Origin of the sequence: Bradyrhizobium australafricanum (genome assembly GCF_020329495.1) — a bacterium.
GTDB lineage: Bacteria > Pseudomonadota > Alphaproteobacteria > Rhizobiales > Xanthobacteraceae > Bradyrhizobium > Bradyrhizobium australafricanum.
The window spans coordinates 1-96,342 of sequence record NZ_JAGKJL010000036.1; the positions used below are offsets into that span (position 1 = coordinate 1).

The following is a 96,342-nucleotide window of genomic DNA, read 5'->3' on the forward strand; positions in this document are numbered from 1 at the left end:
GACCGGATCTACCGCGGAAATCAACTCCTCGACGCGCTCTCAGACTGCGGTCCATGGACTGTCGAGATCGTCGAGCGGCCTCAAGGCGTCAAAGGCTTCCAGCTTCTGCCGAGGCGGTGGGTGGTTGAACGCACATTCGCTTGGTTCGGCAGATGCCGCCGCCTCGCCAAGGACTTCGAGGCGACGGTGGCAACCGAAGCTGCCTGGCTGCTGATTGCACACATCAGGCTCCTGACCCGCAGACTCGCGGCTGCAGCTAAGGTTGGGTGATTTATGAGTCAGACTCTCAGGATGACGGGACAGGCGTGTACGCTTCTTACGATTCGATCTACGCCGCCGGCTTCGCCGCCTGGTCCTCGCTCGCCAGCAGATGCAGCAGCGCGCTCTTGATCGCGGCCTGCCGGGTCGGTGCCGTGATCTGGGCGCCGAGCAGGTCGGTGACATAGAACACGTCGCGGGCACGTTCGCCGAAGGTCGCGACATGGGCCGATGCGATGTTGAGGTTGAGCTTTGAGATCGCGGTGGTGAGCTGGTAGAGCAGGCCGGGCCGGTCGAGCCCGGAGACCTCGATCACGGTGTAGCGGTCGGACCACTGGTTGTTGATGGTCACCTCGGGTTCGACGATGAACGGCCGCGCCTTGCTGCGGACGGTGCGCTTGGCGACCGCCTCGGGCAGCCGCAGCTTGCCTTCCAGCACGTGCTCGATCATCTCGCCAATTCTGGTGGCGCGGCGGCCCTCGTCCTCGTCGCGGTCGTATTCGCGCGAGATCGAGATGGTGTCGAGCGCGCGGCCGTCGGTCGTGGTGTAGATCTGGGCGTCGACGATGTTGGCGCCGGCCGACGCGCAGGCACCCGCGATGATCGACAGCAGCCACGGATGGTCGGTCGCCAGGATCGTCAGCTCGGTGACGGCGCGGACCTCGTCGAAGCCGACATTGATCGCAAGCTTGTGGCCGGCCTGCTCGCTGGCGCGGATGAAGCGGGCCTGGCGGATCTTGCGCGCCAGCTCGACCTTGAGCCAGTAGGCCGGATAGTGCCGGCCGATATAGGCGTTGAGCTCCGCCTCCGGCCATTCGGTGAAGGCGCGGCGGAATTCGGCTTGCGCCACCGCGATGCGCTGGGCGCGGTTGACCTCGGAGAAGCCGCCGGTCAGCACCGGTTCGGTCTCGTAATACAGCGTGCGCAACAGCTGTGCCTTCCAGCCGTTCCACACGCCCGGGCCGACGCCGCGGATGTCGGCCGTGGTCAGGATCGTGAGCAGCTTCATCTGCTCGACCGACTGCACCACGGCGGCGAAATTCTCGATGGTCTTGCGGTCCGACAGGTCGCGCGATTGCGCCACCGTCGACATCGTCAAATGCTCCTCGATCAGCCACGCCACCAGCTCGGTGTCGGCCGCCGAGAAGCCGAGCCGCGGGCACAGCCGCCGCGCCACCTTGGCGCCGGCGATCGAATGATCCTCAGGTCGGCCCTTGGCGATGTCGTGCAGCAGCGTCGCGATATAGATCACCGGGCGGTGCTCGGGGCGGATCTTGCGAAACAGGTCGCTGGCGACCGTGAACTCCTCGTTGCCGCCGCGCTCGATGTCCTGCAGGAAGCCGATGCAGCGGAGCAGATGCTCGTCCACCGTGTAGTGGTGGTACATGTTGAACTGCATCATCGACACGATCTTGCCGAAGGCGCGGATGAAGTGGCCGAGCACGCCGGTCTCGTTCATCCGCCGCAGCACGATCTCCGCATTGTCGGAGGTCAGGATCTCCATGAACAAGCGGTTGGCTTCGTCGTTCTCGCGCAGCTGGGTGTTGATCAGCTTGAGCGAGCGCGTCACCGTGCGCATCGCATCGGGATGGAAGGCAAGGTTGTTCTGCTGCGCGAGGCGGAAGATCCGGATCAGATTGACCGGATCGTGCTTGAAGACGTCGGGCGCGGCGAGGTTGATGCGGTTGTTGTCGACGATGAAGTCGTCGCTGCCGTTAACCCGCCGCCGCTTGGTGCCGGGTCGCAGCCGCGCCACCATCCGGCTCAGCACCGGCGCCGGCTTGTTGTGCTCTTCCTCGAGCTTGGCGCACAGGATCGCGGTGAGGTCGCCGACGTCTTTCGCGATCAGGAAGTAGTGCTTCATGAAGCGCTCGACGTCCTGCATGCCGGGATGCGAGGTGTAGCCGAGGCGGACCGCGATCTCGCGCTGCATGTCGAACGACAGCCGCTCCTCGGCGCGTCCGGCGAAGAAGTGCAGATTGCAGCGCACCGACCACAGGAAGTCGGCGCAGCGGCGGAAGGTGCGGTATTCCTGCGCGTCGAACACGCCGCGTTCCAGCAGCTCGTCGGTCTCGCGCACGCGGTAGACGTATTTGGCGATCCAGAACAGCGTGTGCAGGTCGCGCAGCCCGCCCTTGCCGTCCTTGACGTTGGGCTCGACCAGATAGCGCGACTGGCCGGCGCGGCGATGCCGCTCCTCGCGCTCGGCAAGCTTGGCGGTGACGAATTCCGACGCGGTGCCCTGCACCACCTCCTTGTCGAAGCGCTCGACCAGCTCGTCATAAAGCGGTTGGTCGCCGGTCAGGAATCTGGTCTCCAGGATCGCGGTGCGGATCGTCATGTCGCCGCGCGCCTGACGGATCGATTCATCGACCGAGCGGGTGGCGTGGCCGACCTTCAGCCCCATGTCCCAGAGGCAATAGAGAATGGCTTCGGCGACCTGTTCGCCCCAGGCGGTCTGCTTGTAGGGCAGGATGAACAACAGATCGATGTCGGACTCCGGCGCCATCAGCCCGCGGCCATAGCCGCCGGTCGCCACCACGGCCATGCGCTCGGCGCCCGAGGGGATCGGCGAGTGATAGAGGTGGCGGGTCGCCGCCGCATAGAGGATGCGGATGATCTCGTCCTGCACGAAGCAGAGCCGTTCGGCGCAGCGCCGGCCGTGACGGTCCTTAAGCAGCAGCGCCTGCGCCGTGGCGCGCGCCGCGATCAGCTCGGCCTTGAGCAGCTGCGCCATCGCGGCACGGAACTGGTCCTCGCGGCCGGCATGCCGTTCGGCAAGCGCATTCACCGCCGCGGTGATCCGCTCGGTCTCGAAACGATCATCCGCTTCAGGGCGGGCCTCGGCTACGACGCTGTCCATAGGTTCATCCGATATCGGACGGAGCCGTTGCTGTCACTGACCAAAGTATAACGACAGCAGCTCCATGCTTTCATGGCGGCGCTTCGAGCAAGATCGTTCTCGCGCCATCCCGTAAAGGGTAGAGATTTTCTCGTTGACCGCAAGGCTAACTCATTGAAATAAAAGATTGTTTCTTAAAGCTGATCGAGGGGGTCGACGAATGCAAAAATTTTCCCGGCGCACGTTCGCTGCGCTGCTCGCGGTCTCGACCTTGCTGCCCGGCGCGGCGCGCGCCGCCGACGCGCTGAAGGAGATCCGGATCGACTGGGCGACCTACAATCCGGTGTCGATGGTCCTGAAGCAGAAGGGCCTGCTGGAGAAGGAGTTCGCCAAGGACGGCATCAACATAGTCTGGGTGCAGTCGGCCGGCTCCAACAAGGCGCTCGAATTCCTCAACGCCGGTTCGATCGATCTCGGCTCGACGGCGGGTTCAGCCGCGCTGGTTGCGAAGATCAACGGCAACCCGATCAAGTCGATCTATGTCTATTCGCGTCCCGAATGGACGGCCCTGGTCACGACCAAGGACTCCAGGATCGCGTCCGTCGCCGACCTCAAGGGCAAGCGCGTCGCGGTGACGCGTGGCACCGATCCGCACATCTTCCTGGTACGTGCGCTGCTCGGCGCCGGCCTCACCGAAAAGGACATCACGCCGGTGCTGTTGCAGCACGCCGACGGCAAGACCGCGCTGATCCGCGGCGATGTCGACGCCTGGGCCGGTCTCGATCCGATGATGGCGCAGGCGGAGGTCGAGGACGGCGCAAAGCTGTTCTACCGCAAGGCGGAAGCCAACACTTGGGGCATCCTCAATGTGCGCGAGGAGTTCCTGAAGGCGCATCCGGATATCGTCCGCCGCGTGCTCGCGACGTATGAGGAAGCGCGGAAATATTCGCTGGCCAACTATGACGAGCTGAAGAAGACCTTCATCGCCGTCACCAAGCTGCCGGACGCCGTGGTCGACAAGCAGCTCAAGGAGCGCACCGAGCTGACCCACAGCCGGATCGGCAGTGCCCAGCGCGAATCGATCCTCGCCGCCGGCCTCGCCTTGCAGCAGGCGGGCGTGATCGACGCCAAGACCGACGTCAAGGCCGCGCTGGATTCCTTGGTCGACGATCAGGTCCCGCTGCCCACCAACTAACCTTCGTCGTTAACCTAACCTTCGTTGTCCCGGGCAAGCGAAGCGCGACCCGGGACCCATCACCACAGGGCTTTATTGTTGAACAAGGCTGTGGCCCCAGCTCGCTTGATTACCACGCTCTGTGGTTATGGGTCCCGGCCTTCGCCGGGACGACGTGGGTGGAGTTGGACTGGCCCCACCTTGCAATCCCGCCGGAAGAATAGTTCTTGCTATGGCCATGACCGTTGACCTGCCTGCGCTGGAACAGACGGCCCCGCCCGGTGCACCTGCGCGACGGTCGCGTTATGCGCGTCCGGTGCTCGGGCTCGTGCTGCCGGTTGCGCTGGCGCTGGGCTGGGAACTCGTCGTCTCTCTCGGCTATTCCAACGGCCGCCTGGTGCCGCCGCCGTCAAAGGTGTTCGAGACCATCATTGAGCTTGCCAAGAGCGGCGAGCTGTCGCGCCATATCCTCGCGACGCTGTGGCGGGTCGGCGCAGGCTTTGCGCTTGGCGTCGTCGCCGGGACCATCATGGGCGCGATCTCCGGCTACTGGGATTTCGCCAAGCGGCTGCTTGATCCGACGGTTCAGGCGTTGCGCGCGATCCCCTCGCTCGCCTGGGTGCCGCTGTTCGTGCTCTGGCTCGGCATCTTCGAGACCTCGAAGGTCGCGCTGATCGCGGTCGGCGTGTTCTTTCCGATCTATCTCGGCGTGATGGGCGCAATTCTGTCGGTCGATCGCAAGGTCGTCGAGGTCGGGCGCGTATTCCGCCTGTCCGGACCCGCCATGATCCGTCGCATCCTGTTGCCCGCCGTGCTGCCGGCCTATGTGGTGGCGCTGCGGGTCGGGCTCGGTTTGGGGTGGATGTTCGTGGTCGCGGCCGAATTGATCGGCGCCTCCGAAGGCCTCGGCTACCTTCTGCTCGACGGCCAGCAACTCGGCAAGCCGGCGCAGATCCTCGCCGCGATCGTGATCTTCGCGATCCTCGGCAAGCTGACCGACTGGCTGATCGAGGTCGCGGCCGCGCCGCTGCTGCGCTGGCAGGATGCGTTCGGCGCGCGGGGAGGGCAGTAATGCTCGCGCTCAAAGCAGTCGGCAAGACCTATCCGAACGGCGTCCACGCGCTGGAGCGGTTCTCGGCCGAGATTGCACCCGGCGAGATCATCGCGATCATCGGCGGCTCCGGTTGCGGCAAGTCGACGCTGCTGCGCGCCATCGCCGGCCTCGACCGCGCCAGCACAGGCAGCGTGACGCTCGACAATGCGGTGATATCATCGCCGCACGCCAAGATCGGGATCATCTTCCAGGAGCCGCGGCTGCTGCCCTGGCTCAGCGTCGCCGACAATATCGGCTTCGGCCTCGCCGACCTTCCGGCCGAGGCGAGGCGCGCGCGCGTCGTGGCGGCGCTCGCCCGCGTCGGCCTTGCCGACAAGGCCGCGGCCTGGCCGCGCGAATTGTCCGGCGGCCAGGCGCAGCGGGTCGCGATCGCCCGCGCCTTGGTGCCGCAGCCCGAAGTGCTGCTGCTCGACGAGCCGTTCTCGGCGCTCGATGCCTTCACGCGGCGCGATCTGCAGGATCATCTGCTCGATCTGTGGGCCGACACGCGGCCGACCCTGATCCTGGTCACCCACGACGTGGACGAGGCCGTGGTGCTCGCCGACCGCGTGCTGGTGATGCGGCCGCGGCCGGGCCGGCTGTTCGAGGAGATTACCATCAACCTGGCGCGGCCGCGCGACCGCAAATCGGAGCTGTTCGACACTTTCAAGCGCCGCGTGCTGACCGCGCTCGACCGCTCGCTCGACCGTTCGGTGCGGGACGTCACGGACAAATCGAGCGCCGGCGAGGCGATGTGGTGGTGACATCCGCTCGTTAAGGCCTTACATCGGCTAGAGCATGATCCGGAAAAGTGTGAAGCGGTTTTCCGAAGAGATCATGCTAAAACAAGAATCTAAAGCGCGATGACGATTTCAGCCTGAGTCTCATCGCGCTTTAAGAAGAATAGCCGGGAGCAGACCCATGGACTCCGCCGAACTCCGCGCAATGCAGGCTCCGATCAAGGAGCGCTACAAGACCGATCCCCAGACCGCCGTGATCACGCTGAAGGCCAAGGGCTCGATCGACAATGAGAGCATCGCCTGCAAGGTCGAGACCGGCCGTGCGCTCGCGATCGCCGGCCTCCACCCCGCTACCGGCGGCTCCGGGCTCGAGCTTTGCTCCGGCGACATGCTGCTGGAAGCGCTGGTCGCCTGTGCCGGCGTCACGCTGAAATCGGTCGCCACCGCGATCGACGTGCCGCTGAAGCCCGGCAATGTCTTCGCCGAGGGCGATCTCGATTTCCGTGGCACGCTCGGCGTCGACAAGGAGACCCCGGTCGGCTTCCGCGAGATCCGCCTCCGCTTCGAGATCGGCACCGACGCGCCGCAGGACAAGCTCGATCTCTTGCTGAAACTCACCGAGCGCTATTGCGTGGTCTATCAGACCATCAAGAACGGCCCGAAGGTGTCGGTGACGATGCAGCGGGTTTAGCGCGTCGCCCCGGCCTAGTGCGCAATTGCGCACGGGAGCCGGGGCCCAGACGCCGTGTCTTCTCGATTCAAGCCCCGCTGCCCGACGGCTTTCGCTCCCCACGAACAGTCGTGGTTATGGATCCCGGCCTTCGCCGGGACGACGGAACAAATGTCCCCCGAACTCCACTTCGTCCTGATCCTCGTGCTGCGCATGGCGGTTGCGGCCGCATTCGTGGTCAGCGCGTCCATCATCACGGAGCGTTCGGGACCGGTGATCGGCGCGCTGATCGCAACCCTGCCGATCTCGGCCGGGCCGTCCTACACCTTCCTCGCGCTCGACCATGACGCCGCCTTCATCGCCGAGGGCGCGCTGGCGAGCCTGCCGGTCAACGCCGCCACGATCTATATGGGCCTGACCTACGCCGTGCTGGCGCAGCGCTTCAGCATGTGGATCAGCGCGGGCAGCGCGATCGCGGTGTGGCTGGTGCTCGCCACCATCATCCGCCAGTTCGAGTGGTCGCTCGCCGCCGGGCTGATCGTCAACGCCATCACCTTTGCGATCTGCATCCCGCTGCTGAGGCCCTATCGGCATGTCGCGAAAATGCCGCTGATCGCGCGGCGCTGGTACGACATTCCGCTGCGCGCCGCGCTGGTCGCAAGCCTGGTTGGCACCGTGGTTACAGCGTCAAGCTGGGTCGGCCCGCGCGTCACCGGCGTCATGGCGCTGTTTCCGATCGTGTTCTCCTCGATGATGCTGATCCTGCATCCGCGCATCGGCGGCCCCGCCACCGCCGCCGTGCTCGCCAACAGCGCCTGGGGCCTGATGGGCTTTGGCCTCGGGGTTGCGGTGCTGCACGTCGCGGTGCTGCAATTCGGCTCGCCGATCGGCCTCTGCTGCGCGCTCGCTACCTGCATCGTCTGGAATCTGGTGCTGTGGCAGCTCGGGCGGAGGAAAGTAAAACGTTGACGCCGTCATTCCGGGGCGATGCGAAGCATCGAACCCGGAATCTCGAGATTCCGGGTCTGGTCCTTCGGACCATCCCGGAATGACGACAGGAGCTACCCCTTCGGCAGCTTCGCCCTTAGCGCATACAGCGCATCCAGCGCCTCGCGCGGCGACATCTCGTCGGGGTGCAGCGCCTTCACCGCCTCGACCAGCAAATCCGCCTCGCTCGGCGGTTTGTCCTCACTGGCGGCGCGGGAGGGGACGGCGAACAGCGGCAGGTCGTCGACCAAAGCACGCGCGGTCTGGCCGCGGTCCTGGGCTTCGAGTTTTGCCAGCACCGATTTGGCGCGCGTGATCACGGCCGGCGGCAGGCCGGCGAGTTTTGCGACCTGGATGCCGTAGGAGCGGTCGGCGGAGCCGGGTAGCACCTCGTGCAGGAACACGACGTCGCCCTGCCACTCCTTGACCCGCACCGTGGCGTTGAACATCCGCGGCAGTTTCGCCGAGAGGGCGGTCAGTTCGTGGTAATGCGTCGCGAACAGCGTGCGGCAGCGGTTGCTCTCATGCAGATGCTCGATCGCGGCCCAGGCGATCGACAACCCGTCGAACGTCGCCGTGCCGCGGCCGATCTCGTCGAGGATCACCAGCGACCGCTCGCTCGCCTGGTTCAGGATCACCGCGGTCTCGACCATCTCGACCATGAAGGTCGAGCGTCCGCGCGCCAGGTCGTCGGCGGCGCCGACGCGCGAGAACAGCCGGTCAACGATGCCGAGCCGCGCTCGCGACGCCGGCACGTAAGAGCCGATCTGTGCCAAGAGCGCGATCAGCGCGTTCTGGCGCAGGAAGGTCGACTTACCGGCCATGTTCGGACCGGTGATCAGCCAGAGCTGGCCGGATTTCTGGCCCGGCGCCGGCGACAGGTCGCAGGCATTGGCGATGAACGGCTGGCCATCGCGTTTCAGCGCCTGCTCGACCACCGGATGCCGGCCGCCCTCGATCGCAAAACCGAGTGAGCCGTCGACATCAGGCCGCACGTAATTGTCGTCGATCGCAAGCTTGGCCAATGACGTCGCGACGTCGAGCATCGCAAAGGCATGCGCGGCATTGCGCAGATCATCGCTCGCCGCGAGCGCCATCGCGCTCAGGCGTTCAAAGATCTCGAGCTCGAGATTGAGCGCGCGCTCGCCGGCATTGGCGATCTTGGCCTCGGTCTCGCCGAGCTCTGCGGTGGTGAAGCGGACCTGCCCCGCCAGCGTCTGGCGATGGATGAAGGTTGCATTCAGTGGCGGCGCGAACAGCTTGTCGCCGTGCTGCGCGGTGACCTCGACGAAATAGCCGAGCACGTTGTTGTGCCGGATCTTCAGCGTCTTGATGCCGGTATCCTCGGCATAACGCGCCTGCATCGCGGCGACGACGAGGCGCGAGGCGTCGCGCAAATTGCGGCTTTCGTCGAGCGCGGCCTCATAACCCTCGCGGACGAAACCGCCATCGCGCTTGATCAGCGGAAGCTGCTCGGAGAGTGCGCGGGAGAATTCCTGCGCCAGATCGCGCGAGGGACGCTGTAGCGCCGCCATCACGGTCGAAACCTCGGCCGGCGGATTGGAAAGCTGCGCCAGCAGCTCCAGCGCCTGGTCGGCGGCGAGGATGCCGTCGCGCAGGCTCGCGAGATCGCGCGGGCCGCCGCGGCCGACCGAGAGCCGCGCCAGCGCGCGCGACATGTCAGGCGCCGCGCGCAGCACGGTCCTGACGTCCTCGCGCGCCGCGGAATCCGCGACGAAGGCCGAGACGGCATCGAGCCGCCGCGCGATCACGGCGACATCGGTGAGCGGCGCGGCAAGACGCTGCGCCAGAAGGCGCGAGCCGGCCGCGGTGACGGTGCAGTCGATCGCATCGAGCAGCGAGCCGCGGCGTTCGCCGGCCAGCGTGCGCGTCAGTTCGAGGTTGGCGCGGGTCGCCGGGTCGATCGCCATCGTGGTGCCGGCGGCCTCGCGCGCCGGCGGCGACAGCGGCGGGCGCTTGCCGACCTGCGTGCGGTCGATATAGGTGACGGCCGCGGCCGCGGCGGTCGCCTCCAGCCGCGACATCGCCGACAGGCCGTCCATGGTCGCGACCGCGAAATAGTCGCACAGCCGCCGCTCGGCGGTGGCGCTGTCGAACACGTCGCGGGTCAGCGGCGTCACCGACGGCAGTTCGCGCAGGGTCGAGGCCAGCTCGCTGTCGCTGTAGAGCGCATCGGTGACAATGGCCTCGTTCGGATTGATGCGCGCCAGCGTTGCCGCGAGCTCCGCGGTCGAACACTCCGTCACCATGAATTCGGAGGTCGAGATGTCGATCCAGGCAAGGCCAAGACGATCGGCGCCGGCCGAGCCGCGGGCGCGCGCGATCGCGATCAGGTAATTGTTGGTGCGGGCGTCGAGCAGCGTGTCTTCGGTCAGCGTGCCCGGCGTCACCAGCCGCACCACGCCGCGGCGGACCACGCTCTTGTTGCCTCGGGCTTTGGCCTCCGCGGGATTTTCCGTCTGCTCGCACACCGCGACGCGGTGGCCGGCGCCGATCAGGCGATGCAGGTAATCCTCGGAGCGTTCGACCGGAACGCCGCACATCGGGATGTCCATGCCCTGATGCTTGCTGCGCTTGGTCAGCACGATGCCGAGCGTCCTGGAGGCGATCTCGGCATCCTCGAAGAACAGCTCGTAGAAATCGCCCATCCGGTAGAACAGCAGCAGGCCGGGATGGGCGGCCTTGATCTCCAGATATTGTTCCATCATCGGCGTGACGCGCGACGGCGCCTCGGCGGCAGTGGCTTCGAGCGGAACGGGGATGGGCTGCTGGATGGTCATGAGAGCGTTTTCGAGAGAAGTGGGTACCGGTTCGCGTGAAGAAAACGCGTCCAATGAAGAATCTGGAGGCCGGTTCTGATCTCATCAGAACCGTCAGGCTCCAGACGGCGGAAACTACAGAATTTCGCCACGCGGTCCTATCCGCGAAGGCCGAGTTTTCCACCCTGTCCACGGTGTCGGTTTGTCAGCCCTCACGGTAATGCGCGGAGGGCGCGCGATGGCATCAATTGACCTGCCGCGGGCACGCTCCTAAAACCGACCTCAAGTTCCAGCCGATCCAGCGCCTAAGTCGCGGCATTCAGGGAGAGATTCAATGCGTGATGTGTTCATTTGCGATGCCGTCCGGACCCCAATCGGCCGTTTCAGCGGCTCGCTCGCCAAGGTGCGCGCCGACGATCTCGCGGCGGCCCCGATCAAGGCGCTGATGGCCAAGCACCCGACGCTCAATTGGAACGAGGTCGACGAGGTCTATTTCGGCTGCGCCAACCAGGCCGGCGAAGACAACCGCAACGTTGCGCGCATGGCGCTGCTGCTCGCAGGCATGCCGGAGTCGGTTCCCGGCCAGACCCTGAACCGGCTCTGCGCGTCCGGCCTCGATGCAGTCGGCGCTGCGGGCCGCGCCATCCGCGCCGGCGAGATCGATTTCGCGATCGCGGGCGGCGTCGAATCGATGACGCGCGCGCCGTTCGTGATGGGCAAGGCCGCGGAAGCCTTCTCGCGTTCGTCCGAGATCTACGACACCACGATCGGCTGGCGCTTCATCAATCCGCTGATGAAGGCGCAGTACGGCGTCGATGCGATGCCGGAGACCGGCGAGAACGTCGCTGAGGAATTCCAGGTGTCGCGCGCCGATCAGGATGCGATGGCGATCCGCTCGCAGCAGCGTGCGGGCGCGGCGATTGCGTCGGGCTATTTCGCCGAGGAGATCGTTCCGATCCAGGTGCCCGGCGGCAAGGCCGGCCCGATCACCGTCGACAAGGACGAGCATCCGCGTCCGGAGACCACGCTCGAAGGTCTCGCCAAGCTGAAGCCGATCGTGCGCAATCCGGGCACGGTGACCGCGGGCAACGCGTCCGGCGTCAATGACGGCGCCGCCGCGATGATCCTCGCTTCCGAAGCCGCGGTGAAGAAGCACGGCCTGACGCCGCGCGCAAAAATCCTCGGCCTTGCCTCGGCCGCGGTGCCGCCGCGCATCATGGGCATCGGTCCGGTGCCGGCAACGAAGAAGTTGGTCGAGCGTCTCGGCATCAAGGTGTCGGACTTCGACCTGATCGAGCTCAACGAGGCCTTCGCCTCGCAGGGCATCGCCTGCCTGCGCCAGCTCGGCGTCAAGGAAGACGCCGATTTCGTCAATCCGCATGGCGGCGCGATCGCGCTCGGCCACCCGCTCGGCATGAGCGGCGCGCGGCTGGTCTTGACCGCCGTGCACGGCATGGAGAAGCGGGGCGGGAAGCTTGCCTTGGCAACTATGTGCGTCGGGGTCGGCCAGGGCGTCGCGGTCGCGATTGAAAAGCTGAATTAAGCCAATGACTTGGAGGGGCTGAAAACAGCCCTTCCCCAATTTGGTTATGCATTATAATGATCTGACGTGAGCTCACCGGGCGCGTGGGCCGCGGAGGAATTCGCCATGACCTTGTTGTACCCGCTGCAATCGCTTGCGGCCCATCCGGCGCGGCTGTCGCCGGACTATCGCTCCACCGTGAAGCGTTCGCCGCAGAAGCCGCTGATCCCGATGCGGCATACGCTCTCGGAACTGACCGGGCCGGTCTATGGTCATGAGACCGTGCGCGCGCACGACAACGACCTCACCATCCAGGCCAAGGGCGAGCCGCTCGGCGAGCGCATCATCGTGCACGGCTATGTGCTCGACGAGGACGGCCGTGGCGTGCCCAACACGCTGGTCGAGCTGTGGCAGGCCAATGCCTGCGGCCGCTACATCCATGTCGTCGACCAGCACCCGGCGCCGCTCGATCCCAACTTCACCGGCGCCGGCCGCACGCAGTCCGATGCCAAGGGCTATTACAAGTTCATCACCATCAAGCCCGGCGCCTATCCGTGGGGCAATCACCACAATGCCTGGCGGCCCGCGCATATCCACTTCTCGGTGTTCGGCCACTCCTTCGTCTCGCGGCTTGTGACCCAGATGTATTTCCCCGGCGATCCGCTGTTTCCGTTCGATCCGATCTTCAACTCGGTGACCGACGAGAAGGCGCGGGCGCGGATGATCTCGTCGTTCGATCTCGACAACACCAAGCCGGAATGGGCGCTGTGCTACCGCTTCGATATCGTGCTGCGCGGGCAGAGTGCCACGCCGATGGAGACCAGGTAAGTGTCGAACCCGCGTCCTGATGGAATCACGCCTTCGCAGACCGTCGGCCCCTATTTCAAGTACGGCCTGACGCCGAATGGCGAATACGAATGGAACGACGCCTTCACCAGCAATCTGCTGACGCCCGATGTGTCCGGCGAGCGCATCCGCGTCGAGGGCAAGGTCTATGACGGCGACGGCGCCGTGATCCCGGATTGCATGCTGGAGATCTGGCAGGCCGACGCACAAGGGCGCTTCTCCGATCCGCAGGATGCGCGCGCGCTGCCCAATTCGAGCTTCAAGGGCTTTGGCCGCTGCGGCACCGACAAGAACGGCGGCTACGCCTTCGACACCATCAAGCCGGGCGTGGTGCCGGATGCCGACGGCAAGCCGCAGGCGCCGCACATCCTGCTCGCGGTGTTCGCGCGCGGCATGCTGCTGCACCTCTACACCCGGATCTATTTCGACGACGAGGCCGGCAACGCCGGCGACTCCACGTTGGCGCTGGTGCCGGCGGAGCGCCGCGCGACGCTGATCGCCAGGCGCAACGCCGGCGCGGGCAACGTCTACACCTTCGACGTCCATCTGCAGGGCGACAACGAGACGGTGTTCTTCGACGTCTAGCTGCGCACCGCGAGCGGCGCGCCAATCCAACATTGGGGGACGGCCGAAAAATCCGCTGCGCGCGTTCGCCGCAGTGGATTTGGCTTGACCATGCCGTATCGGTTATATAACAAGATTATTATATAACCGATACGAGATAAAGCATGGCCAACCTCGACGCCGCCTTTTCCGCGCTCGCCGACCCGACCCGCCGGGCGATCCTGGCGCGCCTCGCGCTGGGCGAGGCGACTGTCATGGAGCTGGTCGAGCCGTTCGACATGACCCAGCCCGCGATCTCCCGCCATCTCAAGGTGCTCGAGGGCGCCGGCCTGATCGTGCGGCGCATCGACGGCACCAAGCGGCCGTGCCGGCTGGCGCCGTCAGCGGTTGCCGAGATCGATCAATGGCTCGGCATGCTGCGCCGCGCGTTGGAAACCAACTACGACCGGCTGGACGGTGTGCTGGCCGCAATGAAGCCTGAGCAGTGAAGGGTATCCCCATGAGCAAGTTGACGCTGAAGACCGAAGGCGACCGCCATGTCGTCGTGACTAGGCGCTTCGTCGCGCCGCCGGAGGCGGTGTATCGCGCGCATACCGAGCCGGAGCTGTTGCAGAAATGGCTGCTCGGTCCCGACGGCTGGACCATGCCGGTCTGCATCAGCGAGGCGAAGCCCGGCGGCCGGATCCGCTACGAATGGACCGACGGCAAGGGCGGCGGCTTTCATCTGACCGGCGAATATCTCGCGCTCGAACCGTTCAGCCGCATCGTGCATGTCGAGCGCATGCATCTGCCGGATCCGACGCCGGACAATCAGGTCGAGACGCGCTTTGCGCCCGACGGCGACGGCACCTTGATGACGATGAGGATGACCTTGCCGGATGCCGAAACGCGCGCAGCGATGCTCGCGACCGGCATGGAGCACGGCATGGAAGACAGCTATGCTCGGCTCGACCGCATGAGCTGAACGCGACTGACGTGAGGGACAATGCGCGACCGTTTCCTGACGGGGCTAATTGGCTATCCGATCGCGCATTCGGCGGCGCCTGCGATGCACGAAGCGGCCGCAGCTGCGCTCGGCGTCCGCTGTCACTACCAGCTCATCGAGGTCAAAGGCGCCGGACGCGACGATCTGCGCGCGATGCTCGAGGGCATCCGGCGGCTCGGCTTTGCCGGCGTCAACGTCACCTTTCCCTACAAGGAGGCGGTCGTCGATCTGATCGATGACCTCGCACCCGATGCGCGCGCGATCGGCGCGGTGAACACCATCATCGCCGATCGCACGCGGCTGGTCGGGCACAACACCGACGCGTCAGGTTTTGTGCGTGCGATCACGCCGCTGCTTGCATCAGCGCCGCGCGGACCGATCGCGCTGATCGGTGCCGGCGGCGTCGGCAAGGCGATCGCCTACGCGCTCGCCATCCTCGGCGTCGGTGAGCTGCGCATCTTCGACTCCGATGCCGCGAAGGTCGCGCGGCTGGCCGGTCAGTTGGCCGGCCGTCATGCGGTTCGTGGTGTCGCCAGCATCGAGGCCGCGGTCGATGGCGCGACCGGCGTCGTCAACGCAACGCCGGTCGGCATGCTGCCGAGCCGCGACAGTCCCGTGCCGGACGGCTTGTTGCATCCGTCGATGTGGGTCGCCGACGCGGTCTACACGCCGCTCTGGACGCCGTTGCTGTTGGCGGCCAAGGCCAAGGGCGCCAAAGTCCTGACCGGGCGCGATCTTGCGATCCACGCAGCAGCGGACGCGTTCGAATTGTTCACGACGATGATGCCTTCGACTGATGTCATGGCAAATGCGTTCGACGCGGTGATGGCCGCACGCTACGCTGCGCCCGCCTGAAGGGCGGAGACACAAAATGACAAAAATCAGGATCGGGCTGGCCGGCTGCGGCTTCGTGTCGGAGCTGCATATGGTTGCCTATCGGCGCGTCTATGGCGTCGACGTCGAGGTGAGGGCAGTCGCGGCGCGCGGCGATCATGTCAATGCGTTCGCGCGCAAGCACGCAATCCCGAACGCCTATCGCAGCTTCGCCGAGCTGATCGCCGACCGCGAGCTTGACGTTATCGACATCTGCACCCCGCCGAACCTTCACGCCGCGATGATCGTCGAGGCGATGCAGGCGGGCAAGCACGTGATCTGCGAGAAGCCGTTCAGCGGTTATTTCGGCCGCGACGGTGACAAGGCGCCGATCGGCAGGCACGTGCCGAAAGCGCTGATGTACCAGCGGGTGATGGAGGAGATGGAGGTGACCCGCGCCGCGATCGAGCGAAGCGGAAAACTCTTCATGTATGCCGAGGACTGGATCTACGCGCCGGCGGTGACCAAGACCGCGGAGATCATCCGCGCGACAGGCGACAAAATCCTGTTCATGAAGGGCGAGGAGAGCCATTCCGGCTCGCATGCGGCGCATGCCGCCGAGTGGGCGATGACCGGCGGCGGCTCGCTGATCCGGATGGGCTGTCATCCCCTGTCGGCGGTGCTCTATCTCAAGCAGGTCGAGGCCAAAGCCCGCGGCGAGGCCATCACGGTCGCCAGCGTCACCTGCGACGTCGGCAATGTCACTGCCGGCCTTAAATCCGAGGAGCGCGCCTACATCAAGGCCAATCCGGTCGACGTCGAGGATTGGGGCACGCTAACCGCAACCTTCTCCGACGGAACCAAGGCGACGGTGTTTTCGGGCGACATGATCATGGGCGGCGTACGCAACCTGATCGAGACCTATACGAGCGGCGGCTCACTGTTTGCCAACATCACCCCGAACACGCATCTGACCAGCTACCAGACGAGCGAGGAGAAGCTCGCCTCGGTCTACATCACCGAAAAGGTCGATCGCAAAACCGGCTGGCAATATGTCTGTCTCGAGGAAGAATGGACCCGCGGCTACCTGCAGGAGATCCAGGATTTCATGGAGTGCATTGCGACTGGCCGGCAGCCCCTCGCGGACCTCGCGCTGGCGTATGAGACGACCAGGGTGAATTACGCCGGCTACTGGGCGGCGGATGAGGGCAGGCGGGTGGTGCTGTAGGGTGGCGGGAACGACGAGATTACGCGCGTATACTCACGCCAGACCCGTCATCCTGAGGAGCGCGTAGCGCGTCTCGAAGGATGCACGGCCCGGCCGGTGGCCGTCGATCCTTCGAGACGCACGCAAGTGCGGGCTCCTCCAGCGACAAAGGCGAAGCCTTTGCGCGGGGATGACGGGGATAATTCTCCGGCGAGCCGCACAGCAAACGATCGTCCCTACGCCGCGTACACCGATCCCTTCGGCAGCGGGAACACCGGATCCTGCGTCCGGATATTGGTCGGCCACACCACGGTGATACGCTCGCCGGCGTTCTGCATCACGACCGGCGTCGAGCGCTCGTTCTGGCCGGACAGCGGCGTGCCCGGCGGATAGAACTTCACGCCATAGCCCTGGATGGTGCCGCCTGCGGGGATGTCGACGTCGAGCGCCGCCTTGCGGATCGCCTCGGGATCGAAGCCGCCATATTTCTCCTTGGCGACCGGCAGCACATTGTTGAGCAGGATCCAGGTCTGGTTGAAGCCCATCGAGCAGTGCGGCGGCACTTCGGTCGCATTGGTCTTCTCGCGGTAGCGCGCGACCATGGTCTTGGTGAGATCGCCGATTCCCGGCGCGAGCTTGGCGGGATCGAGCAGCTGCGCCGGCACCGGATCGATGTTGCAGAAATTGTCGATGTCGGCGCCGAAGGTCGCGCGCAGCTTGTCGAGCTGGCTGTAGCCGGCGCCGGCGCCGAACAGCATCTTGAACTTCAGCCCGCTCTCGCGTGCCTGGCGCAGGAACAGCGTGATGTCGGGATTGTAGCCGGCATGCGAGATCACGTCGGCCTTGGCGCGCTTCAGCTTGGTGACCAGCACCGAGAGATCGGGCGCGGAGGCGGAATAGCCTTCCTTGAGCGCGACCTGCAGCCCGACCTCCTTGGCGAAGGCTTCGTCGGCGGCGGCGACGCCGACGCCATAGGGCCCGTCTTCATGGATCAGCGCCACCTTGACGTCCTTCGGCTCCATGCCGAGCTTGGCCTTGGCGTGCTCGTTGATGAAGCTCGCGAACGCCTGGCCGTACTGGTCGGAATGGATCTGCGCGCGGAACACGTATTGCAGGTTCTTGTCCTTGAACACGGCGGTCGAGACCGCGGTGGTGATCCACAGGATCCGCTTCTGCTGCTCGACCTTGGCGGCGAGCGGCACTGCGTGCGAGCTCGCGAACACGCCGTTGAGGATGTCGACCTTCTCCTGGTCGATCAGGCGATTGGCCTCGTTGATCGCGACATCAGGCTTGCTCTGGGAATCGACGTTGACCGGCGCGATCTTGTACTTGCCACCGATGCCGCCCTTCTCGTTGACGAGGTCGATCGCGATCTGGGTGCCGATCGAGGAGGCCACCGAGCCGCCGGCGGCGAACGGGCCGGTCAGGTCGTAGATCACGCCGATCCGGACCGTTTCGGCCTGCGCCTGCGCCCGTGTCCAATCCAAGCTGAAAGCAGCTGCGGCAGCCGCTGAAGTCTTCAGCAGCGTCCTGCGTGAAGTCGGCATCGCGTCCTCCCCTGAAACCGTCAGTTGTATGACGGGTCTGCTTGTTTTCGCGGAGTATTGGGAGGCGAGGTCGGAAAGTCAACGCGGCTTGCGGCTGCGGCGTCTTGCGCTTTAGGAGGGAGTGTCATCTCTATCACCGTCACCCTGAGGAGGCCGCTAAGCGGCCGTCTCGAAGGGCGACGGCCCAACTGGGGCCGTGCATCCTTCGAGGCTCGCCCAGCGGCGCAATGGCGCCGCAAGGCTCGCACCTCCAGCGACAGAGGCGAAGCCTTTGCGCGGGGATGACGGGTCGAAAAGTCCGGTACGAGCGCTGGAATGACGGAGGAGAATCTACTCCATCACCGCGGCATGATCAGACGACGCGGACTGCGCGCGCAGCGTGGCCTTGGTCGAGCCGATCATCAGCGTGAGCGGGATCGAGACCAGGATGAACAGCATCACCAGCTGGTAGTCGTGCGAGAACGCGATGATCTGCGACTGCGCCGCCACCATCTTGTCGGCCATCGCGCGGCCGGCATCGGTGTTGAGGTTGATCATGCCCGATACGTCGGGCATCTGCAGCGCGTGGTTGAACGGATTGATCTGCTCCGACAGCTTTGCGTAGATCCGCCGTCCGCCTTCCGTCAGCTGCGCGATCACGATCGAGATGCCGACCGAGCTTGCGACGTTGCGCAGCAGCGTCAGCATCGAGGTGCCGTCGGTGCGCAGATGGTTGGGCAGCGACATGAACGCCACCGTCGACAGCGGCACGAACACGAGGCCGAAGCCAAAGCCCTGGACCACGCTGACGACGATGATCTCGTTGGCCTGCGTCATGTCGGTCCAGCCGGTCATCTGGAACAGCGAGGCCGCGGTCAGCGCCAGGCCGGAGATGATCAGCGTGCGCGCCTCGATATAGCGCATCATGCGGCCGACCAGCATCATCGCGACGAAGGTGCCGGCGCCGCGGGTCGCCAACAACAGGCCCGCGGTGATGATCGGGTAGCCGACCACGTTCTGCAGATAGGGCGAGGACAGAGCCATGGTCGAATACAGCACGAGGCCCATGACAGTCATAAACACGCAGCCGCCGAGGAAGTTCTTGTCCTTGAACAGTGCGAACTGAATGAAGGGCCGGCTGGTCGTCAGCGAATGGGCGAAGAAATAGTAGAAGCCGACCGCGGAGACGATGAATTCGATCATGATTTCGTTGGATTCCAGCCAGCCGAGCTGCTCGCCGCGGTCGAGCGCGAGCTGCAGCGAACCGATCGCGACCGCGAGCGCGCCGAACCCGAACCAGTCGAAGCGCAGATTGAGGTCCTGCTTGGTCTCGTCCATGAAGACGGCAAGGCCGAGCACGGTGATGGCGCCGAACGGCAGGTTGACGAAGAACACCCAGTGCCAGGAATAGGTCTCGGTCAGCCAGGCGCCGAGGGAGGGCCCCATGATCGGGCCCATCATCACGCCCATGCCCCAGATCGACATCGCTTTCGCGCGCTCATGCAGCGCGTAAGAGTCGAGCATCACGGCCTGCGACAGCGGCACCAGCGCCGCGCCGAACACGCCCTGCAGCAGGCGGAACAGCACCATCTGGTTGATGTCCTGCGCCAGGCCGCAGAACACCGAGGCGACGGTGAAGCCGGCCGAGCAGATGATGAAGATGCGCTTGCGGCCATAGCGGTTGGCGATCCAGCCCACCGGCGCGGTCATGATCGCGGCCGCGACGATGTAGGAGGTCAGCACCCAGTTGATCTGGTCCTGCGAGGCCGACAGCGAGCCCTGCATATAGGGCAGCGCGACGTTGGCGATCGTGGTGTCGAGCGCCTGCATGATCGTCGCGGTCATCGCGCAGATCGTCACCATGTTCCGGCGCATGCCGGGCACGGCGGATGGTGACGGTGCATTCATTCAGGTCGGTCCTGTTCGCAAGCGGCGTAGACCACCTCTCCCCGATGGGGAGAGGTCGCGCTGAAGGCGCGGGTGAGGGGGATCTGGTCCCATGAGAGAGATGAACCCCTCACCCGGATTGCATCTTGCGATGCAATCCGACCTCTCCCACAAGGGGAGAGGTGAGCGAGCACGTGGGTTCGATCACTTCTCATTCATCCATTACTCTTGGTGGTCCGGGTGCGCCGAGGCCGGCGCCAGCCCGAGCAGGCCGGCCAGCGTACGGCGGTGGTTGGTGTCGATCGTCGCGTAGACGCTCATGCCAGCTTTCAGCTTCTTCACGAACGGATCGTTCTCGTCGAAATAGATCCGCACCGGCACGCGCTGCACCACCTTGACGAAATTGCCGGTCGCGTTCTGCGGCGGCAGGATCGCGAACTGCGCGCCGGTGCCGGGCGACAGCGAGCCGACCTTGCCCTTGAACCGATGGTTCGGGAACGCGTCGACGTCGAGCTCAACCGGCTGGCCGACCGCGACATAGGTGAAGTCGCTTTCCTTCGGATTGGCGTCGACCCAGGGATGGTCGACATCGATGATCGAGAACACCGGCGAGCCGGCGGCGACGAAGCGGCCGAGCTGGATCTGGTCGACCTGGGTCGCGACGCCATCCATCGGCGCGCGCAGCACGGTGTGGTCGAGATTGCGCTGGGCGTCGTCGAGCTTGGCCTTGGCCTGGGCGTAGGGCGGGAACTGCTCGATCGGCAGGTCGATATCGCCGAGCAGCTGCGTCTTGTCCTTGGAGATCTGCTGCCTGATGTATTGCGCGAGACTCTCGGCCGTCACTTGAGCATTCGCCGCGTTGTCGAGGTCGAGCTGCGAGCCGAAATTCTGCTTGGCCAGGGTCGACTTGCGATCGACGTCGCGCTTCTTCAATTCGATGCTCTGCTGGGCGAATTCCAGCATCCTGCCGTTGATCTTGATGTTGTCGACCAGGTTGTCATAGGTGGTCCTGGTCTGGTCTAGCGCGGCCTTGGCCTGCGCCACCGCGAGACGGAACGGCACCGGGTCGATCTCGAACAGCTCGTCGCCCTTCTTGACGTGCTGGCCTTCCTTCACGACGATCTTGTCGATCTTGCCGGAGATTTCCGGCGTGATCAGCACCTTCTGCGCCCCGACATAGGCGTCGTCGGTACCGACATAGCGGCCGCCATTGAGATAGAACACGATGCCGCCGATCGCGGCGACGGTCGGCAGCACGACCAGCAGCAGCGTGCGGCGATAGCGCCGCAGGCCCGCCATCAGGCGACGGCGCGGCGCGCGGCTGGCCTTGCCCAACGGCGCAGGCTCGCCCGGATTGCTCTTCTGCTCGGGGGCCAGTTTGAGGACGGGTTCAGCCATAGCGCTGTTCCTTTCGGGAGGGTTCGCCGGCTGGGGTCTGGACGGCATTGCGAACGTTTTCCTTGATCGATTCCAATTGGGTGAGCAGGCGATGCGCGTCAGTCGGGCTGATGCCCTCGAGCGCGGTCGCGGTGAGTTCGGAGCGGAGGCCGGCGAGCTTGCCGAGCAGCGGGCGGGCGGCCTTCTTCAGATAGAGGCGGTTCACGCGGCGATCGTTCTCGTCGCTGCGGCGTTCGATCCAGCCATTGTCGCAGAGCTTGTCGATCAGCCGCGTCAGCGTGATCGGCTGCACCTCGAGCAGCTCGGCGAGCTCGGTCTGTTTCAACCCTTCCTGGCGTTCCACCTTGGACAGCACGGCCCATTGCGCGCGGGTGATGCCGTAGCGTGCGGCCTCCTTGTCCGCATAGACGCGGATCAGCCGGAACACTTCGCCCAGCATAAACAAGAAATCGGTGTCCACGGAACCGCGCATCGATCCTGCCTCCATAAGCTTAGGATATAATAAGCTTGCTTATGATTTCTGCATGCCGGGTTAACGCGAGGCTGCCCCGCATTGCGGGCATGGCTGCAACGCGGCGGCGGACCGGGGTTTGGAGCCGGGCTTTGGGAACGGGCGCGCAAATGCTACATATCGAGGCAATGAGCCTGGCCAAGCCGACATTTCCTGCCCCCGACCACGATCACGGCCGCTGCGCCGCGGACGCGATGGCGCATGCCGAGCAGGTTTGTGCGCGCCGCGGCCAGAAATTCACCCCGATCCGCCGTCAGGTGCTGCAGGCGCTGCTGTCGAGCCATCGCCCGCTCGGCGCCTATGAGGTGATCGACGAGCTGGCCAAGACGATGCCGCGGCCGGCACCGATTACCGTCTACCGCGCGCTCGACTTCCTGATGGAGAACGGCCTCGTGCACCGCATCGAGAGCCGCAACGCCTTCCTCGCCTGCGCGCATGACCATGACGAGACCTCGATGGTGGCGTTCCTGATCTGCGACCATTGCGGCTCGGTCGGCGAGATCCCGGCCGCCCCGGTCGCGCAAAGCCTGACCGCGGCGGCGCGGGCCTCGGGGTTCATCCCGAAACTCTCCGTCGTCGAGATCGCCGGCACCTGCGCGCATTGCCAGAAGACGTGATGGCGCGATGGTTTCAGCTAACTCGCACTGCTTTCGAGCTACCTCGCCCCGCTTGCGGGGAGAGGTCGAAATTCGGGGTAGCGAATTTCGGGTGAGGGGGACTCTCCGCACGCTCGCCTCTATCGAATTTGCGGCGACGGCCCCTCACCCCAACCCTCTCCCCGCAAGAGCGGGGCGAGGGAGCCCAACCGGCAATTAACAACACGGCACCAAGCCGGCCCACGAGGAAACATGTCGACCCAAGCGATCTCCGCCAGCGTCACGAGGCCCGTCAGCGTCGGGCATGGGCTGCCGCCCGGCGCCATCGCCGTGATGCTGATGCTGTGCGTGAGCTGGGGCTTCAACCAGCTTGCGGTGAAACTCGCGCTGCCCGACGTGCCGCCGATGTTGCAGGCGATGATCCGCTCCGCCGGCGCGCTGCCGGTGATGCTGATCGTCGGCCACCTGCGCGGCGTCAAATTCTTCGAGCGCGACGGCACCCTCGTCCCCGGCATCATCGCCGGGCTGATGTTCGGCTGCGAGTTCGTGCTGATCTTCACTGGCCTCGTCTTCACCTCGGCCTCGCGCGCCTCGGTGTTCCTCTACACCGCGCCGTTCTTCGTTGCGCTCGGCTCGCACCAGTTCCTCGGCGAGCGTCTCTCGACCGTGCAGTGGAGCGGGCTTGCGCTGAGCTTTGCCGGCGTCGCGCTCGCGATCGGCGTGCCGCAGCCGAACGTCGACGCCAAGGTGCTGCTCGGCGACCTCATGGTGGTCGGCGGCGGCGCGCTGTGGGCGGCGACCACGCTGGTCGCCAAGGGCACACAGCTGCGCAAGGCGGCGCCGGAAAAGGCGCTCGGCTACCAGGTCGCGATCTCGATTCCGATCCTCGGCCTCGCCGCCTGGATCGCGGGCGAGCGCATCGAGCATGTGCCGAGCGCGCTGTCGATCTCGCTGCTCGCCTATCAGGCGGTCTGGGTGGTCGGCTGCACGTTCGTCATCTGGTTTGCGATGGTGAAGAGCTACTCCGCGAGCAAGCTGTCGGCCTTCACCTTCGTTACGCCGCTGTTCGGCGTCGTCGCGGCCTATTTCATCATGCACGACACGCTGACGGCGGTGTTCGGCGTCGCCGCGCTGCTGGTGATCGCCGGGCTCTATCTCGTCAACAAGCCCGACCCGAAGGTGACGCCGGATCCCAACGTGCCGGCGTGAGGTTATCCTGGGTGCCGTGCGCTCAACTCTCTCCCCGTCATGCTGAGGAGCGCGGAACGCGCGTCTCGAAGCACGACGGCCCAGCCGGCAGCCGGGCCGTTCATCCTTCGAGGCTCGCAAGAGCTCGCGCCTCAGGATGACGAGCAAAGAGGAGCGGAATGCCGCAGACAACCGGAGCGCAGTCCCGTTACATCATCCGCTCATGCATCTCGAAATCGACGTAGACCGGCGGAAGATGCAGCCCGCGGCCGGCAAGCATTTTTGCGCTCCCGGCTCCGAGTTCGGTGACCTCGAGTGAGATGCCGAGCCCGTCCCGGTAGAGGATCGGCTGATAGCCCTTGATGATTCTCTGGCCGAACGCGGGATAGGGCGGCGCGCCATCGGAGAACGCGTGGCGAAATGCCTGGTAGAGCGTCGACGATCGCAGGGTCTCCATCGCGGCGCGCCCATGCCCTTCGGTAAGGCAGATGCGGATTCGGAAATAGGTGTTGTAGCTTTGATGCAGCTTCTCGATCGCGATGAATCCGGCTGCGCCCGCTCCGTCGAGCGCGTAATAGGCGGTCGTCCGATCCTGTTCCGGCGTCGCCGTCTCGGCCGCCTGCAACTGCTCTTTCTCCTTGTGCAGCAGGCCGGCAATGTCGATCTGTCCCGCGTCCTTGCGCAGTTCAACTGCGCAATTGCGCACGATGCTGGTGCTTGCGCGATGGTTCAGGTCGATCTCCGCGCCGCCGTCCGGTAGGGCGTGCCAGCCGGCGGCCTCAAGTCGCGCCCCTGATCCGGAAAACAGCGCGTTGAATGGCGGTGAGGTGATGCCGTGTCCGTAACGCGCGCAGAGATCGACGACGATCCCGCACGCGGCGGTGACGCCGGGGTCGGTTTTGTCGGCGACGGCCGACGTCCCGCCATCCGCCGGGATCGCGAATACGGCCATGACGGCTTTGGAAAAACCGGAGACCTTGCGTTCCGCCTCTTGCCTGGCGAGCACGGCCGGATTTGCTTCCGATGAATCGACGCCGGACCTCGCCCGTACCGTCGAAGCGGTCTGCAGGCTTCGGCGGCCGAGTGCGGCGAGGAAGCAGAAGGCAGAGAAAGCAAAGGCGCAGGTCGCCGGGATCGCGGCGATCAATCCATACGGCACGTGCACGCCAAACCATGCCTCGATGCGATCCTGGACAGCGGAAAAGAAGTAGAAGATGACAAACGGCGCAACGGCGAAGAACACCGCAAGGCCGGTGGTCAGGCCACTGTCGTGGAAGCGCCGGGCCGTCACGGCAAACAGCGGCAGCGCTATTGCGACGGCGGCGTAGACCGTCGTGTCGAGCTGATGGGCTGCGAGCAGGAGCAGCAGACAAAAGCCGAAGAACCACCAGAACTCGGCGCGCGAAGCCCGTCCGGTGAAATCAGCGAACTTCCTGAAACAGGTGGCGATCGACGCGGTGGGATGCACGACCATCTCCGGCAGACGGCAGCACTCTAGCGGCGAAGATTTACGTTTCCCTATTGCTGAGCGGACAATTGTGGCCTTCAGGCGCAATTGCGGACGGTATCGATTTACGTCAACATCGCCTCCACGAAGGCTCCCATGCGAGGGATGCCGTTGGAGGCGCGCCGATGCCAATCGATGCCACCGATGCAATTGAAGCCGGTATTCGCTCCGCGTTCACCGCATACTCCAAGGAGGATGATCCGGACTGGCGGAGCGCGTGCTGGATCAAGCCGGATGAGTGCTCCCACCTCGCACGGAGCATCTTGAAGGAATTGGCGGCCCGAGGCCTTGAGATCGTCAAGAAGCCGGCTTGATCGCCTCAAGACTCCGACGATTCGTGTCGCGAGAATGCGGATGTATGCCTCATCGGCGCGCCAAACATTCAGCGTCGTCCTGGCGAAGGCCAGGACCCATCACCCCAACTGTCGGTTGTCGCGCGGCGCTGGGGGCCGCTTTCCCGTTCACAAGCAAATTCGGTGGTTATGGGTCCTGGCCTTCGCCAGGACGACGGAGGAGACATCGCGCTTCCCCACTACCCCCTCTCGATTGGCAGGGACTCATCCTTCGCCCATTCGCCCATCGAGCCGTCATAGAGCGTGAGATTGTCGTAGCCGAGCCGATGCAGCTGGAACAGGTCGATGGTCGCGGAGATGCCGCCGCCGCAATAGGCGACGACGCGCTTGTCCCTGGTGATGCCTTGCGCGGCGAAGATTGCTTCGGCCTCCTCAAGCGGCACGAACGTCTTGGCCTTGGGATCGATCAAGGTCGCCGCCGGCACGCTGACGCTGCCGGGGATGCGGCCGGGCCGGCCGTAACGGCTCGGCTCCAGTCCCTTGTAGAATTGCGGGCCGAGCGCGTTGACGATGACGGTGTCGCCCTCCGTGGTCGCGGCGAGCACGTCATGCTTGTCGACGAACATGCCGTCCTTCGGCCGCGCCGGAAACGTCGCCGGCGGATAGCCGCCGGCAAGTCCGGTCTCGATGTCGCGTCCTTCGGCGGTCCATTTGTCGATGCCGCCGTCGAGCACGGCGGCACCCTCGAAGCCGAGCGAGCGCAGCATCCACCAGAACCGCGTCGCCCACATTGCGGTGCCGATCGAATAGAGCACGACGCGGCTGCCCGCCGAGATGCCGTGGCGGCCGAACGCGGCTTCGAGCTGCGCTGTCGGCGGCATCATGAAACGCAGATGGGTATTGGCCTCGGAGAATTCGGCCTGCAAATCCAGGAAATTCGCGCCCGGGATGTGGCCGGCCTCGAACGTCTGGCGGCCCGAGACGACAATATAGGGAACGTTGCTGCCGGCGGGGGCCGGCTCCAGATAGGTCGTGCAGTCGAACAGGCGAAGGTCCGGCCGGGTCAGGATCTCGGCAAGTTCCGCCGTGGTGATCAGCTCGCTGTTGCCGGCCATTTTGCGTCCTCCCGGTGTGTGTTTAACGGGATGCTAAGATGCGCCAGATCACATGAAAAGCTGTCACTTTGCCCTTTGATTCACCCCAATCCGGTCCAATATAGCGGGGCATGCAGGACGCCGCTGCATGGCTTGCGTTTGGCCTCAATCGGCGCCATAAGCTATTGAATTCACTCCGAAACACGATCGTTTGGCCCGCCGCGCGCGAGGCCCATCGCCCCCTTGGTGAATGTCACCAAAACCTGATATTCGAGACGCCATGAACAAGCCCGAGATTTTGCCGCAAGATGACGTCGCCGGCCCCGCGCCGCGGCACCAAACCACGCAGGTCATGGTCGGCAACGTCGCCGTCGGCGGCGGCGCGCCGATCGTCGTGCAGTCGATGACCAACACCGACACCGCCGATGTCGACGGCACCATCGCCCAGGTTGCCGCGCTGTCCCGCGCCGGCTCCGAGATGGTCCGCATCACCGTCGACCGCGAGGAAGCCGCCGCTGCCGTGCCGCACATCCGTGACGGCCTGCGCAAGCGCGGCATCACCACGCCCCTGATCGGCGACTTCCACTATATCGGCCACAAGCTGCTCGCCGAATATCCGGCCTGCGCCGAGGCGCTCGACAAGTACCGCATCAATCCCGGCAATGTCGGCTTCAAGAACAAGCGCGACACCCAGTTCGCCGACATCATCGAGATCGCCAACAAGAACAACAAGCCGGTGCGCATCGGCGCCAATTGGGGCTCGCTCGACCAGGAGCTGCTCACCAAGCTGATGGACGAGAACACGGCGTCCGCGAATCCGCGCGATGCCCGCGCGGTGACCCGCGAGGCGATGGTGCAGTCGGCGCTGCTGTCGGCGGCGCGCGCGCAAGAGCTCGGCATGCCGAAGAACCGGATCATCCTGTCGGCCAAGGTCTCCGCCGTGCAGGATCTGATCGCGGTCTATCAGGAAGTCGTGCGCCGCTCGGATTATGCGATCCATCTCGGCCTCACTGAGGCCGGCATGGGCTCGAAGGGCATCGTCGCCTCCTCGGCTGCGCTCGGCATCCTGCTGCAGCAGGGCATCGGCGACACCATCCGCATCTCGCTGACGCCGGAGCCCGGCGGCGACCGCACGCTGGAAGTGCAGGTCGCGCAGGAATTGCTGCAGACCATGGGCTTCCGTACCTTCGTGCCGCTGGTTGCGGCCTGCCCGGGCTGCGGCCGCACGACCTCGACCACGTTCCAGGAGCTGGCGCGCTCGATCCAGGATTTCATCCGCGACGAGATGCCGGCCTGGAAGACCAAGTATCCGGGTGTCGAGCAGCTCAACGTCGCTGTGATGGGCTGTATCGTCAACGGCCCCGGCGAATCCAAGCACGCCAATATCGGCATCTCGCTGCCCGGCACCGGCGAAGCGCCGGCCGCGCCTGTCTTCGTCGACGGCAAGAAGTTCCGTACCCTGCGCGGTCCGGGTATCGCCGCTGACTTCAAGGCACTGGTGATCGACTATATCGACCAGCGCTACGGCAACGGCGCCAAGCTCCCGGAGCAGGCCGGCGCCGCGGAGTAGTTTCACTCCGCGCAACACATTCCGCCGTCGTCCCGGCCTAGTGCGCAATTGCGCACGGGAGCCGGGACCCATAACCACCGGCGGTAATTGTGATGCGAGACGTGGGTTACCAGCCTTCGCAAAACCCGATCCTGTGATGATGGGTCCCGGATCTGCGCTCCGCTTCGCTGCGCTTGTCCGGGACGACAGATATGTTTGAGGCGCAGATTGCGCTTCCGTCGATGCGCGTTACCATGCTCCCAATCAAGAATGATTGGGAGAACGCCCATGAGCTCGCTATCCGGCAAGCAGGGTCCGCGCTATCGCCACCTCGCCGACCAATCCGAGCCCTATGAGACCATCGGCGTCGAGAAGCTGACGCCGATCATCGGCGCGGAGATCTCCGGCGTCGATATCGGCAGGCTCGTTGGCGACGATGCGCGCTCCAACCGCCAGATGGACGAGATCCATCGCGCGCTCGCCGAAAACCTCGTCATCTTCTTCCGCGACCAGCACATCAGCCCCGACCAGCATCTCGCCTTCGGCCGCAAGTTCGGCGAGCTGCATGTGCACCCCGCCGCGCCCAATGAGGGCGATCCGGCGCTGATGAAGATCTACGCCGACAAGGATTCACCGCGCGCCAATGGCGAGGGCTGGCACACCGACGTGTCCTGCGACCTCGAGCCGCCGATGGGCTCGATCCTCTACATCAAGCAGTGCCCGCCGCGCGGCGGCGACACGCTGTTCGCCAACATGTACGCCGCCTATGAGGCGCTGTCGGACCGCATGAAGGCCTATCTCGACGGGCTGACCGCGCTGCATGACGGCGAGCAGACCTATCGCGGCCTGTATGCGAACTACGGCGTCGCCGACAAACGGGAATATCCCCGCGCCGAGCATCCGGTGGTCCGCACCCATCCGGTGACCGGCAAGAAATCACTCTACGTCAATCGCGGCTTCACCCGCTTCATCGTCGGCATCCCGCGCGACGAGAGCGACGCCATGCTGGCCTATCTCTACCAGCACGCCGAGAACCCGCTGTTCCAGTGCCGCTTCCGCTGGACCGAGAACGCGATCGCGTTCTGGGACAACCGCTGCGCCCAGCACCGCGCGATGTGGGATTACTGGCCGCACACCCGCTCCGGCACCCGCGTGACCGTGAAGGGAGAGCGGCCGGTGTGAGGAATTGCGTGGTGCGTAGGATGGGTAGAGCCAACGGGTCCGCGCAACGCGCGGCCCCGTTGGCTCCACCCATCCTACGAACTACAGCGAAAAATAAATCGGGAGACCGCCCATGCTTCGCGCCGAGGACAACAAATTCCTCACCGAATCCGGTGAGGGGACCGGCATGGGCGAGTTGCTGCGGCGGTTCTGGATTCCGGTGCTGCTGTCGGAGGAGCTGCCGGAACCGGACAGCGACCCGAAGAAGATCGTGGTGATGGGCGAGGAGCTGCTCGCCTTCCGCGACACGAGGGGCGTGGTCGCCGTCATCGACCAGTACTGCCCGCATCGCGGCGCCAATCTCTGGCTCGGCCGCAACGAGGAATGCGGCATCCGCTGTGTCTATCACGGCTGGAAGTTCGACACCGACGGCCGCTGCATCGACATGCCGACGTCGTATCCGGACCTCAACGCAAAGGACATGATCCGGATCAAGTCCTATCCGGTGCGTGAATGGGGCGACATGATCTGGGCCTATATGGGCCCGGCCGATCAGATGCCTGAACTGCCGGCGCTGGAGATGGCGCTGCTGCAGGCCTCGCACCGCTTCGTCACCAAGAAGTGGCAGGACTGCAACTGGGTGCAGGCGGTGGAAGGCTCGATCGACACCGCGCATTTCACCTTCGCGCATCTCTCCTTCGAGAAGGAGGAGAACGAGATCCTCGACATCAAGAAGCATTTCGTGAACCCGCTGACGCGGGTCGCGACCGATCACATGCGCTGGATCGCCGAGGATCCGCGCCCGGTGATCAAGATCAATCCGCATGAGGCCGGCCTCACGGTGGCGGGCGGACGGCTCACCGGCAGCGACAACATCTATTGGCGCATCGCCCAGTTTCTGATGCCGTTCCACAGCTACGTGCCGAGCTCGATGCCGGGCGAGAACATGTTCGGCCAGACCTTCGTGCCGGTCACCGACACCAATTGCTGGATCTACACCTATGCGTGGAATCCGCACCGGCCGCTGACCGATGCCGAGCGCGAAGGCTACGCCAACGGCAATGGCGTGATGGCTGTCGTCGACGAGAACTACGTGCCACTGCGCAACAAGGCCAACGACTATCTGATCGACCGCAAGCTGCAGCGGACCAAAAGCTACACCGGCATCAAGGGCGTCTCCGAGCAAGACGCCGCGGTGCAGGACAGCCAGGGCCCGATCGCCGACCGCACCCGCGAGCATCTCGGCCCGACCGATCTCGGCATCATGCATTTCCGCAAGCTCATGATGGAGGCGGCCCGCGCGCTGCAGAAGGGCGAGGCGCCGCCGCATGCTCAGCATCAGGACCGCTACACCGTGCGCTCCGGCGCCTGCGTCACCAGCAAGACCAAGGACCTCACCGCCGTCATGATCGAGCGGTTCGGCGATCCCGCCGGCTTCGTCGGCGGTCCCGGCCAGAACGCCGCGGCGGAGTAGGGCACCGTCGTCCCTGCGAAAGCACTAGCGTATATACATATCCTCCGCAGTCTTTCCGGAGTCTTCTCAAAGAGTTGGCCGAAAACCGCAGAGAACTTACTCATCTGCACTAGGGTTGCGCCCGCCGATTTCGGCTCTCGCCTAGTAGCTAACCCCTTGATGATGAGTCGGTTTTCTAGCCTCGAAGAGATGTGTAAATGCCCTAGTGCGAAAGCAGGGACCCATAACCACCGTTGGATATTATTGAGATGCGCTGTGGCCCCAACCTTCGCCAAACCAGCGACGGTAGTTATGGGTCCCGGCCTGCGCCGGGACGACGTGGGGAGGGATACCGCGCGCTACACGCGCTACAACGGCATCCTGCGATACTCGCGGTTGGCGAGGCTGGCTTCCTCGAGGTCGAGGTCGCGCTCGATCCGCCGCCTGGTCTCGTCGGTGATCTTGCCGTCGCGCAGCAGCATATGGATGAACTTGCGCTCGGAGGCGATCAGCTCCCGCGTCAGCTCGGTGCCGGTGGCGGAGACGTCGTGCGTGTCGGGATTGAGCGAGTCGGGCAGCTGGTTGATGCGGATCTCGTGCCGCGAGCGCAAGAGCTTGATGACCTCGTCGGAAAGCTCGCGGTCGTCGGTGATGGCATCGAGCGACTTCAGCGCGGCGTTCAGCGCCTCGCGCCGCGCCGCGATCTCCTGCTCGTGCTCGGCGATGTGCTCGCTGCGCCCGTCCCTGGCGAGGCCGAGCCAGCGCACCACCGGCGGCAAGGTGAGGCCGAGCCCGACCAGCGTCACGAAGATCACGCCGAAGGCGACGAACAGGATCAGGTCGCGATACGGGAAGGCGTCGCCGCTCGGCAATGTCAATGGCAGCGCCAGCGCCGCGGCGAGCGAGACCGCGCCGCGCACGCCGGTGAAGGCGACCACGAACACCGCCCGCCACGACGGCAGCGGATCGCGCTCGCTCACGCGGGCGCTGATCCAGCGCGGCAGATAGGTGCCGGGAAACACCCAGACGAAGCGCGCCACGATCACGATGACGGCGACCAGCACGGTCGCGGTGAGGATGTCGTGCAGCGGGAACGACTTCGACTTCTCGTACAGCGAGCGCATCTGGAAGCCGGTCAGGAGGAACAGCAGGCCCTCGATCAGATAGATGATCAGGTCCCAGAAGAAGATGCCCTGCAGGCGCGTCGCGGCCGAGATCAGCAGCGGTCCGTTCCAGCTCATGTAGAGGCCGCAGGCGACGGTCGCGATCACGCCGCTGCCGCCGAAATGCTCGGGGATCCAGTAGGCGAGATAGGGCGTGATCAGCGACAGCGTGATCTCGACCTGCGGATCCCTGGCGCGGCGGCGGGCGCGCAGGCTGAGCCAGCCGACCGCGGTGCCGAACGCGATCTCGCCGGCGACGATGACGAGGAAGGTGCCGGTCGCCTTCGGCAGCGAGAACAGCCCGGTGGTGATCGCGGCGAGCGCGAAGCGGTAGAGGATCAGCGCGGTCGCGTCATTGGCGAGCCCTTCGCCCTCGAGCACCACCAGGATGCGGCGGGGCATGCCGAGCCTGCGGGCGATCGCCAGCGGCGCGACCACGTCAGGCGGCGCGACGATGGCGCCGAGCAGGAAGCCGATGCTCCAGGGCAGGCCGATCAGATAATGGGTCGCGGCCGCGACCATGAAGGCGGTGAAGATCACGCAGCCGACCGACAGCAGGATGATCGGCCGCAGATTGGCCTTGAACTCGCGCCAGCTCATCGCGACGCTCGCCGAATAGATCAGCGGCGGCAGCACCACCAGCAGCACCAGCTCGGGCGGCAGTTCCAGCGACGGCATGCCCGGCACGAAGGCGAGCACGATGCCGACCAGCAGCAGCAGGATCGCGGGCGCGATATCGGTCCGCCGCGCCACCAGGGCGGTTCCCGCCAGCACGCCGAGCAAAGTGAGAAAAATCTGAAATTTGGCTTCCATAACGGGCTCAATTCGCCCGGAAACCGGTGCCAGTCAATGCGGTCCGGCCGGAGCCGGACCGCGGGGGGCGTGTCACAAAGCCGTCGCGGGCGCGCCGCGCCCGGTCGATCAATCCCTGAGGTCGTAGCGGTATGACTTCGAGACGATCTGCCAGCCGTCGGCGAGCTTCATCGCCACCAGATAGTCGGTGAAATAGCGCGGCGGCAGCTGGCAGCGCACCTTGATGAAGGCGGTGTTGTCGTCGGAGCGGTCGATGGTGACGATAAAATCCTCACGCGGCTTGCCTTCGGCCTTCGCCGAGGTGCGCTTGCGCACCATTGCAAGCCAGTCCGGCACGGTCAGCACCTTCAGCTCGCCCTTCTCCACCCAGCGCAAATCGGCGCTCGGATGAAAACCCTCGGCGAGCTTGTCGGCATTGCTCTCGTAGAGACCGTCGAAATAGGTTTGCACGACGCTTTCGACGCTGGATCGATCTTGGCTCATTGGTTGGTCCTCCCGGCAGGATTGGATCGGCTGGAGCGTTTTCGAGCGAAGCGGGTGCCGGTTCGCGTGAAGAAAACGCGTCAAAGCTCGAATCTGGAGCCCCCGTTCCGATTCAATTGGAACGGAAAGGGCTCTAGGATTTAGCCATGAACCGCCGGATTGCGCCATGGCCGGCGACAAAATTCTGCGTGAGGGATGAGTTGTGACCATATCTGCAAATTCGAACGAACATGTCCTGACCGGCGAATGCTTCTGCCGCGACGTGCGCTACGAGGTGGCCGACGCGTTTGCCTATGCGCTCAATTGTCACTGCTCGAACTGCCGGCGCACCACGGGATCGGCGTTCAAGCCGTTCGCGGGAATCGCGCGCGACAAATTCACCGTGGTCAGCGGCGCTGATGGGCTCCTGATTTATGGCGATGAGCTCACCCACGACGCGCATTGCAGCCGCTGCGGCTCGCTGCTCTATTCGCTGGTCCGTGACGGCGCCTATGTCCATGTTGCGATGGGCACGCTGCGCGATGCGCCGGCGATCCGGCCGACCGCCCACATCTTCGTCGGCTCCAAGGCGCCGTGGTACGCGATATCGGACGATCTGCCGCAATATCAGGAGCACGTGACGCAAGGCGGGGAATAAATTCGCGCGACGTCATCGGCGTGCTGCTTTTCGTCCTTGCCGACCGCCTTGCGCACGGCATCTCATCAGGCGGCGCGGCTAGATCGCGCTCGCGGCGATGTTCACCATCAGGGCGAGCAGCGCGGTGTTGAACACGAACGAGATGATGCCGTGCACGGTCGCGGTGCGGCGGATGATCTTGCCGGTGATGCCGACGTCGGAGACCTGCGCGGTCATGCCGATCACGAACGAGAAATAGACGAAGTCCCAGTAATCGGCGTCGACATGTTTCTCGCCGCTCGGAAACTGCAGGCCGCCGGGCGTCTTGCCGCGGTAATACTCATGGGCGTAGTGCAGTGCGAACGCGGTGTGCACCACGGCCCATGACAGCGTGATGGTGACGATTGCCAGCGCCAGTCCGGCCGGGCTGCCTTTGGATGCGCCGAGCTCGAACACGATGGCTGCGAGGCTCGCCAGCGCGCCGAACGCGGTCAGCAGCAGGATCAGGAAACGGCCGTCGTCCTGCAATATGGCGCTTCGTTTGATATGGGCGACGCCACAGCGCAGCATCATCACATAGGCAAGCACGAGATACAGCGCGGCGAAGGCATCCCAACCCGCGAGCAGGCGCGTGACGATGCGCGGTGCTCCCGGCACCAGCAGCGCAGCCAGGATGCCGAAAGCGATCGAGCCGAAGGTGCGCGGCCGGCCCACGACGACGCGGACCGGCAGCGGCAGCTTGCGGAAGCGAACAAGGCGGTCGTCGATCTCCCTGTTCATTTCGCGCGTTGCTCTCGGCTAGTTCTTGCGCTCGGCGACGAAGCGGGCGGCCGCCCGCAGCACCTCGCCGCGGTCGCCGAACACCGACAGCGCGGCGTCGGCACGCGCCAGGAGGTCGCGCACGCGCTGCTTGGCGCCATCGATGCCGAGCTGGGTGACGAACGTGGTCTTGCCGAGCGCGGCGTCAGCGCCGGCCGGCTTGCCGAGCGCGGCGGCGTCGCCCTCGACGTCGAGCAAATCGTCGGCGATCTGGAAGGCTTCACCGAGCGCTTTGCCGTAATCGTCGAGCGCCTGGTACTCCTTTTGCGAGGACTGGCCGAGGATCGCGCCGGCGATGCAGCCGAAACGGAGCAGCGCGCCGGTCTTCATCTGCTGCAGGCGCGCGACGTCGACCGGCTCGCGGTCGCCGAAGCGGCCTTCGCCGGCAAGGTCGAGGATCTGGCCGCCGGCCATGCCGCCGACGCCGGAGGCGCGCGCCAGCGCGCGGGTCAGGAGCAGGCGGACCTGGGCGTCCTTGTGGATCGCGTCGCGGGTGATGATGTCGAAGGCGATGGTGAGCAGCGCGTCGCCGGCGAGGATCGCGGTGGCGTCGTCATAGGCCTTGTGCAGGGTCGGGCGGCCGCGGCGCAGATCGGAATTGTCCATCGCCGGCAGATCGTCGTGGATCAGCGAGTAGCAGTGGATGCATTCCAGCGCGGCGCCGACCAGCAGCGCGGATTCGCGTGGGATGCCGAACACCGCCGCGCTCTCGACCGCGAGGAACGGCCGCAGCCGCTTGCCGCCGCCGAGGCTCGAATAGCGCATGGCCTCGATCAGCCGCTTCGGGCGCACGATTTCGTCGCTTTCGGTCGCGTCGGACAGCAGTTTGGCGAGCAGGGCTTCGGTATCCTCCGCGGTCTGGTCCAGCCGCTTAGAAAACTCTGCAGTACCGGTCGTCATTAAGAATTGCTCCAGATCGATTTTCGGCCGGACAATCGTTGATGGCATCGGCTTCGTCAATTCCCGCCCTGCGACGGAATGCGCCTTAAAAGTGCTGGAAAAACCGTGAATTATCCCGCAGACGTCGACGGCGCCGGCCGTGTTCTGGCGGGCGGGTCCCAAATCCTTCCTGGAATGGTCCTCCCCGGAAACCCCTGTTTTGCGCATCGTCCGAATTTTATTGCTGCTTTTGCTGGCCCTGCTGGTGCTGCCGTATCTGGTGGCGCCGTTCTACCGCACCGGCCATCCGGTTTCGGCGCTGATGGCGTGGCGGACCCTGCGCGGGGCCCCGGTGACGCGGCACTGGATCGATTTCGGCGCGATGTCGCCCTACCTGGCGCGGTCCGTGGTCGGCTCGGAGGATGCCCATTTCTGCAAGCATCGGGGCATCGACTGGGGCGCGCTGCGCGAGGTGCTCGACGACGCCGAGGATGGCGAGGTGGCCCGCGGCGGCTCGACCATCACCCAGCAGGTGGCCAAGAACCTGTTCCTGTGGTCCGGCCGCAGCGTGATCCGCAAGGGGCTGGAACTGCCGCTGGCGCTCTGGATCGATCTCGTGCTGCCCAAGCAGCGGATCCTGGAAATCTACCTCAATATCGCGGAAATGGGCCCGTCCGGCCAGTTCGGCGCCGAAGCCGGCGCCCAATATGCCTTCGGCCGGTCCGCCGGGGGGCTGTCAGCCCGCGAGGCCGCGCTTTTGGCCGCGATCCTGCCCAATCCGGTCAAAAGAAGCGCCCGGAACCCCGGCCCGGGGGTCCGCAGGCTGTCCGCCACCTATATGGTCCGGGCCAACTCCGTGACGCGCTGCTGGCGCGAAAATCGCGGCTCCTGAGGCCGATTTCGGACGCTTTTTGCTGTCTCCGGCCCTAGCTTTACGCAGTGCCTTCCTCTATAAGCGCGGCCTTACCGGCATCGCAGCTGGCGCTTTGAAGCGCTGTGCGCTCGTCCCCCATTTCGGACGATGCCTCCGCAACACCCCTAGAGGACACCGTCATGGCCGTTCCCAGAAGAAAAACCTCGCCATCGCGCCGTGGCATGCGCCGTTCGGCCGATGCGATCAAGACCCCGACCTATGTCGAGGACAAGGACTCCGGCGAACTGCGCCGTCCGCACCACCTCGACCTGAAGACCGGCATGTACAAGGGCCGCCAGGTCCTGAAGGCCAAGAAAGAGTCCTGATCGGACATTTGGCCTACGCGCCGCAGCCATGCGGCGCGGCGCCTGAATTCGGTCAACGAGTGCGGCCAAGACGGGCGCGTCCGCGGCGAGGCCAATGAGCATCGCCGCATTGCTGGTTCTCCCTGAATAAGGCGCAAGCCCCGATGGTCGGTTTTCCGCTGCTGCTCGTTCCGCTCGCGGTCTACAACATCATCGCTTTCCTGATGCCCGGCGTGTCGTTCACGGACCCGCTGATCAGGCTGACATTGCTGTCGGGCGAGCAGTGGCAGATCACGCTCAGCGACATGCTGCTCGCGGCCGCCGTGCTGCTGTTGCTGCTCGAGGTCATCAAGGGCGCGCGCCCCGGCGCGAAATATCTCACCGACCATCTGCTGTCGCTGATCGTGTTCGGCGCCGCCGCTGCCGAATTCGTGCTCTGGCCGAAATTCGGCAACTCGACCTATGGCCTCCTCACGCTGCTGGCGCTGGTCGATTTCATTTCCGGAATTGCGCTGCGAACCCGCCGCCGTGCGGTGGTCGCACCGGCGCCCAGCGCCGGCAGGGCGCACCCTGCGGCAGCTGAGGCACCGCAGCCTGCACCCGTAGCGGAGCCGGCGCCCCGGCCTGAGCCCGCGCCTGTCGCCGCACCGGCGCCTGCCGCGCCGCCTCCGGCCGCACCGGTCCCCTCGGCGACGTCGGTTGCGGAATCCGTGCTGCTCGATCAGTCCGCGCCAAAGCCGACCGTGACCTCGCCGGATTTGCAGCCGGGCGGCCATCCGCCGTCGGACGCGCCGCAGCGCTGATATTTTCCTAGATGATCTGCCGGGTCCGCCGCGCCACGCTGCGGCGTTCGTCGACATGCGGGCCGTAAGCGCTCTGCGCGTCGGCCAATGACCCACGTCGCTGCCCGCGCGTCTGCGGTTCGTGTGCGGCGGTCGCGATCAGATGAGCCACAAACGACGGATCGGCATGCGGCAGCGGGATCTTGGGCGCCCAATGGGTGGTCGCGGCCAGCGGCACCAGCGCCGTGCCGGCCGCCGCAGCATCGCTGGTGCACTCACCGTCGAGGATTTCCGATTGATCGATATCCGGCATCGTCTGCGACCCGTTGGAGCGTCATAGTTTGGGACGTTGCGTCCCTCCGCAACACCCCCGTGGCAAGGGTCATGCCCGCCGTCCCCAGTTCGTTCCCGGACAGTCGGAAACGTGGTTTCCAGATTATTTATCAACTTCACCTAGCGTTGGATTCGCCGGAACCACTATCTTGAGAGCGTGTAGAATCACCGGGCGCCGTCCCAAATCGAGGCATGTTCGATGCCCCCTGTCCCGCCAGCTGCCAGCATCCTCGCCTCGCTCGGCCAAGCGACATTCGCCTGGGACCTGGCGAGCGATGCGATTGCCTGGAGCGACAATGTGGCGGCGGTCTTCCCGGATATCCCGGTCGCGGCGCTGGCGAGCGGCGCCGAGCTTGCCAAGCTGATCGAGCCGTCGCGCTCGGTTCGCACAGATGCGCTGGGCGCGCCGGCGCCGGTACGCGGCGGGGAGGGCGTTCCCTACCGGATCGAATATGGCGTGCGGGCCGTCACGTCAGCGCCGGTGATCTGGATCGAGGAGACCGGCTGCTGGTTTGCCGGCGCCGACGGCAGGCCGGCGCGCGTGCAGGGCGTCGTCCGCATCAACAATGAGCGGCATGCCCGCGACGAGCAGCTGTTGAAGCTGTCGCGGCACGATCCGCTGACCAACGAGCTCAACCGCACTCATCTGATTGCCTCGCTCGCCGAAACGATGGAGGAGTGCGCGCGCTTCCGCAGCTCCTGCGCCTTCATGCTGATCGGCATCGATCATCTGGCGCGGGTCAACGATGCCTTCGGCTTCGATGTCGCGGACGCCGTCATCGCCGAGGTCGCGAAGCGGATTCGTGCGCGGCTGCGCAGCGGCGACATGCTCGGCCGCTTCTCCGGCAACAAGTTCGGCCTGATCCTGCGCAACTGCACCGTCGACGATACCAATGTCGCGGCCGAGCGCTTCCTCGCCGCGGTTCGCGACGAGGTGGTGCCGACCAAGTCCGGCCCGGTGTCGGTGACGGTGTCGATCGGCGCGGTCACCATTCCGCGCCATGCGAGGTCGGCGGAGGAGGCGGTCAATCGCGCCCAGGAGACGCTGGACGCGGCCAAGAGCCGCCGCGCCGGATCGTTCGCGCTGTGGAAGCCGAATGTCGAGCGCGACGCCCAGCGCCGCGTCAACATCCGCGTCACCGACGAGATCGTCACCGCGCTGAACGAGCGCCGCATCGTGATCGGCTTCGAGCCCGTGGTCGATGCGCGCCTGCGGCAGCCGGCGTTCTACGAGTGCCTGGTCCGGATGGAGCAGGACGACGGCCGCGCGCTGCTCGCGCCCGATATCGTGCCGGTCGCCGAGCGGCTCGGCCTGATCCGGCTGGTCGATCACCGCGTGCTGGAGCTCGCCATCGCCGAGCTCGCCGCCGCTCCCGGCGTACAGCTCAGCCTCAACATCTCGCCCGACACCACGATGGATCCGGACTGGTGGGCCACCATCGAATCCTTGATGCGCGCGCATCCCGGCGTCGGCGAGCGGCTGATCGTCGAGATCACCGAAACGGTCGCGATCCAGGACATCGACGACGTGCGCGGCTTTGTCACGCGCCTGAAGAACTTCGGCAGCCGGATCGCGATCGACGATTTCGGCGCCGGCTACACCTCGTTCCGCAATTTGCGCAAGCTCGGCGTCGACATCGTGAAAATCGACGGCGCCTTCGTGCAGAACATCGTGCGTTCGGCCGACGACCGCGCCTTCGTGCAGACGCTGATCGATCTCGCGCGCCGCCTCGAGATCAAGACGGTCGCCGAATGGGTGCAGGACGAGGAAGCCGCCGTGATGCTGCGCGAATGGGGCTGCGACTTCATCCAGGGCCGCCTGATCGGCCTCGCCTCGCCGGACCGCCCGTGGAACGCGTCGGCGGAGAAGCCCGTGCCCGCCACGGGCTGAAGCGGCCATAGGCCGTTTCACAATATCGGTCGTGATACCCGCCAAAGGGATTGCTCAAAATATGAGCGCGTCCTGCCCAAGGTTTGGCGGGAGTTCATCCAATTAATTGTGCGTCCCTAGACAAGTTTTCCGCCGGAGACCGCCGTTTACTTCTTCGAGGTTTGGACCGTGGCTTGCGCCATGACAACGTCGAAAGAGGATCGAATGGTCACGTTATCTTTTCCGCGCGCGTACAAACTCATGCATATCGCAGCGTTAGGGGCATTGCTCGTTGTGGGCGTCGGTGCTCCAACCGACGCCAGGGCAGCTGCGCCGGCCGCCTGTGCGGAGCTGCAGGCAAAGTATCCGGACTGGAAGGGCAAGACCCTCGTCAACGCAATCAATCCGCATACGCCGGGCTACGAGTCGATCGATCCGAAGGATCCGAGCAAATATGTCGGCTTCGATATCGATCTCGGCGAGCAGATCGGCGAATGCCTCGGCTTCAAGCTGACCTACAAGGCGGTGACCTTCGCCGCACTCCTGACCACGCTGTCCAGTGGTCAGGCCGACATTGTGATCTCCGACATCTACGCCACGGAAGAGCGTGCCAAGGCGGCCGACTTCATCACCTATTCGAAGGTGTTCGACGGCGTATTGGTCGCCAAAGGCAATCCGAAAAAGATCTCCGGCATCAACACCTCGATGTGCGGTGCGGCAGCGGCCGAGAACACAGGCTACGTTGAAGTTCCGCTGATCCAGGCGCTCGTGCCGGAGTGCAAGAAGGAGGGCAAGCCTGAGCCGACCATTCAGCTCTACGACAACAACGCCAACTGCATCCAGGCGATCCTGGCCGGACGCGCCGACACCTATGTCAACGACGTCAACACCGTCGACAATGCGGTGAAGGCCTATCCGGACAAGCTCGAAAAAGCTATCGCGGTGACGATCCCGTACAAGGTCGGCATCGGCGTGCCCAAGGACAAGCCGGCCTTCCGCGATGCCGTGAAGGCGGCGCTGACCGAGATCTACAAATCGGGCGATCAGCTCGCGTTGCTGAAGAAGTGGAATCTCGATCCGGAGAACCTGATCGAGCCCGGTCTGCTGACGGTCAAGTAGGCCCCGGCACCGGCAAAAAGGACGACATGCTCCATGGAGCTGTTCCTCCACTATTTGACCATGCCGTATATGATCGAGGGCATTCAGGCGACCTTGCAGGTCACCGCCCTCGGTCTGCTCGGCGGCCTGATCCTCGGTGTAATCCTGGCGTGGATGCAACTCAGCCGCTTCAAGGCGCTGGCGTCCTTCGCCCGGGTCTACACCGTGATCTTTCGCGGCACGCCGCTGATCCTGCAGATGGTGTTCGCCTATAATGCCCTGCCGCAGATCGGCATCAAGCTACCGGCCATTCTCGCCGCCGGCCTCGCGCTGGCCTGCAACGAAGCTCCGTTCATCGCCGAGATGCTGCGCTCCGGCGTGCTCGGCGTCGATCGCGGCCAGGTGCTGGCCGGGCAGGCGCTCGGCATGACGCCCGGCGTCCTGATGCGCCGGATCATCGCCCCGCAGGCGATCCGCTCGATGATCCCCGCTTTCGGCAACGAGACCGTCAGCGCGCTGAAGAATTCCTCGCTGGCGTCGGTGATCGCCGTGCAGGAGCTGACGTTGCGTTCGACCCAGATGGCGTCGGCAACCTTCGATTTCTTCTCGATCTTCTTCGCCTCGGGCCTGATCTATCTGTTCCTTACCGCGGCGATCGCCGGCATTCAGCTGTTCCTCGAATGGCTGTTCGATCTCGACCGCGCATCGAAGCAGATCAAACTGATGCGGATGATGCCGTGGTATCGCGCGCAGGGACTCGATGATCCGCTGACTGCGGCCGAGGACGCGCCGCCCGAGATCTTGCCCGATGCCGGTGTCGCCGAATTGCCGCCGCCGCGGGCGCAGACCGAGCGTGTCGATCGCGCCAAACGCAACGAGATCCTGAAGCGGAACAATGTGGCGGTCGATGTTGCCGCATTGCGCAAAAGCTATGACAAGCAAATGGTGCTCGCCGGCGTCGATCTCACGGTGCGGATCGGCGAGGTGGTCGCGCTGCTCGGGCCGTCCGGCTCCGGCAAGAGCACGCTGCTCCGCTGCATCAACAATCTCGAACTCTGGAACGACGGCAGCATCAAGGTCGGCGGTCGCCGGCTCGGCTTCAGCGATAGCGGCAAGGCGCTGTCGCCGCGACTGTTGGCGCAGGCGCGCGCCGAGGTCGGTGTCGGTATGGTGTTCCAGCAGTTCAACCTGTTCGGTCACCTCACCGCGAAGGAGAACATCGCCGGGCCGCTGCGCTGGGTGCATGGCGTGTCGCGCATCGATGCGGATCGCCGGGCGACCGAACTGCTCGGGCGCGTCGGCCTCAGCCACCGCGCCGATGCGCTGCCGCGGCATCTCTCCGGTGGCCAGCAGCAGCGCGTCGCCATCGCCCGTGCGATCGCGCCGAATCCCAGCGTGCTGTTGCTGGATGAGCCGACCTCAGCGCTCGATCCCGAACTCGTCAATGAGGTCCTTGAAGTGATCCGTCGCCTCGCGGTGGAAGACGGCCTCACCATGATCATCTCAACCCATCAACTGCGCTTCGCCAGTGAAGTCGCTGATCGCGTGGTGCTGCTGGCGGATGGCGCGATCGTCGAGGAAGGCCCGGCCGACGAGGTGCTGAGCAATCCGCGCAATCCGGTCGCGCAGCGTTTCCTCAATGCCATGGAGGCCGAGGTCGCATGAATAGAACCCGTTCCGTTTCCATCCGCGTGAGGACCCCTGCGTGAAACATCATCTGCTGCCGGTATCTGCGAAGACTGTGCATTGGGGCTATTTCAGCAAGGTCGTGGCGCCGGCATTGACGCTGAAGTCCGGCGACCGCGCGACCATCGAGACGCTGACGCATCACGCCAATGACGATTACGAGCGCATGATCGAGGGCGATCCGGGTGCCGAGAGCGTGTTCAAATGGACGCGCGAGCACAAGGCGGTGGTGCGGCGCGGTTCGGGGCCCATCGAAGGGCCGTTCATCCGCGGCTCCGGCGAAGGCGTCGGCGTGCACCTGCTCACCGGTCCTGTGGCGATCGAAGGCGCCGAGCCGGGCGACGTGCTGGAAGTTCGCATTCTCGACGTGCGACCGAGGCCGGCCTGCAAGGCCTGCCATGCCGGCAAATGCTTCGGCTCCAACGTCGCGGCCAATTGGGGTTTTCACTATCACGACCTGATCGAAGAGCCGAAGCCGCGCGAAGTGGTGACGATCTTCGAGCTCGACGCGTCGGGTGAGCCTTTCGCCAAAGCGGTCTACAATTATGTCTGGACGCCGCAGACCGATCCTGATGGCATCGTGCACCCGACCATCGATTATCCCGGCGTCCGCGTCGATCACGCCACCGTCGTCAAGCGCGAGAATGTTCTGAGCAATGTCCGTGTGCCCGCGCGGCTGCATTTTGGCACCATGGGCCTCGCGCCGTCGGAGCAGGATTTCGTCTCCTCGATCCCGCCGAGCTATACTGGCGGCAACATCGACGACTGGCGCGTCGGCAAGGGTGCCAAGATGTTCTATCCGGTTGCGGTGCCCGGTGCGTTCTTTTCGGTCGGTGATCCGCATGCCGCACAGGGCGACAGCGAGCTCGGCGGCACGGCGATCGAGACCTCGCTCACCGGCGATTTCGAATTCATCCTGCACAAGCATCGCGATCTCGGCGGCACACAGCTCGAAGGACTGACGCATCCGATGCTGGAAACCCCTGACGCCTGGTCGGTCTACGGCTTCACCTACCCGAACTATCTCGCCGAGCTCGGCGCCAATGCGCAGCTCGAAATCGCCAATCACTCCAGCCTCGACCGCGCCATGCGCGACGCCTTTCGCAAGATGCGGCGCTTCCTGATGACGGTGCACAAGCTCAGCGAGGACGAGGCGATCTCGCTGATGTCGGTGGGGGCAGATTTTGGCGTGACGCAGGTGGTCGACGCCAATTGGGGCGTGCACGGGACCATCCGCAAGAACGTGTTCCGGTGTGACTGATCACGCGCCGGCCACTGGGCAGGACGTGTCATCCTTGGGGATGGCACGGAGATTGCTTCGCTTCGGCCATAAAGGTCGATGCATGAGGTTGCGTCCGTTCACGAGTGAATCCTACTCCGAAGGCGACCGCCCCGAGGCGTGGCGGGACGTCCTGGCGTCGGTCGGCTTGCAGCCCACGGTCGCCACGAGCACCCATGCCGGCCATGCCATCGCGGTGCGGCGCAGCTTTCAGGGCGTGACGCTGGCCAGGCTTTCGGCAGGGCCACAATCGGTGTCGCCGCGCACGGATGCTGTGGCCGATCATCCGCTGGTGCTGCTGCCGCTCGAAGACGGGGTGGCGCTGAAGACGACCACCGGTTATCAGATCGTTGCTGCGCGGCATCTTCTCTTGCTGCCACGCGCAGGGGACTGGAGCGTGTCGTTCCAGCGCGAGATGCGCGCGGTAGTGCTGTCGGTGACGTCCGAACCGGCTCATCGCCATCGCGCCACGTTGCAAGGCGGCGAGGTGCGGGTGCTCCAGCCCGGCGGCTTTGGCAGCGTATTCGCGCAGATGATGGAGCTCGCCGCGCGCGATCTCGACGCGCTGTCCGATGTCGAATGGACGGCGCTGGCGCGAAGTCTCGCCGATCTGCTGCCGACCTTCATGCGTCAGCACGGCGAGACGGCGGGCGATCGCGGCGGCGGCGCTTCCAAGGCAGCGACGCTGCATCGCCTGTGCCAGACCGTCGAACGCAGCCTCGAGGAACCCGATCTGACGCCGGTCAAAATCGCCAGTGCCGAGGGCATTTCTGAACGCTATCTGCAAAAGCTGTTCGAGGGGGCCGGCACCAGTTTCACGCATTACCTGCGCGAACGTCGGCTGCAGCGCAGCTGGGCCGATCTGTCGAATCCCGCCGAGGCGCATCGTTCGATTTCCGAGATCGCGTTCCGTGTCGGCTTCAACGACTCTGCCCATTTCAGCCGCGCGTTTCGCCAGCGCTTCGGTCTGTCGCCGCGCGAATTCCGCCAGCATGAAGCCGAGCGGCAGACCGCATCCGCGGCCACGGTGCAACGCGGCTGGCCTCAACAGGCGCTGGCGCAGCTGTGCAGCCGGCGCGCAGCGCTGGCGCGCAGGACGGCTGCGCCGTTCAACGCGCACGACGTGGAGATCGCGGACGCGCCGCGCCATCACCATCTCGCCGCGGATGCCTCGCGCGTGCATTGGGGCTATTTCAGCCATTCGTTGCCGCCGCAGGTCGAGATCGGCTCCGGCGACACCATCACCATTGAGACGCTGACCCAGCACGCCTCCGACGATCCCGAGCGCATGATCAAGGGTGATCCAGGCGCGGAGAGCGTGTTCCACTGGACGCGCGATCGGAAGAACGTCGATCGCCGCGGCGCCGGCCCGCTCGATGCCTCGATCTACGGCCGCGGCGCCGGCGAGGGATTCGGCGTTCACATTTGCACCGGGCCGGTGGCCGTGAAGGACGCGGAGCCAGGGGACGTACTGGAAATCCGCATCCTCGACATCGCGCCGCGCGCGAGCCGCAATCCGGACTTCGAGGGCCGCGTGTTCGGCAGCAGCGTCGCGGCCTGGTGGGGCTATCACTACAAGGAGTTCCTTGCCGAGCAGAACGCCCATGAGGCGGTGACGATCTACGAGATCGTCGACGACGATGACGCGCCGCATGCCCGTGCGCTGTATTCCTATCGCTGGGAGCCGCAGACCGATCCGTTCGGGACGCTGCACAAGACTTACGACTATCCGGGCATTCCGATCCCGCCGTCATCGGTGCGGCGCCGCCACGACGTGCTCGACGGCATCCGCATTCCGCTGCGCCCGCATTTCGGAGTCATCGCGCTTGCGCCGCGCGAGGCCGAGCTTGTCGATTCCGTCCCGCCCGCATATTTCGGCGGCAATCTCGACAATTGGCGGCTCGGCAAGGGCTCGACGGTCTATCTGCCGGTGTCGGTGCCGGGCGCGCTATTGTCGGTCGGCGATCCCCATGCTGCGCAGGGCGACGGCGAACTCGGTGGCACCGCCATCGAATGTTCGATGACCGGCACGTTCCAGGTCATCCTGCACAAGAAGAACGAGCTTACCAATCAGCCCTTCGCCGATCTTACCTATCCGCTGATCGAGACTGAAGCCGACTGGGTGCTGATGGGCTTCAGTCATCCCAACTATCTCGCCGAATTCGGCGCCAAGGGGCAGAGCGAGGTTTACGCGACCTCGTCGCTCGATCTCGCGATGAAGGATGCGTTCCGCAAGATGCGGCGCTTCCTGATGAACATCAAAGGCCTCACCGAGGACGAGGCGATCGCGCTGATGTCGGTGGCGGTGGATTTCGGCGTGACGCAGGTGGTGGACGGCAATTGGGGCGTCCATGCCATTCTCAGCAAGCGCGTCTTCGATCACGCGCCGCAAAACTAGAGCATGAAAGATCGTGCTCGAACAAAGACATGAGATCATGATGCGATTCCGTAGAAACGCATCATGATCCATCAGAGAGCAGGCGAGGAGACGTCGTTGCAGTTTCACATGATATCCGGCGGCCCGAAACCGGTCGCGCCGTTCAGCCACGCGGTCGAGACGGATGGTTTCGTTTTCGTCACCGGCCAGATGCCGGATACGCCGGCCGCACCCGGCCTATTGCCCGAGGGCATCGTGGCGCAGACCCGCGCGGTGATGGAGAATCTGCGCGTGGTGCTTGCGGGCCTAGATCTCGGCCTCGAGCATATCGTGATGTCGCGCATCTATCTGACGCGCTTCAAGGAAGATTATGCGGCGATGAACGAGACCTATCGCAGCTATTTCCCGTCCGACCGCCTGCCGGCCCGCACCTGCGTCGGCGTCACCGGTCTCGCCTATGATGCGTTGATCGAAATCGATCTCGTCTGCCGTCGGCCTGCATAGACGCGCCCGCGAGGGTATGCTCGATCAGACGGCGACCGCCCGACGTCGGCGAGAGCCGCCGTCAGGACTTCAGAAGCGATGGCGGCCGGAGGTCGGCCGGGCTGGCAGCGGACCTGAACGAGACCTACTCGTCCTTCTTCGTCGGCTGCGACATGCGCTCGAGGCGTTCCTGCATGTCCTTCATCTGGCGGCGAAGATCGTCGATGTTGCCGTCATCGGGCGTGGGCTCCGGCGCCTTCTCGGCCTCGCCGCCCCCGCGTTGCGGCACGAACGGCTTGAACATCGAGAAGGTCTGCTGGAACAGCTCCATGTTGCGGCGGACCTGTTCTTCCAGCGGCGCAAACGGTGTGCCGCTCAGCGCGCCCGCGATCTGCTTGCGGAATTTTTCCTGTTCCTTGGTCAGCGTCTCGATCGACTGTTCGAGATATTTCGGCACCACCATCTGCATGCTGTCGCCGTAGAAGCGGATCAGCTGGCGCAGGAAAGTGGTCGGGAGCAGGTTCTGCCCGGCCTTGTTTTCCTGTTCGAAGATGATTTGCGCGAGCACGGAGCGGGTAATGTCGTCGCCGGTCTTGGCGTCATAGACGAGGAAATCCTCGCCTTCCTTCACCATCGCCGCGAGATCCTCGAGCGTCACGTAGGTGCTCGTCCCGGTATTATAGAGCCGCCGGTTCGCGTATTTCTTGATCGTGGTCGGTTGTTCAGATTTTGCCATGGGCTCTCACTTCAACACCGAAGAACCTGGAACCCTACGGCATCGCCGCAGGGCAAAATGCAACGCATCGCAGCAAAGGTAAGCATTTTCAAAGCGGTTCGGCTACAGTTTTGTGCTGTGCGGTTAATTCCAAAGCATAGGATTTGCTCAGGAAAGTGCCAAGGGCGTCATTTTGAGTGCGTCGCGGCGCGATTTGCCCGACAGTGCGATTGACATGTCTCAACGAGGTTTACAGGATAGCCGTCAAGAGACAGGCCCGCCAAATCGGCCGCCCGCCGTCGAGAAACCCAGCTACAACCATAGGAGATGTCCATGTCAGACGATGTCGTCATCGTCAGCGCCGCCCGCACCCCCGTCGGTAGCTTCAACGGCGCTTTCGCCACCACGCCGGCCCATGACCTCGGGGCCATCGCCATCAAGGCGGCGCTGGAGCGTGCCGGCGTCGAGGGCGGTCAGGTCTCCGAAGTCATCATGGGCCAGATCCTCACCGCCGCGCAGGGCCAGAACCCGGCCCGCCAGGCCTCGATCGCGGCCGGCATCCCGGTGGAAAGCCCGGCCTGGGGCGTCAACCAGCTCTGCGGCTCCGGCCTGCGCACGGTGGCGCTCGGCTACCAGGCGCTGCTCAACGGTGATTCCTCGATCGTCGTCGCCGGCGGCCAGGAATCCATGAGCATGGCCCCGCACGCCCAATACCTGCGCGGCGGCGTCAAGATGGGCGGCCTCGAGCTGATCGACACCATGATCAAGGACGGGCTGTGGGATGCCTTCAACGGCTACCACATGGGCAACACCGCCGAGAACGTCGCCAAGCAGTACCAGATCACCCGCTCGCAGCAGGATGAGTTCGCGGTCGGGTCGCAGAACAAGGCCGAGGCGGCGCAGAAGGCCGGCAAGTTCAAGGACGAGATCGTCCCGGTCACCATCAAGTCCCGCAAGGGCGATATCGTGGTCGACACCGACGAGTATCCGCGCCATGGCGCCACGCTCGACGCGATGGCCAAGCTCCGCGCGGCGTTCGAGAAGGACGGTACCGTGACCGCCGGCAACGCCTCGGGCATCAATGACGGCGCCGCCGCCGTCGTGCTGATGACCGCCCAGGAAGCCGCCAAGCAGGGCAAGAAGGTGCTGGCCCGCATCGTGTCGTGGGGCCAGGCCGGCGTCGACCCCAAGATCATGGGCACCGGCCCGATCCCCGCCTCGCGCGCCGCGCTGAAGAAGGCCGGCTGGAACATCGCCGACCTCGATCTGATCGAGGCCAACGAGGCGTTCGCGGCGCAGGCCTGTGCGGTGAACAAGGACCTCGGCTGGGATCCGGCCAAGGTCAACGTCAATGGTGGCGCGATCGCGATCGGCCATCCGGTCGGCGCGTCGGGTGCGCGCGTGCTGGTGACGCTGCTGCACGAGATGCAGAAGCGCGATGCCAAGAAGGGCCTCGCGACGCTGTGCATCGGCGGCGGCATGGGCATCGCTATGTGCGTTGCACGCGACTGAACAAAAGGCAGCGAGGCCGGTTAGGTGATGAAAAGATCATCTGTCAACCGCGAAGCGAGCTGATAAATAAGATGCCCGGCTTTGCGCCGGGCATTTTTGTTTCGAGGGGTTGTGAGTGCGTAGGCCGGAGTTATCCGGTTATAAAAGACGGCCAAGGAGGAAACGGACATGGCACGTGTTGCATTGGTGACGGGCGGAACGCGCGGTATTGGAGCTGCGATCAGCAAGGCGCTGAAAGCGGCGGGCTACAAGGTGGCGGCGAGCTACGCCGGCAATGACGCCGCGGCGGAGAAGTTCAAGGCGGAGAGCGGGATTCCGGTCTACAAGTGGGACGTCGCCTCGTTCGACGCCTGCGCGGCCGGCGTCAAGCAGGTCGAGGCCGATCTCGGCCCGGTCGACGTGCTCGTCAACAATGCCGGCATCACCAAGGATACCGCGTTCCACAAGATGACGGTCGAGCAGTGGAATGCCGTGATCAACACCAACCTCGGCTCGCTGTTCAACATGACGCGCCAGGTGATCGAGGGCATGCGCGCCCGCAAGTTCGGCCGCGTCATCTCGATCTCCTCCATCAACGGCCAGAAGGGCCAGTTCGGCCAGGTCAACTACTCGGCGGCCAAGGCCGGCGACATCGGCTTCACCAAGGCGCTGGCGCTGGAGAACGCCAAGGGCGGCATCACCGTCAACGTGATCTGCCCCGGCTATATCAATACCGAGATGGTGCAGGCGGTGCCGAAGGACGTGCTCGAGAAGAACGTGATCCCGCAGATTCCGGTCGCCCGGCTCGGCGAACCCGAGGAGATCGCGCGGGCCGTGGTCTTCCTCGCCGCCGACGATGCCGGCTTCATCACCGGCTCGACGCTGACCGTCAACGGCGGCCAGTATCACGCCTGACGCGAGCAGCGTCGCCGCGTCGCAGGCGCGCACAATCAAGTAGCGAATGCCCGGCCTTGTGCCGGGCATTTTCGTCTTTACAACGCAACACACGCGAAGGAAGACGTGGCCGGCCGGGACATCGGCGAGCGGCTGCAGACCGCCATCCTTTGGACAGTCATGCCGGCCACGACGGATTGAATTGAGATGACGACCCGAACTGCCACCCTTGTCGGGCTGACCGCCATCCTGATGTGGTCGCTGCTGTCGGTCATGACGGTCGCGACCGGGGCTATCCCGGCGTTCCAGCTCGCGGCCATGACCTTTGCGATCGGCGCCGCGGTCGCGTTCGCGAGCTTCCTGTTGCGCCCATCAGCCTTCGGCGCGTTGAAGCAACCGCTTGTCGCGTGGGTCGTCGGCGTCGGCGGGCTGTTCGGCTATCACGCGCTGTATTTCCTGGCGCTGCGCTTCGCCCCGCCGGCTGAGGCCGGCCTGCTCAATTATCTCTGGCCGCTGTTGATCGTGCTGTTCTCGTCGCTGCTGCCGGGCGAGCGGCTCGCGGTGCATCACATCGTCGGCGCGCTGCTTGGCCTCGCCGGCACCGTGCTGCTGTTCGCCGGCAACACCGGCGCCTTCACGAAAGAGCAGATTCCAGGCTTCGCGGCCGCCTTCGTCGCGGCGTTCGTCTGGGCGTCCTATTCGGTGATGTCGCGCCGGCTCAAGGCGGTGCCGACCGATGCGGTGGCCGGCTTCTGCCTCGCGACCGCCGTGCTTGCGGCGCTCGTGCACATGATGGTGGAGACGACGGTGTGGCCCGCGACGCCGCTGCAGTGGCTTGCCGTCGTCGCGCTCGGCATCGGTCCGGTGGGGGCCGCGTTCTTCGCCTGGGATATCGGCATGAAGCGCGGCGACATCCGCGTGCTCGGTGCCGCTTCCTATGCCACGCCGCTGCTCTCGACCGCGTTCCTGATAGCAGCGGGGTTTGCCAAGCCGAGTGCCAACATCGCCATCGCCGCGATCCTGATCGCCGGCGGCGGGTTGATCGCGGCCAAGGACATGGTGCTGAGAAAAAGAACGTAGGATGGGTAGAGCGCAGCGAAACCCATCGCCTTTGGTCCACGCGGCGAGATGATGGGTTTCGCTGCGCTCTACCCATCCTACGAAGCTACAAGAGCTCTTACGAAGCCGGCTCCCAGCCCTTTGGCGCCAGCTCGAACTTCGCGAACTCGAATCCCGGCGCGACGGTGCAGCCGACCAGCGTCCAGTCGCCGCTGCTTTCGGCGGCCTGCCATGCGTCTGCCGGCACGATCGCCTGCGGCTGCTCGCCGCGCGCCACATCCGGCCCGAGCGTGATCGAATGTGGGCCGCCGTCCTGCGCGATCCGCAATGTCAGCGGCGCGCCGGCGTAATAGTGCCACATCTCGACCGCGTCGATGCGGTGCCAACGCGAGCGCTCGCCGCGCGCGAGCAGGAAATAGATCGCGGTCGAATGCGCGCGGCCATTGGCGTCGACGCGCTCGTCGCGAAACGTCTCGCGATAATGTCCGCCTTCGGGATGCGGCTTCAGCGCAAGCTGCGCGATGATATCGGCCGCCGAGAGGTCTGCCATCACGACTTGTTCTTGCGCTCGCGGAGCTCGCCGAACACCAGCGCCGGATCGGCGCCCTTCATGTGCAGCTTCGCCGCCACCGCGGGCTCGTCGGCGCGCAGGAACACGTTGGCCTTCTTCTCGTCGCCGAGCAGCACGGGGATCGTCGGCTGGTTCTCGGCGCGCAGTTTTGTGACCTCTTCGGCCCGCTTCTGCAGGGCCGGATTGTCGGGCTCGATGGTGAGCGCGAACTTCACATTCGCCGCGGTGTATTCATGGCCGCAATAGAGACGGAAATCGTCCGGCAGCGAGCGCAGCTTCAGCAGCGAATCCCACATCATCGGATAGGTGCCTTCGAACACCCGGCCGCAGCCGATCGAGAACAGCGTGTCGGCGGCGAACACCGCCTTCTCGCCGTCGAACACATAGGAGATGTGATCGAGCGTATGGCCGGGCGTCTCGACCACGCGTGCGAGCAGGCTGCCGACCTTGATGACATCGGCATTGGCGGCGCGCAGATCGACATTGGCGATCTTGGCCGACTGGTCGTGCGGGGCGACGACGCGGCAGCCATATTTCTGCTTCAGCTCGGCGACGCCGCCGACATGGTCGCCATGGTGATGGGTGATCAGGATATCGGTCAGCGTCCAGCCTTCGCGCTCCAGCGCCTTGATGATCGGGCCGGCTTCCGGCGCGTCGATCGACGCGGTCGCCTTGGTCGCGGGATCGTGGATCAAATACCCGAAATTGTCGGTGAGGCAGCTGAAGGTGCGAATTTCGGCGGTCATGATATCTCCACGAACAAACGGGACGGACATTTCAAAGCATGATGTATTCGAAAGACCGGTATCGACTTTCCCGGGTCATGCTTTTAACGCGCCCAATATAGGGGTGAAATATGGCGTTAACGCTCCGGCGGCAATGCAATTTTCGGCGCACCTGGGCAGCAGGGGGCGTGTTAGGCTAAACCATGGACGTCATCGACCTGCGCGACTTCTATTCGCAGCGCCTCGGCATCGTGGCGCGGCAGCTGATCAACCGGGGTATCCGCGCGCGGTGGCCGAATGCGGAAGGCCAGCGCGTGCTCGGCCTCGGCTATCCGACCCCCTATCTCGGTCTGTTCCGTGAGTCCTGCGAACGCTGCATCGCCTTCATGCCGGCGGCCCAGGGCGTGCTGAAATGGCCGACCGGCCGGCCGGCGCTGGCCACCCTGATCGACGAATTCTCGATGCCGCTGCCGGATGCCGCGGTCGACCGCGTGCTGCTGGTGCACGCGCTGGAGATGTCCGATGACCCGGAGCGGCTGCTGCGCGAGGTGTGGCGGGTGCTCTCGCCCTCGGGGCGGCTGATCGCGATCATCCCGAATCGCCGCGGCGTCTGGACGCGCACCGACGCCACGCCGTTCGGCCATGGTCGGCCCTATTCGCGGGCGCAGATCACGCAGCTGTTGCGGCAGACCTGGTTCACGCCGTCGTCGTGGGGCGAGGCGTTGTTCATGCCGCCGGTGCAGGGCAGCTGGTTCCTGCGCTCGGCGATGGCGTGGGAGCGGGTCGGCGCGGCGCTGTCGATGCCGTTCGCCGGCGTGCACATCGTGGAGGCGACCAAGCAGGTCTATCGCGCGATCCCCGCGCGCCGCGAGCGCACGCAGCTGATCCCGTCATTGCGTCCGGTGCTGGTGCCGTCCTCGACGGCGACGCGCAAATCGACTCACGCAGAGTCGTGAAATTTCACCCTCCCCGGAGCAGGGCTATCGCATATGAGAGGAAATGGATTTGTCCGCGCCGTCATGGCCGGGCTTGTCCCGGCCATCCACGTCTTTCTTCGCCCGGAAACAAAGACGTGGATGCCCGGGACAAGCCCGGGCATGACGAGTTTGTGGAGCGACCGAGCTCATATGCGATAGCCCTGCTCCCCGGAGGGGGGAGGGTGGCTGCATACGTGCGTTACTCGTTGCCCGGATTGAAGTCGTCGCTCGGCGCGGGCTGCGTCGCCATGTCGGGGCGCGGGCCGTGCGGACGGCGGCGGCGGCGCGGAAAGCGCTCGCTCCGTTCGCCGCGTTCTGCGCCGCCATTATTGCCTTCATAGGCGCCGTTGACCTGTGGCTGCGCGCCGCCGGTGATGAACGAGGGCAGGCGATCGACGCCGCCGGCATCGGCCATCGCGGGCTGCGGCTGGTTCTGCGGTTGCGGCTGATATTGCGGCTGCGGACGATGTTCGCGCTCGCGGTGCTCACGCGGCTGCTGGTCGCGCTCGCGATGCTCGCGCGGCTGCTGCTGCTCGCGCTGGTACGGCTGCTGGCCGTTGTCGCGCATGAAAGGTTGCTGCTGCTGCGGCACGAAGCCCGGCTCCTGGCCGAAGCTCGAATAGCCGTCGCTGTCGTCGTCGCCGTCTTCGGTCGGGGTGACCTCGGCGTCGGGGCGCGGCGGCTGCTGATTCTGCCGGAACTGCTCCTGCGCGGCGGCGATGATCCGGTAGTAGTGCTCGGCGTGCTGGTAGTAGTTTTCAGCGGCCACCGGATCGCCGGAGGAGCGCGCATCGCGCGCAAGCTGAACGTATTTCTCGGCCACGTGGGAGGCCGTGCCGCGGATCTTGATGTCAGGTCCGTTCGATTCGTACACCCGTGTCAGGGGATTCTGGCCGCGCCGGTTATTGTTGTTATTGTTGTTGTTATTCCGGTTGCGCATCCGCTTGTTGTTCTGACCGTTTCTCATCTGTCGCCTTTTATTCCAGCCCTGAAGTTATTGCAGTCCACAGTCCGATTTCTCAGCAGTCCGATTTCTCAGAAGTCCGATTCCCAGAGTCCGATTCGGCGCGCGCCTAGGCACACGGAATCGCAATACCGTTCGAAGTGGTTTCGATGTCGCCGACCATCTCGTTCAGCAAAGTCGCGTGCAGCAAAGACGCGTTCCCCAACCGCCGGCAATCGCGCCAGCGACCAAATCATTCCGCCCGTTGAGACAGGCTCAGTTCTCGTGCGTAAGTCTTCAAGCGCAATAACAGGCTTTCGTTCGCTTGGCGGTCGAGAGCAGCACAGCTTCGGCTATTGCGCTCTATATGACCTGCGTTCCTGGAACCTTTCGATCGGCGGGCTCTGCTGAACCCTGGTCATCACCCGTAACGGATTACGGGGCCAGCACCGATGTTGTGCCCGGAACGTAGTCGTTCCCGGGGGATAATCCAAGAGGTTTTTTTTCGTTCCAATAGGACTTTATCGGGGCAGCCGGCGGGCGGAAACGGCCCTCGGGATGCCCCCCAGATCGGCCTTTGGCGGCCCCGTTAGGGATAACCCGGATGCCGTCATCAGCGCTTCAACGTCGCCGCTCTGCCCCTGTCCGACTTCCACAACCAGAAATCCTCCTGAGGTCAAAAGACCCGCAGATTGCGAAATCAGCGCGCGGTAGGCGTCGAGCCCGTCGGCACCGCCGTCGAGCGCCGTGCGCGGATCATGCGCGCGCACCTCGATGTCGAGTCCGGCGACGTCGGCCGAGGGGATGTACGGCGGATTGGACACGATCAGCTCGAACGCGCCGACGAGCCCGCGGCCGTAGTCGCACTCGATCCATGTCGTGCGATCGGCGAATCCGAGCGCGGTGGCGTTGCGGCTTGCGGTCTGCAGCGCCTCCGCCGAGATGTCGGTGGCGAAGCCATGCGCGTTCGGCAGTTCCGAGAGCAGCGCCAGCAGGATCGCGCCAGAACCGGTGCCGAGATCGGCGATCCGCAAGGCGCGCTCGGCCACCCCGTCGGCGCGCAGCAGTTCGAGTGCGCGCTCGACCACCGTCTCGGTGTCCGGGCGCGGCACCAGCGTCGCGGCGGACAGGTGCAGCGGCAGTCCCCAGAACTCCTTGACGCCGAGGATGCGCGCGATCGGTTCGCCGGCGAGGCGGCGCTGCGCGAGGTGCTCGAGGCGATCGGCTTCGTCCCTCGTCAGCGCGCGCTTCGCGCCCGTGATCATGCCGGTCAGATCGAGCCCCAGCGCGGCGCCGACCAGCAGTCGCGCATCGAGCTCGGCGGCGTCGTGGCCGGCCGCCTTGAGGCGGGCGGTGAGGCTGCGCCTGATGCTCTCGACGGTCTGGCCATGTCCTGCGGGTTCGCTCATCGCGCGTTGTTAGCCGATGGTCGATGCGGCGTCGATATCGCTTGCGCCCCGTGCGGCCGGCGCGCACGGTCAGAATCTGAACCTAGCGATCCGGAACGCGCGACCATGACGGGCTATGACGACCAGAACATCTTCGCCAGGATCCTGCGCGGCGAGGTCCCGAGCTTCAAGGTCTACGAGACCGATCGGACCTTTGCCTTTCTCGACATCATGCCGCGATCGCCGGGACATACCCTGGTGATTCCGAAGGCACCCGCGCGCGGCATCCTCGACATCGCCGAAGCCGACCTCGCCGCGGTGGCGCGGTCGGCCAAGCGCATCGCCGTCGCCGCGATGAAGGCGTTTGCCGCCGACGGCATCATCATCCAGCAGTTCAGCGAGCCCGCCAGCGGCCAGGTGGTGTTTCACCTGCACATGCATGTGATGCCGGTGAAGGCCGGCATCGCGCTGCTGCCGGCGCAGACCGTCAAGGCGGAGATGGATGTGCTCGCCGATCACGCCAGGCGGATGATCGCGGCGCTGCGTGGGTGAGCGGGTGGCCCGGTCCGACGCGGGAATGCCGTAATCCCTATCCCGAGAGGCCATGCGCAATATCGAGTTCGTCATTGCGAGGAGCTCGCGACAAAATTTGCAAAGCAATTTTGCGCTGTAGCGACGAAGCAATCCATCCATCCGCGCATGCGGACCGATGGATTGCTTCGCGGAGCCTGTCATCGGGCGCGCGTTCGCGCGACCCGTTGGCTCGCAATGACGGCGGAGAAAGTGACGCGCCCTAAACCCCGAGATAGCGCTGCAGGACATCGGGCTGCGCCTTGATCTCCTGCGCCGGCCCTTCATGGACGATGTGCCCGTTGTTGATGATGTAGATGCGCTGCGCCAGCGCGAGCGTCGCGGCGAGGTTCTGCTCCACCAGCACGATGGTCTGTCCGGCCTCGGCGAGGTCGCGGCACGCCTTCATCAGGTCGCGCACGATCACCGGCGCCAGGCCCTCGAACGGCTCGTCGAGCAGGATGATCTTGGGATCGCGCACCAAGGCGCGCGCGATCGCCAGCATCTGCTGCTCGCCGCCCGACAGGTCGGTGCCGCGGTTGCCGCGCCGCTCGCGCAGCCGCGGGAACATCTCGTAGATGCGGTCGAGCGGCCAGCGCTGCGAGGCGGTCAGGCCGGCGATCACGAGGTTCTCCTCGACGCTCAGGCTGCCGAAGATGCGGCGCTCCTCATGGACCAGCTGCATGCCGGCCTGCGCGATCTTGTGGCTCTTCCTGCCGGAGATCTCGACGCCGTCGAACATCACCGAGCCGCGGCGCGGGGTCACGACGCCCATCAGGCTCTTCAGCGCCGTGCTCTTGCCGGCGCCGTTGCGCCCGAGCAGCGCCACCACCTCGTTGCGCTCGACGCGCATCGAGACGTCGAACAGGATGTGGGAATCCCCGTAATAGCTGTTCAGTCCGTTGACCTCGAGCAGGCTCATGCAGCGAGCACTCCATGCACGCCGCCAAGATAGGCCTCCTGGACGGTCGAATTGGTCTTGATCTCTTCCGGCGTTCCCTCGACCAGCACGCGGCCCTCCTGCAGCACGGTGACGCGCTCGGCGAGCTCGAACAGCGCATCCATGTCGTGATCGATGATGATCATGGTGCGGCCCTGGCTGATCGACTTCAATAGCTTGACGGTCTCGACGCGTTCGCGCGGGCTCATGCCGGCCAGCGGCTCGTCCAGCAGCAGCAGGCTCGGCGACGTCGCCAGCGCCAGCCCGATCTCCAGCCGCCGCTTCTCGCCATAGGCGAGCTCGGACACCGGCGTATCGGGCCTCGAGGTCAGATTGACCAGCTCGAGTGTCTGCTGCACGCGCTCGGTCAGGCCGGGGATGCTGTCGATGCTGCGGAACAGGTCGAGCTTGAACTTGCCGCGCAGCGCCGACAGCGCCGCGATCACCAGATTCTCGCGCACCGTCAACCCGGCGAACAGCTGGTTGACCTGGTAGCTCTTGGTCAGGCCGAGCTGACAGACGTCGGTGACGTTCATGCCGGTGATGTCGCGGCCCTCGAACAGGATGGTGCCCGACGTCGGGTGCACCTCGCAGGTCAGCATCTTGAAGAAGGTCGACTTGCCGGCGCCGTTCGGGCCGATGATGCCGCGCAGCTCACCGTGATTGACGGTGAAGTCGATGTCGCTGTTGGCGAGCAGGCCGCCATAGCGCTTGGTCAGGCCGCGGGCCTGGAGGATCGGTCCGGACGGATTGCCGCCGGCACGAGCCGCCGCCGGCTTCGGCGCGGCGGGCGCCGTGGCGTGCCGCTCGCTTGCCACGGCGACGACCTCGGGTGCGCTCTCCTCCGGCTCCTTGGCGCCGCGCTGTCCGGTCAGGAGGCGGTACAGGTCGGCGAGGCCGCCGATGATGCCGCGGCGCAGGAAGCACACCAGCAGCACGAACACGATGCCGAGCACCAGCTTCCAGGCCGCGCCAAGCCCGAGCGCCGCCTGCAGGAAGTCCTGCAGCGACAGCCACACCGCGGCGCCGACCAGCGGCCCGAACAGCGTGCCGCGGCCGCCGATCGCGGTCTGCATCACGAGCTGGCCCGACGTATCGAAGGTGAACGCGTCGGGTGGCATGAAGGCCTGCAGCACGCCGAGCAGCCCGCCGGCAAAGCCGGCATAGGCGGCGGCGATCACGAAGGCGGTCAGCTTGTAGCCGTGGATGTTGTGGCCGACTGCGGTGGCGCGCAGCGGATTGTCGCGGATCGCGCTGAACACGGCGCCGACCGGCGAGCGCACGATGCGCAGCGCGATCACGACGCCGATGAAGTAGCACAGCGCCAGGAACTGGTAGAGCGACCAGCCGGTGGTGAAGTGCAGCGTGGTGAAGCCGAGATTGAAGCTCGGGGTCGGCACGCCCGGCAGCCCGTTCTCGCCGCCGGTGAAGTCCGACAGCGGATTGAACTCGACGAAGAAGAACACCTCGGCGATCGCCACCGTGATCATTGCGAAATAGATGCCGGTGCGGCGCAGTGCGATCAGGCCGATCAGATAGCCGGTAGCGGCGGCCGCGATCATGCCGATGACGAGCGCGAGCACGACGTAGGGAAAGCCGGCGCGCGTCAGCAGATAGGCCGCGACGAAGCCCCCGGTGCCGTAGAAGGCCGACTGGCCGAACGACAGCAGGCCGGTGAAGCCGAATAGGATGTCGAAGCCGAGGCCGAACAGGCCCCAGACCAGGATCCGGTTCACCGTGTTGGGCGCGAAGCCGAGCCACGGCAGCACGAAGGGCGCGACGATCAGTCCGGCGGCGGTCAGGAATTCGATCAGGTATGGGCGCTGTTTAAGCATCTAAATATCCGTCGTCATTCGCGGCCCTGCGTGCCGAGCAGGCCATGCGGTCTGAGCACCAGCACGAGCGTCATCGCCGCGAACAGCATGACGTAGGCGTAACCGGGGTTGAACATCGAGGTGATGCTGATGATCTCGCCGGCGATCAGTCCGCCGAGGATGGCGCCGGGAAACGAGCCGACGCCGCCGATCACCACCACCACGAAGGTCTCGACCAGGATGTCGTCGCCGACACCCGGCGTCAGCGACACCACCGGCGCGTTGATGATGCCGGCGAAGCCTGCGGCCATCGCGCCGATGCCGAACACGATCATGAAGACGCGGTAGACGTTGATGCCGAGCGAATCGACCATCACCGAATCCTCGATGCCGGCGCGCACGATCATGCCGAGCCGGGTGCGGTACAGGATCAGGAACAGCGCGCCGAGCGCGACCGCGACGATGCCGACCACCGCGAGCCGGTAGGTCGGGTAGAACAGGAAGCCGAGCGAGGTGATGCCCTGCAGCAGCGCCGGCGGCGGCACCACCTGCGACTGGCTGGTGAAGATCAACCGCACGATCTCGACGAAGCAGATGCCGAGGCCGAACGTGACCAGCAGCTGGTCCTCATGCGGGCGGTGGTAGAAGTGGCGGATGATGATCCGCTCCATCGCAATCCCGAGCACCATCACGAACAGCGAGCCCGCGATCACAGCGAGAATGAACGAGCCGGTGTAGGAATAGGCCACATATCCGGCGTAGCCGCCGATCATGAACATGGCGCCGTGGGCGAGGTTGAGCACCCCGAGCGTGCCGTAGATGATCGTCAATCCGGAGCTGATCAGCGCCAGCAGCGCGCCGAGCGCCAGTCCGTTGAAAAGTTGCGAGACGAAATTTGGCCAGTTGATCATGGCGCGCGTTCACTCAGCCGTTTTATCTGGCCCGGTCGATGGAGGATGCATTCCGAGAAAAGCGGCGCCGCGGGCCGGGTCACCCCGCCCACGGCGTCGAGTCTTCCCACGTTAATCAGGTGTAGTCGCCGAGATGGCAGCCGAACGCATCCGGTTTCTGCATCAAGCCGTCGCCGGGCACGATCTCGATCACCTCGTAATAGTCCTCCTTGTTCTTCATCTCCTTTTCCATCTTGCCGCGGACGATGACGACGGGGCGGACGCACTGGTGATCCTCGGGGCGATAGTGGACGTCGCCGACCAGCGAAGGCAGTGTCTCGCCCTTCTCATAGGCCTTGATGACGTCGGGCGGATAGAAGCTGCCGGCTTCCTCGACCATGCGCGCCCAGTGCGCGAAGCTGACATAGGCGTTCTCGGCGCCCCATTCCGGCTTGTATCCGTACTTCTTCTCGAAGGCCTCGTTGAACATCTTGGCCAGCGGATACTTGTCCTCGATGGTCCACCAATAGTCGGTCGCGGCGTAGACGCCCTGCATCAGGCCGCCGGTCTCGCGGGCGATGAACGGCACCTGGTAGGGCACCACGAGCTTCATCTTGTCGAGCACGCCGAACTGCTTGGCCTGCTGCGTCGACAGCACGGCATCGTGACCCCAGTTGACGTTGATCAGCACGTCGGCGCCGGAATTCGCGACGTTGAGCAGATAGGACGAATAGTCCGGCGCGCCGAGCGGCGAGACCTGGTTGGTGACGGTGGTCCAGCCCGCCTGGGCGAGGTAGTCCTGCATCGACTTGGTGACGGTGTGGCCGTAGGTGTAGTCCGGCGTCAGGTAGGCGGCCTTCTTGTTCTTGCCGAACTGCTTGATCAGCACCGGCGCGATCGCCGCCGCGGCGGTCTGGCCGAAGAAGTTCTGGCGGAAGCCGTAGCGCACGCAATCCTTGCCGGTGGTGTCGTTGGAGCCGGAAATGCCGCAGACGAAGATCACCTTCTCGCGCTGCGCCAGCTTGTTCAGCGCCACCGCGACCGCGCTCGACGTGCCGCCGGTGATCATCACCGCCTTGTTCTCGGAGATGAAGCGCTGCTGCGCCTGCACGGCTTCGTTCGGCTTCGCCGCGGAATCCGCGACGCCGAACTTCAGCTCCTTGCCGAGCACGCCCTTGCTGGTCTTCGGCGAGATCTTCTTGATCAGCTCGTGACCGCTGTTGATGTGCTCGATCGCGAGCTGATAGCCCTTGAGTTCATCCTCGCCCTGCACCGCATAGGTGCCGGTGCGCGGGACCGAGATGCCGATGAACGCCGAAGAGCCCGACGTGCCCGCGGGATAGGTTCCGATCGCCGGGTGGTCCTCGGCGAATGCCCGCGATGCGATCGAGGCCGGCAGCACGGTGCCGCCGATCAGGCCCGCGCCGGCTTGCAGCAAAGTGCGGCGCGAAACGTTCGGGGCGCTGCCCGGCCGAAAATCCTTGGTGCTCATCGCTCAGTATCCTCCAATTATATTGATTGTTGGCGCGCATGCTCACTCGTCGCCTGATCGGATCGATCGGCGGCACGATGCGCCGGCTGCGATGGAGCAGCCTGTCACAGCTACAATTCCCCACCGGCATATTTAGTCAATGTCACCTTTCGTCGAATCATATCGGCCTACGATAGAAATAATATCGCTCTACGATGTATCGAGGGTTTGCCGACCGGGTGCGGGTCCTGTAAGTGAGGGAGCGATGATCCAGGAGCCTTCAAGTCGCACCGGAAATGCCGGAGAGCACGCCGTGACCGAGCACGGTGGCGCCGAGCAATCGGGCAGCCTGAGCATCCGCGCGATCAACGTCCTGAAGGAGCTGGCGGTCGAGCTGCTCGACGAAGTGCCGCCGAAGGTGGGTTGGACGCCGCCGGACGACCTGTTGCGGCTGCTCACCGCGCGCCATCTCGCGACGGCGCGAAATTGCGGACGGCAAACCATGCGCGAGATCATCGCTTGGGCCGAGACGCGCGGGATAACGATCCCGTCTCCGCATCACACCGGCAAGTCGTTGTCGGAGGTCTGGGGCGATCTGGTCGCGCGTGCCTCGGCCGGGCATCTCACCAAGAGCGAGATCACCGAGGCGCTGGAGAAATCCATTCGCCGCAGGAGCCCGCGGATTCCGGTCGCCTTCCAGATCGTGCTGCTGAAAATATTGAGCTCGACCTACGATCACTGGCCGCAGCCCTGAGCTTGCCCGGCCCCGCCGCTCGATCGTCAAACCGTTGAAAACATGAGTGGAAGGGCGGCCGGTAGTATGGTGCGTCCGGCGCGGGCTTGATAGCGTTGCACGGCGTCTGCCGTCCGGCGGAGCGAGCCAGCAGCAGGACGATCGAATGCCGCAACCAAAGCAACGACGAGCACCGGCCGGCGCAACCAAACGCAAGGCCGTGGCCGCGACGGTGGACTACCGGGCGCTGGCGCAGTTTCGCTACGAGCTGCGCAGGTTTCTCGCATTCAGCGAGGAGGGCGCCCGGAAGGCCGGAATGACGCCGCGGCAGCATCAGGCGCTGCTCGGCATCAAGGGTTTCGTCGATCCCGGTCCGCCGACCGTCGGCGACATCGCCCGGTTCCTGCTGATCCGGCATCACTCCGCCGTCGAGCTGATGAACCGCATGGCAAAGCTCGGGCTGGTCAGCCGCCTTGCCGATCCCGACGACGCGCGGCGGGTCCAGCTCAAGCTGACGGCAAAGGGCGAGCAGAAGCTCCAGGCGGTCTCGAAGAAGAACATCGAAGAACTGCGCCGCGTCGCGAGCCCGGCGTTGCGCCGCTTGCTGAAGTCCTCTCCCTCTTCCGGCGAGCCATGAACGACGCATCCGCCGGCGCAAGCGGCGGCGCGCGTCAGGCCGCGGCGCCCTGCGCGGCGAGCTGCGCCGCCTGGTGCTCGGTCGTCAGCGCGTCGATCAATTCGCCGAGCGCTTCGCCCGCGATCACCTGCGGCAGCTTGTAGAGCGTCAGGTTGATGCGGTGGTCGGTGACGCGTCCCTGCGGAAAATTATAGGTGCGGATGCGCTCGGAGCGGTCGCCGGAGCCGACCTTCTCCTTGCGGTCGGCGGAGCGCGCCGCCTCGACGCGCTGGCGCTCGGCATCGTAGATGCGCGAGCGCAGGATGTTCATCGCCGACGCCCGGTTCTTGTGCTGCGAGCGGCTGTCCTGCATCATCACGACGATGCCGGTCGGCAGATGGGTGATGCGGATCGCCGATTCGGTCTTGTTGACGTGCTGACCGCCGGCGCCGCCCGCGCGCATGGTCTCGATCCTCAAGTCGGTGTCCTTGATATCGACGTCGACGTCCTCGACCTCCGGCAGCACGGCGACCGTGGCGGCCGAGGTGTGGATGCGGCCCTGCGTCTCGGTGTCGGGCACGCGCTGGACGCGGTGCACGCCGGATTCGAATTTCAGCTTGGCGAACGCGCCGCGGCCCTGCACCTCGGCGATGATTTCCTTGTAGCCGCCGACGGTGCCTTCGCTCGCCGAGATCACCTCGACCTTCCAGCCCTGCAAGGACGCGAAGCGCTCATACATCCGGAACAGGTCGCCGGCGAACAGCGAGGCCTCGTCGCCGCCGGTGCCGGCGCGGATTTCCAGCATCACGTTGCGGTCGTCCATTGCATCCTTCGGCAACAGCGCGATCCGGATCTGCTGCTCGAGCTCGCCGAGCCGCGCCTGCAGCGTTTCCAGCTCGGCTTCCGCCATGCTGCGCATTTCGGCGTCGGTCCCGGCGTCCGCCAGCATCGCCTCGGTATCGGCGAGTTCACTACGCGCAGAACGATAGAGCTTCACTGCATCGATCAGCGGGTTGAGCTCGGCGAGCTCGCGCGTGATCTGCACATAGCGCTCGGACTTGACCTCGCCGAGCAGCTCGGCCTCGAGCGAGGCATGATGGGCGAGCAGGACGTCGAGTTTGGCTTCGGGTAGCATGGCGGTATCTCGAATTGCGGAAGGTACGGAAGGGCGGCAGCGGCGACGGCAGCGTCGCTACAAGGCCAGCCCCTCGGTTTCCGCAAACTTCGTCAGCGCCGCGCGGATCGAGACGCTGCCGACCGGCGCGTCCAGCAGCGGATTGATCATCGCTTCGGCCTTCTTGGCATCGAGGTCAAGGATCAACGCCTTGACCGGGCCGTGCGCGGTTGCCGACAATGAAAGCGAACGGTAGCCGATGGCGATCAGCGCCAGCGCGCCGATCGGCTTCGACGCCATCTCGCCGCACAGCGAGGCGGCCTTCTTCGCCGCCTTGGCCTTGCGCACGATATCGCGCAGCGCGCGCAGGATCGGCGCCGACAAAATGTCGAAGCGTTCGGAGACCTTGGCATTGCCGCGGTCGACCGCAAACAGGAACTGGAACAGATCGTTGGAGCCGACCGAGACGAAGTCGACCTTCTTCAGGAGCTCGTCGAGCTGGTAGAGCAGCGCCGGCACCTCGACCATGGTGCCGATATCGATCCGCTCGGGCAGCGAATGGCCGTGCTGGCGCAGATAGGTCAACTCGCGCTCGACGATCGCCTTGGCCTGGTCGAACTCGGCAATATCCGAGATCATCGGGAACATGATCTTCAGCGCGCGGCCGCCGCCGGCACGCAGCAGCGCGCGGATCTGGCCGCGCAAAAGGCCGGGACGGTCGAGGCCGAGCCGGATCGCGCGCCAGCCGAGCGCGGGATTTTCCTCGATCACGGTCTCCATATAGGGCAGCGCCTTGTCGCCGCCGATGTCGAGCGTGCGGAAGGTGACGGGCTTGGAGCCCGCGGCATCGAGCACGGTGCGGTACAGCGCGAGCTGGTCGCTCGAGCGCGGCAGGTTCGGGCTCACCATGAACTGCAATTCGGTGCGGAACAGGCCGATGCCGGCGCTGCCGGTGTCGTCGATATGCGGCAGGTCGATGGTCAGGCCGGCATTGATCAGAAGTTCGATCGGCTGGCCGTCCTTGGTCACGCAGGCCTTGTCGCGCAGCGCCGAATATTGCGCCTGCCGCCGCGCCCGGAACCGGACGCGCTCGGCATAGGCGGATTCGATCTCGGTCGAGGGGCGGACATAGATCTCGCCGGAAATGCCGTCGACGATGATGGCATCGCCCGGATCGGCGATGCCGGGCGCGTTCGGCACCTCGCCGACCGCGGGAATGCCGAGCGCGCGCGCCACGATCGAGACGTGGGAATTCGCGGTGCCTTCCTCCAGCACCAGGCCGCGCAGCCGCTTGCGGTCATAGTCGAGCAGGGCCGCGGGGCCCATCGCGCGGGCGATCAGGATGGCGTTGTCGGGCAGCTGCTCGCGCGACGGCGCATGGTCCTGGCCGACCAGCTGCCGCATCAGGCGATGGCCGAGATCCTCGAGGTCGTGCAGGCGGTCGCGCAGATAGGGATCGGTCGAGCGCAGCATGCGCGCGCGGGTGTCGGACTGCACGCGTTCGACGGCGGCTTCCGCGGTGAGGCCGGTGGCGACCGCCTCATGCAGCTTGTGCGACCAGCCCTGGTCGTTGGCGAACATGCGGTAGGCTTCCAGCACCTCGCGGTGCTCGCCGCCGTCGGCGACGTCGCCGCGCTCCAGCATGCGGTCGAGATCGGCGCGCAAATTGGCGAGCGCAGTGTCGAGCCGCTTGATCTCCTTCGGCAGATCCTCGGCGATGTAGTTGGTGATGACGACGCGCGGCTCGTGCAGCACGACATGGCCGAGCGCGATGCCGTCGGAGAGCACCGCGCCGGTCTTGTGCAGCGAGTGCCGCGCGGCGGGCTCGGCGCCGGGCTGCGCCAGCGCGGCAAGCTCGCCGGAGGCGATCATCTCCGCCAGCACCATGGCGGTGGTCTGCAGCGCCTCGACCTCTTCCTCGACATAGGTGCGCTTGGCGCGGTTCTGCACCACGAGCACGCCGAGCGTGTTGCCGGCGCGCAGGATCGGCACGCCGAGGAACGAGTGGTAGGCCTCTTCGCCGGTCTCCGGGCGGTAGGCGAAGGCCGGATGGCTTTGCGCGTCGGACAGATTGAGCGGCGTCGCCTCGCTGGCGACGAGGCCGACCAGGCCTTCATGTGCGCTCATCACGGTGCGGTGGACGGCGTCGCGGTTCAGACCTTCGGTGGCATAGAGTTCGAGGGTGTTGTCGATGCGCAGCACGTAGCAGGAGCAGACCTCGGCCACCATGTTGGCCGCGATCAGCACCACGATCTTGTCGAGCCGCTCCTGGGCGGAGACTTGCTCCGCCATGGTCTCGCGGAGCCGTCTCAACAGGATGCGGGGGCCTCCCGACGCGCTCCGCATGTGTTTCAGTCCCTCCCCGCGAAGCCAGCGCACCGGTGCGGCCGGCCGCTGGCGCAAAACTCGTCAAAAACAACAATTTTAGTCATTCGGTGTCGCCGCTCGCCAGTTCCCGCCGATTCGCGATCACCGAAACTGTGCCACAGTTTGCGACAGCCTACCTGACTGGCCGTATAGCCAATCGAGGCTTGCTTTGCCAAGCAAAACGCCTGCCAGTAGCAAATAACGTCTGCGTCAGCCCAATGCTGCGCCCGCTAAGAGAAATTCTAACTCCGGGGCGCGGCTGGGGGACCCTCTTCCCTTCTCCCCCTTGTGGGGGAAGGTGTCCGTAGGCGTCCACAGGCCGCCGTCCCTGGAAGACGCCGATGCTGCGCATCGGCTATGCGAAGTCCGCGACGGATGAGAGGTCCCCATCCGCGGAGACAGACCCCTCACCCGGTTTCGATGCTCCCGCATCGAACCCGCCCTCTCCCACAAACCTACGCCTGGTCGAGGCCGTACAGCGTGTGCAGCGTGCGGACCGCGAGCTCGGTATAGGCGGCGTCGATCAGGACCGAGAACTTGATCTCGGAGGTGGTGATGGCGCGGATGTTGATGTTGCGGTCGGCCAGCGCCTTGAACGCCTTGGCCGCGACGCCGGCATGGCTGCGCATGCCGCTGCCGATCACCGAGACCTTGGCGACGTCGGTCGCGGTGTCGAGGCGGGCGTAGCCGATTTTGGCCTTGGCGGCGGTAATCGTGTCCTTGGCGCGGTTATAGTCGCCGGCCGGAACGGTGAAGGTGAGGTCGGTGGTCTTGCCGTCCTCGGACACGTTCTGCACGATCATGTCGACATTGATGTTGGCATCCGCGAGCGGCCCGAAGATCGCGGCGGCGACGCCGGGCTTGTCTTCGATCTGGCGCACGGAAATCTGGGCTTCGTCCTTGGAGAAGGCGATGCCGGTGACGACGTGCATTTCCATGATTTCCTCCTCGCTGCAGATCAGCGTGCCCGGCGGCTGGTTGGCGTGCGGGTCGATATCCTCTGGCTTGTCGAAGCTGGAGCGCACGAAGATCGGCATGTTGTGCACCATGCCGAGTTCCACCGAGCGAACCTGCAGCACCTTGGCGCCCTGCGAGGCCAGTTCCAGCATGTCCTCGAAGGCGATCTTGTCGAGCCGGCGCGCCTTCGGCACCACGCGGGGATCGGTGGTGTAGACGCCGTCGACGTCGGTGTAGATGTCGCAGCGGTCGGCGCGCAGCGCGGCGGCGATCGCCACCGCCGAGGTGTCCGAGCCGCCGCGGCCGAGCGTGGTGATGCGGCCGGTATCGGGATTGATGCCCTGGAAGCCGGCGATCACGGCGACTTCCTTGCGCTCCTTGAAGCGGGTGATGATCTCGGTGCCGTCGATATCGAGGATGCGCGCCGAGGCATGCGCCTCCGAGGTCTTGATCGGGATCTGCCAGCCCTGCCAGGAACGCGCCTGGATGCCGATGCCCTGCAGCACGATCGCGAGCAGGCCCGAAGTGACCTGTTCGCCGGAGGCGACCACCGCGTCATATTCGCGCGCGTCGTGCATCGGCGAGGCATCGGTGCACCAGGCCACCAGCTCATTGGTCTTGCCGGACATCGCGGAGACGACGACGGCGACCTCGTGGCCCGCGTCGACCTCGCGCTTCACATGCTGCGCGACGTTGCGGATACGATCGATATTGGCGACGGATGTACCGCCGAATTTCATCACGAGGCGGCCCATGACGGCGCGTCTATTCCTTTAAGAGGATAAGTAGGTTAACCCACGCCGAAAACCGCAAGCGCGGGGACCGAAACGCGCGTATACATAGCGCCGCGCCCGGGGGCAAGCCGGTAGGTAGGGGGCCCTCGAGTGTCTTTTGGGGGTGTTTTGACCGGTTGCGGGCGGGTTGTGGCGCACGGGTAACACGGGACAACTCGAAGGCGGATTGGATGGGACGTTATATCGATGAGATCCTGCAGCCTGGCGAGAAGGTGCTGTATTCCACCAATGCGCACTGGATGTTCTATTTGCCGGCGATCGGGGCCTGGATCGTGGTGCTGGCGCTCTTGATCCTGTCGCGGATGACGACGGTCGACGGCCTCGTGATGGCCTGCTTTGCGGCCGCCGCCGTGGTCGCGGTCGCGGCGCTGTACTGGACCGCCGCGGCCTGGTTCCACCGCTGGACCACCGAAACCGACGTCACCAATTTCCGCGTGGTGCACAAGAGCGGCTTCATCAAGCGGCGCACCTTCGAGATGAGCCTCGACAAGGTCGAGAGCGTCGACGTCAACCAGAGCATCATGGGGCGCCTGCTCAATTATGGCGACGTCACCATCCGCGGCGTCGGCGAGGGCATCGAGACCATCAGGACCATCGCCGCGCCGCTGTCGTTCCGCAATTCGATCACCGCGCGATAGGGGCGCGCGCAATCATGGCCACGCAATCAACTCTTTCCGGTTCCTCCGCCAGTTCCTCCGCCAATGCCTCCGCCAGCTCGGTCGATCCGGCCGAGGTCGCGAAATTCTCGAAACTGTCCGATGAATGGTGGGATCCGCGCGGCAAGATGGCGCCGCTGCACAAGATCAACCCGCTGCGCCTGACCTATATCCGCGACGCCGCCTGCCGCAAGTTCGAGCGCAACGCCAAGAGCCTCAGCTGCCTGTCCGGCCTGCGCCTGCTCGACATCGGCTGCGGCGCCGGCCTGTTGTGCGAGCCGTTCACGCGGTTAGGGGCCCAGGTAATCGGGATCGATCCCTCCGCCACCAACATCGCCGCGGCGAAGCTGCACGCCGACAAGGGTCATCTGTCGATCGACTACCGCTGCACCACGGTGGAGGAGATGGACGCCCGCGAGCGCTTCGACATCGTGCTGGCGATGGAGGTGGTCGAGCACGTCAACGACGTCGGCGCCTTCATCAAGCGCTGCGCGGTCATGCTCAAGCCCGGCGGGCTGATGGTGGTCTCGACCCTGAACCGCAACTGGAAAAGTTTTGCGCTGGCGATCGTCGGCGCCGAATACGTGCTGCGCTGGCTGCCGCGCGGCACCCATGAGTGGAGCAAGTTCGTCACTCCCGCCGAGCTCGAGCGCTATCTCGGCGACGTCAACCTCACCGTCACCGAGCAGGCCGGCGTGGTCTACAACCCGCTCGCCGACAAATGGACCGTGTCGACCGACATGGACGTGAACTACATGGTGGTGGCGGAAGAGGTGTGAGTTGAGTGTCACGGCCTTGGCCACACAACAGGTGTCGTCCCTGCGAACACAGAATGCGTAGCCCGGATGGAGCGTAGCGTAATCCGGGACTGCTTAGTCCGCGGATGAGCTGGCCCCGGATTGCGCTTCGCTTCATCCGGGCTACGGAAGTTTGTGGACATCGCGCAATCCAGTCATGCGCTCACTCGGTTGACCGCGTCAGCGGCAATCGGCACGCTGTGCGTGTCCTCCCGCCGGCATGCTTTCCTTATCCCCCATGTTCACGATCGCCTCGCTCTGGATTCCATTCACCATCGTCGCTGCGTTCGGGCAGGTGGCGCGCAATGCGATGCAGCGGCATCTGACCGGTCCGCTCGGGACCTGGGGCGCGACCAATATCCGTTTCCTGTTCGGGCTGCCGTTCTCGGTGGTGTTCTTCGCGCTGGCGGTGCTGTTGACCGGCGATCGCGTGCCGTGGCCGGCGGCCGCGTTCTGGCCGTGGCTGGTAACCGGCGCGCTCAGCCAGATCGTCGGCACCGGCTTCATGCTGCTGGCGATGAACGACCGCTCTTTCGTCGTCACCACGGCCTACATGAAGACCGAGGCGATCCAGACCGCGATCTTCGGCTTCATCTTCCTCGGCGACCATCTCACCTCGTCCAAGGTGATCGCGATCGTGATCGCGACCATCGGCGTCGTCATCACCGCGCTGCGGCCCGGCGGGCAGAAGAGCTTTGCCGACCTGCGCCCGACCGTGCTCGGCCTCGGCGCCGCCGCGGTGTTCGCGATCTCGGCGGTGAGCTTTCGCGGCGCGATCATCGCGGTGCCCTCAGTCTCATTTGTCACGGCGGCCTCCTACACGCTGATGTGGAGCCTCCTCGTGCAGACGCTGATCCTGTCGGTCTATCTGTTGCTGCGCGCGCCCGACGTGCTGAGGTCGATCCTCAAGCTGTGGCGGCCCTCGATGTTCGCGGGCTTCATGGGCGCGTTCTCATCGCAATTCTGGTTCCTGGCGTTCGCGCTCACCGCCGCCGCCAATGTGCGCACGCTGGCGCTGATCGAGGTGCTGTTCGCGCAGGGCGTGGCGTATTTCTCGCTCAAGCAGCCGTTCTCGCTGCGCGAGGTGTTCGGCATCGTCCTGATCGTGATCGGCGTCGCCTTATTGATCGCTGCCTAGGTCAGCCCTTGACCGCGATCAGCACCGCGCCCGCCGAGATCAGCGCAATCCCGAGCCAGCCATAGGCCGAGGGGCGCTCGCCGAGGAAGACCGCGCCGAACAGCGCCACCAGCACGACGCTGAGCTTGTCGATCGGCGCGACCAGCGTCGCAGGTCCAAGCTTGAGCGCGCGGAAATAGCAGATCCATGACGCGCCGGTGCCGAGTCCGGACAGCAGCAGGAACAGCCAGCTCTTGCCCGAGATCGGCCCGGACTGGGCGAACTGTCCGGTCGCGAACAGGATGGCCGACAGCGTGATCAGCACGACCACGGTGCGGATCAGGGTGGCGAGATCGGAGTTGATGCCCTCGACGCCGACCTTGGCGAAGATCGCGGTCAGCGCGGCGAAGACGGCGGAAAGAAACGCCCAGACCTGCCAGGAGGAGAATGAGTCGGGTGTCATGCTCTTCCCAGATTGTCATTCCGGGGCGGTGCGCAGCACCGAACCCGGAATCTCGAGGTTGCGGCGCGAGATTCCGGGTTCACGCTTCGCGTGCCCCGGAATGACGGAGTGAATCAATTCCGGTCTTCCGGCAGCGTCGGCAGCGGCGAGACCTCGACGCCTTCGTCGATCAGCGCGCGGGCCTCTTCGGGCGAGGCTTCGCCGTAGATCGGCCGGTGCTCGATATCGCCGTAATGCATCTTGCGTGCTTCGTTCGGGAAGCGGTCGCCGACATTGTCGGCGTTCTTCACGATGTGGTCGCGCAGCTCCTTCAGCTTGCTGCGCAGCTCGCGCTCCTGCGCCATCATCAGCGATGTCGACTCGCTCGCCGCTGCCTCGACGGGCGCGGCCGGCGCCGGCTGGGCCGGTTCGCGGCCCTTCTTGCTGACGACCTGCGGCGCCATGATCGCGCGCTCGATCTTGCTCGAGCCGCAGGATGGGCAATCGATCAGGTGACGCCGCTCCTGCGATTCATAGGCCGCGGAGCTCTGGAACCAGCTCTCGAACTGGTGGCCGCGCTCGCAGCGCAGCGTGTAGCGGATCATGCCGAACCCCGGACGAGGTGCAGATGTTCCGGGCCGGCCTTGGGGTCGGCAATGCCGAAACGCCTGCCATGCTGCAACGAGGGAATGGTCTTGCGTGCGGTCTCGACCTTGGCGGGATCGATCTCGGCCAGGAACACGCCCGGCTCGACGCCGCCCTCGGCGAGGATCTCGCCCCAGGGGTCGATGATCAGCGAATGGCCGAAGGTCTCGCGCTTGTTCTCATGCAGGCCGGCCTGCGCCGCTGCGAACACGAAGCAGCCGGTCTCGATGGCGCGGGCGCGCAGCAGCGTGTGCCAATGCGCTTCGCCGGTCTTGCGGGTGAAGGCGGACGGCACGGTGAGGAACGATGCGCCGGCTTCGGCCAGCGCGCGATACAGCGCCGGGAAGCGCACGTCGTAGCAGATCGTCAGTCCGATCCGGCCCCAGGGCAGGTCGGAAATCACGGCCGTCTCGCCGGGCTGATAATTGGCCGATTCGCGATAGCTTTCGCCGCCCGGCAGATCGATATCGAACATATGGATCTTGTCGTAGCTCGCGAGCAGATTGCCCTCGGGCCCGATCAGGAACGAGCGGTTGACCGCCTTCTCCGGCGAGTAGCGCAGCGCGAGCGAGCCGATATGCAGGTGGATCTTCAGCTCGGCGGCCAGCGCGCGATACGCCTTCAGCGACTGGTCGTCCTCTTCGCTCGCCAAATGCTCGAACAGCGCCTTGCGATTGAGCTGCATCATGTTGCTGACCTCGGGGGTCAGCACGTACTTGGCGCCCTGCGCCGCCGCCTCGCGGATCAGCCGCGTGCCCTGCTCGAGGCTCGGCTCCGGCAGCAATCCGGTGCGCATCTGCACCATGGCGGCGGTGAAAATGTTTTCCGTCATCAGGCGCCGCCTCCGTTGCTGAGCAGGCCGTCGAGCTTGCCCTCGCGGTCGAGCGCGTAGAGCTCGTCGCAGCCGCCGACATGGGTCTTGCCGATGAAGATCTGCGGGAAGGTCGAGCCGGCACCGGCGCGGCCGTACATCTCGTCGCGATAGGCCGGGTTGCTGGCGACGTTCAATTCGGTGAACGTGGCGTTCTTGCGCGTCAAAAGCGATTTGGCCGCGCTGCAATAACCGCAGCCCGGGCGGGTGTAGATTTCAATGGCAGCGGTCATGGTGCGCTCGGTTGAACCAGAATGTCAGATTATATGGGAGCGCGGTGGGTATCGACAACCCGGGCAAACACCAGCACGTCGACCTGCGCGGCTTTGGCGCGGAGCAGCGCCCGCGCGCAGGCGTCCACTGTCGCTCCCGAGGTCAGGACGTCGTCGATCAGGATCACGCGGCGGCCCTGGACGTCAGCCTTGCGTTCGTCGGCGACCCCGAATGCGCCCTGCACATTGCTGGCGCGATCCTTGCGTGACAGCCCGATCTGCTGCTCGGTGGCGCGGATGCGCCGCAGCGCTTCGGCAGCCATTTTGACGCCGCTCTGGAGCGCGATCACCTTCGCGAGCGCCCCGGACTGGTTGTAGCGCCGGCTCCAGCCGCGCCGCCAATGCAGAGGAACCGGAACCAGCAGATCGGCGTCGGCTAGCAATTCCTTCCCCGCCCGCGCCATCCAGCGACCCATTGTCGGCGCCAGATCGGTGCGATCCTGGTATTTCAATGCGTGCACCAGCGTGCGCGCGACGTCGTCATAGCGCACCGCGGCGCGGGCGCGCTGGTAGGCCGGCGGATTGGCGATCGCCTCCATCGACAGCAACTCGGGCCCCGGATCGTAGACGAAGGGAATCCCGAGCCGCGGGCAGAACGGCGGCGCGATGAACGACAATCTGGCCCAGCAGGCCGCGCACACCCCCTCGCCATCGACCGGCTCACGGCACGAAACGCATAGCGTCGGCAGCGCGATATCGAGCGCCAGCCGCGCGGTGCGCAGCCACGCGCTCCCGATCGCGCCGAGCGCGCGGTGGACGTGACCGGTAATGGAGCGTGTCGGTGATGCCTCGGCGTCCATGGCGGCGAGGCTAGCGTTTGATCAATGCAGGCTCAAGGCGCATTGCCTGCGACGGCGGTCCGGCGTAACCAGCCGGCATGACACCGAACCCGCCGACCGCCCCCATCCTGTTCGACCGCGCCTTGCTCGGCGCGCGGCTGGCACGCGCGCGGCGCGAGGGCGCGGCGACATTCCTGCTCGAGCGTGCCAGCGAAGACATGGCGGACCGCTTGCTGGCGGTGTCACGCAGCTTTTCCGCGGCGGCCGATGTCTGGACGCCGGGCAACGGGCTCGCGGACGCCCTGCGCGGGCGTGTCGCCGCGGTCGATGCGATCGGCTTCAGCGAGGTGGAATCGCTCGGACTGGCGCCGGAGTCGCGCGATCTAGTGGTCTCCGCGCTCGCCTTCCAGTTCGTCAACGATCTGCCGGGCGTGCTGGCGCAGATCCGCCGGGCGCTGAAGCCGGACGGGCTGCTGCTGGCGGCGATGCTCGGCGGCGATACGCTGACCGAGCTGCGGCAGAGCTTTGCCGCGGCGGAGGCCGAGTGCGAGGGCGGGGCCTCGCCGCGCGTCGCGCCGTTCGCCGATCTGCGCGACATCGGCGCGCTGTTGCAGCGGGCCGGCTTTGCGCTTCCGGTCACCGACGTCGACCGCGTCGTGGTGCGCTATGCCAGCGTGTTCGCGCTGATGGCTGACCTGCGGCGCATGGGCGCGACCAATGTGCTGCGCGAGCGACGTCACACCTTAACCCGTCGCGCCACCATGCTGCGCATGGCACAAATCTACGGCGAACGCTTCGCCGATTCCGACGGCCGTATCCGCGCCACCTTCGACATCGTCTGGCTGTCCGGCTGGGCGCCGCATGAAAGCCAGCCGAAGCCGCTCAAGCCCGGCTCGGCGAAGGCGAGCCTTGAGGCGGCGGTGAAGGGGACGAAGCGTTAGGGACGCACGATGCAAGGGCTCCCTCTCCCGCTTGCGGGGGAGGGTTGGGGTGGGGGTCTCTCCACGAGTCGTATCGCGGAAATAGCCCCCACACGGATCGCATCTGCGATGCGATGCGGCCTCCCCCGCAAGCGGGAGAGGCCGACCGAGCCAGCGGATAAGTCGCGTTCATATGCGATTGCCCTGCCCTTGCGGGGAAGGCGAGGGGGCGCTTACGCGATTTCGGAATAATGGAATTATGCCGGTGAGTTGCCCGACGTGTCAAGTCGCCTGGTCGGACGCCGGCCACCGCCACCTGCTTTGCATGGGGTTGTTTTCGATATTTTGGTAGCGCGCCTCCCCGCGAGCGGAAGAGGCGAAGAGGATCACAGCAACAGATCGATCAGATGCGGCAGCAGCGGGATGTCCGCGGGCGGCATCGGGTAGTCGCGTAGCTTGCTTGCGCGGACCCAGGCGAGGTTCTGGCCCTCGCGCGCCACCGCGATGCCCTCCCAGCGCCGGCAGATGTAGAGCGGCATCAGCAGATGGAAGGTCTCGTAGGCATGGCTGGCGAAGGTCAGCGGCGCGAGGCACGGCTCGCTCACGGTGATGCCGATCTCCTCGTGCAGCTCGCGGATCAGAGTCTGCTCCGGCCGCTCCCCGGGCTCGATCTTGCCGCCGGGGAATTCCCACAGGCCGGCCAGCGCCTTGCCCTCGGGGCGCTGCGCCAGCAGCACGCGCTTGTCGGCATCGACAAGCGCGCACGCGACGACGAGGGTCAGCTTGATGTCAGCCATGCGGCGGGGGATTCCTTCCAGTCTGCAAGCTTTCATTAACCAGCAACGCGCTGTCAGCCAAACGATTTATGCCCGCGCGGCTTTCCGCGATCGCGATAAGCCGGCCTTAATTCGTATCCGGCAGGGTGAAGGTTCTCATTTATCTGCCCATTATATTCTTTGCCGACATAACCCATGAGCACCTTGATCCGGACCATCAGCCGTTTCCGTCGCGATCGCTCCGGCAACATCGCAATGACCTTTGGCCTCGCTGTGCTGCCGCTCGTCGTCGCGGTCGGATGCGCGGTCGACTATTCCCGCGCCAACCAGATCCGCAGCAAGCTGATATCGGCCGCCGACGCCGCGAGCGTCGGATCGATCGCCAAGGCGTCGCCCGGCTTCATCGCCGCCGGCGCCATGACCTCGGACGGTGAGATCCAGGCGGGCGAAGCCGATGCGGCCAAGATCTTCAACGGCAACATCTTGAACCAGAACGGCTTCACGCTGACCAGCGTGACGCCGACCATGACCAAGAACGGCGGCGTCATCACCTCGACGGTCAAGTTCACCGCCGATGTCCCGACCATGTTTCTCGGCGTCATCGGACAAAGCAAGATGACGGTGACCGGCGCGTCGACCTCGACCGCGAACATGCCGCTCTATATCGATTTCTATCTCCTGCTCGACAACTCGCCGTCGATGGGGGTTGCGGCGACGCCCGCTGACGTGACCAAGATGGTCAACAACACGTCCGACAAGTACGCCTTCGCCTGTCACGACTACAACGACGCCAACAACTACTACAATCTCGCCAAGACGCTCGGCGTGACGACGCGGATCGACGTGCTGCGCAGCGCGACCCAGCAATTGATGGACACGGCCGCGAACACCGCGACCTATGCCAGCCAGTACCGGATGGCGATCTACGATTTCGGCGCCTCGTCGAAGACGATCGGCCTGCGCGCGCTGTTCTCGCTGTCGACCAGCCTGTCGAGCGCCAAGTCCGCGGCCGGCAACATTGACCTGATGGGCGTCTACGGCAACAACGATTCCTACACCGCCGACAAGGACAGCCAGTTCTCGACGGTGCTTCCGGCCATCAGCAACGCGATCAGCGCGCCGGGCCCGGGCACGGCGGCAGCGCCGATGAAATACCTGTTCTTCGTGTCCGACGGCGTGGCCGACGAGCCGAATTCAAGCTGCCTGAAGCCGATCAGCGGCGGCAACCGCTGCCAGTCGCCGATCAATCCGGCGCTGTGCACTGCCATCAAGAACCGCGGCGTCAAGATCGCGGTGCTCTACACGACTTACCTGCAGCTACCGACCAACAGCTGGTACATGACCTGGATCGATCCGTTCAATCAGGGCCCGTTCGGTCCGTCGCCGAACAGCCAGATCGCGCAGAACATGCAGGCCTGCGCGTCGCCGGGCTTCTATTTCGAGGTCAGCCCGACCCAGGGCATCGCGGACGCGATGAACGCGCTGTTCAAGAAGGCCGTCGCCGACGCGCGGATCAGCAGCTAGCGAAGCGCATACGCTCTATCACCGTCACCCTGAGGAGGCCGCAAAGCGGCCGTCTCGAAGGGTCGACGGCCAGGGTTTCTCTATGCGGCGCTCTCGTGGCCGTGCATCCTTCGAGACGCGCTACGCGCTCCTCAGGATGACGGGACTCACGCCGTCATTGCGAGCCAACGGGTCGCGCGAACGCGCGCCCGATGACAGGCTCCGCGAAGCAATCCATCTGTCCGCATGCATGGACGGATGGATTGCTTCGTCGCTTCGCTCCTCGCAATGGTGGCGACGCTATGTCGGCTGCTACGACCTGTAGTCCCCGTTGATCGCGACGTATTCCTTGGTGAGGTCGCAGGTCAGCACGCGGTCTTTGGCCTTGCCGAGGCCGAGCGCGACCTTGATCTGGATCTTCGGCGCCTTCATCGCCTCCGACACCTCTTTCTCGTTGTAGGACGGATCGCGCGCGCCGCTCTTGGCGACGCGGATGCCGTTGAAGGAGATCGAGAGCTTGTCGCGGTTGGCGGGCTCGCCGGCCTTGCCGACCGCCATCACCACGCGGCCCCAATTGGCGTCCTCGCCGGCGATCGCAGTCTTCACCAGCGGCGAATTGGCGATTGACATCGCGATTCTGCGTGCCGACGGTTTGGTGGTGGCGCCCTCGACCACGACCTCGACCAGCTTGCGGGCGCCTTCGCCGTCGCGCGCCACCTGCTCGGACAGATCAGCGAGGATCTGCTGGAACGCTTTGGTGAAGGCCTTCAGCCGCGGGTCGCCGGCGCGCGAGATCTTCGGCGCGCCGTTGGCAGCGGCGGCGCCGGTCGCGAAGGCGAGCAGCGTGTCCGAGGTCGAGGTGTCGCCGTCGATGGTCAGCGCATTGAAGGTGTCCTCGACGCCGGCCTTGAGCAGGGATTGCAGCACCGATGCCGACAGCGGCGCGTCGGTGAAGACGAACGACAGCATGGTCGCCATGTCGGGCATGATCATGCCGGCGCCCTTGGCCATGCCGTTGATCGTCACCTTGGCCTTGCCGAGCTTCACGGTCGCGGTGGCGACCTTCGGAAAGGTGTCGGTGGTCATGATCGCCTTCGCTGCGTCCATCCAGCGATCGGGGGTCGCGGTCTCCGCGAGCTGCGCCAGCACGCCGTCGAACTTGGTGGCGTCGAGCGGCTCGCCGATCACACCGGTGGAGGCGAGGAACACGTCCGACGTCGCGCAGCCGAGCGCCTTCGCCGCGATCTGCGCGGTCAGCGCGGTCGACGCCTTGCCGGTCTTGCCGGTGAAGGCGTTGGCGTTGCCGGAATTGACCACCAGCGCGCGCGCGGCGCCGCCTTTCAGCTTGGCGCGGCACCATTCGACCGGCGCCGACGGGCACTTCGACTTGGTGAAGACGCCGGCCACCGCGGTGCCCTTGTCGAGCAGTGCGAGCAGCACGTCGGTGCGCCCCTTGTAGCGGATGCCGGCGGCAGCGGTCGCAAGCCGCACACCCGCGATCACGGGCATCTCGGGAACGTCGGGCGGGGCGAGGGGGGAGACGGCGGTGGACATCGGCAAGCTTCCGGCTACGGGGAGGGAAGCGCTCCATAACATCTCGCCGCAAGAAGCGGGAGAGGGCTGCGATGCGAACGCGCTGTCATGAATCGTTCAAGGAAGCGGTAGCGCGACGAATGCGTAGCCCGGATGGAGCGAAGCGCAATCCGGGACGAGTCCCTCCGCGGCAACAGACCCCGGATTTCGCTGCGCTTCATCCGGGCTACGAGGACGGGCTAAAAAAGCAAAATGGCCGGGACGAGCCCGGCCATCGCGCATTGAAGCTATTGACGTCGCGAAGCTTACTTCTTCGCCGGCGCCATCTTGTTGTCGGCCGGCTTCGGCGAGTCCTTGGCGGCATCCGCCGGCGCGGCCGCGTCGGCCGGCTTGTCCATGCGCTCGATCTTGGCGGCCTCGCGCAGCTTGGCGACGTAGTCGGCCTGCGCCTTGCGGGTCACATAGGTCTCGATCTGGGCCTTCACCTGCTCGAAGTCGGGCGCCTTGCGGTTGCGCTTTTCCTCGACCTTGATGATGTGCCAGCCGAACTGCGACTTGACCGGATCGGAGATCTTGCCCGGCTCGAGCGAGAAGGCGACCGCGGAGAATTCCGGCACCATCTGCTCCTTGGTGAAGAAGCCGAGGTCGCCGCCGTCGGAGGCGCCGGGGTCCTTGGACTTCTTCTTGGCGAGTTCGCCGAAGTCGGCGCCCTTGTCGAGCTCGGCCTTGATCGCCTTGGCCTCGTCCTCGGTCTCGACCAGGATGTGGCGGGCGCGCACCTCCTGCTCGCCGGTGATCTGCTTGGCGGCCTCCTCATAGACCTTCTTCATGGCGTCGTCGGTGGTCGCGGCCTTGCCCTCGCTGGCAAGCAGGCTGTCCATCAACAGGCGGTTGCGGGTGAAGGCGAGCCGCTTCTTGAAGTCGTCATTGTTCTCGATTTTCTTGTCCTCGGCGGCCTTGGACACGATCTTCATGTCGATCAGGAAGGACAGCACGTTGTCCTTGCGGGTCGAGGGGTCCATCTGCTGCAGGCTCTGGCCGAGTTCCTCCTCGGCGAGCGCCACGTCGCTGGCGTGGATCTCCGAGCCGTTGACCTTCGCCAGCACCGGGTCGGATTCCGCGGCCCGGACCGGGAGGCCGGCAGCCAGCACTGCGACAAGACAGCCCGTCGCGGCCAGGGTGGCGAGGCCGAGGCGCAGGCCGGTTTTGGTTTCCGGGGGCGAGGTGGTCATGCAAAATCCTTGTCTCAAAGGGGGGAAGCTCGAGCGGGGCGGACACTCGCCCAATCGTGTTACATTGGCAACGCGAAAGTCTTGTCAAAATGATGAATTCCTTGACATCTTGCCAGCGTTGACAACCCCCCGACCGGGCCATATCTCTGGCCAACCGCGTCAGCGGCGAGAGCGCTTATTTTGCCGCGTTTTTCGCCGTTGAACCCAGGATGGCCTGTTTCCCACTCAATTGGCGGAGGAGCCCCCGGGCCGGGGCTCGAACCGTAGCGCGTCACGGTGAGTTGATAGGCGATCCGGCGGACCATCTCAGGCTGTAATCCAAGACTGAATTCCAAGTTGAATTCCAACACTGAACGAAGACCGAACTTGAGACCGAAGAACAGGAATTTCGCATGATCGGCGCGCTCGCCCGCAAGTTTTTCGGCTCCGCCAACGACCGTCGGGTCAAGGGGTATCAGTCCCGCGTCAACGCCATCAACGCGCTGGAGCCCGAGCTCGTCAAACTGACGGACGATCAGCTCAAGGCCCGCACCGCCGAATTCAAGCAGCAGCTCGCCAGCGGCAAGACGCTGGACGACATCCTGGTTCCGGCCTTCGCCACCGTGCGCGAGGCCGCCAAGCGGACGCTCGGCCAGCGCCATTTCGACGTTCAGCTGATCGGCGGCATGGTGCTGCACGAGGGCGACATCGCCGAGATGAAGACCGGCGAAGGCAAGACGCTGGTCGCGACGCTTGCGGTCTACCTCAACGCGCTCGCCGGCAAGGGCGTCCACGTCGTCACCGTCAACGACTACCTCGCCCGCCGCGACTCCGGCTGGATGGGCCAGATCTACGCCTTCCTGGGGCTGACCACCGGCGTGATCGTGCACGGCCTCGACGACGCCGAGCGCAAGGCTGCCTATGCCTGCGACATCACCTACGGCACCAACAACGAATACGGCTTCGACTATCTGCGCGACAACATGAAGTACCGCCTGGAGGACATGGTCCAGCGCGAGCACTACTACGCGATCGTCGACGAAGTGGACTCGATCCTGATCGACGAGGCGCGTACGCCGCTGATCATCTCCGGCCCGCTCGACGACCGGTCGGATTTCTACAACACCATCGACACCTTCATGCCGAATCTCGCCAAGAAGGACGACTACGAGGTCGACGAGAAGCAGCGCACGGTGACGCTGACCGAAGCCGGCATGGAGAAGCTGGAGAACCTGCTGCGCGACGCCGGCCAGCTCAAGGGCGACTCGCTGTACGACGTCGAGAACGTCTCCGTCGTGCATCACGTCAACCAGGCGCTGCGCGCGCACACGCTGTTCACGCGCGACAAGGACTACATCGTCCGCGACGACGAGGTCGTCATCATCGACGAGTTCACCGGCCGCATGATGCAGGGCCGCCGCTATTCGGAAGGCCTGCACCAGGCGCTGGAAGCCAAGGAGCACGTCACGGTCCAGCCCGAGAACCAGACGCTGGCCTCGATCACCTTCCAGAACTATTTCCGGATGTACCAGAAGCTGTCTGGCATGACCGGCACGGCGCTGACCGAAGCCGACGAACTGTTCGACATCTACAAGCTCGAGGTCGTGGAGATCCCGACCAACCTGCCGGTGGCGCGCCTCGACGAGGACGACGAGGTCTACCGCACCCAGAACGAGAAATACGCCGCGATCCTTGCCGAGATCGAGCGCGCCAACAAGCGGCTGCAGCCGGTGCTGGTCGGCACGGCCTCGATCGAGAAGTCGGAAGTGCTGGCCGAGTACCTGAAGAAGCACGGCTACAAGCAGATCGACTTCACGTCCGAATCCGGCATGGAGAAGCTCTATGCCGCGGCGCGCGCCGGCAAGCCGGCAAAGCTGTTCGCGGTGCTGAACGCGCGCTTCCACGAGCAGGAAGCCTATATCGTCGCGGAAGCCGGCGTGCCGGGCGCGATCACGATCGCGACCAACATGGCCGGCCGCGGCACCGACATCAAGCTCGGCGGCTCGCTCGAGATGCGGATCCAGCAGGAGACCGCCGGGATCACCGATGAGGCCGAGAAGGCCAAGAAGATCGAGCAGATCAAGGCCGACATCGCGCGCTTCCGCGAGATCGTGCTGAAGGCGGAAGAGGATTTCGAGGTCGAGCCCGCCAAGGGCAACAAGCCCGCGAAAACCGTGAAGAAGCCGGGCGGCCTCTACATCATCGGCTCCGAGCGTCACGAATCCCGCCGCATCGACAACCAGCTGCGCGGCCGTTCCGGCCGTCAGGGCGATCCCGGTCGCTCGAAGTTCTTCCTGTCGCTGGAAGACGATCTGATGCGCATCTTCGGCTCCGACCGGCTCGACAGCATGCTGCAGCGGCTCGGTCTGCAGGAAGGCGAAGCGATCATCCATCCCTGGATCAACAAGGCGCTCGAGAAGGCGCAGCAGAAGGTCGAGGCGCGCAACTTCGACATCCGCAAGAACCTCTTGAAGTTCGACAACGTCCAGAACGACCAGCGCAAGGTGATCTTCGACCAGCGCGTCGACCTGATGAAGGACGACAGCGTCGTCGAGACCGTGACCGACATGCGCCATGCCTTCGTCGAGGACGTGGTCACCAAATACATTCCCGAGCACGCCTATGCCGAGCAGTGGGACACCGCCGGCCTCAAGGACGAGCTGAAGCGCGTGCTCGATGTCGATCTGCCGGTCGACGAATGGGCCAAGGAAGAGGGCATCGCCGACGAGGAGCTGCTGACGCGCATCGAGACCCATGTCGACGAGCGCATGGCCGCCAAGGTTGCGCAATGGGGTCCCGACGTGATGCGTTACGTCGAAAAGACCATCCTGCTGCAGACGCTGGACCATCTCTGGCGCGAGCACCTGATCATGCTCGACCACCTGCGCCAGGTGATCGGCCTGCGCGGCTATGGCCAGCGCGATCCGTTGCAGGAGTACAAGACCGAGGCCTTCAACCTGTTCCAGGAGATGAGCGCGCATCTGCGCGAGGCCGTCACCGCGCAGCTGATGCGGGTCGAGATCGTGCCGCCGGAGGAGCCGCCGCAGCCGCTGCCGCTGATGGAAGCGCACAAGCTCGATCCCAACACCGGCGAGGACGAGTTCGCGCAGGCCCGCCTGACCGAGGCCACCTACGCCCAGGCCTCACTGGCGCCCGGGATGATTGCCACCGACCGCGATCCGAACGATCCAGCGAGCTGGGGCAAGGTCGGCCGCAACGAGGACTGCCCCTGCGGGTCAGGCAAGAAGTACAAGCACTGCCACGGCCGGTACGCGTAAGCCGCCACGCGCGGTGACGCGGCGGGCGATTGGCCCGCCCGTCTGGCCGCGTCGCCGTCAGCCGGCGAAGGCCTTGTCGAGATCGGCGATCACGATCTTCTGCATCTTCAGCATCGCCTGCATCGCGCGGTCGGCTGCCTTGCGATCGGGGGCGCTGAGATAGCGGCCGAGCGCGGTCGGGATCACCTGCCACGACAAGCCGAAGCGGTCCTTGAGCCAGCCGCAGCGCGATTCCTGGCCGCCGTCGGTGAGCTTCTCCCAGAAGTAGTCCACCTGCTCCTGGGTCTCGACGCTCAGGAAGAACGACACCGCCTCGTTGAACTTGTGCTGCGGCCCGCCATTGAGCGCGTGGAACCGCTGCCCCTCGAGCTCGAAGCTCGCCATGAAATCGCTGACGGTCTCGATCTTGGCGTTCGGAAACACCGATTGGTAGAAGGCGACCGCGTCGCGGACGTTGTTGTCGAGCCAGAGGAACGGCGTGATCGAAGTCATGACGGGAAATCCTCACTAGCGAGTGATCGGGTGGACCAGCGCGGCCAAGCGCGAAGGCTGCGTCGCAGGGCGCGCCCCAAGGACGCACCAAACCGCTGCATCCCGACATTTCCTGCCGGTCTTTTTTCGATGGTTTCGGTAGGAACGCGCCGGGCCGGCGCGGCCTTAATTGGCGCTGCCGATCAGGCTTTCCAGCAGGCGCTTGAGCTCGGTGGTCGACTTGTCGCCATAGCTCTCGACGATGTGCTCCTCCTGGCTCACCGCGAGCGAGTTGAGCCGCCGGCACAGCGCCTTGCCGCGGTCGGAGACGAACATCAGCACCTTGCGGCGGTCCTTGGGATCCTGGACGCGGTAGACCAGGGCGTCCGACACCATGCGGTCGATCATCTTGGTCAGCGTCGGATGGTTGAGCAGCACAGCATCCGCAAGCTCGCCCATCGAGTGGCCGTTGCCGTCGGACAGCACTTTCAGGATGCGCCACTGCTCGACCGGCACGCCTTCCTTGGCGAGCCGCGTCTCCAACTGCCGGTTGATCTCCCGGTTGGCTTGCGCCAGCAGGTAGGCGAGATGTTCGGTGATCGGGGAATTTTCTTTCGGCGGTTTAGCCACGGCGTGAGACCTGGTTCCTGACCCGGTGAATGAATGTCCGGCAACTCATGCCGTTTCTATATGCACTTCAATTGTTGAATATTCAATATTTTCACCTAGGATATTCCCCCAACCAAGGGGCGGATGCCGCGACCGCCCGCTGGCTGCGTTGCGTACTGCTTCCCAGACAGGAGTTGGCGTGCTCTCGACGGTCTCTTTCCAGGCGTATGGCGGCATGCCCGTCGCGCCGCCGCTGCTGTTTCGAAACCCGTCGTCCTGCGCGGCCGATCTCGCTTTGACCCTCAAGCCCGGCTCGTCGCGCCGTGGCGGCACCGGCAGCAAGCTTCGAATCGGCAATTTCATCACCTTCTCCGGCGCGCCCGGGATCTGGGGGCCGATCTCCGCCAACAGCGTCATGCTCGCGGTCGCCGAGATCAACCGGCGCGGCGGCATCCGCGGCCGCGAGGTCGAATTGTCGATGTACGACGCCGGCGGCCCGATCGAGGAGGTCGTGCGCCGCGCCGAGCGGGCGATCGCGTTCGACGAGATCGACGTGATCATGGGCTCGCATATCTCGGCGGTGCGCCTCGCGCTGCGCAAGGTCACGGCCGGCCGCATCCCCTATGTCTACACGCCGGTCTATGAGGGCGGCGAGCGGACGCCCGGCGTGATGGCGATCGGCGAGACGCCCCGCGCGGAGAGCCGCCCGGCGATCCACTGGCTCACCGAGGTCAAGAAGGCCCAGCGCTGGTATCTGATCGGCAGCGATTATGTCTGGCCCTGGCAGTCGCATCGTGCGGTGAAGCGCTACATCAAGGAGGCCGGCGGCCACGTCGTCGGCGAGGAATTCGTCCCGCTCGGCGAGGACAATCACGAGCCGCATCTGGCGCGGATTCGCGCCGCACGGCCCGATGTCGTGCTGATCACTTTGATCGGCACCGACAGCATAACCTTCAACCGCGCCTTCGCTGAGGCCGGGCTTGCCGCGACCACGCTACGCTATGCCGGCGCGATGGACGAGACCGTGATGCTCGGCGTCGGCCCGGACTCGACCCAAAACCTGTTCTGCGCCTCCGGCTATTTCGGCTGCATCGATTCGCGCGCCAATGACGACTTCCGGACCAGCTACCGCGCGATGTTCGGAGCGCATGCGCCGCCGATCGGCTCGGTCGGGCAGTCCAATTATGAGGGGATGCGCTTCCTCGAAGCGGCGGCCAATCAGGCCCGCTCGCTGTCGATCGGACCGCTGTCCGCCGCGGCGCACAATCTCGTCTACAGCGGCGCCCGCGGCACCGTCACCCTCCGCGACGGCCGCGCCGAGATGCCGATCTATCTTGCCGAGGCCGACGGTCTCGACTTCAATGTGATCAGGACGATCTAGATGGACCGGGCGATGCCGCGCTCGCCGCGCGGCTCGCCGGTGCCAGACAGGAGCAGGTGTGCAATCGACGCCCTACGTCATGGCCCGAACCTCGAGCAACAGGTATGGCGGCCTTCCATGCCCGCCATCCCTGCTGTTCCGGAACCTGACGTCTGCGCGGTCCGATCGGGTCTTTTCACCGATGGATCGGGACGGTTTCGGTCCGCGCGGTGCGCGCAGCCGGCTGCGGATCGCCGGCTTCGTCTGCTGCACCGGTTCGCCCGGGATGTGGGGACCGGCCGCGACCTCGAGCGCACAGCTTGCCGTCGCCGACATCAACCGGCGCGGCGGCATCCTCGGCCGCGAGGTCGAGTTCTCGGTCTATGACGCCGGCGGACCGATCGAGGACGTGCTCGATCGTGCCGAGCAGGCGATCGCGTCCGACGACGTCGATCTCATCATGGGCATGCACACCAGCGCGGTGCGCGTCGCGTTGCGTGGCCTGATCACCCGCAGCAAGATCCCCTACATCTACACGCCGGTCTATGAGGGTGGCGAGCGGACGCCCGGCGTCATCGCGATCGGCGAGACGCCGCGCTGGCAGAACCGGCCGTCGATCCACTGGCTGGCCGAGGCGAAGCGCGCCTCGCGCTGGTACCTGATCGGCAGCGACTATGTCTGGCCATGGCAGTCGCACCGCGCGGTGAAGCGTTACATCAAGGAGACCGGCGGTCTCGTGGTCGGCGAGGAGTTCGTGCCGGTCGGCGAGGATAATCACGAGGCGCAGCTGGAACGCATCCGCGCCGCGAAACCCGATGTCGTGTTGATCTCGCTGATCGGCACCGATAGCGTGACCTTCAACCGCGCCTTCGCCGATGCCGGTCTTGCCGCCACCACGCTGCGCTTTGCCGGCTGTTTCGACGAGACGGCGCTGCTCGGCATCGGCGCCGACAAGACCGAGAACCTGTACTGCGCCTCCGGCTATTTCCCCTCCGTCGGCTCGCAGGCCGGCGACGATTTCAGGGATCGCTATCGCGCGATGTTCGGTGCGTTCGCGCCGCCGGTCGGCTCGTGCAGCGAGTCCGCCTATGAAGGGTTCTGCCTGCTCGAGGCCGCCGCCAAGCGCGCCGGCACGCTGGACATGCGACCGCTGCTCGCGGCGGCGGACAACCTCGTCTATCGCGGCCCGCGCGGTCCGGTCACGGTGCGCAGCGGCCATGCCAGGATGCCGATGTATCTTGCCGAAGCCGACGGTCTCGACTTCAGGGTGATCAAGCCGATCTGAGAGGCTGTGACGCTTTGGCCGTCATTGCGAGGAGCGAAAGCGACGAAGCAATCCATCGTCCCGTTCTGCCGAACCATGGATTGCTTCGCTTCGCTCGCAATGACGAGGGCAGAGGTATGCGACTTCCCGAGCCACGGAGCGAGAGGCTCGGTGGCCGGGCCACGAAATAATACTTGAAAAGGAAAATATTTCCGTTTTCAATACAGCAACGGGGTGAGCGGTTCGCGCGGGCAACGCGCCGCTCCGCCCTGCGTCGAGGGATCAAATCCAAAGATCAAAACTGTCAGGAGAGCGCCGTGACCGTCGTCCTTCCCACGCCAACGCAACTTCGTGCCGTCGCCGAGCAGTGCGGCCTGTCACTGACCGATGAGGATGTGGCCTCGTTCCGCGGCCTGATGCAGGGCTCGATCGACGCCTACAACGTGATCGCCGCGATGCCGGACGAACTGCCCGCGGTGAAATATCCCCGCACGCCCGGCTATCGCCCGGCGCCAGAGGAGAACCCGCGCAACGCCTGGTACTACAAGTCGACCGTGAAGGGCGCGGCCTCCGGCAAGCTCAAGGGCAAGACGGTGGCGCTGAAGGACAACATCATGCTGGCCGGCGTGCCGATGACGAACGGCTCGTCGACGCTGGAAGGCTATATCCCCGATTTCGACGCCACCATCGTCACGCGCATGCTCGATGCCGGCGCCGAGATCGCCGGCAAGACCCATTGCGAGCACTTCTGCCTGTCCGGCGGCAGCCACACCAACTCCTACGGAGCGGTGCACAATCCGCACAAGATGGGCTACTCGGCCGGCGGCTCGTCGTCGGGCTCCGGCGTCGTGGTCGCGCTCGGCGAGGTCGACATGGCGATCGGTGGCGACCAGGGCGGCTCGATCCGCATGCCGTCCTCGTTCTGCGGCACCTACGGCATGAAGCCGACCTGGGGCCTCGTGCCCTATACCGGCATCATGCCGATCGAGATTTTCGTCGACCACACCGGACCGATGACCGCGACGGTGGAGGACAACGCGCTGCTGCTCGAAGTGATCGCCGGCGACGACGGCTACGATCCGCGCATCAAGGCGCCCAAGGTCGAGGATTACACCAAGGCGCTGGGCAAAGGCGTCAAGGGCATGAAGATCGGCATCCTCAAGGAAGGCTTCGAGCAGCCGACCGCGGAAGCCGCGGTCAATGAAAGCGTGCGCGAGGCGGCCAAGCGCTTCAAGGACCTCGGTGCGTCGGTCGACACCGTGTCGATCCCGATGCACATGGTCGGCCCGGCGATCTGGACCCCGATCGGCACCGAAGGCCTGACCCAGACCATGATGTTCGGCGACGGCTACGGCCTCAGCCGGCCCGACCTCTATTCGACCTCGCTGATGGATTTCCATCGCGGCTGGCGCCGCCAGGCGGATTCGCTGTCGGAGACCACCAAGCTGTTCATGATGCTCGGCACCTACATCAACAACAGCTTCGGTCCGCGCTTCTACGGCAAGGCGCTCAACATCTCGCGCCGCCTCACCGCGGCCTATGACAAGGCGTTCAAGGACTATGACCTGCTGCTGCTTCCGACCACGCCGATGAAGGCGCCGGCGCTGCCGGCGGCCAATGCCAGCCGCGAGGAATATGTCGCCCGCGCGCTCGAGATGATCACCAACACCGCGCCGTTCGACATCACCCATCACCCGGCGATGTCGCTGCCCTGCGGCATGGTCGACGGCCTGCCGGTCGGGTTGATGCTGGTCGGCCGGATGTTCGAGGAATCCACCATCTACCGCGCCGCGCACGCCTTCGAGCAGGCCGGCGACTGGAAGAAGATGTGAGGCGCCGCTTGTTGCAGACGCAGGTTGGATGGATCGAACGCCGGATCGAACGCCATGGCTAGCACTTTTGCCGCGGCGTTCGAGATCGTGAGCTTCGGCGCGATCATCGTGCTGGTGGTGCTCGGGCTCGGCATCATCGCCAGCATGATGGGCATCTTCAACTTCGCGCAGGGCGAGTTCGTCCTGCTCGGGGCCTATGTGACCTATCTGGCCTACGCCCACGGCGCGCCGGTCTGGGCCGGCATGGTCGCGGCGCCCTTCGTGGTCGGCGCGATCGGCTTCGTGCTGGAGGCGCTGATCATCAGGCGGTTCTACGCCGCGCCGATCGTGGCGATGCTCGGCACCTATGCGCTCGGCCTGATCATCCGCGAGAGCGTGCGCGGCCTGATCGGCGGCTTCTACCTCACGGTGCCGGAGCCGATCGGCGGTTCGATCGACCTCGGCTCCGTCCACATCTCGGCCTGGCGCTTCACCATCATCGTGATCACGCTGCTGGTGATGGGCGGCTGCTATCTCTTGCTGGCGCGCACCTCGTTCGGACTTCGGGTCCGCGCCACGCTGGAGAATCCGGCGCTGGCGCGCGCGTCGGGCATCTCGACGCCGCTGATCTACGGGGCGACCTTCGCGTTCGGCGCGGCGCTGGCCGGGCTTGCCGGCGCGCTGATCGTGCCGGTGTTCAGCCTGTTTGCCGATCTCGGTATCCGCTTCCTGATCCAGGGCTTCGTCGCCGTGATGGTCGGTGGGGTCGGCTCCTTCATCGGTCCGGTCGCCGGCGCCGGCGTGATCGGCACGCTCAGCGCGGCGCTGCCATGGGTGATGTCTCCGGTCGTCGCCGACGTCCTGGTCTTCGTGCTTGCAATTGCCTTCATCAAATTCCGCCCGCAGGGCCTCATATCGGGAAAAGGGGTTTAGTCAGATGTTCGATCGCACCAATCTCACGCGCCGCCGCTTCATGAGCAATTTCGCGTTCGCGACCGGCGCGCTCGCGACCGGGGTCGGCAGCTGGGTGGTCAGGCCCGACTGGGCCAACGCTGCCGAGGGACCGATCAAGGTCGGCATCGCGACCGACCTGACCGGCCCGATCGCCTATGCCGGCAACGCCGACGCCAACGTCGCCAAGATGGTGATCAAGGAGATCAACGCCGGCGGCGGCCTGCTCGGCCGGCCGCTCGAGCTCTATATCGAGGACACCGCCTCGAACGAATCGGTCGCGGTCGGCAATGTCCGCAAGCTGATCCAGCGCGACAAGGTCGACATGGTGCTCGGCGGCATCACCTCGTCGATGCGCAACGCGATCAAGGATCCGATCGTGGCGCGCGGCAAGACGCTCTACATCTATCCGCAGCTCTACGAGGGCAAGGAGTGCACGCCCTATCTGTTCTGCACCGGTCCTACGCCGGCGCAGCAATGCGACACCTTCATTCCCTGGCTGATCAAGAACGGCGGCAAGAAGTTCGCGCTGCCGAGCGCCAACTATGTCTGGCCGCACACGCTCAATGTCTACGCCCGCAAGGTGATCGAGTCGAACGGCGGCGAGGTGGTGTTCGAGGAATACTACCCGCTCGACCAGGTCGACTTCTCGGCCACCGTCAATCGCGTCATCTCCAACAAGGTCGACGTCGTCTTCAACACCGTGATCCCGCCCGGCGTCGGCCCGTTCTTCAAGCAGCTCTATGAAGCCGGCTTCCTCAAGAACGGCGGGCGGCTCGCCTGCGTCTACTATGACGAGAACACGCTCAACATCAATCAGGCCAACGAGATCGAGGGCCTTGCGAGCTGCCTCGACTATTTCAAGGTGCTGACCAAGGAGGATCCGTTCGACGCCAAGCTGCAGGCGGCCTATGAGAAGGATTTCCCCGGCAACTTCCTGTTCGCGGCCGGCAGCGCCGCCACCGGAACCTATCGCGGCCTCAAGCTGTGGGAAGCGGCGGTCAAGGAGGCCGGCAAGGTCGACCGCGAGTCCGTTGCCGCCGCGCTCGACCACGCCAAGATCGCCGAAGGGCCGGGCGGACCCGCGGAGATGGTGCCGGGCAAGCGTCACTGCAAGATGAAGATGTACACCGCTGTTGCCAAAGGCGGGAACTATGAGATCGTGGCGCGCAGCGACGGTCTCGTTGATCCCAAGGAATGCTGAGCGATCCATGGTTGGAGCAAGAGAGGCTGTCGCACGCGTCGGTGAGGAACCAGATGTCGTGACGGGCGAGGGTGCACCGGCCGCAAGCGCGCCGGCGGGACGGGCATCGGCAGGATGGAAGGTCCTGCCGATCGTGGAGGGGCTGGTGCTGCTGATCGCACTGGTCCTGCCATGGGTGCTGCAGGATTATCTCACGGTGTTCGCCACCCGCGTGGTGATCCTCGCGTTGTTCGCGCTGTCGTTCGACCTGGTGTGGGGCTATGCCGGCATCATGAGCTTCGGCCAGGCGCTGTTCTTCGGCGCCGCCGGCTACGGCGTGGCGCTCTTGGCGCGCGACCTCAACGTCACCTCGATCCTCCTGATCCTGCCTGCCGGCACGCTGATCGGGCTCACTGCGTCGCTGCTGCTCGGCGGCTTCCTGCTGCTCGGGCGTTATCCCTCGAGCGTGATCTTCGTCTCGCTCGGCACCCTGACCGGCTCTTATGCCGCGGACCGGCTGGCGCGCGGCTGGTACTATCTCGGCGGCCAGAACGGCATCCCGTCGATCCCGCCGCTCACCCTCGGCAGCTACGAGTTCGAGGAGGGGCCGATCTACTACTACATGGTGCTCGGCATCCTCGTGGTCGTTTATCTGCTCTGCCGCTTCCTGGTCCGCTCGCAATTCGGGCTGGCGCTCGCCGGCCTGCGCGAGAACGAGCAGCGCATCGCCTTCTTCGGCTACAAGGCGCAGCATCTGAAGGCGATCATCTTCGCGGTCGGCGGCACCATCGCCGGTCTCGCCGGCAGCCTCTATGCCTTCCACGAGGGCTTCGTCTGGCCCAACATGCTGGGCGTCGTGTTCTCGACCCAGGTCGTGCTCTACGTTTTGTTCGGCGGCTCCGGCACGCTGATCGGCGCCGTGATCGGCACCGTGATCATCGAGGGCGTCAGCTTCTGGCTGTCGGATAATTACCGCGACGTCTGGCCGATCATCCTCGGCGTGCTGCTGCTGCTCGTCATCATGTTCCGCCCGCTCGGGCTGATCTCCTTCGTGCTCGGCGAGCGCGAGCGGGTCGGCAGTTTCGGCAAGGCGCCAAAGGAGACCGGCAATGCCGCTCCTTGAGGCGCAGGGGATCAGCAAGGTGTTCGGCAAGCTCACCGCGCTCGACGGTGCGGCGCTGACCGTCGGCGAGAACGAGTTTCATGGCCTGATCGGCCCCAACGGCTCCGGCAAGAGCACGCTGATGAAATGCGTCGCCGGCGCCGAGGTGCCGACCACCGGCAAGGTCTCCTTCGTCAACACCGACATCACCGCGTTCACGCCGACCGAGCGCGCCCGCGCCGGTATGAGCCTGAAGTTCCAGATCACCTCGGTGCTGCCGACGCTGACGCTGTACGACAACATCCTGCTGGCGCTGCAGGCGCACTGCTCGCTGTTCGACCTCGTGCTGTCGCGGACCCGCAAGAAGCTGCACGATCAGGTGATGACGATGCTGACCCAGTTCCGGCTCGCCGATCGCGCGCATGATGCCGCCGCGGCATTGTCGCACGGCCAGCAGCAATGGCTCGAGATCGCGATGGCGCTCGCCGGCAAGCCGCGGCTGTTGCTGCTGGACGAGCCGACCGGCGGCATGAGCCTCGAAGAGCGCCGCGTCACCGGCGAGCTGTTGCAGCCGATCAAGCAGCATTGCTCGCTCGTCATCGTCGAACACGACCTCGATTTCATCCGCGACATCTGCGACCGCCTCACCGTGCTCGACCAGGGCAAGGTGCTGGCATCGGGAACGGTCGCGGAAATCCAGGCCAACAAGAGCGTCCAGGAGATCTATCTTCGCCGTGCCTGAGCAAACCTTCCTCGATATAAGGCATCTCGACGCCGGTTATGGCCGTAGCCAGGTCCTGTTCGATGTCAACATCGGCATCCCCTGGCGCGGCGGCGTCGCCGTGCTCGGCCGCAACGGCGCCGGCAAGACCACGCTGATGAAGACCATCGTCGGCGAGCTCGCAAGCTCGCAGGGCGAGTTGTTCTTCGACGGCCGCGACATCACCCGCCGCCGCACCGAGGAGCGGGTGCGCTCCGGCATCGGCTATGTGCCGCAGGAGCATTCGGTGTTCGCCCGTCTGTCGGTGCGCGACAACCTCGCGGTTGGCTCGCTGTTCAATCCGGATGCAAGCGCGGTCGATCGCGTGCTGGCCATCTTCCCGAAACTCGGCCAGCGCCTCGACCAGCCGGCCGGCACGCTGTCCGGCGGCGAGCGCAAGATGCTGGCGATCGGCCGCGCCATGCTCGGCAATCCAAAGCTGCTGCTGCTGGACGAGCCGACCGAAGGCGTCTGGATCGGTGTGATCGAGGAAATCACCGAGCGGCTGATCGAGCTCGCCAAGAGCATCTCGGTCGTGATCGTCGAGCAGCATCTCGACCTCGCGCTGCGGGTCGCCGACTATGCCTATGTGCTGGACCGCGGCCGCGTCGCGCTGCAGGGCGGCGCGAGCGAGGTGCGGAGCGATCCCGAACTGCTGCGCTATCTGGCGCCGTAGCAGGCTTCAATGCGGCAGGCGGTCGGTCTTCCGGCCGATCACGCCGTCTCCCGGCGTCCGCGTCCGCCGTGCCGATCGCATCTCGCGACGGACATACCAAGCCGCGACCGAGCAGATCAGCCAGGCAAGCGATGCGGCGATGAAGGCGGCCGGGACGCTGCGGCCCACCGTCAGCGCGAAGACGATGGCGAATGCCAGCATGCCGACCGCGCCGAGCGCTGCGCCCGCGGCATCGAGCGCCGCGGCCTGCTGCCCGCGCCATGTGCCATCGAGGCCGGCGTTCCGCTTGCGGCGGATTTCATGCTTCTCGATCAAGGTCGCGCTGGCGCAGAAGATGGCGGGGAGTGCAAGAAAAGCACCGCCGACATAGGCGCCGCAAGTGCTGCTGATCAGGCCGGTCAGGACGGTGACACCGCCACCGAGCACGAAGCGGATCAGATATTCGGTCCAGCGGCTTTCCCTGAGCGAGGACAGCGAGACGCGGACCGGTGTCATGCCTGTCCTCCGGCAACGCCCAGCAAGCCGAAGACGATCGCGAGCCAGACGATCAGCGCCAGCAAGGTAGCGGGGGCAGCGCGGAGTCTCGCGCGAACCAGCAGTTGGCAGACCACGAAGCTATAGATGGCCAGCGCAACGGCGCCGGCCATCATCGCGCGGCTCTGCAGGCCGGCATAGTCGGCGCCGTGCTGATACACGGCGATGCCGAGGGTGGCGAGCGCAACCGACGGCGCCGCGCCGAACAGGCCGGCGAAGCTCTTCGGACGCAGAATGTCGCCCAGCATCGCAAAGGCCGACACCACGGCTCCGCCCACGAGAAAGCGGATGACATATTCGCTCATCGCGCCTTGCCCCGCGGCGGATCGTCACCGGGATAGCCGGTCCATAATCGCAGCAGCCGCTCGAGAACCGCTCCGAGCCCGAATCCCGCGATCACGTCGCTCGTCCAGTGTGCGAGCACTACAATGCGCGTCAGCGAGAGGCCGACCGCGAGTGCCTGGATTGGGCGGCGCGCGCCGGCAGGCAATGTCGCGGCCGCCGACGCCAGCGCGCCCATATGCAGCGCGTGGCCGGATGGAAAGGCGTCGTCGCGCTTGCCCGAGATCGGGATGCCGTTGGCATGGCCGGCCACGGTCATGCGATCCGGGCGGGTCTGGTTGAACAGCAATTTCAGGCCATGCGGCAGCAGCGATGCTGCGACCGTCACCAGCAGCGCGTGATTGCCGGCGCGCTCGAGCGAGGCGCCGCGCCCGCGTGAGGCGAGCCAGCCGGCGGCGGCGAGCGCAAGCAGGACCTTTTCGTCAGCGCCCCAGGTCAGTGTGCGGGCGATCTCTTCCGGCGCAGGTGCGGTGTTGCGGGCGATCGCACGCGCGATCACGGCGTCCGCCGCGGTCGGGCGAATGGTGATCGGGAAGGGGGCGCCTCGATGGCGGCGTGCTCGAACTCTGGTTGTCGTATCCATGGTCAGGTTCCCATCCAACGCACCAGGCGCGGCATGGGTCCTAACCGGCGTGCAAGGAACCAAATGCAGATCGATGCTCTTGAACTCTTGCCCGTCTCGACCCGATCCCGAGGCTTATCCCGAGGCTTCGCGCGCCAATGGGGATGCAGGGCGGGCGATGGATTGTAGTCAGGGAGAGGTGTCGATGACGGAGCCGGACGTTCGCAAGGGGATGCCGCCGGTCAAGCTTTCGCGCGATGAATTCGAGCGGCGCTACCGGAAGCGATTTGCCGATCCGGTCTTTCAATCCATGCAGACGGAGCTCGCGACGATCATCGCCGGCGCCTGGGACGCCTATCGTCATTCGCGCAAGGCGCCGGTGACCCGCAAGGCCGGCCCCGGCTTTGCCGATCCCGATTATGATCTTGCGGTCGATTGGCTGTCCGCGCGCGATGCCATCGATGAAGCGCAGCGCAGGCACGACGATCCAAACGAAGCGCTGCATATCCTGCTAATCAACGGCTCCTCGCGCAGCGAACATACCTGTCCCGGCGAGATGTCGAAAAGCTGGCGCATGGTCGAGATTGCCGAGTCCGCCTTTCGCGAGATGGGCCTCGCGGTCGATGTGCTCGATCTGTCGCGGCTGACGTCCGAGTTCGGCAGGGAGATTCACCCCTGCAAGTCCTGCGTCTCCACCTCGATGGCGCTCTGCCACTGGCCGTGCAGCTGCTATCCGAACTACTCGCTCGGGCAAACCGACGACTGGATGAACGAGATCTATCCGCTGTGGGTGCGCGCGCATGGCATCATGATCATCTCGCCGGTCAACTGGTACCAGACGCCGACCGGGCTCAAGGCGATGATCGATCGCCTGGTCTGCGCCGATGGCGGCAATCCCGATCCGACCTCAACCCACGGCAAGACCGCGAGCGAAGCCAAGGCGCTCGAACTCAAGGGCTGGCCATACCCCAAGCATTTGCGCGGCCGGCATTTCGGCATCGTGGTCCACGGCGACAGCGTCGGTGCGGAAACATGCCGCCGCTTTCTTGCGGACTGGCTCACCGACATGGAGCTGATCTCGGCCGGCGGCAGGGCCGAGATCGATGGCTATGTCGGCTACATGAAGCCCTATGCGACGTCGCATCGCGATCTCGACGAAGACAAGGCCTTTCAGGAACAGGTGCGCAATGTAGCGCTGGCGCTCGGCGCCGCCGTCGACCTCGCGCGCACCGGGCATCTGGAAGATCCCGGCAAGGGGCTTGAGGACCCGCGGCCGAAGTAGGGTGGAATCCGGGTTCCCAAAGGAACGAAGCGCCCCGGCTGCCCGTTAGGCCGCGGGAGGAAGTCACAATGCGCAATATTTCGATTGCAGTTCTTATTGCTGCCGCCGTGATGAGCAGCGGCGCCGCGTTGGCGCAGCATTCCGGTACGCCATCGGAACAGAGCGCGTGCACGCGCGATGCACAGCGCTTCTGCCGGAAGGACCTCGGCAATGACGGTGCCGTGCAGAACTGTCTTCAGATGAAGCGGGCCAGCCTGAGCCGGAGCTGCAAGAAGGTTTTCGAAAGCCACGGAATGTAACCGTCAACGCGCATGCGACGTGACGGAGCGTGGCGTTTGAACCTGCGAGCTGGCGGTGCGGCGCCCTGAGTGCGATCGGCGCCCGGCTTTCCCTGCGCGCTCTGCCAACGGAGAGGGCGGAACGAAGAGCAAAGCTCGGGCAGATCATGTCGCGAGAATGTTGTGGTGTGACTCACAGACCGCGCCACACATTCAGTGTCGTCCTGGCGAAAGCCAGGACCCATTACCCCAAATGAGAGTTATTGCGCGACGCTGGGGCCACGATCCCGTTCACGATCAAGTTCGGTGGTTATGGGTCCTGGCTTTCGCCAGGACGACGCGGGGAGGGGACCATGCAACAATTTCGGTGTCGTCCCGGGCAAGCGCAGCGCGACCCGGGACCCATAACCACCGATGGTCATCGTTGCAGGACACCGGAGCCACAGCGCGCTTCAACAACCCGCCCCTGTGGTTATGGGTCCCTGCTTTCGCACTAGTGCATCTACACGTTTGTCGGGCCATTTGCGAGGATTTGGAAGCGGGCCATTCCGGTGTGGAAGGTGATTGGTCCAGGTGGACGGTGGGAGGCGTAGCCGGTCCATCCGCCGAGTTTTGCGATGATCCATGCCGCCCAAGCAAGAGTGTTGGGGCGATGGTGGTTTTTCTGAAGCTCGGTGCGACCTTTCATGGTTTTGTTGATGGCCCTGAGCGTCTCGATCTCTTCTGCGGTGAAGACAAATTCAGCCGGCAATTCTTCGCCACTGTTGCGGGCCTGAACGAGTTGA

General features: G+C 65.3%; 90 protein-coding genes and 1 pseudogene. 52 read left to right on the plus strand and 39 right to left on the minus strand.

Annotated elements, in window-relative coordinates; translation table 11 throughout:
- The coding region (locus tag J6525_RS27845; RefSeq protein ID WP_225645685.1) for a transposase at positions 1-270 on the plus strand (270 nt) is incomplete at its 5' end.
- Between the two features lie 58 nt (positions 271-328).
- Here the strand turns inward: J6525_RS27845 and J6525_RS27850 are convergent.
- Positions 329-3,121, minus strand: a complete 2,793-nt coding sequence (locus J6525_RS27850) for a [protein-PII] uridylyltransferase (protein ID WP_225647051.1) — start codon at positions 3,119-3,121, stop codon at positions 329-331.
- Between the two features lie 199 nt (positions 3,122-3,320).
- Here J6525_RS27850 and J6525_RS27855 point away from each other — a divergent pair, with 199 nt between their 5' ends.
- From J6525_RS27855 to J6525_RS27875, 5 genes are all read left to right on the plus strand, one after another.
- Positions 3,321-4,295, plus strand: a complete 975-nt coding sequence (locus J6525_RS27855) for an aliphatic sulfonate ABC transporter substrate-binding protein (RefSeq protein ID WP_225647052.1) — start codon at positions 3,321-3,323, stop codon at positions 4,293-4,295.
- 217 nt (positions 4,296-4,512) lie between these two features.
- On the plus strand, positions 4,513-5,346 hold the full coding sequence (locus J6525_RS27860; protein ID WP_225647108.1) for an ABC transporter permease: 834 nt from the start codon (positions 4,513-4,515) through the stop codon (positions 5,344-5,346).
- Positions 5,346-6,131, plus strand: coding sequence for an ABC transporter ATP-binding protein (locus tag J6525_RS27865; protein ID WP_225647053.1), 786 nt, complete (start codon positions 5,346-5,348; stop codon positions 6,129-6,131). The genes J6525_RS27860 and J6525_RS27865 overlap by 1 nt, the downstream gene beginning before the upstream one ends.
- A gap of 157 nt (positions 6,132-6,288) precedes the next feature.
- A complete protein-coding gene (locus J6525_RS27870) occupies positions 6,289-6,798 on the plus strand; it encodes an OsmC family protein (protein ID WP_225647054.1) in 510 nt (169 codons plus the stop codon).
- A 150-nt stretch (positions 6,799-6,948) separates the two neighbouring features.
- On the plus strand, positions 6,949-7,746 hold the full coding sequence (locus J6525_RS27875) for a hypothetical protein (protein ID WP_225647055.1): 798 nt from the start codon (positions 6,949-6,951) through the stop codon (positions 7,744-7,746).
- A gap of 92 nt (positions 7,747-7,838) precedes the next feature.
- Here J6525_RS27875 and mutS read toward each other — a convergent pair whose 3' ends face one another.
- Entirely contained in the window at positions 7,839-10,565 is a 2,727-nt protein-coding gene (mutS, locus tag J6525_RS27880) for a DNA mismatch repair protein MutS (protein ID WP_225647056.1), read from the minus strand.
- A 313-nt stretch (positions 10,566-10,878) separates the two neighbouring features.
- Between mutS and pcaF the strand changes: the two genes are divergently transcribed.
- From pcaF to J6525_RS27915, 7 genes are all read left to right on the plus strand, one after another.
- Positions 10,879-12,087, plus strand: coding sequence for a 3-oxoadipyl-CoA thiolase (gene pcaF / locus J6525_RS27885; RefSeq protein ID WP_225647057.1), 1,209 nt, complete (start codon positions 10,879-10,881; stop codon positions 12,085-12,087).
- A 105-nt stretch (positions 12,088-12,192) separates the two neighbouring features.
- The gene (gene pcaH / locus J6525_RS27890; RefSeq protein ID WP_225647058.1) at positions 12,193-12,894 is read left to right on the plus strand and encodes a protocatechuate 3,4-dioxygenase subunit beta; all 702 of its coding nucleotides are present in this window, start codon (positions 12,193-12,195) and stop codon (positions 12,892-12,894) included.
- On the plus strand, positions 12,895-13,497 hold the full coding sequence (pcaG, locus tag J6525_RS27895; protein ID WP_225647059.1) for a protocatechuate 3,4-dioxygenase subunit alpha: 603 nt from the start codon (positions 12,895-12,897) through the stop codon (positions 13,495-13,497).
- A gap of 143 nt (positions 13,498-13,640) precedes the next feature.
- A complete protein-coding gene (locus tag J6525_RS27900) occupies positions 13,641-13,964 on the plus strand; it encodes an ArsR/SmtB family transcription factor (protein WP_225647060.1) in 324 nt (107 codons plus the stop codon).
- An 11-nt stretch (positions 13,965-13,975) separates the two neighbouring features.
- Positions 13,976-14,440 carry an SRPBCC domain-containing protein gene (locus tag J6525_RS27905; RefSeq protein ID WP_225647061.1) on the plus strand — a complete coding sequence of 155 codons (465 nt, stop codon included), beginning with the start codon at positions 13,976-13,978 and terminating at the stop codon, positions 14,438-14,440.
- 21 nt (positions 14,441-14,461) lie between these two features.
- Positions 14,462-15,316, plus strand: coding sequence for a shikimate dehydrogenase (locus tag J6525_RS27910; protein WP_225647062.1), 855 nt, complete (start codon positions 14,462-14,464; stop codon positions 15,314-15,316).
- A 16-nt stretch (positions 15,317-15,332) separates the two neighbouring features.
- Positions 15,333-16,502 carry a Gfo/Idh/MocA family protein gene (locus J6525_RS27915; RefSeq protein ID WP_225647063.1) on the plus strand — a complete coding sequence of 390 codons (1,170 nt, stop codon included), beginning with the start codon at positions 15,333-15,335 and terminating at the stop codon, positions 16,500-16,502.
- 215 nt (positions 16,503-16,717) lie between these two features.
- Here J6525_RS27915 and J6525_RS27920 read toward each other — a convergent pair whose 3' ends face one another.
- The 4 genes from J6525_RS27920 to J6525_RS27935 all read right to left on the minus strand — a co-directional run bounded on the left by J6525_RS27920 (position 16,718) and on the right by J6525_RS27935 (position 21,764).
- Positions 16,718-18,028, minus strand: a complete 1,311-nt coding sequence (locus tag J6525_RS27920; RefSeq protein WP_057016785.1) for an ABC transporter substrate-binding protein — start codon at positions 18,026-18,028, stop codon at positions 16,718-16,720.
- Between the two features lie 330 nt (positions 18,029-18,358).
- The gene (locus tag J6525_RS27925; RefSeq protein WP_225647064.1) at positions 18,359-19,915 is read right to left on the minus strand and encodes an MDR family MFS transporter; all 1,557 of its coding nucleotides are present in this window, start codon (positions 19,913-19,915) and stop codon (positions 18,359-18,361) included.
- A 201-nt stretch (positions 19,916-20,116) separates the two neighbouring features.
- Positions 20,117-21,292: an HlyD family secretion protein gene (locus tag J6525_RS27930; RefSeq protein ID WP_225647065.1), complete on the minus strand. Its 1,176-nt coding sequence runs from the start codon at positions 21,290-21,292 to the stop codon at positions 20,117-20,119.
- Complete coding sequence (locus J6525_RS27935; protein WP_225647066.1) at positions 21,285-21,764, minus strand: MarR family winged helix-turn-helix transcriptional regulator; 480 nt, start codon at positions 21,762-21,764, stop codon at positions 21,285-21,287. Before J6525_RS27935 ends, J6525_RS27930 begins: the two co-directional genes overlap by 8 nt.
- 167 nt (positions 21,765-21,931) lie before the next feature.
- Here J6525_RS27935 and J6525_RS27940 point away from each other — a divergent pair, with 167 nt between their 5' ends.
- Both J6525_RS27940 and J6525_RS27945 read left to right on the plus strand, forming a co-directional pair.
- Positions 21,932-22,420, plus strand: coding sequence for a Fur family transcriptional regulator (locus J6525_RS27940; RefSeq protein ID WP_026191999.1), 489 nt, complete (start codon positions 21,932-21,934; stop codon positions 22,418-22,420).
- Positions 22,421-22,651: 231 nt separating this feature from the next.
- On the plus strand, positions 22,652-23,608 hold the full coding sequence (locus J6525_RS27945) for a DMT family transporter (RefSeq protein WP_176937302.1): 957 nt from the start codon (positions 22,652-22,654) through the stop codon (positions 23,606-23,608).
- Positions 23,609-23,795: 187 nt separating this feature from the next.
- Here the strand turns inward: J6525_RS27945 and J6525_RS27950 are convergent, their stop codons facing one another.
- Complete coding sequence (locus J6525_RS27950) at positions 23,796-25,055, minus strand: DUF805 domain-containing protein (protein ID WP_225647067.1); 1,260 nt, start codon at positions 25,053-25,055, stop codon at positions 23,796-23,798.
- 164 nt (positions 25,056-25,219) lie between these two features.
- On the opposite strand from J6525_RS27950, the gene J6525_RS27955 reads away from it, so the two are divergent.
- Positions 25,220-25,408, plus strand: a complete 189-nt coding sequence (locus J6525_RS27955) for a hypothetical protein (protein WP_038387623.1) — start codon at positions 25,220-25,222, stop codon at positions 25,406-25,408.
- Between the two features lie 218 nt (positions 25,409-25,626).
- On the opposite strand, the gene J6525_RS27960 is transcribed toward J6525_RS27955, so the two are convergent.
- Positions 25,627-26,502: a sulfurtransferase gene (locus J6525_RS27960; protein ID WP_225647068.1), complete on the minus strand. Its 876-nt coding sequence runs from the start codon at positions 26,500-26,502 to the stop codon at positions 25,627-25,629.
- A gap of 259 nt (positions 26,503-26,761) precedes the next feature.
- On the opposite strand from J6525_RS27960, the gene ispG reads away from it, so the two are divergent.
- The 3 genes from ispG to J6525_RS27975 all read left to right on the plus strand — a co-directional run bounded on the left by ispG (position 26,762) and on the right by J6525_RS27975 (position 30,665).
- Positions 26,762-28,051 (plus strand): flavodoxin-dependent (E)-4-hydroxy-3-methylbut-2-enyl-diphosphate synthase, encoded by a 1,290-nt coding sequence (ispG, locus tag J6525_RS27965; protein WP_028338143.1) that lies wholly within the window; start codon positions 26,762-26,764, stop codon positions 28,049-28,051.
- Between the two features lie 267 nt (positions 28,052-28,318).
- Entirely contained in the window at positions 28,319-29,212 is an 894-nt protein-coding gene (locus J6525_RS27970; protein ID WP_092120270.1) for a TauD/TfdA dioxygenase family protein, read from the plus strand.
- A 112-nt stretch (positions 29,213-29,324) separates the two neighbouring features.
- Positions 29,325-30,665 carry a Rieske 2Fe-2S domain-containing protein gene (locus tag J6525_RS27975; RefSeq protein WP_225647069.1) on the plus strand — a complete coding sequence of 447 codons (1,341 nt, stop codon included), beginning with the start codon at positions 29,325-29,327 and terminating at the stop codon, positions 30,663-30,665.
- A 347-nt stretch (positions 30,666-31,012) separates the two neighbouring features.
- Here J6525_RS27975 and J6525_RS27980 read toward each other — a convergent pair whose 3' ends face one another.
- A complete protein-coding gene (locus tag J6525_RS27980) occupies positions 31,013-32,620 on the minus strand; it encodes a Na+/H+ antiporter (protein WP_225647070.1) in 1,608 nt (535 codons plus the stop codon).
- 108 nt (positions 32,621-32,728) lie between these two features.
- The gene (locus J6525_RS27985) at positions 32,729-33,103 is read right to left on the minus strand and encodes a nuclear transport factor 2 family protein (protein ID WP_225647071.1); all 375 of its coding nucleotides are present in this window, start codon (positions 33,101-33,103) and stop codon (positions 32,729-32,731) included.
- A gap of 202 nt (positions 33,104-33,305) precedes the next feature.
- On the opposite strand from J6525_RS27985, the gene J6525_RS27990 reads away from it, so the two are divergent.
- Entirely contained in the window at positions 33,306-33,740 is a 435-nt protein-coding gene (locus J6525_RS27990; RefSeq protein ID WP_225647072.1) for a GFA family protein, read from the plus strand.
- Between the two features lie 78 nt (positions 33,741-33,818).
- Here the strand turns inward: J6525_RS27990 and J6525_RS27995 are convergent, their stop codons facing one another.
- Together J6525_RS27995 and J6525_RS28000 are read right to left on the minus strand one after the other, a co-directional pair.
- Complete coding sequence (locus J6525_RS27995; RefSeq protein ID WP_225647073.1) at positions 33,819-34,499, minus strand: DUF1345 domain-containing protein; 681 nt, start codon at positions 34,497-34,499, stop codon at positions 33,819-33,821.
- An 18-nt stretch (positions 34,500-34,517) separates the two neighbouring features.
- Positions 34,518-35,438, minus strand: a complete 921-nt coding sequence (locus J6525_RS28000) for a polyprenyl synthetase family protein (protein WP_057015582.1) — start codon at positions 35,436-35,438, stop codon at positions 34,518-34,520.
- A 199-nt stretch (positions 35,439-35,637) separates the two neighbouring features.
- On the opposite strand from J6525_RS28000, the gene mtgA reads away from it, so the two are divergent.
- From mtgA to J6525_RS28015, 3 genes are all read left to right on the plus strand, one after another.
- Positions 35,638-36,309, plus strand: coding sequence for a monofunctional biosynthetic peptidoglycan transglycosylase (mtgA, locus tag J6525_RS28005; protein WP_225647074.1), 672 nt, complete (start codon positions 35,638-35,640; stop codon positions 36,307-36,309).
- A 161-nt stretch (positions 36,310-36,470) separates the two neighbouring features.
- Positions 36,471-36,656: a 50S ribosomal protein L32 gene (rpmF, locus tag J6525_RS28010; protein WP_021077536.1), complete on the plus strand. Its 186-nt coding sequence runs from the start codon at positions 36,471-36,473 to the stop codon at positions 36,654-36,656.
- A 143-nt stretch (positions 36,657-36,799) separates the two neighbouring features.
- Positions 36,800-37,438, plus strand: a complete 639-nt coding sequence (locus J6525_RS28015; RefSeq protein WP_057015581.1) for a hypothetical protein — start codon at positions 36,800-36,802, stop codon at positions 37,436-37,438.
- A 7-nt stretch (positions 37,439-37,445) separates the two neighbouring features.
- Here J6525_RS28015 and J6525_RS28020 read toward each other — a convergent pair whose 3' ends face one another.
- Positions 37,446-37,730: a hypothetical protein gene (locus J6525_RS28020; protein WP_225647075.1), complete on the minus strand. Its 285-nt coding sequence runs from the start codon at positions 37,728-37,730 to the stop codon at positions 37,446-37,448.
- A gap of 219 nt (positions 37,731-37,949) precedes the next feature.
- On the opposite strand from J6525_RS28020, the gene J6525_RS28025 reads away from it, so the two are divergent.
- From J6525_RS28025 to J6525_RS28050, 6 genes are all read left to right on the plus strand, one after another.
- Positions 37,950-39,641, plus strand: coding sequence for a bifunctional diguanylate cyclase/phosphodiesterase (locus J6525_RS28025; protein WP_225647076.1), 1,692 nt, complete (start codon positions 37,950-37,952; stop codon positions 39,639-39,641).
- A gap of 204 nt (positions 39,642-39,845) precedes the next feature.
- Complete coding sequence (locus tag J6525_RS28030; protein ID WP_076824695.1) at positions 39,846-40,739, plus strand: ABC transporter substrate-binding protein; 894 nt, start codon at positions 39,846-39,848, stop codon at positions 40,737-40,739.
- A gap of 33 nt (positions 40,740-40,772) precedes the next feature.
- Positions 40,773-42,383 (plus strand): amino acid ABC transporter permease/ATP-binding protein, encoded by a 1,611-nt coding sequence (locus J6525_RS28035; RefSeq protein ID WP_225647077.1) that lies wholly within the window; start codon positions 40,773-40,775, stop codon positions 42,381-42,383.
- A gap of 40 nt (positions 42,384-42,423) precedes the next feature.
- Complete coding sequence (locus tag J6525_RS28040) at positions 42,424-43,665, plus strand: acetamidase/formamidase family protein (RefSeq protein WP_225647078.1); 1,242 nt, start codon at positions 42,424-42,426, stop codon at positions 43,663-43,665.
- An 82-nt stretch (positions 43,666-43,747) separates the two neighbouring features.
- Positions 43,748-46,081: an acetamidase/formamidase family protein gene (locus J6525_RS28045; RefSeq protein ID WP_225647079.1), complete on the plus strand. Its 2,334-nt coding sequence runs from the start codon at positions 43,748-43,750 to the stop codon at positions 46,079-46,081.
- A 96-nt stretch (positions 46,082-46,177) separates the two neighbouring features.
- A complete protein-coding gene (locus J6525_RS28050; RefSeq protein ID WP_225162692.1) occupies positions 46,178-46,564 on the plus strand; it encodes a RidA family protein in 387 nt (128 codons plus the stop codon).
- Between the two features lie 124 nt (positions 46,565-46,688).
- Here J6525_RS28050 and phaR read toward each other — a convergent pair whose 3' ends face one another.
- On the minus strand, positions 46,689-47,279 hold the full coding sequence (gene phaR / locus J6525_RS28055; protein ID WP_016841133.1) for a polyhydroxyalkanoate synthesis repressor PhaR: 591 nt from the start codon (positions 47,277-47,279) through the stop codon (positions 46,689-46,691).
- A gap of 312 nt (positions 47,280-47,591) precedes the next feature.
- Between phaR and J6525_RS28060 the strand changes: the two genes are divergently transcribed.
- The 3 genes from J6525_RS28060 (at position 47,592) to yddG (ending at position 50,723) form a co-directional block, all read left to right on the plus strand.
- Positions 47,592-48,770, plus strand: a complete 1,179-nt coding sequence (locus J6525_RS28060) for an acetyl-CoA C-acetyltransferase (protein ID WP_225647080.1) — start codon at positions 47,592-47,594, stop codon at positions 48,768-48,770.
- Positions 48,771-48,938: 168 nt separating this feature from the next.
- Complete coding sequence (gene phbB, locus J6525_RS28065; protein ID WP_016841131.1) at positions 48,939-49,664, plus strand: acetoacetyl-CoA reductase; 726 nt, start codon at positions 48,939-48,941, stop codon at positions 49,662-49,664.
- 186 nt (positions 49,665-49,850) lie between these two features.
- Entirely contained in the window at positions 49,851-50,723 is an 873-nt protein-coding gene (gene yddG / locus J6525_RS28070) for an aromatic amino acid exporter YddG (RefSeq protein ID WP_092083093.1), read from the plus strand.
- Positions 50,724-50,820: 97 nt separating this feature from the next.
- Here the strand turns inward: yddG and J6525_RS28075 are convergent, their stop codons facing one another.
- Both J6525_RS28075 and gloB read right to left on the minus strand, forming a co-directional pair.
- Complete coding sequence (locus J6525_RS28075; RefSeq protein WP_225647081.1) at positions 50,821-51,252, minus strand: cupin domain-containing protein; 432 nt, start codon at positions 51,250-51,252, stop codon at positions 50,821-50,823.
- Positions 51,252-52,019, minus strand: a complete 768-nt coding sequence (gene gloB, locus J6525_RS28080; RefSeq protein ID WP_225647082.1) for a hydroxyacylglutathione hydrolase — start codon at positions 52,017-52,019, stop codon at positions 51,252-51,254. Before gloB ends, J6525_RS28075 begins: the two co-directional genes overlap by 1 nt.
- Positions 52,020-52,201: 182 nt before the next feature.
- Between gloB and J6525_RS28085 the strand changes: the two genes are divergently transcribed.
- Entirely contained in the window at positions 52,202-52,954 is a 753-nt protein-coding gene (locus J6525_RS28085; RefSeq protein ID WP_028343579.1) for a class I SAM-dependent methyltransferase, read from the plus strand.
- Positions 52,955-53,174: 220 nt separating this feature from the next.
- Here the strand turns inward: J6525_RS28085 and J6525_RS28090 are convergent, their stop codons facing one another.
- Positions 53,175-53,942, minus strand: coding sequence for a DUF4167 domain-containing protein (locus tag J6525_RS28090; RefSeq protein WP_225647083.1), 768 nt, complete (start codon positions 53,940-53,942; stop codon positions 53,175-53,177).
- A 497-nt stretch (positions 53,943-54,439) separates the two neighbouring features.
- Entirely contained in the window at positions 54,440-55,327 is an 888-nt protein-coding gene (gene prmC / locus J6525_RS28095) for a peptide chain release factor N(5)-glutamine methyltransferase (RefSeq protein ID WP_225647084.1), read from the minus strand.
- A 105-nt stretch (positions 55,328-55,432) separates the two neighbouring features.
- On the opposite strand from prmC, the gene J6525_RS28100 reads away from it, so the two are divergent.
- Positions 55,433-55,858: an HIT domain-containing protein gene (locus tag J6525_RS28100; RefSeq protein ID WP_225647085.1), complete on the plus strand. Its 426-nt coding sequence runs from the start codon at positions 55,433-55,435 to the stop codon at positions 55,856-55,858.
- A 241-nt stretch (positions 55,859-56,099) separates the two neighbouring features.
- Here J6525_RS28100 and J6525_RS28105 read toward each other — a convergent pair whose 3' ends face one another.
- The 4 genes from J6525_RS28105 to J6525_RS28120 form a co-directional block, all read right to left on the minus strand.
- On the minus strand, positions 56,100-56,798 hold the full coding sequence (locus J6525_RS28105; protein ID WP_225647086.1) for an ABC transporter ATP-binding protein: 699 nt from the start codon (positions 56,796-56,798) through the stop codon (positions 56,100-56,102).
- Positions 56,795-58,651, minus strand: coding sequence for a branched-chain amino acid ABC transporter ATP-binding protein/permease (locus J6525_RS28110; protein ID WP_225647087.1), 1,857 nt, complete (start codon positions 58,649-58,651; stop codon positions 56,795-56,797). Before J6525_RS28110 ends, J6525_RS28105 begins: the two co-directional genes overlap by 4 nt.
- Positions 58,652-58,665: 14 nt before the next feature.
- Positions 58,666-59,541 carry a branched-chain amino acid ABC transporter permease gene (locus tag J6525_RS28115; protein WP_092083102.1) on the minus strand — a complete coding sequence of 292 codons (876 nt, stop codon included), beginning with the start codon at positions 59,539-59,541 and terminating at the stop codon, positions 58,666-58,668.
- 115 nt (positions 59,542-59,656) lie between these two features.
- A complete protein-coding gene (locus tag J6525_RS28120; protein WP_225647088.1) occupies positions 59,657-61,012 on the minus strand; it encodes a substrate-binding protein in 1,356 nt (451 codons plus the stop codon).
- A 292-nt stretch (positions 61,013-61,304) separates the two neighbouring features.
- On the opposite strand from J6525_RS28120, the gene J6525_RS28125 reads away from it, so the two are divergent.
- Both J6525_RS28125 and J6525_RS28130 read left to right on the plus strand, forming a co-directional pair.
- Entirely contained in the window at positions 61,305-61,745 is a 441-nt protein-coding gene (locus J6525_RS28125) for a hypothetical protein (RefSeq protein WP_225647089.1), read from the plus strand.
- 145 nt (positions 61,746-61,890) lie between these two features.
- Positions 61,891-62,361, plus strand: a complete 471-nt coding sequence (locus tag J6525_RS28130; protein WP_225647090.1) for a MarR family winged helix-turn-helix transcriptional regulator — start codon at positions 61,891-61,893, stop codon at positions 62,359-62,361.
- A gap of 34 nt (positions 62,362-62,395) precedes the next feature.
- Here the strand turns inward: J6525_RS28130 and prfA are convergent, their stop codons facing one another.
- The 3 genes from prfA to J6525_RS28145 form a co-directional block, all read right to left on the minus strand.
- On the minus strand, positions 62,396-63,475 hold the full coding sequence (prfA, locus tag J6525_RS28135) for a peptide chain release factor 1 (RefSeq protein WP_018269196.1): 1,080 nt from the start codon (positions 63,473-63,475) through the stop codon (positions 62,396-62,398).
- Positions 63,476-63,532: 57 nt separating this feature from the next.
- Positions 63,533-65,800 (minus strand): phosphoenolpyruvate--protein phosphotransferase, encoded by a 2,268-nt coding sequence (ptsP, locus tag J6525_RS28140; RefSeq protein ID WP_028343590.1) that lies wholly within the window; start codon positions 65,798-65,800, stop codon positions 63,533-63,535.
- 476 nt (positions 65,801-66,276) lie between these two features.
- Positions 66,277-67,533, minus strand: coding sequence for an aspartate kinase (locus J6525_RS28145; RefSeq protein ID WP_092083106.1), 1,257 nt, complete (start codon positions 67,531-67,533; stop codon positions 66,277-66,279).
- Between the two features lie 209 nt (positions 67,534-67,742).
- Here J6525_RS28145 and J6525_RS28150 point away from each other — a divergent pair, with 209 nt between their 5' ends.
- From J6525_RS28150 to J6525_RS28160, 3 genes are all read left to right on the plus strand, one after another.
- Positions 67,743-68,210 carry a PH domain-containing protein gene (locus J6525_RS28150; RefSeq protein ID WP_057015559.1) on the plus strand — a complete coding sequence of 156 codons (468 nt, stop codon included), beginning with the start codon at positions 67,743-67,745 and terminating at the stop codon, positions 68,208-68,210.
- 14 nt (positions 68,211-68,224) lie between these two features.
- On the plus strand, positions 68,225-69,007 hold the full coding sequence (gene ubiG, locus J6525_RS28155) for a bifunctional 2-polyprenyl-6-hydroxyphenol methylase/3-demethylubiquinol 3-O-methyltransferase UbiG (RefSeq protein WP_225647091.1): 783 nt from the start codon (positions 68,225-68,227) through the stop codon (positions 69,005-69,007).
- A 256-nt stretch (positions 69,008-69,263) separates the two neighbouring features.
- Complete coding sequence (locus tag J6525_RS28160) at positions 69,264-70,163, plus strand: EamA family transporter (protein ID WP_225647092.1); 900 nt, start codon at positions 69,264-69,266, stop codon at positions 70,161-70,163.
- A gap of 1 nt (position 70,164) precedes the next feature.
- Here the strand turns inward: J6525_RS28160 and J6525_RS28165 are convergent, their stop codons facing one another.
- From J6525_RS28165 to J6525_RS28185, 5 genes are all read right to left on the minus strand, one after another.
- Positions 70,165-70,605 (minus strand): EamA family transporter, encoded by a 441-nt coding sequence (locus J6525_RS28165; protein ID WP_225647093.1) that lies wholly within the window; start codon positions 70,603-70,605, stop codon positions 70,165-70,167.
- Between the two features lie 113 nt (positions 70,606-70,718).
- On the minus strand, positions 70,719-71,189 hold the full coding sequence (locus J6525_RS28170; protein ID WP_225162707.1) for a DUF1178 family protein: 471 nt from the start codon (positions 71,187-71,189) through the stop codon (positions 70,719-70,721).
- Positions 71,186-72,061, minus strand: coding sequence for a carbon-nitrogen hydrolase family protein (locus tag J6525_RS28175; protein WP_057015555.1), 876 nt, complete (start codon positions 72,059-72,061; stop codon positions 71,186-71,188). Before J6525_RS28175 ends, J6525_RS28170 begins: the two co-directional genes overlap by 4 nt.
- Positions 72,061-72,333, minus strand: a complete 273-nt coding sequence (gene grxC, locus J6525_RS28180) for a glutaredoxin 3 (protein WP_225647094.1) — start codon at positions 72,331-72,333, stop codon at positions 72,061-72,063. The genes J6525_RS28175 and grxC overlap by 1 nt, the downstream gene beginning before the upstream one ends.
- A 29-nt stretch (positions 72,334-72,362) precedes the next feature.
- Complete coding sequence (locus J6525_RS28185) at positions 72,363-73,172, minus strand: ComF family protein (protein WP_225647095.1); 810 nt, start codon at positions 73,170-73,172, stop codon at positions 72,363-72,365.
- A gap of 77 nt (positions 73,173-73,249) precedes the next feature.
- On the opposite strand from J6525_RS28185, the gene J6525_RS28190 reads away from it, so the two are divergent.
- A complete protein-coding gene (locus tag J6525_RS28190) occupies positions 73,250-74,092 on the plus strand; it encodes a methyltransferase domain-containing protein (protein WP_225647096.1) in 843 nt (280 codons plus the stop codon).
- Between the two features lie 365 nt (positions 74,093-74,457).
- On the opposite strand, the gene J6525_RS28195 is transcribed toward J6525_RS28190, so the two are convergent.
- Positions 74,458-74,868, minus strand: coding sequence for a (deoxy)nucleoside triphosphate pyrophosphohydrolase (locus tag J6525_RS28195; protein WP_028343243.1), 411 nt, complete (start codon positions 74,866-74,868; stop codon positions 74,458-74,460).
- Positions 74,869-75,042: 174 nt separating this feature from the next.
- Between J6525_RS28195 and J6525_RS28200 the strand changes: the two genes are divergently transcribed.
- Complete coding sequence (locus tag J6525_RS28200; RefSeq protein WP_225647097.1) at positions 75,043-76,371, plus strand: TadE/TadG family type IV pilus assembly protein; 1,329 nt, start codon at positions 75,043-75,045, stop codon at positions 76,369-76,371.
- A gap of 291 nt (positions 76,372-76,662) precedes the next feature.
- Here J6525_RS28200 and argJ read toward each other — a convergent pair whose 3' ends face one another.
- Together argJ and J6525_RS28210 are read right to left on the minus strand one after the other, a co-directional pair.
- A complete protein-coding gene (gene argJ / locus J6525_RS28205; RefSeq protein WP_092083218.1) occupies positions 76,663-77,904 on the minus strand; it encodes a bifunctional glutamate N-acetyltransferase/amino-acid acetyltransferase ArgJ in 1,242 nt (413 codons plus the stop codon).
- A gap of 284 nt (positions 77,905-78,188) precedes the next feature.
- Positions 78,189-79,115: a peptidylprolyl isomerase gene (locus J6525_RS28210; protein WP_225647098.1), complete on the minus strand. Its 927-nt coding sequence runs from the start codon at positions 79,113-79,115 to the stop codon at positions 78,189-78,191.
- A gap of 392 nt (positions 79,116-79,507) precedes the next feature.
- Between J6525_RS28210 and secA the strand changes: the two genes are divergently transcribed.
- Complete coding sequence (gene secA, locus J6525_RS28215; RefSeq protein WP_225647099.1) at positions 79,508-82,372, plus strand: preprotein translocase subunit SecA; 2,865 nt, start codon at positions 79,508-79,510, stop codon at positions 82,370-82,372.
- Between the two features lie 57 nt (positions 82,373-82,429).
- On the opposite strand, the gene J6525_RS28220 is transcribed toward secA, so the two are convergent.
- The gene (locus tag J6525_RS28220) at positions 82,430-82,864 is read right to left on the minus strand and encodes a VOC family protein (protein ID WP_168858585.1); all 435 of its coding nucleotides are present in this window, start codon (positions 82,862-82,864) and stop codon (positions 82,430-82,432) included.
- Between the two features lie 165 nt (positions 82,865-83,029).
- Positions 83,030-83,473: a MarR family winged helix-turn-helix transcriptional regulator gene (locus J6525_RS28225; RefSeq protein WP_016847408.1), complete on the minus strand. Its 444-nt coding sequence runs from the start codon at positions 83,471-83,473 to the stop codon at positions 83,030-83,032.
- Between the two features lie 178 nt (positions 83,474-83,651).
- Here J6525_RS28225 and J6525_RS28230 point away from each other — a divergent pair, with 178 nt between their 5' ends.
- The 8 genes from J6525_RS28230 (at position 83,652) to J6525_RS28265 (ending at position 92,559) form a co-directional block, all read left to right on the plus strand.
- Entirely contained in the window at positions 83,652-84,833 is a 1,182-nt protein-coding gene (locus J6525_RS28230; RefSeq protein WP_176936910.1) for a substrate-binding domain-containing protein, read from the plus strand.
- A gap of 79 nt (positions 84,834-84,912) precedes the next feature.
- A complete protein-coding gene (locus tag J6525_RS28235; protein ID WP_225647109.1) occupies positions 84,913-86,097 on the plus strand; it encodes a substrate-binding domain-containing protein in 1,185 nt (394 codons plus the stop codon).
- 296 nt (positions 86,098-86,393) lie between these two features.
- Complete coding sequence (locus tag J6525_RS28240; RefSeq protein ID WP_225647100.1) at positions 86,394-87,908, plus strand: amidase; 1,515 nt, start codon at positions 86,394-86,396, stop codon at positions 87,906-87,908.
- 54 nt (positions 87,909-87,962) lie between these two features.
- Positions 87,963-88,820 (plus strand): branched-chain amino acid ABC transporter permease, encoded by an 858-nt coding sequence (locus tag J6525_RS28245; protein ID WP_028337306.1) that lies wholly within the window; start codon positions 87,963-87,965, stop codon positions 88,818-88,820.
- Between the two features lie 4 nt (positions 88,821-88,824).
- On the plus strand, positions 88,825-90,042 hold the full coding sequence (locus J6525_RS28250) for a substrate-binding protein (RefSeq protein ID WP_225647101.1): 1,218 nt from the start codon (positions 88,825-88,827) through the stop codon (positions 90,040-90,042).
- 7 nt (positions 90,043-90,049) lie between these two features.
- Positions 90,050-91,144: a branched-chain amino acid ABC transporter permease gene (locus J6525_RS28255; protein ID WP_246668343.1), complete on the plus strand. Its 1,095-nt coding sequence runs from the start codon at positions 90,050-90,052 to the stop codon at positions 91,142-91,144.
- The gene (locus J6525_RS28260; protein ID WP_021081562.1) at positions 91,131-91,865 is read left to right on the plus strand and encodes an ABC transporter ATP-binding protein; all 735 of its coding nucleotides are present in this window, start codon (positions 91,131-91,133) and stop codon (positions 91,863-91,865) included. Before J6525_RS28255 ends, J6525_RS28260 begins: the two co-directional genes overlap by 14 nt.
- The gene (locus tag J6525_RS28265; RefSeq protein WP_038387036.1) at positions 91,858-92,559 is read left to right on the plus strand and encodes a branched-chain amino acid ABC transporter ATP-binding protein; all 702 of its coding nucleotides are present in this window, start codon (positions 91,858-91,860) and stop codon (positions 92,557-92,559) included. Before J6525_RS28260 ends, J6525_RS28265 begins: the two co-directional genes overlap by 8 nt.
- Before the next feature lie 6 nt (positions 92,560-92,565).
- Here the strand turns inward: J6525_RS28265 and J6525_RS28270 are convergent, their stop codons facing one another.
- The 3 genes from J6525_RS28270 to J6525_RS28280 are packed head-to-tail and all read right to left on the minus strand — an operon-like array spanning position 92,566 to position 94,018.
- Positions 92,566-93,054, minus strand: a complete 489-nt coding sequence (locus J6525_RS28270) for a DUF3147 family protein (protein WP_225647103.1) — start codon at positions 93,052-93,054, stop codon at positions 92,566-92,568.
- Positions 93,051-93,398, minus strand: a complete 348-nt coding sequence (locus J6525_RS28275) for a DUF3147 family protein (RefSeq protein WP_225647104.1) — start codon at positions 93,396-93,398, stop codon at positions 93,051-93,053. The genes J6525_RS28270 and J6525_RS28275 overlap by 4 nt, the downstream gene beginning before the upstream one ends.
- Positions 93,395-94,018, minus strand: a complete 624-nt coding sequence (locus tag J6525_RS28280) for a phosphatase PAP2 family protein (protein ID WP_225647105.1) — start codon at positions 94,016-94,018, stop codon at positions 93,395-93,397. Before J6525_RS28280 ends, J6525_RS28275 begins: the two co-directional genes overlap by 4 nt.
- 184 nt (positions 94,019-94,202) lie before the next feature.
- Here J6525_RS28280 and J6525_RS28285 point away from each other — a divergent pair, with 184 nt between their 5' ends.
- Both J6525_RS28285 and J6525_RS28290 read left to right on the plus strand, forming a co-directional pair.
- On the plus strand, positions 94,203-95,279 hold the full coding sequence (locus J6525_RS28285) for a flavodoxin family protein (protein ID WP_225647106.1): 1,077 nt from the start codon (positions 94,203-94,205) through the stop codon (positions 95,277-95,279).
- Between the two features lie 68 nt (positions 95,280-95,347).
- On the plus strand, positions 95,348-95,578 hold the full coding sequence (locus tag J6525_RS28290; protein ID WP_225647107.1) for a hypothetical protein: 231 nt from the start codon (positions 95,348-95,350) through the stop codon (positions 95,576-95,578).
- 481 nt (positions 95,579-96,059) lie between these two features.
- Here the strand turns inward: J6525_RS28290 and J6525_RS28295 are convergent.
- A pseudogene (locus J6525_RS28295) lies at positions 96,060-96,342 on the minus strand (IS4 family transposase); the annotation flags it as partial.

Excerpts from the sequence above, each read along its gene's own strand:
- J6525_RS27850 (WP_225647051.1), bottom strand. The coding sequence starts at position 3,121 with ATGGACAGCGTCGTAGCCGAGGCCCGCCCTGAAGCGGATGATCGTTTC.
- J6525_RS27855 (WP_225647052.1), top strand. The coding sequence starts at position 3,321 with ATGCAAAAATTTTCCCGGCGCACGTTCGCTGCGCTGCTCGCGGTCTCG.
- J6525_RS27860 (WP_225647108.1), top strand. The coding sequence starts at position 4,513 with ATGACCGTTGACCTGCCTGCGCTGGAACAGACGGCCCCGCCCGGTGCA.
- J6525_RS27865 (WP_225647053.1), top strand. The coding sequence starts at position 5,346 with ATGCTCGCGCTCAAAGCAGTCGGCAAGACCTATCCGAACGGCGTCCAC.
- J6525_RS27870 (WP_225647054.1), top strand. The coding sequence starts at position 6,289 with ATGGACTCCGCCGAACTCCGCGCAATGCAGGCTCCGATCAAGGAGCGC.
- J6525_RS27875 (WP_225647055.1), top strand. The coding sequence starts at position 6,949 with ATGTCCCCCGAACTCCACTTCGTCCTGATCCTCGTGCTGCGCATGGCG.
- mutS (WP_225647056.1), bottom strand. The coding sequence starts at position 10,565 with ATGACCATCCAGCAGCCCATCCCCGTTCCGCTCGAAGCCACTGCCGCC.
- pcaF (WP_225647057.1), top strand. The coding sequence starts at position 10,879 with ATGCGTGATGTGTTCATTTGCGATGCCGTCCGGACCCCAATCGGCCGT.
- pcaH (WP_225647058.1), top strand. The coding sequence starts at position 12,193 with ATGACCTTGTTGTACCCGCTGCAATCGCTTGCGGCCCATCCGGCGCGG.
- J6525_RS27900 (WP_225647060.1), top strand. The coding sequence starts at position 13,641 with ATGGCCAACCTCGACGCCGCCTTTTCCGCGCTCGCCGACCCGACCCGC.
- J6525_RS27905 (WP_225647061.1), top strand. The coding sequence starts at position 13,976 with ATGAGCAAGTTGACGCTGAAGACCGAAGGCGACCGCCATGTCGTCGTG.
- J6525_RS27910 (WP_225647062.1), top strand. The coding sequence starts at position 14,462 with ATGCGCGACCGTTTCCTGACGGGGCTAATTGGCTATCCGATCGCGCAT.
- J6525_RS27915 (WP_225647063.1), top strand. The coding sequence starts at position 15,333 with ATGACAAAAATCAGGATCGGGCTGGCCGGCTGCGGCTTCGTGTCGGAG.
- J6525_RS27920 (WP_057016785.1), bottom strand. The coding sequence starts at position 18,028 with ATGCCGACTTCACGCAGGACGCTGCTGAAGACTTCAGCGGCTGCCGCA.
- J6525_RS27925 (WP_225647064.1), bottom strand. The coding sequence starts at position 19,915 with ATGAATGCACCGTCACCATCCGCCGTGCCCGGCATGCGCCGGAACATG.
- J6525_RS27930 (WP_225647065.1), bottom strand. The coding sequence starts at position 21,292 with ATGGCTGAACCCGTCCTCAAACTGGCCCCCGAGCAGAAGAGCAATCCG.
- J6525_RS27935 (WP_225647066.1), bottom strand. The coding sequence starts at position 21,764 with ATGCGCGGTTCCGTGGACACCGATTTCTTGTTTATGCTGGGCGAAGTG.
- J6525_RS27940 (WP_026191999.1), top strand. The coding sequence starts at position 21,932 with ATGAGCCTGGCCAAGCCGACATTTCCTGCCCCCGACCACGATCACGGC.
- J6525_RS27945 (WP_176937302.1), top strand. The coding sequence starts at position 22,652 with ATGTCGACCCAAGCGATCTCCGCCAGCGTCACGAGGCCCGTCAGCGTC.
- J6525_RS27955 (WP_038387623.1), top strand. The coding sequence starts at position 25,220 with ATGCCAATCGATGCCACCGATGCAATTGAAGCCGGTATTCGCTCCGCG.
- J6525_RS27960 (WP_225647068.1), bottom strand. The coding sequence starts at position 26,502 with ATGGCCGGCAACAGCGAGCTGATCACCACGGCGGAACTTGCCGAGATC.
- ispG (WP_028338143.1), top strand. The coding sequence starts at position 26,762 with ATGAACAAGCCCGAGATTTTGCCGCAAGATGACGTCGCCGGCCCCGCG.
- J6525_RS27970 (WP_092120270.1), top strand. The coding sequence starts at position 28,319 with ATGAGCTCGCTATCCGGCAAGCAGGGTCCGCGCTATCGCCACCTCGCC.
- J6525_RS27975 (WP_225647069.1), top strand. The coding sequence starts at position 29,325 with ATGCTTCGCGCCGAGGACAACAAATTCCTCACCGAATCCGGTGAGGGG.
- J6525_RS27980 (WP_225647070.1), bottom strand. The coding sequence starts at position 32,620 with ATGGAAGCCAAATTTCAGATTTTTCTCACTTTGCTCGGCGTGCTGGCG.
- J6525_RS27985 (WP_225647071.1), bottom strand. The coding sequence starts at position 33,103 with ATGAGCCAAGATCGATCCAGCGTCGAAAGCGTCGTGCAAACCTATTTC.
- J6525_RS27995 (WP_225647073.1), bottom strand. The coding sequence starts at position 34,499 with ATGAACAGGGAGATCGACGACCGCCTTGTTCGCTTCCGCAAGCTGCCG.
- J6525_RS28000 (WP_057015582.1), bottom strand. The coding sequence starts at position 35,438 with ATGACGACCGGTACTGCAGAGTTTTCTAAGCGGCTGGACCAGACCGCG.
- rpmF (WP_021077536.1), top strand. The coding sequence starts at position 36,471 with ATGGCCGTTCCCAGAAGAAAAACCTCGCCATCGCGCCGTGGCATGCGC.
- J6525_RS28015 (WP_057015581.1), top strand. The coding sequence starts at position 36,800 with ATGGTCGGTTTTCCGCTGCTGCTCGTTCCGCTCGCGGTCTACAACATC.
- J6525_RS28020 (WP_225647075.1), bottom strand. The coding sequence starts at position 37,730 with ATGCCGGATATCGATCAATCGGAAATCCTCGACGGTGAGTGCACCAGC.
- J6525_RS28025 (WP_225647076.1), top strand. The coding sequence starts at position 37,950 with ATGCCCCCTGTCCCGCCAGCTGCCAGCATCCTCGCCTCGCTCGGCCAA.
- J6525_RS28030 (WP_076824695.1), top strand. The coding sequence starts at position 39,846 with ATGGTCACGTTATCTTTTCCGCGCGCGTACAAACTCATGCATATCGCA.
- J6525_RS28035 (WP_225647077.1), top strand. The coding sequence starts at position 40,773 with ATGGAGCTGTTCCTCCACTATTTGACCATGCCGTATATGATCGAGGGC.
- J6525_RS28045 (WP_225647079.1), top strand. The coding sequence starts at position 43,748 with ATGAGGTTGCGTCCGTTCACGAGTGAATCCTACTCCGAAGGCGACCGC.
- phaR (WP_016841133.1), bottom strand. The coding sequence starts at position 47,279 with ATGGCAAAATCTGAACAACCGACCACGATCAAGAAATACGCGAACCGG.
- J6525_RS28060 (WP_225647080.1), top strand. The coding sequence starts at position 47,592 with ATGTCAGACGATGTCGTCATCGTCAGCGCCGCCCGCACCCCCGTCGGT.
- phbB (WP_016841131.1), top strand. The coding sequence starts at position 48,939 with ATGGCACGTGTTGCATTGGTGACGGGCGGAACGCGCGGTATTGGAGCT.
- yddG (WP_092083093.1), top strand. The coding sequence starts at position 49,851 with ATGACGACCCGAACTGCCACCCTTGTCGGGCTGACCGCCATCCTGATG.
- J6525_RS28075 (WP_225647081.1), bottom strand. The coding sequence starts at position 51,252 with ATGGCAGACCTCTCGGCGGCCGATATCATCGCGCAGCTTGCGCTGAAG.
- gloB (WP_225647082.1), bottom strand. The coding sequence starts at position 52,019 with ATGACCGCCGAAATTCGCACCTTCAGCTGCCTCACCGACAATTTCGGG.
- J6525_RS28085 (WP_028343579.1), top strand. The coding sequence starts at position 52,202 with ATGGACGTCATCGACCTGCGCGACTTCTATTCGCAGCGCCTCGGCATC.
- J6525_RS28090 (WP_225647083.1), bottom strand. The coding sequence starts at position 53,942 with ATGAGAAACGGTCAGAACAACAAGCGGATGCGCAACCGGAATAACAAC.
- prmC (WP_225647084.1), bottom strand. The coding sequence starts at position 55,327 with ATGAGCGAACCCGCAGGACATGGCCAGACCGTCGAGAGCATCAGGCGC.
- J6525_RS28100 (WP_225647085.1), top strand. The coding sequence starts at position 55,433 with ATGACGGGCTATGACGACCAGAACATCTTCGCCAGGATCCTGCGCGGC.
- J6525_RS28105 (WP_225647086.1), bottom strand. The coding sequence starts at position 56,798 with ATGAGCCTGCTCGAGGTCAACGGACTGAACAGCTATTACGGGGATTCC.
- J6525_RS28110 (WP_225647087.1), bottom strand. The coding sequence starts at position 58,651 with ATGCTTAAACAGCGCCCATACCTGATCGAATTCCTGACCGCCGCCGGA.
- J6525_RS28115 (WP_092083102.1), bottom strand. The coding sequence starts at position 59,541 with ATGATCAACTGGCCAAATTTCGTCTCGCAACTTTTCAACGGACTGGCG.
- J6525_RS28120 (WP_225647088.1), bottom strand. The coding sequence starts at position 61,012 with ATGAGCACCAAGGATTTTCGGCCGGGCAGCGCCCCGAACGTTTCGCGC.
- J6525_RS28130 (WP_225647090.1), top strand. The coding sequence starts at position 61,891 with ATGCCGCAACCAAAGCAACGACGAGCACCGGCCGGCGCAACCAAACGC.
- prfA (WP_018269196.1), bottom strand. The coding sequence starts at position 63,475 with ATGCTACCCGAAGCCAAACTCGACGTCCTGCTCGCCCATCATGCCTCG.
- ptsP (WP_028343590.1), bottom strand. The coding sequence starts at position 65,800 with ATGCGGAGCGCGTCGGGAGGCCCCCGCATCCTGTTGAGACGGCTCCGC.
- J6525_RS28145 (WP_092083106.1), bottom strand. The coding sequence starts at position 67,533 with ATGGGCCGCCTCGTGATGAAATTCGGCGGTACATCCGTCGCCAATATC.
- J6525_RS28150 (WP_057015559.1), top strand. The coding sequence starts at position 67,743 with ATGGGACGTTATATCGATGAGATCCTGCAGCCTGGCGAGAAGGTGCTG.
- ubiG (WP_225647091.1), top strand. The coding sequence starts at position 68,225 with ATGGCCACGCAATCAACTCTTTCCGGTTCCTCCGCCAGTTCCTCCGCC.
- J6525_RS28160 (WP_225647092.1), top strand. The coding sequence starts at position 69,264 with ATGTTCACGATCGCCTCGCTCTGGATTCCATTCACCATCGTCGCTGCG.
- J6525_RS28165 (WP_225647093.1), bottom strand. The coding sequence starts at position 70,605 with ATGACACCCGACTCATTCTCCTCCTGGCAGGTCTGGGCGTTTCTTTCC.
- J6525_RS28170 (WP_225162707.1), bottom strand. The coding sequence starts at position 71,189 with ATGATCCGCTACACGCTGCGCTGCGAGCGCGGCCACCAGTTCGAGAGC.
- J6525_RS28175 (WP_057015555.1), bottom strand. The coding sequence starts at position 72,061 with ATGACGGAAAACATTTTCACCGCCGCCATGGTGCAGATGCGCACCGGA.
- grxC (WP_225647094.1), bottom strand. The coding sequence starts at position 72,333 with ATGACCGCTGCCATTGAAATCTACACCCGCCCGGGCTGCGGTTATTGC.
- J6525_RS28185 (WP_225647095.1), bottom strand. The coding sequence starts at position 73,172 with ATGGACGCCGAGGCATCACCGACACGCTCCATTACCGGTCACGTCCAC.
- J6525_RS28190 (WP_225647096.1), top strand. The coding sequence starts at position 73,250 with ATGACACCGAACCCGCCGACCGCCCCCATCCTGTTCGACCGCGCCTTG.
- J6525_RS28195 (WP_028343243.1), bottom strand. The coding sequence starts at position 74,868 with ATGGCTGACATCAAGCTGACCCTCGTCGTCGCGTGCGCGCTTGTCGAT.
- J6525_RS28200 (WP_225647097.1), top strand. The coding sequence starts at position 75,043 with ATGAGCACCTTGATCCGGACCATCAGCCGTTTCCGTCGCGATCGCTCC.
- argJ (WP_092083218.1), bottom strand. The coding sequence starts at position 77,904 with ATGTCCACCGCCGTCTCCCCCCTCGCCCCGCCCGACGTTCCCGAGATG.
- J6525_RS28210 (WP_225647098.1), bottom strand. The coding sequence starts at position 79,115 with ATGACCACCTCGCCCCCGGAAACCAAAACCGGCCTGCGCCTCGGCCTC.
- secA (WP_225647099.1), top strand. The coding sequence starts at position 79,508 with ATGATCGGCGCGCTCGCCCGCAAGTTTTTCGGCTCCGCCAACGACCGT.
- J6525_RS28220 (WP_168858585.1), bottom strand. The coding sequence starts at position 82,864 with ATGACTTCGATCACGCCGTTCCTCTGGCTCGACAACAACGTCCGCGAC.
- J6525_RS28235 (WP_225647109.1), top strand. The coding sequence starts at position 84,913 with ATGGCCCGAACCTCGAGCAACAGGTATGGCGGCCTTCCATGCCCGCCA.
- J6525_RS28245 (WP_028337306.1), top strand. The coding sequence starts at position 87,963 with ATGGCTAGCACTTTTGCCGCGGCGTTCGAGATCGTGAGCTTCGGCGCG.
- J6525_RS28250 (WP_225647101.1), top strand. The coding sequence starts at position 88,825 with ATGTTCGATCGCACCAATCTCACGCGCCGCCGCTTCATGAGCAATTTC.
- J6525_RS28255 (WP_246668343.1), top strand. The coding sequence starts at position 90,050 with ATGGTTGGAGCAAGAGAGGCTGTCGCACGCGTCGGTGAGGAACCAGAT.
- J6525_RS28260 (WP_021081562.1), top strand. The coding sequence starts at position 91,131 with ATGCCGCTCCTTGAGGCGCAGGGGATCAGCAAGGTGTTCGGCAAGCTC.
- J6525_RS28270 (WP_225647103.1), bottom strand. The coding sequence starts at position 93,054 with ATGACACCGGTCCGCGTCTCGCTGTCCTCGCTCAGGGAAAGCCGCTGG.
- J6525_RS28275 (WP_225647104.1), bottom strand. The coding sequence starts at position 93,398 with ATGAGCGAATATGTCATCCGCTTTCTCGTGGGCGGAGCCGTGGTGTCG.
- J6525_RS28280 (WP_225647105.1), bottom strand. The coding sequence starts at position 94,018 with ATGGATACGACAACCAGAGTTCGAGCACGCCGCCATCGAGGCGCCCCC.
- J6525_RS28285 (WP_225647106.1), top strand. The coding sequence starts at position 94,203 with ATGACGGAGCCGGACGTTCGCAAGGGGATGCCGCCGGTCAAGCTTTCG.
- J6525_RS28290 (WP_225647107.1), top strand. The coding sequence starts at position 95,348 with ATGCGCAATATTTCGATTGCAGTTCTTATTGCTGCCGCCGTGATGAGC.